The organism is Leptospira montravelensis, assembly GCF_004770045.1.
Lineage (GTDB): Bacteria > Spirochaetota > Leptospiria > Leptospirales > Leptospiraceae > Leptospira_A > Leptospira_A montravelensis.
Genome location: NZ_RQFO01000004.1, coordinates 284,981 through 400,323 on the forward strand (window position 1 = coordinate 284,981; position 115,343 = coordinate 400,323).

Annotated in this window: 100 protein-coding genes, 1 tRNA gene and 1 pseudogene (2 of these 102 running past the window's edge); 45 read left to right on the plus strand and 57 right to left on the minus strand. The window is 37.2% G+C overall.

The genetic code is table 11. From position 1 onward, the window contains the following. The 3 genes from trhO to EHQ31_RS02275 form a co-directional block, all read right to left on the minus strand. Positions 1–673: the 5' portion of an oxygen-dependent tRNA uridine(34) hydroxylase TrhO gene (gene trhO, locus EHQ31_RS02265; protein WP_135569185.1), read on the minus strand. 359 nt of this gene lie to the left of the window's left edge; only the first 673 of its 1,032 coding nucleotides appear in the window; it begins with the start codon at positions 671–673; its stop codon lies beyond the left edge, outside the window. Beyond that, positions 670–2,052, minus strand: coding sequence for a dihydrolipoyl dehydrogenase (locus EHQ31_RS02270; RefSeq protein WP_135569187.1), 1,383 nt, complete (start codon positions 2,050–2,052; stop codon positions 670–672). The genes trhO and EHQ31_RS02270 overlap by 4 nt, the downstream gene beginning before the upstream one ends. A gap of 90 nt (positions 2,053–2,142) precedes the next feature. Next, positions 2,143–2,934, minus strand: coding sequence for an SDR family NAD(P)-dependent oxidoreductase (locus tag EHQ31_RS02275; protein ID WP_135569189.1), 792 nt, complete (start codon positions 2,932–2,934; stop codon positions 2,143–2,145). 180 nt (positions 2,935–3,114) lie between these two features. On the opposite strand from EHQ31_RS02275, the gene EHQ31_RS02280 reads away from it, so the two are divergent. Then, positions 3,115–4,020, plus strand: a complete 906-nt coding sequence (locus tag EHQ31_RS02280) for a LysR family transcriptional regulator (RefSeq protein ID WP_135569191.1) — start codon at positions 3,115–3,117, stop codon at positions 4,018–4,020. Here EHQ31_RS02280 and EHQ31_RS02285 read toward each other — a convergent pair. From EHQ31_RS02285 to serA, 3 genes are read right to left on the minus strand one after another with little or no spacing between them, the layout of a single operon-like run. Continuing rightward, a complete protein-coding gene (locus EHQ31_RS02285; protein WP_135569193.1) occupies positions 4,010–4,774 on the minus strand; it encodes an endonuclease in 765 nt (254 codons plus the stop codon). The genes EHQ31_RS02280 and EHQ31_RS02285 overlap by 11 nt on opposite strands. Before the next feature lie 25 nt (positions 4,775–4,799). Then, entirely contained in the window at positions 4,800–5,576 is a 777-nt protein-coding gene (locus EHQ31_RS02290) for a hydroxyacylglutathione hydrolase (RefSeq protein ID WP_135569195.1), read from the minus strand. 23 nt (positions 5,577–5,599) lie between these two features. Beyond that, positions 5,600–6,823, minus strand: coding sequence for a phosphoglycerate dehydrogenase (gene serA / locus EHQ31_RS02295; protein ID WP_135569196.1), 1,224 nt, complete (start codon positions 6,821–6,823; stop codon positions 5,600–5,602). Between the two features lie 57 nt (positions 6,824–6,880). On the opposite strand from serA, the gene EHQ31_RS02300 reads away from it, so the two are divergent. Beyond that, positions 6,881–7,426 carry a hypothetical protein gene (locus EHQ31_RS02300; RefSeq protein WP_135569198.1) on the plus strand — a complete coding sequence of 182 codons (546 nt, stop codon included), beginning with the start codon at positions 6,881–6,883 and terminating at the stop codon, positions 7,424–7,426. Between the two features lie 132 nt (positions 7,427–7,558). Here the strand turns inward: EHQ31_RS02300 and lysS are convergent, their stop codons facing one another. Both lysS and EHQ31_RS02310 read right to left on the minus strand, forming a co-directional pair. Continuing rightward, positions 7,559–9,043 carry a lysine--tRNA ligase gene (lysS, locus tag EHQ31_RS02305; RefSeq protein ID WP_208652727.1) on the minus strand — a complete coding sequence of 495 codons (1,485 nt, stop codon included), beginning with the start codon at positions 9,041–9,043 and terminating at the stop codon, positions 7,559–7,561. 9 nt (positions 9,044–9,052) lie between these two features. Next, the gene (locus tag EHQ31_RS02310) at positions 9,053–9,691 is read right to left on the minus strand and encodes a hypothetical protein (RefSeq protein ID WP_135569202.1); all 639 of its coding nucleotides are present in this window, start codon (positions 9,689–9,691) and stop codon (positions 9,053–9,055) included. A 107-nt stretch (positions 9,692–9,798) separates the two neighbouring features. On the opposite strand from EHQ31_RS02310, the gene EHQ31_RS02315 reads away from it, so the two are divergent. After that, positions 9,799–9,880 (plus strand) — tRNA-Leu (locus tag EHQ31_RS02315). A gap of 1,589 nt (positions 9,881–11,469) precedes the next feature. Here the strand turns inward: EHQ31_RS02315 and EHQ31_RS02325 are convergent. Next, a complete protein-coding gene (locus EHQ31_RS02325; RefSeq protein ID WP_135569204.1) occupies positions 11,470–12,111 on the minus strand; it encodes a hypothetical protein in 642 nt (213 codons plus the stop codon). Between the two features lie 15 nt (positions 12,112–12,126). Here EHQ31_RS02325 and EHQ31_RS02330 point away from each other — a divergent pair, with 15 nt between their 5' ends. Next, positions 12,127–12,684 carry a hypothetical protein gene (locus EHQ31_RS02330; protein WP_135569206.1) on the plus strand — a complete coding sequence of 186 codons (558 nt, stop codon included), beginning with the start codon at positions 12,127–12,129 and terminating at the stop codon, positions 12,682–12,684. A gap of 136 nt (positions 12,685–12,820) precedes the next feature. Here EHQ31_RS02330 and EHQ31_RS02335 read toward each other — a convergent pair whose 3' ends face one another. The 7 genes from EHQ31_RS02335 to EHQ31_RS02370 form a co-directional block, all read right to left on the minus strand. Continuing rightward, positions 12,821–14,065: an LIC10707 family hydrolase gene (locus EHQ31_RS02335; RefSeq protein WP_420844104.1), complete on the minus strand. Its 1,245-nt coding sequence runs from the start codon at positions 14,063–14,065 to the stop codon at positions 12,821–12,823. Positions 14,066–14,136: 71 nt separating this feature from the next. Further along, on the minus strand, positions 14,137–14,628 hold the full coding sequence (locus tag EHQ31_RS02340; protein ID WP_135569210.1) for a hypothetical protein: 492 nt from the start codon (positions 14,626–14,628) through the stop codon (positions 14,137–14,139). Then, positions 14,625–15,278: a hypothetical protein gene (locus tag EHQ31_RS02345; protein ID WP_135569211.1), complete on the minus strand. Its 654-nt coding sequence runs from the start codon at positions 15,276–15,278 to the stop codon at positions 14,625–14,627. Before EHQ31_RS02345 ends, EHQ31_RS02340 begins: the two co-directional genes overlap by 4 nt. A 347-nt stretch (positions 15,279–15,625) precedes the next feature. Then, positions 15,626–16,000, minus strand: coding sequence for a hypothetical protein (locus tag EHQ31_RS02350; RefSeq protein WP_135569213.1), 375 nt, complete (start codon positions 15,998–16,000; stop codon positions 15,626–15,628). After that, positions 15,991–16,263, minus strand: coding sequence for a hypothetical protein (locus tag EHQ31_RS02355; protein WP_135569215.1), 273 nt, complete (start codon positions 16,261–16,263; stop codon positions 15,991–15,993). Before EHQ31_RS02355 ends, EHQ31_RS02350 begins: the two co-directional genes overlap by 10 nt. 1,092 nt (positions 16,264–17,355) lie before the next feature. After that, positions 17,356–17,919: a dihydrofolate reductase family protein gene (locus tag EHQ31_RS02365; protein ID WP_135569219.1), complete on the minus strand. Its 564-nt coding sequence runs from the start codon at positions 17,917–17,919 to the stop codon at positions 17,356–17,358. A 6-nt stretch (positions 17,920–17,925) separates the two neighbouring features. Beyond that, complete coding sequence (locus tag EHQ31_RS02370) at positions 17,926–18,810, minus strand: alpha/beta hydrolase (protein WP_135569221.1); 885 nt, start codon at positions 18,808–18,810, stop codon at positions 17,926–17,928. 70 nt (positions 18,811–18,880) lie between these two features. On the opposite strand from EHQ31_RS02370, the gene EHQ31_RS02375 reads away from it, so the two are divergent. Further along, positions 18,881–19,312 carry a DUF1499 domain-containing protein gene (locus tag EHQ31_RS02375; protein WP_135569224.1) on the plus strand — a complete coding sequence of 144 codons (432 nt, stop codon included), beginning with the start codon at positions 18,881–18,883 and terminating at the stop codon, positions 19,310–19,312. A gap of 9 nt (positions 19,313–19,321) precedes the next feature. Here the strand turns inward: EHQ31_RS02375 and EHQ31_RS02380 are convergent, their stop codons facing one another. Both EHQ31_RS02380 and EHQ31_RS02385 read right to left on the minus strand, forming a co-directional pair. After that, positions 19,322–20,422 (minus strand): FAD-dependent oxidoreductase, encoded by a 1,101-nt coding sequence (locus EHQ31_RS02380; protein WP_135569226.1) that lies wholly within the window; start codon positions 20,420–20,422, stop codon positions 19,322–19,324. A gap of 29 nt (positions 20,423–20,451) precedes the next feature. Further along, positions 20,452–20,691: a hypothetical protein gene (locus EHQ31_RS02385; RefSeq protein ID WP_135569228.1), complete on the minus strand. Its 240-nt coding sequence runs from the start codon at positions 20,689–20,691 to the stop codon at positions 20,452–20,454. An 11-nt stretch (positions 20,692–20,702) separates the two neighbouring features. Here EHQ31_RS02385 and EHQ31_RS02390 point away from each other — a divergent pair, with 11 nt between their 5' ends. Beyond that, entirely contained in the window at positions 20,703–21,326 is a 624-nt protein-coding gene (locus tag EHQ31_RS02390; protein WP_135569230.1) for a methyltransferase, read from the plus strand. A 46-nt stretch (positions 21,327–21,372) separates the two neighbouring features. Here EHQ31_RS02390 and EHQ31_RS02395 read toward each other — a convergent pair whose 3' ends face one another. Further along, positions 21,373–22,812, minus strand: coding sequence for an APC family permease (locus EHQ31_RS02395; protein WP_135569232.1), 1,440 nt, complete (start codon positions 22,810–22,812; stop codon positions 21,373–21,375). A 135-nt stretch (positions 22,813–22,947) separates the two neighbouring features. On the opposite strand from EHQ31_RS02395, the gene EHQ31_RS02400 reads away from it, so the two are divergent. Further along, positions 22,948–23,211, plus strand: a complete 264-nt coding sequence (locus EHQ31_RS02400; RefSeq protein WP_135569233.1) for a hypothetical protein — start codon at positions 22,948–22,950, stop codon at positions 23,209–23,211. An 83-nt stretch (positions 23,212–23,294) separates the two neighbouring features. Here the strand turns inward: EHQ31_RS02400 and EHQ31_RS02405 are convergent, their stop codons facing one another. Next, positions 23,295–24,392 carry a hypothetical protein gene (locus tag EHQ31_RS02405; RefSeq protein ID WP_244247238.1) on the minus strand — a complete coding sequence of 366 codons (1,098 nt, stop codon included), beginning with the start codon at positions 24,390–24,392 and terminating at the stop codon, positions 23,295–23,297. A 79-nt stretch (positions 24,393–24,471) separates the two neighbouring features. On the opposite strand from EHQ31_RS02405, the gene EHQ31_RS02410 reads away from it, so the two are divergent. After that, complete coding sequence (locus EHQ31_RS02410) at positions 24,472–26,931, plus strand: TonB-dependent receptor domain-containing protein (protein WP_244247239.1); 2,460 nt, start codon at positions 24,472–24,474, stop codon at positions 26,929–26,931. Here the strand turns inward: EHQ31_RS02410 and EHQ31_RS02415 are convergent. Then, the gene (locus EHQ31_RS02415; RefSeq protein ID WP_135569237.1) at positions 26,920–28,590 is read right to left on the minus strand and encodes an EAL domain-containing response regulator; all 1,671 of its coding nucleotides are present in this window, start codon (positions 28,588–28,590) and stop codon (positions 26,920–26,922) included. The two genes, EHQ31_RS02410 and EHQ31_RS02415, sit on opposite strands and share 12 nt — an antisense overlap. Positions 28,591–28,735: 145 nt before the next feature. Between EHQ31_RS02415 and EHQ31_RS02420 the strand changes: the two genes are divergently transcribed. Next, the gene (locus EHQ31_RS02420; RefSeq protein WP_002974517.1) at positions 28,736–29,005 is read left to right on the plus strand and encodes an RNA recognition motif domain-containing protein; all 270 of its coding nucleotides are present in this window, start codon (positions 28,736–28,738) and stop codon (positions 29,003–29,005) included. A 41-nt stretch (positions 29,006–29,046) separates the two neighbouring features. Continuing rightward, on the plus strand, positions 29,047–31,629 hold the full coding sequence (gene pepN, locus EHQ31_RS02425) for an aminopeptidase N (RefSeq protein WP_135569239.1): 2,583 nt from the start codon (positions 29,047–29,049) through the stop codon (positions 31,627–31,629). Here the strand turns inward: pepN and EHQ31_RS02430 are convergent. From EHQ31_RS02430 to EHQ31_RS02440, 3 genes are all read right to left on the minus strand, one after another. After that, positions 31,626–33,500, minus strand: a complete 1,875-nt coding sequence (locus EHQ31_RS02430) for an AMP-dependent synthetase/ligase (RefSeq protein WP_135569241.1) — start codon at positions 33,498–33,500, stop codon at positions 31,626–31,628. The two genes, pepN and EHQ31_RS02430, sit on opposite strands and share 4 nt — an antisense overlap. Positions 33,501–33,531: 31 nt before the next feature. Further along, a complete protein-coding gene (locus tag EHQ31_RS02435) occupies positions 33,532–34,944 on the minus strand; it encodes a tetratricopeptide repeat protein (RefSeq protein WP_338069452.1) in 1,413 nt (470 codons plus the stop codon). Positions 34,945–35,006: 62 nt separating this feature from the next. Further along, entirely contained in the window at positions 35,007–35,387 is a 381-nt protein-coding gene (locus tag EHQ31_RS02440; RefSeq protein ID WP_135569245.1) for a YopX family protein, read from the minus strand. 95 nt (positions 35,388–35,482) lie between these two features. On the opposite strand from EHQ31_RS02440, the gene EHQ31_RS02445 reads away from it, so the two are divergent. After that, positions 35,483–36,256, plus strand: a complete 774-nt coding sequence (locus tag EHQ31_RS02445) for a ParA family protein (RefSeq protein ID WP_135569247.1) — start codon at positions 35,483–35,485, stop codon at positions 36,254–36,256. A 57-nt stretch (positions 36,257–36,313) separates the two neighbouring features. On the opposite strand, the gene EHQ31_RS02450 is transcribed toward EHQ31_RS02445, so the two are convergent. Next, positions 36,314–37,672, minus strand: coding sequence for a cyclic nucleotide-binding domain-containing protein (locus EHQ31_RS02450; RefSeq protein ID WP_135569249.1), 1,359 nt, complete (start codon positions 37,670–37,672; stop codon positions 36,314–36,316). Here EHQ31_RS02450 and EHQ31_RS02455 point away from each other — a divergent pair. After that, the gene (locus EHQ31_RS02455; protein ID WP_244247240.1) at positions 37,647–38,072 is read left to right on the plus strand and encodes a YbaB/EbfC family nucleoid-associated protein; all 426 of its coding nucleotides are present in this window, start codon (positions 37,647–37,649) and stop codon (positions 38,070–38,072) included. The two genes, EHQ31_RS02450 and EHQ31_RS02455, sit on opposite strands and share 26 nt — an antisense overlap. A 100-nt stretch (positions 38,073–38,172) precedes the next feature. Here EHQ31_RS02455 and EHQ31_RS02460 read toward each other — a convergent pair whose 3' ends face one another. Next, complete coding sequence (locus EHQ31_RS02460) at positions 38,173–38,904, minus strand: OmpA family protein (protein WP_135569253.1); 732 nt, start codon at positions 38,902–38,904, stop codon at positions 38,173–38,175. Between the two features lie 100 nt (positions 38,905–39,004). After that, on the minus strand, positions 39,005–39,853 hold the full coding sequence (locus EHQ31_RS02465; RefSeq protein WP_135570915.1) for a flagellin N-terminal helical domain-containing protein: 849 nt from the start codon (positions 39,851–39,853) through the stop codon (positions 39,005–39,007). Between the two features lie 204 nt (positions 39,854–40,057). Between EHQ31_RS02465 and EHQ31_RS02470 the strand changes: the two genes are divergently transcribed. Together EHQ31_RS02470 and EHQ31_RS02475 are read left to right on the plus strand one after the other, a co-directional pair. After that, positions 40,058–40,630 (plus strand): cob(I)yrinic acid a,c-diamide adenosyltransferase, encoded by a 573-nt coding sequence (locus tag EHQ31_RS02470; RefSeq protein ID WP_135569255.1) that lies wholly within the window; start codon positions 40,058–40,060, stop codon positions 40,628–40,630. Further along, positions 40,603–41,934, plus strand: a complete 1,332-nt coding sequence (locus EHQ31_RS02475; RefSeq protein ID WP_135569257.1) for a peptide MFS transporter — start codon at positions 40,603–40,605, stop codon at positions 41,932–41,934. Before EHQ31_RS02470 ends, EHQ31_RS02475 begins: the two co-directional genes overlap by 28 nt. 76 nt (positions 41,935–42,010) lie before the next feature. Here the strand turns inward: EHQ31_RS02475 and ptsP are convergent, their stop codons facing one another. From ptsP to EHQ31_RS02505, 6 genes are all read right to left on the minus strand, one after another. Further along, positions 42,011–43,738, minus strand: a complete 1,728-nt coding sequence (ptsP, locus tag EHQ31_RS02480) for a phosphoenolpyruvate--protein phosphotransferase (RefSeq protein ID WP_135569259.1) — start codon at positions 43,736–43,738, stop codon at positions 42,011–42,013. A 62-nt stretch (positions 43,739–43,800) separates the two neighbouring features. Continuing rightward, positions 43,801–44,709: a UDP-3-O-acyl-N-acetylglucosamine deacetylase gene (lpxC, locus tag EHQ31_RS02485; RefSeq protein ID WP_135569260.1), complete on the minus strand. Its 909-nt coding sequence runs from the start codon at positions 44,707–44,709 to the stop codon at positions 43,801–43,803. Between the two features lie 178 nt (positions 44,710–44,887). After that, positions 44,888–45,661, minus strand: coding sequence for a mammalian cell entry protein Mce (gene mce / locus EHQ31_RS02490; RefSeq protein ID WP_135569262.1), 774 nt, complete (start codon positions 45,659–45,661; stop codon positions 44,888–44,890). A 32-nt stretch (positions 45,662–45,693) separates the two neighbouring features. Then, the gene (locus tag EHQ31_RS02495) at positions 45,694–46,482 is read right to left on the minus strand and encodes an ABC transporter ATP-binding protein (RefSeq protein WP_135569264.1); all 789 of its coding nucleotides are present in this window, start codon (positions 46,480–46,482) and stop codon (positions 45,694–45,696) included. Between the two features lie 8 nt (positions 46,483–46,490). Beyond that, positions 46,491–47,267, minus strand: a complete 777-nt coding sequence (locus tag EHQ31_RS02500; RefSeq protein ID WP_135569265.1) for an MlaE family ABC transporter permease — start codon at positions 47,265–47,267, stop codon at positions 46,491–46,493. Then, the gene (locus EHQ31_RS02505; protein WP_135569267.1) at positions 47,264–48,673 is read right to left on the minus strand and encodes a hypothetical protein; all 1,410 of its coding nucleotides are present in this window, start codon (positions 48,671–48,673) and stop codon (positions 47,264–47,266) included. Before EHQ31_RS02505 ends, EHQ31_RS02500 begins: the two co-directional genes overlap by 4 nt. 47 nt (positions 48,674–48,720) lie before the next feature. Between EHQ31_RS02505 and EHQ31_RS02510 the strand changes: the two genes are divergently transcribed. Continuing rightward, positions 48,721–49,797 (plus strand): D-alanine--D-alanine ligase, encoded by a 1,077-nt coding sequence (locus EHQ31_RS02510; RefSeq protein WP_135569269.1) that lies wholly within the window; start codon positions 48,721–48,723, stop codon positions 49,795–49,797. Here the strand turns inward: EHQ31_RS02510 and EHQ31_RS02515 are convergent. From EHQ31_RS02515 to EHQ31_RS02535, 5 genes are read right to left on the minus strand one after another with little or no spacing between them, the layout of a single operon-like run. Then, a complete protein-coding gene (locus EHQ31_RS02515; protein WP_135569271.1) occupies positions 49,739–51,139 on the minus strand; it encodes a high affinity choline transporter 1 in 1,401 nt (466 codons plus the stop codon). The genes EHQ31_RS02510 and EHQ31_RS02515 overlap by 59 nt on opposite strands. Before the next feature lie 3 nt (positions 51,140–51,142). After that, entirely contained in the window at positions 51,143–51,418 is a 276-nt protein-coding gene (locus tag EHQ31_RS02520) for an exodeoxyribonuclease VII small subunit (RefSeq protein WP_135569273.1), read from the minus strand. Between the two features lie 9 nt (positions 51,419–51,427). Beyond that, complete coding sequence (gene xseA / locus EHQ31_RS02525) at positions 51,428–52,705, minus strand: exodeoxyribonuclease VII large subunit (RefSeq protein WP_135569275.1); 1,278 nt, start codon at positions 52,703–52,705, stop codon at positions 51,428–51,430. Next, positions 52,706–53,815: an AI-2E family transporter gene (locus tag EHQ31_RS02530; protein WP_135569277.1), complete on the minus strand. Its 1,110-nt coding sequence runs from the start codon at positions 53,813–53,815 to the stop codon at positions 52,706–52,708. It lies immediately after the preceding gene. 2 nt (positions 53,816–53,817) lie between these two features. Continuing rightward, positions 53,818–54,249, minus strand: coding sequence for a hypothetical protein (locus tag EHQ31_RS02535; RefSeq protein WP_135569279.1), 432 nt, complete (start codon positions 54,247–54,249; stop codon positions 53,818–53,820). A 90-nt stretch (positions 54,250–54,339) separates the two neighbouring features. Between EHQ31_RS02535 and EHQ31_RS02540 the strand changes: the two genes are divergently transcribed. Genes EHQ31_RS02540 through clpA form a run of 5 tightly spaced genes read left to right on the plus strand, consistent with a single transcriptional unit; the run spans position 54,340 to position 61,944 of the window. Beyond that, on the plus strand, positions 54,340–54,975 hold the full coding sequence (locus EHQ31_RS02540) for a DedA family protein (protein WP_135569281.1): 636 nt from the start codon (positions 54,340–54,342) through the stop codon (positions 54,973–54,975). Positions 54,976–55,007: 32 nt separating this feature from the next. Then, positions 55,008–58,157 (plus strand): PP2C family protein-serine/threonine phosphatase, encoded by a 3,150-nt coding sequence (locus EHQ31_RS02545; RefSeq protein ID WP_135569283.1) that lies wholly within the window; start codon positions 55,008–55,010, stop codon positions 58,155–58,157. Positions 58,158–58,172: 15 nt separating this feature from the next. After that, positions 58,173–59,339, plus strand: coding sequence for a GNAT family N-acetyltransferase (locus EHQ31_RS02550; protein WP_135569285.1), 1,167 nt, complete (start codon positions 58,173–58,175; stop codon positions 59,337–59,339). Continuing rightward, positions 59,339–59,680 (plus strand): ATP-dependent Clp protease adapter ClpS, encoded by a 342-nt coding sequence (clpS, locus tag EHQ31_RS02555; protein WP_135569287.1) that lies wholly within the window; start codon positions 59,339–59,341, stop codon positions 59,678–59,680. Before EHQ31_RS02550 ends, clpS begins: the two co-directional genes overlap by 1 nt. Beyond that, positions 59,677–61,944, plus strand: coding sequence for an ATP-dependent Clp protease ATP-binding subunit ClpA (clpA, locus tag EHQ31_RS02560; protein WP_135569289.1), 2,268 nt, complete (start codon positions 59,677–59,679; stop codon positions 61,942–61,944). The genes clpS and clpA overlap by 4 nt, the downstream gene beginning before the upstream one ends. Before the next feature lie 204 nt (positions 61,945–62,148). Here clpA and EHQ31_RS02565 read toward each other — a convergent pair whose 3' ends face one another. Together EHQ31_RS02565 and EHQ31_RS02570 are read right to left on the minus strand one after the other, a co-directional pair. Continuing rightward, positions 62,149–62,697: a hypothetical protein gene (locus EHQ31_RS02565; protein ID WP_135569291.1), complete on the minus strand. Its 549-nt coding sequence runs from the start codon at positions 62,695–62,697 to the stop codon at positions 62,149–62,151. Further along, positions 62,694–63,152, minus strand: coding sequence for a RidA family protein (locus EHQ31_RS02570; protein WP_135569293.1), 459 nt, complete (start codon positions 63,150–63,152; stop codon positions 62,694–62,696). Before EHQ31_RS02570 ends, EHQ31_RS02565 begins: the two co-directional genes overlap by 4 nt. Before the next feature lie 155 nt (positions 63,153–63,307). Between EHQ31_RS02570 and EHQ31_RS02575 the strand changes: the two genes are divergently transcribed. Beyond that, positions 63,308–63,751, plus strand: coding sequence for an Hsp20/alpha crystallin family protein (locus EHQ31_RS02575; protein WP_135569295.1), 444 nt, complete (start codon positions 63,308–63,310; stop codon positions 63,749–63,751). Between the two features lie 10 nt (positions 63,752–63,761). Then, positions 63,762–64,166: an Hsp20/alpha crystallin family protein gene (locus EHQ31_RS02580; protein WP_135569297.1), complete on the plus strand. Its 405-nt coding sequence runs from the start codon at positions 63,762–63,764 to the stop codon at positions 64,164–64,166. 85 nt (positions 64,167–64,251) lie between these two features. On the opposite strand, the gene hisC is transcribed toward EHQ31_RS02580, so the two are convergent. Genes hisC through EHQ31_RS02595 form a run of 3 tightly spaced genes read right to left on the minus strand, consistent with a single transcriptional unit; the run spans position 64,252 to position 68,239 of the window. Continuing rightward, positions 64,252–65,319 (minus strand): histidinol-phosphate transaminase, encoded by a 1,068-nt coding sequence (gene hisC / locus EHQ31_RS02585; RefSeq protein ID WP_135570917.1) that lies wholly within the window; start codon positions 65,317–65,319, stop codon positions 64,252–64,254. Positions 65,320–65,350: 31 nt separating this feature from the next. Next, entirely contained in the window at positions 65,351–66,853 is a 1,503-nt protein-coding gene (locus EHQ31_RS02590; protein WP_135569299.1) for a 2-isopropylmalate synthase, read from the minus strand. A gap of 24 nt (positions 66,854–66,877) precedes the next feature. Continuing rightward, positions 66,878–68,239 (minus strand): hypothetical protein, encoded by a 1,362-nt coding sequence (locus tag EHQ31_RS02595; RefSeq protein WP_135569301.1) that lies wholly within the window; start codon positions 68,237–68,239, stop codon positions 66,878–66,880. On the opposite strand from EHQ31_RS02595, the gene EHQ31_RS02600 reads away from it, so the two are divergent. Further along, a complete protein-coding gene (locus tag EHQ31_RS02600) occupies positions 68,221–68,577 on the plus strand; it encodes a VOC family protein (RefSeq protein WP_135569303.1) in 357 nt (118 codons plus the stop codon). The genes EHQ31_RS02595 and EHQ31_RS02600 overlap by 19 nt on opposite strands. On the opposite strand, the gene EHQ31_RS02605 is transcribed toward EHQ31_RS02600, so the two are convergent. Then, entirely contained in the window at positions 68,556–69,326 is a 771-nt protein-coding gene (locus tag EHQ31_RS02605) for a glycerophosphodiester phosphodiesterase (RefSeq protein WP_135569305.1), read from the minus strand. The two genes, EHQ31_RS02600 and EHQ31_RS02605, sit on opposite strands and share 22 nt — an antisense overlap. A 6-nt stretch (positions 69,327–69,332) precedes the next feature. Next, positions 69,333–70,043: a queuosine precursor transporter gene (locus EHQ31_RS02610; protein ID WP_100743024.1), complete on the minus strand. Its 711-nt coding sequence runs from the start codon at positions 70,041–70,043 to the stop codon at positions 69,333–69,335. Positions 70,044–70,186: 143 nt separating this feature from the next. Between EHQ31_RS02610 and EHQ31_RS02615 the strand changes: the two genes are divergently transcribed. Together EHQ31_RS02615 and EHQ31_RS02620 are read left to right on the plus strand one after the other, a co-directional pair. Further along, the gene (locus EHQ31_RS02615) at positions 70,187–71,761 is read left to right on the plus strand and encodes a glycosyl hydrolase family 18 protein (RefSeq protein WP_135569307.1); all 1,575 of its coding nucleotides are present in this window, start codon (positions 70,187–70,189) and stop codon (positions 71,759–71,761) included. 1 nt (position 71,762) lies between these two features. After that, positions 71,763–72,803: an L-threonylcarbamoyladenylate synthase gene (locus EHQ31_RS02620; RefSeq protein WP_135569309.1), complete on the plus strand. Its 1,041-nt coding sequence runs from the start codon at positions 71,763–71,765 to the stop codon at positions 72,801–72,803. Positions 72,804–72,811: 8 nt separating this feature from the next. On the opposite strand, the gene EHQ31_RS02625 is transcribed toward EHQ31_RS02620, so the two are convergent. Continuing rightward, on the minus strand, positions 72,812–74,446 hold the full coding sequence (locus tag EHQ31_RS02625) for a S49 family peptidase (protein ID WP_135569311.1): 1,635 nt from the start codon (positions 74,444–74,446) through the stop codon (positions 72,812–72,814). Between the two features lie 40 nt (positions 74,447–74,486). Between EHQ31_RS02625 and uvrA the strand changes: the two genes are divergently transcribed. Both uvrA and EHQ31_RS02635 read left to right on the plus strand, forming a co-directional pair. Next, the gene (uvrA, locus tag EHQ31_RS02630) at positions 74,487–77,378 is read left to right on the plus strand and encodes an excinuclease ABC subunit UvrA (protein ID WP_135569313.1); all 2,892 of its coding nucleotides are present in this window, start codon (positions 74,487–74,489) and stop codon (positions 77,376–77,378) included. A gap of 6 nt (positions 77,379–77,384) precedes the next feature. After that, positions 77,385–78,476, plus strand: coding sequence for an acyl-CoA dehydrogenase middle domain-containing protein (locus EHQ31_RS02635; RefSeq protein WP_208652709.1), 1,092 nt, complete (start codon positions 77,385–77,387; stop codon positions 78,474–78,476). Here the strand turns inward: EHQ31_RS02635 and EHQ31_RS02640 are convergent. Genes EHQ31_RS02640 through EHQ31_RS02650 form a run of 3 tightly spaced genes read right to left on the minus strand, consistent with a single transcriptional unit; the run spans position 78,473 to position 81,153 of the window. After that, a complete protein-coding gene (locus tag EHQ31_RS02640; protein ID WP_135570919.1) occupies positions 78,473–79,429 on the minus strand; it encodes a cation diffusion facilitator family transporter in 957 nt (318 codons plus the stop codon). The genes EHQ31_RS02635 and EHQ31_RS02640 overlap by 4 nt on opposite strands. After that, positions 79,422–80,471 carry an OmpA family protein gene (locus tag EHQ31_RS02645; protein ID WP_135569317.1) on the minus strand — a complete coding sequence of 350 codons (1,050 nt, stop codon included), beginning with the start codon at positions 80,469–80,471 and terminating at the stop codon, positions 79,422–79,424. The genes EHQ31_RS02640 and EHQ31_RS02645 overlap by 8 nt, the downstream gene beginning before the upstream one ends. After that, complete coding sequence (locus tag EHQ31_RS02650) at positions 80,461–81,153, minus strand: hypothetical protein (RefSeq protein WP_135569319.1); 693 nt, start codon at positions 81,151–81,153, stop codon at positions 80,461–80,463. The genes EHQ31_RS02645 and EHQ31_RS02650 overlap by 11 nt, the downstream gene beginning before the upstream one ends. A gap of 65 nt (positions 81,154–81,218) precedes the next feature. On the opposite strand from EHQ31_RS02650, the gene mgtE reads away from it, so the two are divergent. Continuing rightward, positions 81,219–82,622, plus strand: a complete 1,404-nt coding sequence (gene mgtE / locus EHQ31_RS02655; protein WP_135569321.1) for a magnesium transporter — start codon at positions 81,219–81,221, stop codon at positions 82,620–82,622. Between the two features lie 62 nt (positions 82,623–82,684). Then, a complete protein-coding gene (locus EHQ31_RS02660) occupies positions 82,685–83,320 on the plus strand; it encodes an LA_2219 family laminin/E-cadherin/plasminogen-binding protein (protein WP_135569323.1) in 636 nt (211 codons plus the stop codon). Between the two features lie 59 nt (positions 83,321–83,379). Here EHQ31_RS02660 and EHQ31_RS02665 read toward each other — a convergent pair whose 3' ends face one another. After that, positions 83,380–84,351: an LEA/WHy family protein gene (locus tag EHQ31_RS02665; RefSeq protein WP_135569325.1), complete on the minus strand. Its 972-nt coding sequence runs from the start codon at positions 84,349–84,351 to the stop codon at positions 83,380–83,382. 31 nt (positions 84,352–84,382) lie between these two features. After that, complete coding sequence (locus tag EHQ31_RS02670) at positions 84,383–85,153, minus strand: exodeoxyribonuclease III (RefSeq protein ID WP_135569327.1); 771 nt, start codon at positions 85,151–85,153, stop codon at positions 84,383–84,385. Positions 85,154–85,203: 50 nt separating this feature from the next. On the opposite strand from EHQ31_RS02670, the gene EHQ31_RS02675 reads away from it, so the two are divergent. From EHQ31_RS02675 to EHQ31_RS02710, 8 genes and pseudogenes are all read left to right on the plus strand, one after another. Further along, positions 85,204–87,960, plus strand: a complete 2,757-nt coding sequence (locus EHQ31_RS02675; RefSeq protein WP_135569329.1) for an adenylate/guanylate cyclase domain-containing protein — start codon at positions 85,204–85,206, stop codon at positions 87,958–87,960. A gap of 5 nt (positions 87,961–87,965) precedes the next feature. Beyond that, positions 87,966–90,089 carry a FecR domain-containing protein gene (locus EHQ31_RS02680; RefSeq protein ID WP_135569330.1) on the plus strand — a complete coding sequence of 708 codons (2,124 nt, stop codon included), beginning with the start codon at positions 87,966–87,968 and terminating at the stop codon, positions 90,087–90,089. After that, a complete protein-coding gene (locus EHQ31_RS02685) occupies positions 90,079–91,266 on the plus strand; it encodes an LIC11435 family protein (RefSeq protein ID WP_135569332.1) in 1,188 nt (395 codons plus the stop codon). Before EHQ31_RS02680 ends, EHQ31_RS02685 begins: the two co-directional genes overlap by 11 nt. Positions 91,267–91,309: 43 nt before the next feature. After that, positions 91,310–92,602 carry a histidinol dehydrogenase gene (hisD, locus tag EHQ31_RS02690; protein ID WP_135569334.1) on the plus strand — a complete coding sequence of 431 codons (1,293 nt, stop codon included), beginning with the start codon at positions 91,310–91,312 and terminating at the stop codon, positions 92,600–92,602. After that, positions 92,599–93,453, plus strand: a complete 855-nt coding sequence (panC, locus tag EHQ31_RS02695; RefSeq protein ID WP_135569336.1) for a pantoate--beta-alanine ligase — start codon at positions 92,599–92,601, stop codon at positions 93,451–93,453. The genes hisD and panC overlap by 4 nt, the downstream gene beginning before the upstream one ends. 12 nt (positions 93,454–93,465) lie before the next feature. Beyond that, positions 93,466–96,882, plus strand: a pseudogene (gene mfd, locus EHQ31_RS02700) (transcription-repair coupling factor); the annotation flags it as partial. A gap of 100 nt (positions 96,883–96,982) precedes the next feature. Beyond that, positions 96,983–97,654 (plus strand): lipoprotein LipL31, encoded by a 672-nt coding sequence (locus EHQ31_RS02705; RefSeq protein ID WP_135569340.1) that lies wholly within the window; start codon positions 96,983–96,985, stop codon positions 97,652–97,654. A 6-nt stretch (positions 97,655–97,660) separates the two neighbouring features. Further along, a complete protein-coding gene (locus tag EHQ31_RS02710; protein ID WP_135569342.1) occupies positions 97,661–98,500 on the plus strand; it encodes an undecaprenyl-diphosphate phosphatase in 840 nt (279 codons plus the stop codon). On the opposite strand, the gene EHQ31_RS02715 is transcribed toward EHQ31_RS02710, so the two are convergent. Beyond that, positions 98,475–101,006, minus strand: a complete 2,532-nt coding sequence (locus tag EHQ31_RS02715) for a SpoIIE family protein phosphatase (RefSeq protein ID WP_208652710.1) — start codon at positions 101,004–101,006, stop codon at positions 98,475–98,477. The two genes, EHQ31_RS02710 and EHQ31_RS02715, sit on opposite strands and share 26 nt — an antisense overlap. Before the next feature lie 54 nt (positions 101,007–101,060). On the opposite strand from EHQ31_RS02715, the gene EHQ31_RS02720 reads away from it, so the two are divergent. From EHQ31_RS02720 to EHQ31_RS02730, 3 genes are read left to right on the plus strand one after another with little or no spacing between them, the layout of a single operon-like run. Then, positions 101,061–102,242, plus strand: coding sequence for a class I SAM-dependent rRNA methyltransferase (locus EHQ31_RS02720; protein WP_135569346.1), 1,182 nt, complete (start codon positions 101,061–101,063; stop codon positions 102,240–102,242). Positions 102,243–102,267: 25 nt separating this feature from the next. Continuing rightward, positions 102,268–103,692, plus strand: coding sequence for an MBOAT family O-acyltransferase (locus tag EHQ31_RS02725; RefSeq protein WP_135569348.1), 1,425 nt, complete (start codon positions 102,268–102,270; stop codon positions 103,690–103,692). Position 103,693: 1 nt separating this feature from the next. Continuing rightward, positions 103,694–104,830, plus strand: a complete 1,137-nt coding sequence (locus EHQ31_RS02730) for a DUF1574 domain-containing protein (RefSeq protein ID WP_135569350.1) — start codon at positions 103,694–103,696, stop codon at positions 104,828–104,830. On the opposite strand, the gene EHQ31_RS02735 is transcribed toward EHQ31_RS02730, so the two are convergent. Continuing rightward, positions 104,827–105,426, minus strand: coding sequence for a DnaJ domain-containing protein (locus tag EHQ31_RS02735; protein WP_135569352.1), 600 nt, complete (start codon positions 105,424–105,426; stop codon positions 104,827–104,829). The genes EHQ31_RS02730 and EHQ31_RS02735 overlap by 4 nt on opposite strands. 63 nt (positions 105,427–105,489) lie before the next feature. Here EHQ31_RS02735 and miaB point away from each other — a divergent pair, with 63 nt between their 5' ends. From miaB to EHQ31_RS02750, 3 genes are all read left to right on the plus strand, one after another. Continuing rightward, on the plus strand, positions 105,490–106,866 hold the full coding sequence (gene miaB / locus EHQ31_RS02740) for a tRNA (N6-isopentenyl adenosine(37)-C2)-methylthiotransferase MiaB (RefSeq protein ID WP_135569354.1): 1,377 nt from the start codon (positions 105,490–105,492) through the stop codon (positions 106,864–106,866). Beyond that, positions 106,859–108,451: an LptF/LptG family permease gene (locus EHQ31_RS02745; protein WP_135569355.1), complete on the plus strand. Its 1,593-nt coding sequence runs from the start codon at positions 106,859–106,861 to the stop codon at positions 108,449–108,451. Before miaB ends, EHQ31_RS02745 begins: the two co-directional genes overlap by 8 nt. A 71-nt stretch (positions 108,452–108,522) precedes the next feature. Then, a complete protein-coding gene (locus EHQ31_RS02750) occupies positions 108,523–109,353 on the plus strand; it encodes a hypothetical protein (RefSeq protein WP_135569357.1) in 831 nt (276 codons plus the stop codon). Here EHQ31_RS02750 and EHQ31_RS02755 read toward each other — a convergent pair. Continuing rightward, positions 109,350–110,156, minus strand: coding sequence for an FcpA-related putative periplasmic flagellar protein (locus EHQ31_RS02755; protein ID WP_135569359.1), 807 nt, complete (start codon positions 110,154–110,156; stop codon positions 109,350–109,352). The genes EHQ31_RS02750 and EHQ31_RS02755 overlap by 4 nt on opposite strands. Positions 110,157–110,207: 51 nt before the next feature. Between EHQ31_RS02755 and EHQ31_RS02760 the strand changes: the two genes are divergently transcribed. After that, a complete protein-coding gene (locus tag EHQ31_RS02760) occupies positions 110,208–110,663 on the plus strand; it encodes a methylglyoxal synthase (protein ID WP_231292582.1) in 456 nt (151 codons plus the stop codon). Here EHQ31_RS02760 and EHQ31_RS02765 read toward each other — a convergent pair. Beyond that, positions 110,640–111,110 carry an SRPBCC family protein gene (locus EHQ31_RS02765; RefSeq protein ID WP_135569361.1) on the minus strand — a complete coding sequence of 157 codons (471 nt, stop codon included), beginning with the start codon at positions 111,108–111,110 and terminating at the stop codon, positions 110,640–110,642. The two genes, EHQ31_RS02760 and EHQ31_RS02765, sit on opposite strands and share 24 nt — an antisense overlap. A 26-nt stretch (positions 111,111–111,136) precedes the next feature. On the opposite strand from EHQ31_RS02765, the gene EHQ31_RS02770 reads away from it, so the two are divergent. Continuing rightward, positions 111,137–111,697: a hypothetical protein gene (locus EHQ31_RS02770; protein WP_135569363.1), complete on the plus strand. Its 561-nt coding sequence runs from the start codon at positions 111,137–111,139 to the stop codon at positions 111,695–111,697. Here EHQ31_RS02770 and EHQ31_RS02775 read toward each other — a convergent pair. Together EHQ31_RS02775 and EHQ31_RS02780 are read right to left on the minus strand one after the other, a co-directional pair. Then, positions 111,654–113,690: a tetratricopeptide repeat protein gene (locus EHQ31_RS02775; protein WP_135569365.1), complete on the minus strand. Its 2,037-nt coding sequence runs from the start codon at positions 113,688–113,690 to the stop codon at positions 111,654–111,656. The genes EHQ31_RS02770 and EHQ31_RS02775 overlap by 44 nt on opposite strands. Continuing rightward, a protein-coding gene (locus tag EHQ31_RS02780) for a 6-bladed beta-propeller (protein ID WP_135569367.1) crosses the window boundary here: on the minus strand, positions 113,671–115,343 show its 3' portion. It continues 361 nt past the right edge of the window; 1,673 of the gene's 2,034 nt are visible here — the last part of the coding sequence; the start codon falls outside the window, past its right edge — the gene reads right to left on this strand; its stop codon occupies positions 113,671–113,673. Before EHQ31_RS02780 ends, EHQ31_RS02775 begins: the two co-directional genes overlap by 20 nt.

Genomic DNA, 115,343 nt, shown 5'->3' on the forward strand with positions numbered 1-115,343 from the left:
GCAACTGGTGCACTTTAGAAAATCCCTTATACTTTAAATAGGCACTCGCTTTTTCGCAGCGAATTCCTCCCGTACAGTAGAGAAGAATTTTTTTATCTTTGTTATCCTTTAAAATATCTTCCACAAGTGGTAGTTCTTCTCTAAAGGTTCCCACATCCGGCAAAATGGCATTTTCAAAATGTCCCACTTCGGATTCATAATTATTACGAAGGTCTACAACGATAACCCCTGGTTCTGCTAAGGCTTCATGAAACTCGAGTGGTGTTAGGTGAGTCCCCACATCAGAGGGATCAAATTTGGAATCATCCAAACCATCTGCTACGATTTTTTTGCGGACCTTAATCGCGAGTTTGATGAAACTTTCTTTTTTATCTTCGACTGCATCATTAAAATAAATTTGTTTCAGTTCAGGAATAGAATCCACAGCAGTTCGAAGTAATTCATAGTTTTCCGTGGGAATAGAAAATTGTGCGTTGATCCCTTCTTTTGCTAAATAAATTCTTCCAAGGATACCCAAATCTTCGAAGGCATCGTAAAGTTTGTCCCGAAACAAAAGTGGATCTTCTAGTTTTACATATCTGTAAAACGAAATGACCCGGCGTTCCCTAGTGTCCATTTCTACCCGCTTTTTTAGGGTTTCTTTGTCATAACGATTGAATAAAAACTTTTTCATTTAGCACCTTTTAGTTTTTCTTCTTTTACTTTCCTAAATGCATTTCTAGTAATTTCGGAAATAGCAGGATGGATGTAGATCATTCCCAAATAATCATCTAGTTTTGCATTTAAATACATTCCGAGTAGGATTTGGTGGATGAGATTGGAAGCTTCCTCTCCAATGATATGAGCACCAAGCACTTGTTCTGTTTCTTTGGAAACAAGAACTTTCACAAATCCAGAATTGGACATTCTTGCCATTCCGGTTGCACTAGAAGCGTATGGATTTAATCCTTTGTAATAAGGAATTTGTTTTTGGATGAGTTCTTCTTCCGTATAACCTACGCTTGCAATTTGCGGATGTGTGAACACTGCTTCTGGCATCGGTGGGTATTTGATGGGAAGATTCGCTTTTGTTCCATACAAATGATCAAAAAGGTATTCGCCCTCGAAGTTAGCACTATGTCTGAAGAAAAAACGACCGATCACATCACCAAACGCATAGATTCCGGGTTCCGTGGTTTCTAAGTGGTCATTGACTTGGATATACCCACTCACGTTTGTTTGGATTTTTGTATGTTCTAAACCTAAGTCATCGGTATTTGGCCGAATTCCTGTGGCGACAAGAAGCCTTTCCGCTGAATGACTGGTAGATTTGCCTTCGGCTGTTTTTCCTGTTACCGTAAAAAGACCATCTTGGAAATCTACTTTTTCAATTTGGTAATGTGATTCAATAGGGAAAGGCAAATATTGGTTTAATTCTTTTTTGATCTCCCCATCGGCAGTTCGCAGAACATCTGTTCGCGTAAGTCCTGTCACATCACATCCATAAGCTTTGTAGGCGGCACCTAGTTCCAAAGAGATAAATCCAGCTCCAATGATGATCAGTGATTTTGGAAATTTGTTTGGAGACAAAGCCTCCCTGGAAGTCCAATAGGGAGTTTCCTTTAGTCCAGGAATTTCTGGGATATTGGGTCTTGTTCCTGTCACAATAAATATATGTTTGGCGGTGTATGTTTCTTCTCCATCAGAAAGAATGCGTTTGTCTATAAATCGAACTTGTTTGGGGTAATAATCTATATTCAGATTTTTTTCGTAAGCAAGCGGAATGGAATCGGAATCTAATTTTACCGTCGCGTTTACTCGTTTGAAAATTTCTGCTACATCAGCCACTGGTTTTTCTTTAAAAAGAACAGGATACTTTTCCGTCTCCTCTGACATACGAATGAGTTCGGAAGGATAAATGACCATTTTGGATGGGATACAACCCCGATTGAGGCAAGTCCCTCCGGGAGTTTCTTTTTCGAAAACAGCCACACGTTTACCGATTTTGGAAGGCGGGGTCACAAGTTTCGTGCCTGCACCCGCACCAATGACAATGATGTCATATTCTTTCATACAAGTTCCAGCTTGGAAATCGGGCAGTTTTCTGTAAATGAAGCAAAATTCCTTTTCCCAAATTTAGACTCTACTGCCTTTATTTTTTTTTCAAATTGATTTATAAACTCCACCGTCCGCTCTCACAGAGGAACCGTTGATCATGGAGGATAAGTCACTTGCCAAAAAAACAATGACATTGGCGATTTCTTCCGGTTTGGCAAATCTACCCACAAGGGAAGAGGGTCTATTTTCCCGAATGAAATCGGTTGCCATCTCTTCTTTTGATTTTCCTTTTTCTTTGGCAAGGGCTTCAATGAATTCTTCCACTCCTTCGGAGAGCGTAGGTCCCGGTAATACCGAATTGACTGTGACTTTCGTTCCCTTACAAACTTCGGCACTTCCGCGTGCAATGGAAAGTTGAGCCGTTTTACTCATCCCGTAATGAACCATCTCCACTGGAATGTTCAGTGCGGACTCACTGGAAACAAAGATAATCCGACCTGAATTTCTTTTTAACATTCCTTGCAGATAGTTTTGTGTGAGTTCAGCTCCACTTAAAACGTTGGTTTCATACATTTTTTTCCAATCTTCTCTCTTAATTTCAAAAAAAGGTTTGGGTTCAAAATAACCAGCGTTATTGACTAATACATCAAGCTCTGGAATTTGTTTGGTTAGTTTTTGAATTCCTTCTTCAATTGCTAAATCTGCTGATACACCACCTAACTTTGCATTGGGTAAAATGGATTTGATTTCGCTAATGGCAGCGTCTACCGCTTTGTCCGACCGACCATGAATGAAAACTTCAGCCCCTTCTTTTGCAAAACTTAGAGCAGTTTGAAATCCGATTCCTTTTGTAGAACCAGTCACTAATACTTTTTTATTGTTTAAACCTGTATTCATTTTGTATTTCCTCCGATTAACATTCGATTCAGTTGATTCATAAGACTAGCTAATGTAATCCCTTTGGTTTCTATTGCATTCATAGCACCCGGTCTTTCTGGGATGGCAATTTTGTAAATATAAAATATTCAATATTCAAGTTGATTGACTTATTGTATATATTTAGTATACAATAGCCTTATGAGTCCTTCCATTCGAGACCTCGATGACCTAAAAACCTTTGTTTTGGTAGTCCAGGAGCGCAGTTTTACCCAAGTTGCCTTCCGTATGGGGGTGACAAAGGCTGCTGTGGCCAAACGGATCCAAGGGTTAGAAAAACTTTGGAACACACATTTGTTTTATCGAAACACAAGAAAGGTGATCCCTACCAGAGAGGCTGACCTAATTTTTCAAAAAGTAATCACAGTGCTTGAGTCTGTTAAAGAACTAGAAAATTCAATTACCAACAAAGATGAGTTAGAGGGAATCCTTCGGGTCACTTGTGTGAGTTCCATGTCTAGGAATTTTGTATCTGATATCATTGAAAAGTTCCAAGAGCTAAATCCAAAAATTATAATTCAACTCATCGTTACTGATAGTTTGCTCGATCTTATGGAAGAATCGATTGATGTTGGAATACGAGTTGGAACGGAAGTTCCATCGGGACTAGTTGGATCGGAGTTATTTAAAAATAGAATCTCCATTGTCGCAAGTCCTTTGTATTTAAAATCGAAGGAAAAAATAATTTCCCCAAAAGATTTAGAAAAACATAATTTATTGTATTTGGATTTTCATAAGTCGGTACGTTTTTCTGGAACCAATTTATGTTTGAGTGATGTGACTAAGGAAAGAAATTTTTTGTCAAATGATGCAGCTAGTCTTGTAGCAATGGGACTAAAAGGAAAAGGAGTGTTAATTCGGTCTTTTTGGGACATTGAAGAACATATTAAAAAAGGGAAGCTGGTTCCCATCCATTCCGACTGCTTAGCATTAGAAAATTTTGGAAGTGTTTGGGTAATCCATCCAAGTAGCAGAACTCCATCCAGAAGGATGATGGTGTTTCGTGATTTTTTAGAATCCGAATGTAGTTTGCGATTCAATTTATGAATGGGTTTTTTACTTTCTGGATTCTTTCGATGATTTCATTTTTTCTAATTTCAAAGGTATCGGGAGGATCGAGTTTATCCCAAGATTCGTAGAGGTTTCGTCTATTTTCTGGAATTGGAATTCCATACTTCCACTCCATATAAAAGTAGGTACGTGCGATGTCTCCGCGAATGGTTGGTTTGGGTTCTGCCGTTTGATCTTTAAAGTTAATTTCGAAATCGCATAATCCGTAATTTCTTTCTTCTCCTTCAATTTCCCCGTATGGAAAAATTCCACGGTCAGCGTTAATCTCACCTGGAACTGGAACTATATTGTGTAAATCGGCTTCCATCAAATTAAACTTTGGATCTGTGGCCCTGCAACATTTTCGTCCGCGTAAAAGTTTTCCATTGGCCTCACAATCTTTTTTTGTCCAACATTCAAGTGTATTTCCAAAACTATGTGCAGGGACTATGTGTTCCCATTCAATCCATGTTTGGCGGAGGTTGTCTTTTCTGCTTGCGAGTCCACAAGATTCAAAATCAAGTTTAAGCCTTCCTAAAACTTCCTTATCTTCGGAAAATTTACATCCACAGTAAAAATCCGTACCAACTTTTTTATAAAAACGTTTTAGGATCCGCTTTGCTTTTTGAAAATCTGTAACTTTGTGAGTAGACTCATTGGTTTCGTCTTTTTCTTCCGATTGGGAATAGAGTAAAAAACTAACCAAACAAATTAGAAAAAGGGGGAGATACACATAACGAAGATTCTTCATTTTTATTGGTTAATATGATACAAATTTACCATTTGTCTCTAAGTTTTCGTAGTGTTAAAAAAACAGACCGATCATCAAGAAATTTTTCATTTAATTTAATCAGTGAATCTTTGACTGAGGTTGTGTTTCTTCTAAAAAAGGGATTTAGTTTTTTTTCATCTTCCATTTTAGAAATTTGAAAGGGTTTTAGGGTGGATTTGTATTCTTTCCTATATGAATTTTCTGGATCAATATGTTCTGCAAACTTTAGATTGTTATCCCAATAATCATGTCCGGGATAGAGTAAACAAGAATCGGGTAGGGATTCAAAACGAGAAGTGATGGTTTCATACAAAACATTGGGATCACCTCCTCGAAAACAATTTCCAACACCTACATTAAACAATGTATCACCCGAAAAAATTCCAAGAATGCTTTTGGGATTTTTTCGAACAAAACTTAGGTGAGAAAATGTATGACCTGGTGTATCCCATACTGTTAGAGATTCTTCTTCCGAAGTAAAAACAATATCACCCTCATTTAATATTTGGTCCATCCCAGGGATTTTGTGTTTCGCATCTTTATGACCGTAAACTATTGCTTTTGTTTCTTCTTTTAGTTCTAAATTGCCTTGGGTATGATCTCCATGTTCGTGGGTATTGAGGATTCCTTTGATTTTCACTCCTAATTTTTGTGAAAGGTTTAGGATTTCTTTTGCATCAAAAGGATCTATACAATATGCTTCGCCTGTTCTATTGGAATAAACTAGGTAACTATAATTTCTGAGTGGGGAGTTTGTAAAGATGGGAAGGATTTCTATCATAAATAACTATCCTTCCCGAAGTTTTAATACAAAATTCGTGTTCGTATCGAATGTTTATGGGCTTTGATTTTGTCTTTGAGTTCATCACCTAAGTTTTTATCAATTTCCATACTCAAATAACCAATGTTTGCTGAGGTGCTAAGGTTTTGTGTCAAAATATTCCCACCTAAATCAGATATGATGGAGTTGATATCTCTTAAAAAACCTGGTTGGTTTTGATGGATATTGAGAATTCTATGGTAACCTGATTTCAAACTACCTAATTCAATATTAGGAAAGTTTACAGAAAAAGTAGTAGATCCATTATTCACATACTTCAGTAGTTTTTCTGCCACTTCGGTTCCAATATTTTTTTGAGCTTCTTCCGTAGAACCACCAACATGGGGCGTAAGAATCACATTGGAAAGGCCTTGTAATGGACTCACAAAAGGATCATCATTCGATTTTGGTTCTTCTGGAAATACATCCACGCCAGCTCCGGCAAGTTTTCCTGACTTTAAACCTTCCACAAGGGCATCGATCTCTAATACTTTACCGCGAGAAAGATTTAAAAGATAAGATCCAGGTTTTAGAAGATTTAAATGTTCTTTGCGGAATAGGTTTTTTGTATCTTCTGTTTCAGGGACATGGAAAGTAATAAAATCAGATTGTTTGAGTAATTCTTCATAACTATGGACAGAAGAAGCATTTCCTAATGGTAGTTTGGAAATGATATCATAAAAAACTACCTTCATTCCCATAGACTCTGCAAGAACAGAAACTTGTGATCCAATATGTCCGTAACCTATGATGCCTAACGTTTTTCCACGAACTTCAAAACAGCCTTTCGCAATTTTATTCCATTTGCCAAGGTGTACATCGCGCGACTGATCAGTTGCCTTTCTCGCAAGCATGATGATCTCAGCGATGACAAGTTCTGCTACAGACCTGGTATTACTATAAGGAGCGTTGAAAACTGGAACTGCACGTTTTTCGGCTTCTTCCAATTCAACTTGGTTAGTTCCAATACAGAAACATCCAATAGTCATTAATTTTTTAGCATTCGCTAGGGCTTTCATTGTAACATTTGTTTTGCTACGTATGCCCAAAACATGTACATCTGAAATTCTCTCAATGAGTTCCGCCTCTTCCATTGCATCTTTGACGAGGGTGACGTCAAAACCATCACGGTGGAAAAGTTCGTAAGCATCCTTGTGGATGTTTTCCAGAAGTAGGACTTTTATTTTACCTTTGGGATAAGATACCATAGGAACAGGATTTTTTCCTTTGCTAAACCTTGCACCTCGAAAAAGGTTGAGCTTATCATGGAAAGAATCTTCTCCTTCACCCGAATTTCCTCCATTTTCCTCGTTTTTATGGCAATTGTTTCCTGCGGAGGAACCAAAGCCTACGTGGTCACACCGGAACCAACCTTAGAGCAACAATCAGCCATTTCCAAAAAGGTTTGTTTAAACAAATTCCTTTTGGTTTTTGCGAAACGTCCTTGTGTTTATTTTAAAGCGGAACGGGACAACAATTCAGGTATGGTTCAATACTTTTTGTTATATGAAATTGGAACTTTTGATGTGGATCTTCCCATTGGTGTTTCCTTAAAGTTAGGGGAAACATGGTACAATCTAAAACGCACCAATACGGATTATTCTGATACGATTGTTATTACATCGGCGATTGCTTCTGATTTAATTCCGAAAATTGCGGAAAGCCAAAATATTGGGATCAGTTATACAAACAGAAAAGAAACCACAAACTATACTTTAAATTCAGGCCAAACTGCCAGTTTCCAAACAAATTTGTCCAAACTGATTCGCACTATGGAGTCGGAACCGAAATTGAATATTAACAAAAAGTAATTAGTTACCTTTTCTAAAAAAAAGCCTTCCCAGATAAATCCCGGAAGGCTTTTTTTATGCCCTAAGACTTTTTTTACCGGCTATACAGCTTTTCAAAAAAGTGCAGAGATATCTTTTTTTGCGAGATAGGTTTTATTCTGGTCTCATCAGTGGGAACAGGATGGTATCGCGAATGGAGTGTGAGTCAGTGAGTAACATAACAAGCCTGTCAATTCCAATTCCAAGTCCACCTGTTGGCGGGAGGCCATATTCTAATGCGCGAATATAGTCATCATCCATCATAAATGCCTCATCGTCTCCAGCTTCTCTTTGTTTTACTTGTTCTTCAAACCGTTCTCTTTGGTCAAAAGGATCGTTTAACTCAGTAAAGGCGTTTCCGATTTCTCGACCTGCCACGTAAGGTTCAAAACGTTCCACATATTTGGGATCATCTTCTCTTGATTTGGCAAGTGGGGAGAGTTCTTTCGGGAAGTCTGTAATAAAGATAGGTTGGATGAGATGCGGTTCCACAAGGGAACTAAACACATCATCACAAACCTTCCAAATGGAAACAGAATCTGAAGAATCCACACCTTTGGATTTCGCTTGTGAAATTGCATCTTGTAAGTCTGTGATTTTACTAAAATCGATTCCTGAATAATCTTTAATGATATCGATGTATTTGACTCGTTTCCAAGGAGGTGATAAATCGATTTGGTCTTTTCCGTAAGCAAATTTTAAACCTTTGCCTATGGACTCTGCTACCGAAACAATCATACGTTCTGTAAGGGATAACATAGTTTCCATATCACCAAAAGCCATATAGGCTTCCATCATAGTAAATTCAGGATTGTGTTTTGTAGAAATTCCTTCATTACGAAAGTTCCGATTGAGTTCAAAGACTCGGTCCATTCCACCAACAATCAGTCGTTTAAGATATAGTTCTGGAGCTATTCTTAAAAAAAGTTCCATATCAAGAGTATTATGGTGTGTAACAAATGGGCGAGCGGCAGCACCACCGGCAATGGGTTGCATCATGGGAGTTTCTACTTCTAAAAACCCTTCATTCGTTAAAAACTTTCGAATTTCAGAAATTATACGAGAACGCATTTTAAATGTTTCTCTTACATTTTCGTTCACGACCAAATCCACATAACGCATACGATATCTTTGTTCTACGTCTGAGAAAGCGTCATAAATAACTCCGTCTTTTTCTTTGACAACAGGAAGAGGGCGGATACATTTTGCAAGTAGTTGAACGCTTGTAAGGTGAAGAGTGGTTTCTCCTTTTTGTGTTTGGAAAAGCCATCCTTCAATTCCAATCCAATCGCCTAAATCGAGCGATTTAAAAAGAGAGTAGTTTTCTTCCCCCAAATCATCACGAGTAGCATACAATTGGATAAGACCTTCTGCATCTTTTAAGTGCGCAAAACTAGCTTTTCCCATCACACGTTTAGCGTGTAACCTCCCACCTAGTTTAAATGATTTTTTTTCCATTTGGTTCGGATCAAAACCGGCGATAAGCGATTTGGAATTGGAATTGGGAAAAAAACGAAGTGGATAAGGATTGATTCCTTTAGTTTTTAAATCGTTAATTTTTTGAATGCGTTGTTCTATCAGTTCGTTGGAATCTTTAATTTCATCCATTTACAGGATACCTCTAATATAAGAATATAGATAACGTACAAATTCACCGGAGATTTCTTTGACCCCATCTTCTGATAAAAACCAGTTGGAGCTAGAGAAATCAGATGGGAATCCATAGGCTGTCACCTTGATGGGCAAACTTGCTAAGGTTTTTCGATAGATACCTAAAACTCGTTTGGTTTCATACTCCCGAGAAAGGAGTAAAATGGCTCCTATGTTGTCGGAAACAGCGATTTTTAATAGGTTTTTGGATGCCTCGTCCGTGTCACCCATTTTGGAAACTGGGATTATGAGTGAAGTCAACAGAGTTGGACTCATTCCCAGTGATTGTAGATGTTCTTTGATTTTTTGTAATTTTTCTCCAGGACTAAAAAGAAGATTTTGGTTTTTATCTTCTCGTATAACAAGAATTAGCTTTTTGAAGTCTGAACGCGTTGCCAAAGTTACCACTGCTTTTAGCATTTTTTTAGATGGTAATGGACTAGTAACTTCCAATACGGCAAGATCTGATTTTTGGTAGGTTTCTGAGGATTTTAGCCAGTAGGGAGATGACAAAATAAGACCTAGCAAAACAAGTAGTGGTGAAAGGAAACCAATGAAGAGGAGTTTTAGGCGAAAGGTGAGATCAGATACTTGCATACTTGTGACCCCTACAACCTACCGAATGGTGAGTAGAAGTGACAAGAGAAAATTCATCTCCTTGACGAAAGAACCCGTTTTCCTATCCTGTCCATACATACACACCCGCTCGGATGGTGGAATTGGTAGACACGCTACTTTGAGGTGGTAGTGCCGCAAGGTGTGGGGGTTCGAGTCCCCCTTCGAGCAGTAGAAATCCCGTAACCCCACAAATCGACTTTCCCTAAAACCCAGAAAATTTCTCAATTCAGGAACAAATCTTATGTTACCTAATAAGCTAATTTCTGTTAGGTATAATTGCGACCACTTTGGAGAAATATACCCATAACTTCGGAAAGACTGCTTCAATATATTATTTCGAGCTTCAGCTCCATTAGAGCTAACACCTTCCTTAGTTACCCAACGTTCCCTGGACATATTGTATCTTGGATCATTACTCTTGCGTGAATGGTTAACAGATTTGTGATTAGGTCGATCCCAGATAAATTCATAACCTTGGTCAGTCCATAGGGTAACATTCTTAGGAATTTTTTCTTCTAAGTCTTTTTCTAGATAATATTGATTACTCAGAGGTATGGATTTGTAGAAGGTCATACCTCCATTGATGCCAACTGTATGGACGAGTGTTCCTTTCTGTTCTCCTCCGATTGAGTTAGAGAGATAAATCGACGCTGATCCACCCTTGTATCTTCTAGACCTGAATTTATTGGCTCGAAGTGAGCTGGAGTAAAGCACGACTGAGTCAGCTACTGCAATCTTATCTTTTGCATAGTCTGGATTCTCAAGTTCTTTGAATAATTTCTCTCTAAGCGAATCATTGAGATGAGTGAAGATAACTTGGATTCTTTTCTTAAGGTAGAAGGCTGTCTTGTAGGGAATACTTAGCTTTCTAGATATTTCTCTAGAGGTCATAACCTTGGGGTATTGGAGGATTTGATCCTGTATGATGTAGGAGATATAGGCGAGAGGTAACTTAATGTTTTGGAAGGGTGTATTGGCTGTCAGGCTTATCTGTTTATGGCAAAGTCCACACCTTGCAATAGATTCTCTACCTTTTACTCTGAGGTAATTAAGCTTAGGCTCTTTCTGGGATTTTGGACAGTTACATCCTTTGGGATACAAGGATTTTAGTATAGTAAGGGTTCTAAGGGTGTATTCTTTCCTAATTTGTTCATTTACTAGGGGTGTGAGGTTCTTATTGGGTCTAGTATAAGTGCTTTTAGAGAACTTAGGGAGAAAGGGTGAGCAAAGGTATTCAGAAGGGTTGGATTTAGGGGATTTGTGAGGTTTGGTAATAGGTTCCTTGTTATTTTGAGAGTAAAAGTACCCTTTGCTGTGTGATTCACTTAAACTCTGTTTTTTTTCCTTCTTTCTTTCTGTTTGGTTTTGGATCATTGAGGTGTCTCATTATAACATCTGTGGGTTTTTGTCAAGATATTGTAGGTGAATACAATTGTGTTTAGGAGTTTGGGCGAGTCCCCTCCATTTTATTTCGGGGTCGGAGTCCTGCGGGGCTCGCTATTCGCTTCCGTCCCTCACCTGACCTTTAGTCATGCGGTCAGTGACCTAGCCCTGCGAGTTCCTCTTAAAAGAAAACCAAGCACCTTTCAATTATTGAAGATTGAATTGGAATAGAAAAACCAATATAATTATTCATAAAACGTAAGAATAAGATTTTATATGGAAATTTTTTCTAACATGTGGTCAAAAATTGTAATTAGAGCGTATGAAAAATTTCGATAACGGAAAAAATTTAGCTTTAAATCACAAATCTCCTTCTAAAAGCAATCCTGATAATAATCATTGTTAATTCTGTGCGAACTTTCTACGTTAAAATACGAATTTTCATTTATATTAACAAGAGTTTTGCTAAAAGTTTTGTCACATTTGAAAGTAATTTTATTACCTTCGGTATTAGCGAAACCACAGCCAGATTCCACTGTACCGTTTGAATTAACATATACTGTAAGATTATTTAAACTTGATTGGGAAATAGTTCCATTCGAAAAATTTTCTATTCCAACATAAATTTTATGTTCGTTAGTTTTGAAATTAAATCTATAAAATATTTCAGGATATACGTTATTAGCTGGAGGAATATTTAAATTAATTTGATTTGGTATTGAAACTACTTCAATACTTAATGTTAACAGGTTCTCGGTAATTTTCATTTCTCCCCCAAGTATATCTTGAAAAGTCATATTGTTTGAAGGAGTTTTGAAAGCCCCTGTTTTAACGTCACCCCTTTGGTCTTCAAATTTTGCGAATTCTTTGACAAGGTTTTTGTTACATTCAAAGTAAGCAGTGTTTTGGTATGCATTCAAAAGATACGAATAAAGTATGTTTTTAGAGTTATTTTTTTCACCATTACTACATGATAGATTACATATTACAATGAATCCAAATATTATTTTAAACATTTTTCGAAAGTAGAAGTGGATGAGTCTGAGCATGGAATACCAGTTAAGTACTTTTTGTCTTTAATCTGTGATAAAAAATTCATTATTTCATTTGAAATATTCAAATCCTGCATACAGGATACCGTTGTATTGGAAAATAGTGAAAGCTCCATTTCTAAGGAATTAAGCGACAGAAGTTCCTCTTTACTTAGTAGCCTAACATATGTATTACCAATTAATGGTGGTTGTGTAAAATTTGAAATTTCGCATGAGTATGTGTTTGAAAATCTTAAATTAGTTAATTCTGATAAATTGTTTATGTTAAGTATATCTTTTAGCATAGTTGAACTAGGGATACTCAAACTATTGTATTTGGATACTAAGGCTAATCCTGAATTTGAACAATTTGAGAAATTAATGTTTAGGAATGAGAGATCATTCTTTCTTTTGGTAAGTATCTGTTCGCTGGAAATATTCAAAAAAAAGTCTATATTGCAGTCTTTTCTATCTAAATTAAAACATGTCGATATTTTTTCATTTCCTTTGTCGAACGAAAGGATGCAACCTTCTAATTTGAATCCTATTGCTGGATAAGCTTCAATAGGCGATGTTACTTGAGGTAAAAGTAAGCTTTTTAAGTTAGGAGTATTGCTCTTTATACAACTAAATAAGCTTATAATTATTAAAGAATTACAAAGCCAATAGAAGATAAGTCTGGGTTCGATTATTTTTACCAGCATTTCCCTGTGAATAAACATAGTAAAATAATCCAATCTATAGGGTCTGGTTCAACAATTACAACTGGAGGCGGAGGATCAGCTATGGTGTCACCGTAAGCAGGTTTTTTTGCTTTACCGCAATTCCAAACCCTACACATTTCTCCGTCATAGTCAGATTGAGGAGGTAAATTATGCCATCCATTTTCAACTATCCTTCTTGCCAAAATCGTAGACCATAAGTAATAGCCGATATGATTTACGTGGATTGGGTCAGAGTATAAATCTTTATTTGCGACATATGGGTGACCTAAACCTGCGTCAATATGCCTTATGAAATAATAGTAAAGTGGCAAAAATGAAACCCCACCAGGCTGAAATTGAATAGCAACGCCGTTATAAACAGAGGTACCTGCGTAATTATTTTCTTCTGCTGCCATAACTTCTAATGAATGTTGATGGGACATTAACCCCAAACTAACTGCGTGCGTTATTGGATTTTTTACATTTTCACCGTGCCACCTCCAATACCAGTCATCTTGACCTGTAAGATTAGAATAGTTGATCGACGTTTGATCTAAATAAAAATCAATAGAACTTGCTAGGGATAAAGCATATCCTAACAAAAGACTAAATTCGCCAGCTACATACGTTATTATCGATTGAAAAACAGACGCTGCAACTTCTTCATTTTCCTGTCTTTGCTTTGCTTCTTCAAATTCCAACGCTTTATCAAACATATTTCCATTTGGAAAATATTTAAAGGGGGCAAAATAATTAGGATAATCTCCGAGAGTTGGACTTTTTGCTAAAGTTGGGAAATTTCCCATTAGTAGTACTTTTTTATTTCTAGATGGATTTCTTAATACTCTTATTAGAATACGAGTATTCTCCGTAACCCTTCGATCTACATCTCCATATTTCCAAGTCATATATACTAGCATTGCTACGTTCTTGATATAATCATTCCCGCCAATTTCAATTGCCACGTTATCTGCTGTTCTGTAATGGCTTCGATTTGTCGGATTCGTACACAGTATTATGTGATTGTATACTTCGGCTGTTGTAAAACCACCAACTGCAAAATTCTGAGTTTGCCAATCTACATTTGGATATTGGCTGGTTAGATAGAAATTCCAACCAAAATAGCCATATAATGGTAAGTCTACAAAATCACCCAATGAATCACCATAGAATGTTAGAAAGGTTTTGTCTTTATTGAATGAATTTGTTATACATTCAGAAGCCTGGGAATTAATAGATCAAGGAATCAAGATTATTAAAAATAATGTAATAATAGTAAATCTGCGAATTATATTTTTTTTCATAGTTATTCCTGCCTAATTGTTACTGTAGCTTTACCTGAAACTAATTTTAGGTAAAATGCGTTTTGAAGTGTTCTTACATCATTCATTGAAAGTCGAAATTGTAATTCGGTCGGGGTAGAAGTAATTGGCGATTCTTTAACTATTTCCGAATTTCTATTGTAACAGAGTCCGTTTGTAAAAAAATCCAAATTTGTAGTTGAATCTTTTGATACAATTAATACGTACTCCTTATATTGATTTGGAGGGGGTAAATTGTTAGTTGATGAAATGTTAAAGATAACTGGACTCTCTGTAGATAGAGTTATTGGATAATTCGTATCCTTCTCTATAGTAAAATTAACTGGCGGACAACCAGCAGTTATTGGTAAAAATTCTGCAAGAACAAAGCCCAAATATTTTTTGTTATCTTTATCATCTTTATTTAAAATTTTGTATAATCCATTACAGGAAATATTCACTGCGATGATTAAAAAAATAAATCGAAGTTTTATCATAATGACTTTACACCTCGGTTTATAATTTCTTCTGTGACTTTCTTTCTATGTGCTACGGTTTTAACTTGTATCATTTTTAAAAATTCCATTGGTACTCCGTCAGTTTTGTCACCGAAATCCATTTGTAGGCGAATCATTATAAGCGATGTAGTAAGCTTTTTGCGAATTGAAATCAATTCTTCATTAGAAAAATTTGGAAAATCCGCCTCGACTTTATTAAAAAAATTAGTTGCTTGAAGTGATTCTCGTTCCAAAAGTTCTGCATTGGTCCCTGCAACTTTTGGATTAACTTGCAATCCGATAGATTCTTTGTTTATTTTATTATTAATTTCGTCATTGCTCATTGGTGAATACTGAATATTCTTCCATGCTTCAACGGACTGCTGTTTTAGAGAAACATCGGTCATTAATCCTAAATCATCCATATTCTTCATCAGGTTCTCAATAGCTTCTGATTCAGCGTTCGAAATCAATGGTAGCGTTACTTGTTTATACTCTTCTGGTTGTGAAGGAAGACCAATGTCTTCATAAGAATAGGCTGACGCACTTGCAGGAAGAAATGGAATTATAGGAGATTTGTTTTTGTTTATACAAGAAAAAAAGTGAAAGGTTATAAATAGTACCAAATATGTTAATTTTAATATGTGCATTTTTTATCCTTCAGATGGTTTTCGACATTGCGAATTCAAAATAGTTTTGTTGATGGTTTGCATTTAGTTTTCTTTCATTTTCATTTTTAGAAAAATCTTCAATTTCGATATGTTGTCTATTTTGAATTTCAAGATTATTGAATTTTGAATCTCGTCCAAATCTTAAATAAGCAAAAACTGCCGAATATGAAAAAGTCAAAAGCGTTAAAGAAGCCGAAATTTGATAGTTTCTGTATTGTTCGTTGAATCGTCTTTCCGCACCAGAACTAAATCCATAAATGCTATTCTTAATAGCTTCATTTGCCTTTATGCTTTCGTTGTAAAAGTATGCCGTAACAAAAATTAAGCTAATTTTTTGTTATACGGAAAAATAAATTTTCATTGTGGAGTTTAATTCTATCTTCACTCCATTGGTAATTAGCAGAAGAATCGAAATAGACTAGAGACTCGTATGAGCTTTTTATGGCAGATTTTGTTTTAATTAAATCATAATAATCTTTATCAATTACAGCTAATACTCTCTTTTTATCGATTGAGATCCCTTTCGTGTCATTTCGAATAAACCAGTTATTCCCTGCATCCAAATATTCGCCATAGATCGATTTGTCGGTGTCTATTAAGATCACCTTTTTTTCTTTTTCCGATTGAGAAAATAAAAAACTCGGATAGATAGCTGAAATATATATTATTACAGTAAAAAATGATTTTAAAATTATTTCCATACTATTGCTTCCGAATCTACTTCGGTTTTTATCCATTTATTCATATATTCTTCTGTAAAGATGACTTTTTTTTTGCTTCCTACTTCTATCACATAATAGTCATTATAATTTATATATCTTCCATTGTGAAAAGTTGGAGGGTGTGGCTTTACGTAAACAACCAACGTTTGTTTGGTTTTATGGTAACCATTTTGGCTTGAATTTTTCGTATTATTGCCGTTTTCACAATTATTCTTAACAATTGGCGTTTCTCTTTTTTCCACCAAACGTTCATTTTTTTTGAAAAATTAAAATTTGAACTAAGTTTAATACCAATGAAAGTGCTAATATTATAAAATATGAAGCGTTTTTAATAATCGAATTATTCATTGTTTGTTTAATTATACAGCTGTTAACCTTATAATTGAGAACAGGTGTTAAATGGTAAATCATAAAATGAGAATTTCTTAGTTTATTTAAAAAATTCTTGAAATGGTTTGACTTATAGTTATTTTATTTATACATTATTGTAATGGGAAAAATATCTTTATTTCGTTCAATATTGTTAATTGGCAATGTGGCATGCAGAACAATGGCTAAGAATATCGGTTACATGGAGCCAGGCGAAATTTTAATTGTAGAAAATAGAAATGAATTCCAATTTTGTAGTTTTACTTATCCAAATATTCTGGAAAACGCATTTAGTGAATTAAGCATAAAATCCAAAAGAGTCAAATTTGAGAATGTAGGTGTTTCGATTTATCTGAAATACTTAATTTTGCAGTGTGTAAATATTAAATATGAGTAAACAGAAATTAATTTTCGTAATCTATTTTTTTAACATATCTTGCATTAGTTGGGGTGAGTATAGGCAAATAATCTTAGAGCCGCAATAAATAGGCAGTGAAGATGTTTTTGTTCAAGGAAGAAGTTGTGCATACTTCCCTTTACCACTTATACCAAAACTAGAAAATGCTATTACAGATGCTATTTCTAAAGCACCAGGTAAAAAGGGACTAAAGAATCCTTTTATTAGAGATGAATATTACTTTTTTATTAGGTGTTTTTCAGTTGAAGGATATGCAACGAATTCTTTGAAATGAGGCAAAGGCCCTTTTATAATTAATTTGCTGTTTTCTGAAAAGCATCCTATTTTTGTTTATTGGATTTGTCATACTTTTTAAAATAATATTAGGAACTTCTGAGAATAGCTATAATGTCTCCTTATGACTTTATGTTAATAAATGACAAAGTTGTTAATTTGGTATTGTCGCAATGTCAAAAAATGAACGTAGGAACACTAAAAAGGTATGGATATTCTATGTTACTATCATTAAACTGTATAATTTCACTCGTTATACTATGAACTTTTAAGGTCAATCCACTTTTCTTGCCTTTTTAGGTTCGTAATAATGAAGGACGGCACCACAGCTAAATGTTTTAGTTTTAATAAGATTTAGAATTATTTTTTCCTTTATGTCTTTAAATAGAGTCAATCCACTTCCTGCGATCACAGGATGAACACAAAGTTGGAATTCGTCAATTAAGTTCAGTTTAGTTAAAGCAAGGATTAAACTTGGGCTACAAACAAAAACATTTTTACCTGATTGCTGTTTCAGTTGCAATACTTCTGTGTTTAGATCACTCGTAGCTAATGTTGCACTTTTCCAATCTAGGTTTTGTAGTGTGCGGGAAAAAACTATCTTAGGTGTGTCATTAATGGCATTCGCAAAGTCATCCATATCTTCTTCCCCTATAGGTTTTTCTAAAATAGTCCGCCAATACTCCATTAGTTGGTAAGTGATCCTTCCGTATAAAACGACACTAGCACTTCTCAAAAGATCAGCATAATGTTGATGAATTTCCTTGTCAGCAATCCCTGATGTATGGTCACAATAGCCATCAAGTGTCATATTGATGGCGGCAATTATTTTTCTCATATATTGTTATTTCAAATACTTCTGAAAAAAACTAACCGCTCTGAATTCGGCTTCCTTGGGGGCAAAATTCCAAAGACGTTCGTGGCGATTACATTCAGGTGACCAAAGTGATTTGGGTTCACCTGCTTTTGCGTATAAATCTAAGGCATGATGGTAATCCACATAATCGTCTTTTGTACAGTGAAAGATGGTTATGGGTCTCGGACTAATAGATGCAATTTTATCAATGGGCCTAACTGAATCAATATCCATGTTTCCGCGTAGGTTTAATGCTAGTTTTACGACTGGAATGAGTGGGTAGTATGGAATTCCAAAATCTCTTTTGGCAGATTCTACTAATACATCAATGGCGCTACCGTAACCACTGCTAAAGATGCCAGCTTGAATTTCTGGATGGTTTGCCATTGCGATGATACTTGTTGCGGAACCCATTGAAAACCCAAAAATTCCAATTTGATTGTAACCTTTTGTTTTTAGATAGGTAAGAGCTGCTTCTACATCTTTTTGTTCATGAAATCCCATTGAGGCAAACCCACCATGGTTTCTTCGTAAACTTAAAAGAAGTAAATTATAACCTGCTTCGTGTAAACTTTTAGCAAAACGAAGGCCCTCATTTTTTTGTCCTCCATGACCATGTACCAGTATAATCGTAATATTAGATTGTTTGGCGGGTATCCAATAACTAACAAGGTTAAGTTTGTCTTCCGTTATGATTTCGACTTCTTTAAATTCTAATCCTAATTCATTGGGACCGTCACAATAGACATGGTGTTCCGGATTACATTTGACCTTGGGGTACAAAACCAAACTGGAAAAATAGTAGGAAATGATGATAAGTAAAATGATACTAATGATCAATGCCGATAGAAAGTATTTTTGGATTCGTTTCATGAGCCAATAAAAATGACGTTTTTTATAAATTCTGCAAGTAAAAATTCAAGCGTTTTCAAATTTAGGAGGTATGGAAGCCGCAATATCAGTTTTCTTTATTTGTTGTATGAGTGTTCTAAGCCCACTTTCTGGAGTTACGGATGGGGAACTAAGAGGATGCCCTCCATCACCTAACTGCGTTTCTAGTCAAAGTATGCAATACAACTTTGTCCACAAGGTGGATCCCATTTCTTATACTACGTCTCGAAAAATTGCATTTGAAAGAATATCCAAATATTTCCACGATTCTGAGAATATTTGGATCAGTGAAGAAAAAGAAGGGGAATACATACGTGTGATTTTTTTCACAAAAGTTTTTAGGTTTCCAGATCGGGTGGAAATTTATTTTCCAGAAGATAAACAAGAAGCTCAAATCAGGTCTCAATCGATACTTGGGTTATGGGATATCTTTGCCAATCGGAGACGAGTGAATCAGTTTCGAGAATTACTTGCACAAGAATAAACTTATATACTAATGTAGTAGGTTGTTGTGGGTTAAAAATGAAATACCGCCCACAATTCTTTCTATTCTAGCTCCAAAAAGCCAATCACCTAGAATGGTAATGCCTGTTTCTTTGCCGAGTTTTTTCCATACTTCAAATTCTTCAATATCTAAATTCAATGCACCCTCCTTACCCAATAGGGGGATTTGTGCTTGTGCATATTTCCACCGGTGCTGCCAAATAATGTTTGGTTCTGGTGCTCCAAATCTTTTTTTTAATTCTTGAATGAGTAATTCTTTGTATTTTGGTTTTGGATTTTTGTTCTCATCCATCCAATCTTCAAAATGATTTTCCGAAAATAGGGACCCAAATTGTACAAGAAGTGCTGAACCACTAACAAACTTATTATTGTATTTTAAACTTTCCCAACTTAGATATTCCCAATCCTCACCTCGGTTCAGTAACGTTGTTACGGGAATAGAGGCCTCTGGATTTAATAAAAGTTCTTTCCAATTTGGTTTCCAATTGTCCCAATAGAAATAACTAACTAATGTTTTTCGGTAATCGTTGTAATTTCCTAAAAAATCGCTCCAGTGTTTTAATTTTTGATTTTTTTCTGAAAAATGAAGGATTTCTAAAATTTGTGGAATAGGAATCGTCAGTATAATGTTTTTTGCTGTTATAGTTTTTATTTGTTTGTTTACCGAAACTAGAAATTCTAATTTCCAGGTTGTTTCATCAACCATTTCAATTTTTATTAATTTATGGCTTTGGATTGTTTTATTTTCACCTAACATAGAGGAAACTATGTTACCCATACCATTTTCTGGATAAAAATGTGTGTCATCATAAATTGGTCTGGTAGGTATATGAACTGAATTAGATTTCCAGATTTCTGAAATGGAATATTTCATTTCTTGTCCAAGCCAACGAACATCCATAAGGTCAGAAAACATGGTTGCCCCAAAATCAAAGGGGGAGGGATTAATCCCATATTTACTAGATAACCTACCTCCTGGAAATCTTCCCTTATCAAAGACTACTACATTGGGATTTAGCATAACAATGGAAGCAGAGGAAATTCCTGCACCTATGATCACAGGTACTTGGTAACAATCGTTTTGATTCATAACAAACTCGCTAAAGAAGCAATGTTTGATTATAATTGTTTGATCAGAGATTTCAAATCATTAATAAGGGAAAAGGGAACAGGTTTTATTTCTTCTGCTAGTTTTATTGTATCTTGGATGGTACGAGTGAGAACCTGTTTCTCAGCAACATACGCGGCTTGCGGTATTTTGGACTTGTTTTTCTTGAAAATCGTAACTTTACTATCGATGATTTCGATCATTTGGTTCAAATATTGAATCTTTTGGTCCATAAACGAAAGTTCTAACATAATGGGATGAAATGAGAAACCAATTTTTGAGCCAAAGAAAGAAAATGGTCGTAGGGGATCCAATGACAGATGAACTTTGGGATTCTTATCTTCCTAAAAAATTTCAATTACTTTCCCCTTACCAGTGGACACCGATTTCTGTCATTGAAAGGACATGGAATTATTTATCGAAGGATAAAGTAACTTCCGTTGTTGATTTAGGTTCTGGAGTTGGTAAATTCTGTATTTACCTTTCAAAAGTATCGAATCATTCAATTGATATTTTAGGAATAGAAAATAGAGAAGAATTACTTAAAATATCTGAGTCTTTAAAGGAAATTTGGAATACACCGGATGTTAATTTTAAAAATACAGATTTTTTAAATGAATTTCCAACTGGTCACTCTCATTATTTTTGTTTTAATCCTTTGTACGAAACGATGAAAGGAAGTCATTCTATAGATTCTTCCAAAAAAAAATCGGCACACCAGTTTTTAAAAGATTTAGAAATTCTAAAACAAAAACTTTTTTTACTTAGTCCAGGAACTAAACTAATCACATTTCATGGGTTTGGTGGAAGTTACCTACCAGGATTCAGGATTATTTTAAAAGAAGAAATAAATAGTGGTGAGTATCTTATTTGGGAAAGAGAATAATTTCTATCCCAAATAAAAATGAAACACTTTTTTGAAATATGTTCTTTTAAGAAATGTTTCTTTGTAAATGTGGTTTTTTAATTATGAGATAAAGTAAACCACTGGAGATCACAATGAGTGTTGTGAAAATCATTCCGTAATTGATATACCAGGGTTCTTCGGGAGTTCTTGGCCAGACCATATTGGCAACCGCTGTCAACCCATATAACAAAGCCAAAACATTAATCCAAATTCCTAGTTTCCCTAAGGTAAAGGAACCAGATGGTTTCCAACCTTGATACCTTGCATATAAGGCAGCAAGAACAACCATTTGAAATGCAATATAAATTCCGGCAGAAGCAAAACTAATGATGGTAGTGACTGCATCTTGTAACCAATGACCAATACTTGCGATTAAAATCGGAATGAGTCCAGTGATCACGAGAGCATTGACTGGAACTTTGTTTGATTTGGAAAGATGATTTAAGTATTTGCTTCCAAAAATCATTCCGTCCCTGGCAAAAGAAAATAAAAGGCGACTGGCGGCTGCTTGCAAACTGAGTAAACATGACAAAAAAGAAATCATAACTACTCCAATGACCATACGATAACCTGTCATTCCCATCGCCGAAACAAGGGTGGTGGTGACAGGATCACTATCTTCCCCTGAGATGGCTTTATCAATATTAGGAACTGCAAGTAAGAGTGCTAAACAAACAAAGGTCGCAGCGCCACCACCAATGTAAATTGTCATACGCATGGATTTTGGAATCGCAGCACTAGCGTTTGGTGTCTCTTCGGCGACATCACCACAGGCCTCAAATCCATAATAACAAAACATGGCTGCCACAGAAGATGCAAGGAAGGCTGGAAAATAATTTACACCTTCCCCAAAAGAAAAAGTATTCCATAGGATAGATATGGAATTTACTTTTGCAAAAAATAATAAATAACCGCCAACGACGACTGCCCCAATCAGTTCACATAAAAATCCGAAAAACGCAACTTGTGCAAGTAGTCTTGTTCCACTCAAATTAAGAATCGTAGAAATAAGAATCATAAGAATGGCGATCCAGATAAATCCTGAATTCCCAAATTCAATTCCGATCAGTTGGCTAAGAAAGGGAGCTCCGCCTACACTTACCGCAGCCACAGTGGTAAATAATGCCCAGGCATACACCCAAGCTGACATCCAGGCCCATCGTTCGCCCACCAAACGCAGAGACCACGGATAAATTCCACCCGAGATGGGATACTGGGAAACGATTTCACCAAATACCAAACAAACTAAAAATTGTCCAAAACCTACTAGTAGGTAGTTCCAAATCATGGGAGGGCCACCGGCTTGGATGGCTAAGGCAAATACGGAATACACACCCACAACCGGTGAAAGATAAGTGAATCCCAAGGAAAAATTTTCCCAAAAACTCATACTGCGGTCAAATTCAGACCTCAGTCCTAAAGCCTCTAATTGTGCTGTATCCTGATCCATCGATTTTTGATTCATGAATGATCCTTTGGCATTGGTTTGTAATGTCGATCCAGGAATGGTTTTAGAGACTGCCTTGTTTTCTACAAACGATTTTGTTTTTCCATTGACGAATTGATTTTTAGTACTTAAATTCCTCCTGTTATGGAAAAAATGAAACTGAAACACCAAACTATCTTAATTGCTATCATTCTACTGTTTTCGCTTAGTTGTGCGAGTGCAGAGACCAAAGAGGGATCATCGGATGAACCTGGATTAATGAGTAAAATCATTGAAAAAGCCAATTCGGAAGAAGGCCAAAAAGCGATCCAAATGGGAAAAGAAAAACTCCAAGATCCAGAGACTCAAGAAAAACTAAAGGGATTACTTTCAAAGGATAAAAAGAAAAAAGAAGTGCCAGCAGTTCCTGGTCAGTAGTTTCTTTTCCAATCGAAGGATCAGAAAAACAAACTTTACAATTTCAAACAGAATCATTGTAAGGTTTGTCTTTTTTTTATTTTCTAAAACCGACTAAAATCCGCACTATCACCTGACCAAAAAACGATTTCTTTTATTATCCAATGGTGAACAGCTAAATAATCTCCAGGTTGACAAAAGAAAAATAACGAGTGTTTTTCAGTTTTTGTGTCATTTACAATATATAATATATTTTCTTTGAGTAAAATTTCTTCCCAATCTTGAAATCGGTATGCCTTGTCATTCCAAAAGAATGTATCTTTTTTGATGCGAATTTCTTTTCTTTTTTTATAATTCCACCAAACGTATGTAATGGGAAAAAATCCCAATAATAAGGAAACTATTAAAAATCCTAATTGTACAATCGTGGGAGGAAACGTTTGCCAGGAATCTACCGAAAGTTCAAAAACAGATCCAAAAACAAAATGAATGATAAGAGTGAGTGCAAAACTAAGAGTAGTTCCAACAAATACAAAAATTTTGGGTTGGTATTTAGATTTAAGGAGGCTCTCTGAATTAGTTCTTTGTATCGAGACTTGCGAATGAGTATCAAATGTGATTTCTGGTTCCAATATTTCTTTTGGTCGTTTTCGTTTGTGAATCGGTAGATCAAGTTCAGTATACGGGATCAATTCATTAGTTTCATTTTGAATTGAAGTTTTTAATATTTTTGCGATGGACTCACTCATGAGACGAATCTCTGGGTAGTTTGTAGATTCTGCTAGATGTACAGATTCCCCATCCAAATGACCTAAAACGGTATAAACAGTGATTGTTCGAGATCCGTTTTTAGTATTAACAGTATAAGTATATTCTGATAAAGAAATAAATTTGATGGAATCAAATGGTATGGTTCTAAGAATTTTGTTTTTTTCACCAAGTTGGATAACTCGCAAATTGGTATCGAAGTCAGACCATTTTGGTTTTAAAAAAATAAAGAGTAGGAAATGAGGGGATACAAAAAAGATAACCATCATTCCCACTGCAAATACAAAAACCAATGGATCTTCTGCTAAAAATCCAGAACCGTAAAGAACCGGAATAAGGACTGCAATAGCTAATAAGTCAAAAACTAATAAGATTCGGTGAGCTAGTTTCGTGTTTTTGGACCTGTGGTCTAAATAGCGTTTTTTTGGATTCATTGGGGTTCCTTGTCGCAATTTTCAGTTGTTCCCTTTGTCATTAAATGAACTCTAGTCTCAAAATTATAATTATATGAAAATGAAACTACTTCTCAATTGTATTTTGGTCATTGCCCTGATCACGGTCCCTGAAACGATACAGTTACAGGCACAGGAAGCAAACTCTAAACAAAATCCAGAATCCCAAGAACCTTTTCCTAAGGATACATTAGAGATTCCAGAAGAGAATCCAGAGGATCCGAAATGGAAGAAAGCAGAAATTCGTGTGATCGGGGATAAAAAAGATCTAAAAAGAATTCCAGGTTCTGCCACCATCATTACTAAAAAGTTTTTAGAAGAAACAAGGCCCACTGACAATATGGAAGTTTTACGTCGTGTACCAGGAGCTAACATTCGTTACCAAGATCCTGCAGGTCTTACTATGAATTTAGGATTCAGGGGAGTGAGTGGAGAGGTTTCCAGAAAGGTTCTTATTTTAGAAGATGGACTCTTTACATCGCTAAACCCCTATGGGGAACCAGAGATGTATTATACTCCTTCGATTGAACGTATGGAACGAATTGAAGTAGTAAAGGGTTCCGGTTCGATTCTTTTTGGACCATCTACAATTGGAGGAGTTGTAAACTTTATCACAAGACGTCCTCCTAAAGATCCTACCTTAAATATCCAAACCATAGGTGGAGAGAACGCATACTTCAGCCAAATGGTAAACTACGGAGGAACTTTTGGTAATACCGGATTTGATGTGAATGTACTTAGAAAACAAGGTGATGGTTTTCGTGCCAACCAAGGTTACTTTGTCAATGAAGCCAATTTAAAAACCATACACCAGTTAAATGAAAAACATAACATTACTACCAAAGTAGGATTCCACCAACAAGAATCCCAAGCCACCTATGTAGGTCTAACCACCGGAATGTTTCAAAACAATCCTAAAGACAACCCGGCACAAAATGATAAAAGAACCATCGAACGTTATAGTTTTTCTATAGGACATGAATGGAGCCTTTCCGAAAAATCAAAACTCATCACTCGTGTGTATTCAGCCTATACCGAAAGGAACTGGGCAAGACAGAATTATTCACGAAATTCACGGGGGAGCACCAAACCAACGGATACACTCGCTACCTATGATGGAGAACCTTACACAGAAAGGCCAGGGGACACCATTTGGATGAGAGGAACAAACGCTCATAGAGACAGAACCTATAAATTTGCAGGTATCGAAACTAAATTACAAACCGAAATTGAAACTGGTTCAATCAAACACGAAATTGATTTGGGAACTCGTTACCATCTGGATATGGCAAAGGTCCAACTTCTAAATGGTCCAACGACACCTGATTTTGTAGTCTACCCCAATGGAGTGGGATCTACACCTGCTGTTTTATTACAATCCCAAACAAGTTTGGCTAATAGTGGAGAACTTAGGGATGATGAAAGGCGGTCAGCCAAAGCAGTTTCTGTATATTTGCAGGACAGAATCCGCCTAACAGAAAAATTCTCTGTAATCCCTGGGGTGCGATATGAGTCCTTTACACAAACACGCTCCATCAATCGTGCACGAAGAGATTTTGATCCAGCTACCTTTGATTATTTTTCTGGTACCAATCCAACCGTACAGTTAGATAAAACTGCCACAGCTAAAAACCAAATTGTTTTACCTGGTTTTGGAACTACTTTGGATTTTGCAAAGAATATGACTTGGTTTACGGGAGTGCATAGAGGATTTTCACCTCCTCGGTATGAATCTGCCATTTCACCTACAGCAGAAGATTTAGTATTAAAACCAGAACGTTCCTGGAACTATGAAACGGGTATTAGGGGAGATATTACCGAATACTTTAGTGGTCAATTGGTAGGTTATCTATTAAACTTCGAAGACCAAATCATCAATAGTTCTGCGGCTGGCGGAAACTTAGGGTCAAGACCTGTGAATGCAGGAAGGTCCATCCATCGTGGTGTGGAAACCAATATGACTTTTGACTTTGGACAATTTTGGAAGTTAAACTATCTAATCCCTTTAGATATTATTTATACAAGGACAGAAGCAAAATCAAATCAATATACCTATAACCTAGGTGCATGGACCAAAGGTGATTCCAATCCATTTGCACATGTTGACACAAATGGAAATCGTCTTCCTTATGTTTCAAGAGATATCCTTACACTTTCTCTTGGAATTTCGAGTCGGAGCACAGGTTTTTATGCTAGAATTGAATGGCAATATTTTTCAAAACAATTTCACGATTTAGAAAATTCAAAAACTGTGAGTTGGTATGATACGGCAGGTTCCACAGCCGATTATAGAACTATTTTGAATTATGCTGGTATTAAATCTGATGTATCGGGTTTAGACGGAGAAATTCCTGCATACGAATTAGTAAATGCAAACATAGGCTACAAAAAGGATAATTGGTCGGTGTTTCTTTCTGGAAAAAACCTACAAGATCGAAAGTATATTTCTTCACGGTTGCCAGAAGGAATCCAACCTGGACCCTTTCGTCAGGTTAATTTCGGTATCACCTTACAACTGTAAATTGGCCGCTGCTGGAAGAGCTGGGGAAGGTTTCATAAACAGATATCCTTGGGAGTATTCAATTCCCAAGGTTTCAATCATATCCTGAATGGCAGGGCGATCCACAAACTCTGCCACTACTTTGGCACCAATTCCCCGAGCTAGTTCTACAATCCCTTGTACAAGGAGGTAAGCGGTTTTGTTTTCCGGTAGGTTTTTAATAAATTGGCCATCAATTTTTAAATAATCAGGTTCGAATTCTAACAATCTGGCAAGGTTAGAATACTGGACACCGAAGTCATCAATGGCAATTTCACAACCAATGTTCTTTAGGTCACGAATGGTTGATAAACTATATTTGTTTTCAGAAAAACTAATATCTTCTAAAATTTCAAATGTAACTCGGCTTGGGTCAATTTTGTAATGTGATAATTTTGATTCTACCCATTTGCTGAAACTTTTGTATTCCAATTCAGATTCAGTTAGGTTAATCGAAAAATCAAATGGTTTATCAGAGAAATAGTTCATTGATTCATCGATCATTTGTAACCCAATCATACGAATGCTCCCTGTAACTCTTGCTAACTTTAGGAAAGCGTCGGGTGTTAGGATAGCGTCTCTATCTTTGATTCTTGCTAAACATTCAAACTTTCTAATTTGTTTGGTTTGGTTGTCGACAATACCTTGGAAGTAAGGAACAATTTGTTTATTTGTGATCGCAGATTGAATTTTTTGACTGAGTTGAAAGTTTTGTAAGTGATTGTCTATGGATAGTTCATCTGTATATGATACAAAATCCGAAGATCCTTGTGCTTCTGCACGGAAAAGTGCCAGTTTTGCTTTGTAAAAACAATCCTCTTGTCCTGTTGCAGAAGAATAACGACAGTCCAAATGAAATCCCACTCCATCCAAAAATAAATCATCGGATTTTAAAATCATACGAAAACTGCGGATTTTTTCCACTAAGCTTTGTTCGGGGAGATCAGATAATACTGCTATTTCATCTGAATAAATATGGAATACTTTCTCTTCGTTTTGTAAGTGAACAGTCAGGAGTTGTAATAATTTTTTAAATAGTTTTCTATAAACTTCAATTCCAAAGGTTTTGATGATAATGGGAAAACTTACAATTTTAATGAGTAGGATAGATTGGTTTTTATTTGGATCTCTTTGAGACTTTAGTTGTTTTACTAATGATTCAAAATTGGGAAATTTTGAATCTCGATGAAAATAGAGATTGTCTGCTAGTTCCTTATTTTTTTCTTCTAAGGTTTTTTCTTGGAAATAAGCGTCAATGGCTTGTTTGATGGTTAATTCTAAATCGTGTGCATCCCAAGGTTTAGATAGGTATCGATACAAACAACCGTGGTTCAGGGCATTTCCGATGGCTTGAGCTGGTGCTTGACCTGTAAGCATAATTTTTTTCGTACGAGGATGGCTTTCCTGCATTTCTATAAGGAATTCGTCGCCTTTTTGACCAGGCATGACATGATCACAGATTACAACCGCTAAGTCTGCGGAGGTACCCGCAATTTCTTTCATAATTTCTTTTGCTGTTTCAGCACTTTCGGCAGTTTCGATGGTAAAACTGGATCCAAAGACTTTCTTTAATTGTTCCTTTAGATTCCAAAGAATGAAGAATTCATCATCGATGCATAAGATATAGGGTTTTTCGTTCAAGAGGATACCTGGGAAGCGTTTCAAATAAATTGCCATCTTTCAGAATTAGCAAGAAATATTTGATGTTGACATTTTCTTTCGATTGTATCTAATCGACCCGGCTCCCAGAACATGGGGGCGTGCATTGTGTTTTACGAGGACAGGAATGGTTTCTAACAAAATTTATGTGGGAAATTTGAAATTTTCCCTTAAGGAAGAAAATATACGCCAGATTTTCTCCGTTTACGGAGTAATTCAAGATCTGAAAATGATTCATGATCGGGAAACTGGAAATTTTAGAGGTTTTGCTTTCATTACCTATGCGAATCCAGAGGAAGCGGAAGAGGCAGTGACCCAGATGAATGGACAACCTGTCGATGGAAGGAATTTAAAAGTTACCTTTGCCGAGGATAAAAGAAAAGAGAAACAGAACTAAAATTCACTTTTCTGGGATAGGTCATCCTATAAAGAAGGAGGATGACCTTATCCTCATCCTCCTCATTGGTTCACAAACTGGAAGACTACAAGCCAAACCCTTGGCTTACACCCAAAGTCGATTTACGATTTGATTTAGATTTGCACCTGACAGTTGTCAGAGCCGAATATGAAGTAATCCTCCAAGCCGAAACAATAGAACCATTATTTCTTTATGGAGAATCGTTAGAGTTTTTATCCCTCCGTATGGATGGGGCCATTCTCGACCCTAATGAATACCAAGTTACAAACTCGGGAATACTTATTTCTGAACCTCCTAAAAAAAGCTTTCGGCTGACTGTTGAAAACCGCATTTGTCCGGCGAAAAATACTTCACTCGAAGGTTTGTACAAATCGGGATCTATGCTTTGTACCCAAAACGAACCGGAAGGATTCCGTAAAATTGTCTATTCCATCGATAGACCAGACAATATGATGCGGTTTCGTGTCACCATAGCAGGTGAGGAATCACTGTTTCCTGTGATGTTGTCCAATGGAAACTTAGTGGGAGAAAACCAATTAGGAAATGGAAAACGAGAAGTTATCTGGGAAGATCCTTTTCCAAAACCATCATATCTTTTTGCACTTGTTGCCGGCGAACTTATGGAGACCAAAGATTCATTTCAAACGAAATCTGGTCGTTTTATTACCCTAAAAATTTTTGTTGAAAAAGGGAATGAAGAAAAGGTCGGATTTGCTTTTGATTCTTTAAAAAAAGCGATGAAGTGGGATGAGGACACTTTTGGATTAGAATATGATTTAGATTTATTTATGATCGTTGCCGTCGAAGATTTTAATATGGGAGCGATGGAAAATAAAGGCTTAAATTTATTTAACGCAAAACTAGTATTAGCTGATAAAAAATCAGCAACAGACGAAAGTTTTGAATCGATTCTTGCCGTGATTGCCCATGAATATTTTCATAACTGGACAGGAAATCGAGTCACTCTTAGAAATTGGTTCAATCTAACACTCAAAGAAGGTCTTACAGTCTTTCGTGACCAATGGTTCACTGAAGATATGACAGATCCTTCTGTCAAAAGAATCAAAGATGTTTTGTTTTTAAAAGAATTCCAATTTCCTGAAGACCAAGGTCCTATGTCACACCCCATCCTTCCTAAATCCTATAAGGAGATGAATAATTTTTATACTGTGACAGTTTATGAAAAAGGAGCCGAAGTCATTCGATTGATTTCCGAACTCATAGGTAGAGAAAACTTTAAAAAAGGATTAAAACATTATCTTTCTAAGTATGATGGTATGGGCGTTACCTATGATGAATTTATCACTTCAATGGAAGAAGTAATAGGTAAATCCATTCCTTACCTTCGAAATTGGTACCATCGAAAAGGGACTCCTTTGATCTCAGTAAAAGAAGATTATACAAAGGATACCAATGAATGGATTTTCGATATCGTTGATACAGGCGCCGCTGAATATCCATTAGTTTATTCGAATTCCTTCGCTGTTTTTGATTTAAATGGAAACCTAATTTCTGAATATAAAAGAATAATGACAGGAGAGAGGGATCAAATTCGAATTCCTGCCTTAGATTCGAAAGGAACTAAACCTATCATTTCCTTATTTCGATCTCTTTCCAGTCCGGTACTTTTGGATTACAATCAATCCGTAGAAGAAATTAAAACCTTAGCAAGGGTAGAAACAGATGGAGTGGCGAGGTTTTTTGCCTTTCAAAATTTAATCTTCGATTGGTTTCGTAAGTCTTTAATTTCCGGAAAGGAAGAAAACTTTTCTCAAATTTTAGAAACGATTGCAGAATCTTTTACTAAAAATTGGGAAAAAACATATCTTAGTTTTTATTTATCATTTCCAGGATTAACACAAATTAGTGAGAATTTGAATTGTTATGAATTTACCAAAATTCAGACACTAAGAGTTTGGGCTCTCCAAACGATTGCCACTACCTTTACCAAAAACTTTCAAATTCTACTTGAGGAAAACAGAAAAACCATTCCTATCCAGACCAAAGAAGAAATTGGAAAACGAAAACTAAAAAATACGGCTCTTTATTACTTGTTATATGATCCTTCAAAAAAGTTTGAAAAATTGGCTGTGATGGAACAAAGAGAAGCCAAACATATGAGCGAAGAAGTTTCGGCTATGAGATATCTTTTAGAAATTGAATCGAAGGAAAAGGAAAATTCTGTTCATTCATTTTATGAAAAGTGGAAAAAAGACAATTTGGTTTTAGATGTTTGGTTTGCAGCTCAAGTAAGTTCTGGGGAAGATCGTTCTCAAGTTGCTGAAAAATTAGAAAAACATCCCCAGTTTAATATACGTAATCCTAATAAAGTTCGTTCCTTGTATTTTAGTTTGGCGAGAAATCCATTGAGTTTTCATAAAGAAGATGGGAGTGGTTATGTTTTCCTTGCGGAAAGGATTAGAGTTCTGAATGAAATCAATCCACAAATGGCTGCATCATTAACTAAACTATTTTCACCTGTTTCTAAACAAAAGGGAGACCTCCCTAAATTGGCAAAAGGGGAACTTAGGAAACTCCAAGACCTCCCCAATCTTTCTAAGGAATTGGGAGAAGTTCTTGGAACCATTTTAGATTCTCTTTAGTTGTACATAGATTTGATAAGATCTTTATATTTATCGTGAATGACGTTTCTTTTCATTTTGAATAGATTCGTCAGTTCTTCACCCACTTCCATTGCTTTTGGTAAAAAACGAAAATCAGAAAGTTTTTCAAAAGATTTGAATCCATTTTCAGAGGAGATCTGTTTTTTGATCAGGTTTTGGTAGTAGAGTCTGACTTCTTTGTTTTGGTTTAAATCCTCACCTTCTTTTATTTGCAGTCCTACTTCCTTCATTCGATCTTTGTCTGGCCAAATGAGAGCCGTAAGGGATTTTTGGTCTTGTCCAACAACGATCACTTGGTTAATGAGAGAATTTTCCAAAAGTAAGTTTTCAATTGGGACAGGCTCAACGTTTTCACCACCGAGTAAGACAATGGTGTCTTTGACTCTTCCTCGCACAGACAAAGTGTCGTTAAATGAAATGAATCCTAGATCTCCAGTATTCATCCAACCGTCATGAATTGCTTTGGAAGTTGCTTCTTCATTTTTATAATAACCTTTCATTACTTGTGGGCCTTTGATATGAATGATTCCCATTTTTCCTTTCGGAACCGATTCTCCTTGTTCATTCACAATTTTGACGGCCGTTCCATCCGGCCATTTTCCCACAGAACCTTGGACTACTTTTCCGACGGACCTAACAGAAATGATCGGGGCACATTCTGTCATTCCGTAACCTTCATACACAGGAATTCCAATTACGTTAAAGAACTCATCCACATGAGCGGGAAGGGCACCTCCACCAGAAATAGTTCCCGTTAGGTGGCCACCAAGTACATCTCTGATTTTAGAAAATACCAGTCCATCTAATACTTTAGCGAGTAAAAATAGATTGAATACATATCCTAGTGAAAGGGCAGTATTTTTTGCTCTTTCAAATGGGGATTCCTCTTTAGTTAGGAGTTTGTTACCCGCAAGGTAGTCCTGTCCGTCTTTAAATTTTTTGCAAACATCATAAGCAAAGTCAAAAAGTTTACGTTTGTTTTCTGGCGCTTTTTCTAACTTTTGTTTGATGCCAAGATAAAGGTTTTCCCAAAGTCTTGGAGCAGAGGCCATAAAGGTTGGTTTTATTTTTTGGAAGTCGTCTCTTAGATCCCTAATATTCGTATAAGCTATGGATGCACCTTCTGCAATAATTGCATAGTCAATGGCGCGTTCAAAAATATGCCATACCGGCAGGATAGAAAGAGTTCTATCTGATGTTTTTAATCCAACACGGGGCGGAACTTTGACCACATTGTATACCATGTTTTGGTGGGTAAGCATTACACCTTTTGGCATCCCGGTAGTTCCTGAAGTATAAATGATGGTAAACAAATCATCTGGTTTGACTTGTTTTGAACGAAGTTCTAAGGAAGGAAGATTTTTTCTTAAAGCCTCTCCTTCTTTCACCAGTGTATCCATTGGAATAGCGAAGTTGTCACTAGACCTGAAACCTGGATCTAAAATAATTACTTTTTCTACCTTTGTGTTGGAAAGGACAGGTTTTAAAGATTCATATAATTTTTCATGTTCTACAAAGCAGTATTTACTTTCGGAGTGGCTTAGAATATATTCAATTTCTTGTGGTGTGGAATCGGATCCTCTTGGTACATTCACAGCACCGTTTAACAGAGTTGCTATGTCTGCAATGGCCCATTCGGTTCTGTTGTCCGCCATAAGTCCAATTCGATCACCCGGTTGTAAACCCATTTGTAACAGAGATAATGCGAGGTTTTCTGCTTTATGAAAGATATCTGAAAACGTACGACCAAAAAAGTTTTTTCCTGCATCTTTTCCAAAGAACATTTCTTTGGTTCCGTATGCTCGATTCGCATAATAAAAAACATCATTCAGCGTAGTAAAATTTTTCATTGATTGTTTTGGTCTCCGTAGGAGCTGAATTTCATTGTTTTTTTTGTTTGTTCAAGTAATATTTTCTTTTGTGCGATTTCCCGTTGGGAGATTCGAAAAAATTGGAAAATAGGGGATCTGATTCCATTTTTTCAAATAATTCAAAATCATATAATAAGGCTTGGTGGGTCCAAAGGTTTCCTTCTTGTTCCCTATTAGTAGCAAAGGAAGCTCTTCCTAATTTGTAATACACAACTGGCAAAAATTCGCGTTCGCCACCTAAAATTTGTGCTCGTTTTAAGTTTGTATAGGCATCCTCAAAACGACCAAGGCTAAGTTCACAGGAACCCCGGTAATAGAAGAGAAAAAATCGCGGATAGGCTGTGAGTCTTCGACTATTGAGTTTGTCCAAACTAGCTAAACAAGAGTGAGGATCTTTGTCCATAAATTGTGCATAAGCTAAGTTCAAAAGAATCTCAGGACTGATTTCCCCATTGGTTTTTCGATAAATTTCTGATGTTTTCTGATAACTATCTTTCGCTGTTTTGTAGTCACCAAGTACATATAAGTAATAATAAGATTTATAAATTAATACATCCAAGGAATCTGATTCACAAGCACGGTAGGAAAAAAATTCATCCAGTGTTTTTGTAAAAGAAACAAAATCTCTTTCATTGTATTCTATGTTGGCAATTTTTTTTAGTAAGGAGCAAGTTCGAGAGGTTCCATTCGGAACTTCCTTTTTATATTCCTTTAGTGATTTACGATAATAAGTAAGTGCTTCTTGGAATTTTTGATTATTTTCTAGTTGGATGGCTTCTCTTTCTTCTTTTTCACCCACACCTTCGCAATACGATTCTTTTCCATTTTCGTAATGGCAAATACGTTCCCGAAATCCATTTTCGTTCGCATCATATTCGATACGAATTAGTTGGCAGTTTTTATAATACCACCATTCATCGATGGAACCAAAATCATTTTTGTCTTTTGTGATTTCTTTGGGACAACCAGAATGAGAATAATAGGTGAAACTATCTTTTTTCCCATTTTTTGTTTCATCTTCTTCGGTTAAAAATAGCTGCCCTTTTGTATCATAATAATCCCAACGATAAGGATAAAACTCATCATCATTCATAAAAAATGAGAGTTTCAAAAGGGAACTTCCTTCTTTCCAACCAGAAAAACAGGAAAAAGATAACTTTCCGCTTAAAAAATTTTGAGAAGGATCTCCGTATAATTCTGTTAGGTGGGATCTGATTTCATCCTTAAAACGAGGGTATGGATAGTTTGAATGATATTTATCTATATATTTTTGACAAAACCAGAAGATTTCATGGTTTAGAGATTCTTTATGTAAAACTCCTGGAATTTCGCCACCCAAACGAAAACTAAATCTCTTGGGACTATGGTCTTCAATTTCAAATCGGTCCTTTGTATTTTGGACCGCTTTCCAATAATCTTCCAAGAGTGTTGCACTCAGAGGAAGTGATATTAAAATTAGGGAACCGAATATTAGAAATAAAAATCTCAAGATTTACTTTTTAAATACAAATCATATAGTATGGGATTTTCGTATGGGTTTCCGACTTTACGTATGGAAAACAATTGTAATAGCGGTGGCCCGTTTTCTAAATAAAAAGCACCATGTTCATTATTATAGCGGATAACGCCAGTATGTTGGGTAAGGTTCCCACCTTTGGCAACTGTGTGTTCAATGATGTCTTCTTCAAAAAGGTCTTTGTCGTATTTGTCTTTTAACCCAGTAAAACTATTAACAACATAATTGTCTTCGTTTGAGATGGGTTGCCCAAATTTTAGAAGTTTCCCATCAAGGGTTAAGCTAAAACCTTTTTGAGTGAATTCCTTCTCTTGTTTGTCCCAAACACGGAATCGAATTGTAAATGCCATAACTAAACCCAAATTAAGGTTACCTAAGTCCTTTCCAAGGAAAATTCAAAAAAAAATCAGTGGTCAATAGGAGAATTCAGACAATTCTATGCCCCATGAAGGTCATCTCTGTTTCCAATATCAAGGGTGGAAGTGGAAAATCCACTACGGCTGCCCACTTAGCTTGTGCCTTAGCACGACGCGGAAAAACCTTAGTTGTGGATATGGACATGCAAGGTGATTTGACAGACTATTGTTTACCTGATTTGGATTTATCTCAACTCGAAGAAGCAAGTGTGATGAGTGTACTTCTTGGAATGAAAAAAATCACTGACTGCATTAGAGAAACCAAACAATTTGATGTTTTGCCGTCTACTTTAAGTCTTGCCAAACTCACCAAATACAATCCAGATTCGACAAGTCTCTGTCTGCAATTCAAACGTGCTTTAGAAGAAATACGAAACAAATATAAATTTGTAATCATTGATACACCAGGTTCTGCTAAACATGAACTCACCACAGCCATTTATAATTCAGAACTGATTTTGATTCCGGTGACACCTAGTAAGTGGACCATTAGGGCCGTAAATTTGTTATTAGATGAAATTTCTCAAACGGAAACCATTTTTAGCCAAAAGAAAAAAATTGCCTTTGTTCCTTCGTGGTTTGGTCCATCAAAAAAACATAGAGAATTACTGGATAAATTAAAACAAATTGAAGAGATTCCCTGTTTAGCAGAAATTCCAAAATCGGAAACTATCAAAACAAAAACGGAAAAACAGGAGAGTTTAAAAAAAGACAGCAATGCTTGGCACGCATTTGATCTGTTAGCTGACGAATCAATTGCATTGGTGGACCCTGAGAATTCGATTTTAACTTTGAAACCTTAATCGTTAAAAACGAAAACGCCTAAATGAACGTTGCAAATTAATTAATATTTTAATAGGTCATTCAGTATGATGCGTTTTTGAGCTTTGGTTTTTTTTACGTTCTTCTGCAATTCCTTGGATGTGTTTTGCAAATCCAGGATGGTGTTTTAAGATTTCAGTAAAACGGTCTTTGCCTAGTGTATATACATCGCAAAAAGAACCTGCTTTGATGGTTGCCGTTCTTAGGGAATCATCGATTAAACTCATTTCGCCAAAAAAAGATCCTGAATTGAGTGTCGCAAGGACTTCTCCTGTTTTTTCCTTAATCACTTCCACATGACCTTTTGAAAGAAAATACATATTATGAGGAACATCTCCCTCTCTAAATATAACATCTCCTTTCATATAGAAAGCAGGTTTTAATTCCAAAACTACTTCTCTTTTTAATTCTTCCGGTGCATTTTTAAAGAAGGGGACTACTGAAATCAAATGATTATGTAAAAACATAGACACATCAATTTTGATTCCAGAAGGTAGTTGGTCCCAAATTTCGGATTCGTCAATCCCATGTTTGTTTTCCCAAAGATTGACATAGTAGGAACGAATTCGATTGGCAAGGTTAGGTGGTAGTTTTTTGTATTTAATAAAACTATCAATTGTATTTAACTTTTCTTGGAAGGAAACACGAGAAATATCCAAATTGGAAAGTAAGGTGGCAATATTACCAATCACGTAGCCGTAAATACCTACACCTAAAATCATCACTCCCATAGTATAAATCGTTTGGCTATTGGTTACTGGTGTGATGTCCCCATATCCAATTGTGGTTAGTGTGGTCACTGACCAATAGAGCGCACGGATGTATCTAGTCGTGATGTCTTTATCCGCTAAAAACTCAGGACCAAGATGGATCCATCCACAAGCTACCCAATGGGCAAAAAGACTTGTCCAATACACAAAGAAAATCAACCGAAAGGTCATAGGATTGATCACTTCCACAAGTTTGAAGCGGTCATCTGAATCCGCACCCAAGGCCAAAAGCCGAAGGGATTTAAAAAGTTCAAAGACCCGAACGGAGCGAAGTAACCGAAGAATTTTTAAACTGTCTGTTACACCAAAGTATTGGAAAAAAAATCCTCCAAAAAGGTCGAAGGGGAAGGCCGAAAGAAAATCCACTAAAAACCAGGAGCGTAAATAGGTTTTAGAAACTATCTTTCGGTTTTGAATCAGGAGTCTGTCTTTTAAGATGGCGGTGTTAAAATTGAGGAGGACATCAATTCCAAATACAATTTGGATCCCCCTTTCGAAATAATTCACACCCGCCGAAAGTTTATAATGAAAAACTAGGCGGACAGGGACTTCGATGGCAAAATAAGTGATACAAATAAAAACAAAAAGATCCCAGATTCGTTTGTATGGAGAATTTGGATGGATCATATTTAGAGTATCGACACCGATTAGTTTTATATTTGCCTTCTTTTATAGAAAAAAAATCCTATATGGAAAAGAGGTGATTATGTTCGGTGGAGCTGGCGGAAACAAGTTTGATATGCTCAAACAGATGAAAAAGATGCGGTCGCAGGTGAAAACAATGGAAAAGGAACTTGCGGGCCTCAATTTCGTAGGAATTTCAAAAAACAAACTCCTTTCGGTTACTTTGGATGGAAAATTCCAAATGAAATCGATCCAGATAGAAGACGAATTGATCGAGAAAAAAGATAAAAACTTACTAGAAAAGTCCATCCAAGAAGCTTATACGAAGGCTTTGCAGGATGCGCAAGCCGGAGCCGCCAAACAAATGCAGGCTATGGGTGGTTTCCCTGGACTCGGAATTTAATTTTTTTGAATCTAGTTTAAAATAAAAAACCTACAACGATTGTAGGTTTTTATCATAAGAAACAAGGGACAGTGTGTCCCATTTTTTGTATCTAATTGGTTTAGCTTGCTGGAACGATTTCCACTTCCACACGGCGGTTCGATCCATCTTTTGGATCAACATTTTTAAGAGGAGTCGAAGAACCAAGTCCCTCTACAGTTCCAATTCGTTTGCTTTCTACACCATTTTCAGTGATGGCATTTTTTGCAGTGATCGCACGGTCTTGTGATAATTTTTGGTTTAAATCTTCTGCTCCTGTACGGTTGGCATGTCCAGAAATATTGATTTTAGTTTCTGGGTAAGCTGCTAATGCTTCTGCCAATTTATCAATATTTTCTTTTCCTTTTCCTTTCAGGTCAGCCTTTCCATCTTCAAAAGCAATTCCCCCGTCCATAGAAGCAGTGAGAGCCACAGTTTCTCCGCCTTTTTCAGTTTTTGTAAGAGTGATTCCTTGTTTTTTCATTTCTTCAGCCATGTTGTCATACATGGTATTGAGATAAAAACCAGTTCCAAGTCCTGCCAAACAACCGGCACCAAGACCCACAATCTTACCTTTGTTTTGCGGTTTCTTTTTTTCCATTGCTAGAGAGGATTTAATTTGTCTTTGGATATCGTTCTTTTTGTCTTTTGTATCTTTTTTGCGTTGCGCTTCATCATAAACAGCACCAAGAGCAAGACCCACACCACATCCTATGGATGTACTTAAGATTAGCCTTTTTGTGTTGTCGGAAAGTCCACAAGAGATTGTGGAAAGTAATGATAGGGAAAGAATTCCGGAGATGATTTGTTTCAAAGTGATTGTCCTCGCTTACACACTCTACTAAGTATAAGGACAAAGTTTGAAGAAATCCTCCCTGTTTGCAAGGAGGATTTCCGTTTCTTTTTTGACCGGATTAGTATCTGTCCGTGAGGAGTTTTACTACGGATTCTGGTCTTAGGTTTGCTTGTGCGAGCATCGCCACACCCGACTTGGTTAGGATTTGGTTTTTGGAATATTCTACCATTTCCGTTGCCATATCAGCATCTCTTACTTGCGATTCGGCAGAAACTATGTTCACATAGTTGTTACTCAGTGATTTCAAAGTTAAATCCAATCGATTGTAATAAGCACCTAGGTCAGACCGTAGTCGGTTGACTTTGGTGATGGCATCATCCAGAACTTGCAGTGAATCGGAAGCTTTGTTTGGAGTTGATAGGGTCAACTTATTTCCAGCTGTATTTAGTTTCAAAGAAGAACTCGTCATCGTATTGATATAGAGTTCAATTTTTTCTGTTCCGTTTGCACCCACTTGCAAAGTCATTGGATTTTTGGAAGAACGAGAAAACCTTCCATCCAACGGTTTGATTTTGTTAAACTCTGAAGAAGTTCCGATTCTTTCCACTTCTTCAACAAGTTGGGATACTTCTAGCTGGACTAGTTTTCTGTCTTCGTTAGAATATATTCCGTTTGAAGATTGAACGGAAAGTTCACGTAACCTCTGTAAGATAGAGTTTACTTGGTCTAAAGATCCTTCGGTGACTTGAAGTAACGACATACCATCCTGGGTATTTCGTTCTGCTTGTCCAAGGCCTCGAATTTGTGATCTTAATTTTTCGGACACTGCGAATCCCAAGGAATCATCCCCTGGTCTATTGACCCGCATACCCGTCGCTAGGTGCTCCATAGACTTGTCCATGTCACGGCCCGTGTTTGTAAGCGCCCGTTTCGCAACTAGCGCGCTGATGTTGTGATTGATAATCATTGTCACACCCTCCTGTGTGTCCATGACCCGCCTGTTTCCCTACATGCGGAGAAAAGTAAAAATCACTGCCCAGGAGTCCGTTTCCATCGAGAAGAGAAGGGGTTGCCTGCCCTTGGTTCTTCCATGAATTTTGCCTTTCCAGATGATTCTATACCAGAAAACTGAGGTCTGTAAAGAAAATTTAAGCTCTAAAGGAGTGGGAAATTGAAAATCTACACTAAATTCGGAGATGGTGGCCAAACCTACCTTGCTTCCGGCATCAAAGTTTCCAAAACAGATAGGAGAGTTGATCTCTACGGAAGTTGTGACGAATTGAATAGCACCATTGGCCTTGCACTTTCTTTTACTAAAGACTTAAATGTCGATCCAACATTTTTAAATTACTTAAAAAGCATTCAAAGTTTTCTGTTTGAGATTGGATCAGAACTTGCGGGTTACGTACCAAAAGAATCAAAGGAAGGAACAGTTGTTTTGCGATCAGATGTGGAAAGTTTAGAAAAGGAAATTGACCGCTTAATGGAAGTGCTTCCGGAAATTAAGTATTTTATTTTGCCTGGGGGAAGTTCTCTTGCGAGCAGTTTGCATATTGCTCGAACGATTTGTCGAAGATTGGAACGAGACCTACTTGTTTATATTGAATCTGGCGGAGAAATCCACACTGATTTAAGAATATATCTCAATCGTCTTTCTGATTATCTTTTTGTTGCGGCACGGTTTGCGAATTTTTCTACTGGAAATGAGGAAACCATTTGGAAGAGCAGAACAAAATCCACTTAAATAGGCACCCGAAAGGGATTACACCACTATTTCTCACAGAAATGTGGGAACGTTTGAGTTACTATGGGATGCGGGCTCTCCTTGTTTTGTATCTGGTGAATTCGCTTGGATTTTCTGATGCGGATGCGGGAGCTGTATATGCGTTTTATACTAGTTTTGTTTACCTAACGCCCGTTTTTGGAGGATACTTAACCGACAGGTTCTTTAGTTATCAATTTTCCATTTATCTGGGTAGTTTTTTAATGTTATGTGGTCATATTTCCTTGGCCTTTTCTGGAATTTACTTTTTTTATTTAGGCCTCGTATTACTCGCATTAGGAAATGGTTTTTTTAAACCCAATATGTCTACTATCTTCGGAAGATTGTACCATGAAAAACCAAATTTAAGAGATAGTGGATTTACTATTTTTTATATGGGGATCAATTTGGGAGGTCTACTTGGCCCCATCATCTGCGGTAGTTTAGGGGAAAGGGTAGATTGGCATTTAGGATTTTTATCGGCTGGAGTTGGAATGGCGATTGGAATGATCGTTTTCTTTTTTGGCAGTAGGCGATTGCCTGATTCGATTTGGCTAAAACAAAATCGAACGGTTGACTTTGGCCAGCCTAGTTCTGTGGATCCTAAAACAAAATCAAAAATCTTACTGATTGTATTACTTTCTTTTTTTAGTATTTTCTTTTGGATGGCGTTTGAACAAATGGGGACTTCACTTAACTTATTTGCTTTGAGAAACACCGACAGAAATTTGTTTGGATTTGAAATTCCAGCTTCCGTTTTACAGTCAATTAATCCTTTGTTTATTTTGCTTTTAGGTCCGATCGTTTCTTTGGTTTGGACGAATCTGTCTAAAAAGAATCAAAATCCAAATCCAGTTCTAAAGTTTGTTTTGAGTTTGGTTTTATTAGGTGTCGGATTTCTTGTGATGGTAGTGGCTGCAGGATACGCAGAAACTGGGGTGACTGTTTCTATTCTATTTTTGATTTTTGTATATTTTTGGAATACTTTAAGCGAACTTTGTCTTTCGCCAGTAGGATTGTCCTTTGTCAGTCAAATGGCTCCAACACAATATGCCTCTCTCCTTATGGGAATTTGGTTTTTGTCAAATGCCTTTGGTCATTACGCGGCTGGGATTTTGTCAGGGTACCAAAACCAATGGGGAAGTATGAAGAACTTTTACGGATTCTTTGTGATCTGTTCTTTTTCTGGTGCTTTTGTTTTATATGTAATTTATTCTATAAAAAAGAAATCTATCTTAAGTTTACTAAAAGGTAAAGAAGAAGATCATACCATTCTCACATCATAAAGTAAAATGAATCATATGGATCCTTGGTTTGGATCGATTTTAAAAAACAATCTGAGTTGTAATGTATACTATGTATCTAACCTTTTGTTTCTAAAACCAAGGCTTCAATTTCTTCGAACTTTTCTTCGCCTGCAAGACCAATCACTTGTTCGGCGAGGAGTTTTGCTTTCCAAGAGGATATTTCTTGTACTTTTTCTGCAACTTCTCGCATCAGTGGCAGAGCCGAACTTAAATCTCTAAACCCAAGACCGATGAGGACTGCGGTAAACATTGGATCACTTCCAATTTCACCACAAATGCTAATCGGTTTTTTCTGGGAATTGGCAACATCCGCAATATTTTTTAATAATAATAAAAAGACAACTTGCCAGGGATTGTATAGATCTCCCACCAAATGGTTGTTACGTTCCACAGCGAGTAGATATTGTAGAAGGTCATTGGTACCCACACTATAGAAGTCGACATGATTTCCAAGAAAAGGTAAATTGAGGGCACAAGCCGGTGTTTCCACCATAATACCAAGGGGAATTTTTTTTGTGATGATGAGTCCTCCGTTTTTTAACTCTTCTAAACATTCACTTAACAAGGATTTGGTTTGTAATATCTCGGAACGAGTTGTGATCATTGGAAGCATAATTCTCATAGTTCCAAATTCACTCGCACGTAGCAGTGCTCTTAATTGTTCCTTAAAAAAGTGAGGGTGGCGGAGGAGGTAACGAATCCCTCTGTTACCAAGAAATGGATTTTCCTCTTCATAACCATTTTCCATTTTATCAGCGCCAATGTCCCAGACTCGGAAAGTTACAGGACGACCCACCATTTTGAGTAAAATTCGTTTGTAAACTGCAAACTGTTCTTCCTCTGTGGGTTTAAATTCCACATATCGGATGAATAAAATTTCTGTGCGAACCAAGCCAATCCCATCTGCTCCCTGTTCAAAGGCTAAATCCACTTCATCTTCGGAATCAATATTGGCACGAAGGGTAAACTTTTTTCCGTCCTTGGTTTTGATTTCTCTTGGACCATCACTGATTTCGCGTAAGGGTTGGGCTTTATGAATATCACTTTTGATTCCAGAAAGTTTGATTTCGTCAATGCCTGGAGAACGGTTTAAGATCCCTCTTGTGGCATCGAGTAAAATATAATCATCATCTTCAACATGTGAGGTGATGTTTTTTAATCCTACAATCGTTGGGATTCCATAATTTCTTGCGATAATGGCGGTATGTCCTGTTTTTCCTCCGAAGTCGGTAGCGATTCCTCGGAGTTTGGATTTGCCGAGTTGGATCATCTCTGAAGGTGTGATTTCTTTGGCTATGAGGATGACGTCATCGGGAATTTTGGTTTGGTCGTTTGCCTTATCGGGGTAAAGATTGGATTCAATTCTTTTTCCAATATCCAAAATATGGTCAGCTCGTTCCCTAAAAAATTCATCAGGGATGGATTGAAATTCATCATAAAGTGAGCTAACAGCAGTTTCTAAAGCAAGACCCGCTGATTCGTTGTTTTGTGCGATTCTTTCGAAAACTCGAGCCCGAAATAGGGGGTCATTTAAGAATACAATTTGGGATTCTAAAATTTCAGATAATTCACGGTTGGCTTTTGACTTTTGTACGAGATCATTTAGGTCTTCCTCTGTTTTGAGGAGTCCTTTTTTTAGAAGTTCTACTTCTTCTTTGATTTCATCGGGGGAAAGATCCGTCCGGTCTTCTCGTTTTCGTTTGGATTGTTTCCAGCGGAAAACCTTGCCGTAAACAGTGCCTGGATAGGCAGAAATGCCTTTGAATGTGGTTTTTTCTTCCATCCGTACCTATGCCAAAAATACTTTCGGTTAGGCTTCGTTTGGAAAGTAAAAAACTACGGATTCTAGCGGACCGCTTGTTTTTTGGCGAAAAGGGGAACTCTTTTACTTTTGAATTGAGTGAGTTCGTTTCCTGTCACTTGGCTCATAATGCATTTTGCAAGGGAGATGTCTAGGGCATGTCCCGCCTTGGACGCTATGAGATGGCCTCGGAAAGGTCTTCCCATCACAGCCAAATCCCCAATTAAATCCAGAATTTTATGGCGCACACACTCATTGTCATAACGTAAGGTTTCGTTCAGATACCCGTCATCGGTCAAAACTACCGCATTGTCGAGAGATCCACCCATAGCAAGGCCACGGGCTTGGAGGGCTTCCACATCTTTCAAAAACCCGAAGGTTCGGGCAGGAAGGATGTCTGTTCCTAAAATAGATTCGTCAAGGGTTGTGGTGTAGGATTGGCCACGCAAAAGTGGGTGATTGAAATCGATGCTATAAGTGACTTTTAGTTCATTGGAGGGCAACATGACCAGGTATTTATCCCCGTCGACAACCCAAATAGGATTTGCTATGGTAATTGGTTCCACCGTTTCTTCTAGAACCCGGATTCCTGCAGAGCGGATTCCTTCCCAAAACGGTAGGGAGGATCCGTCCATAATCGGAACTTCCACAGAATCAATTTCAAAAATACAATCAGTAATGCCTAAGGTATGAACTGCGGCGAGAAGGTGCTCTATCGTTTGCACTCGGTTGGAACTTCCGTCCCCAATGGTTGTGGCGTTACTGGTATCGACTACATGGTCGAGAGAGACGGGAATGCGTATTTTTTGGATCCCTTTGTAGAGGTAAAAGATTAGTCCTGTATTTGCTTCCGCTGGATGGAGCCGTAAAGTCACCATTTTACCGGAATGGACGCCAATTCCCCTAAGTGTAATGGGGTTTTGGATCGTTTTTCTGTGTATCGCCGTTTCCATATTCAGTTCCTACTTACAAATTTGTAGGAAAGGGGGTTCGGACAATTCCAAAACCGTTACCCTAAGTCAAAAAAATGTCTCCTTTTTACAACAGTGTGGTGGGAATGTGACGGCCCCAATTTGTGCGATAAACCAAAGATTTTTGCTACAAATGAAGCCGTATTTTACGTGTTAGTGCTTAAAAAGCGCTGAGTGCAGAACGAATGAAACTGGTGACAGGCGCCTGTTCCCTAGTGTCTTCCAAACCTTCTCGTAGTTCCTTTAAAACCACTTGGGCATCTCCGAGGGTGGTATTCACTGATTTGTGGACATCACTTTCGTTGATGAGTTTTCCAAGAGTCCCTTGTCCTTCATTGATCTTACCCGTGATTCCAGCGATATTTTGGACGGTTTTACGGATATCGGCTCGGTTTTCGGCTATGAGTTCCGAAAGAGAAACAAGTGGATCTTGGGTGACCTTTCCTTGGATAGGTAACATTTTCCCAGACCGAGGGGAAATCTCCACTTTGGTAAGAGCAGGTTCTGACATCAGGTATTCTTTGGTTTTGGGATCGACAGGAAACTTGGAACCTGGGTCGAGCGAGACGACTCGCCCCGAAAGCAAACTTTCGTTTTTGATGGTGATTTCATAATTGGAGAACAGTTGCACCTTGCCTTTTAAAAGTAAGGTGAGTTCCACCTTAGTTCCGATCCCTGTTTCTCCCTCAGGCAATAGATTTCCGTATTCATCAATTTGCACCAAACGGATTTTGGAAACATAACCAAAGGGAACTCCGTGAATGGTAACCTTGTTTCCAATTTTAATCCCTTCGGCATCGGGAAAGTAAACCGGAAGTTGGTACCCAGATTTTTGAAAGGGCCCACCTTCGGTGACAATGGTAAAATAACCCACGGCTACTAGAGAAAATACAAATAAAAGACCAACGATAAGAGCGCGACCTGCGGTAGGCATTCCCTAAAAATCTCCTAAAGTGATTAGCAAAGTCAATTGGATTTTCCTTTTTTTAATTCGGAATGATCCAGAATCATAGGACCAACTGTGTTTCCATGTATGAACTGTTGAATGACTGGATTTGTAGATTTTTGGATTTCTTCGGAAGTTCCACAAAACTGCACTTTGCCTTCATAAAGAAAACTAATCCGATCGGCAATGCGGTAAGCAGAGTTCATATCATGGGTGACCACTATGGATGTTAGACCTAATTCCTTTTGCAAACGAATGACTAAATCGTTGATGACATTAGACATGACTGGGTCAAGACCTGATGTGGGTTCATCGTATAACACAATTTTAGGTTGAGAGGTAAGAGCGCGGGCAAGGCCCACACGTTTTTTCATACCCCCCGAAATATTACTAGGTAACGTATCTTTGGCGGGGACCAGGTCGAGCCATTTTAGCTTCTCCATTACAATACGATCGAGTTCTTCCCCAGATGCAATTTTATGTTCCCGCAAAGGAAGCGCTACATTCTCATAAACAGTCAGCCAGTTGATAAGAGCACCTGATTGGAATAACACTCCCAGTTTGGATCTGAGTTCTTCTCTTTTTTTCTCACTGGCATTCACTATGGACTCACCAAAAATCTGGCAATCACCTTCATCGGGATCAAGTAAACCAGTAATATGTTTAAGGCTTACTGATTTTCCTGTTCCTGATGGTCCGAGGATGACCATCGTCTCGCCTTGTTTGACGGTTAAGTTCATTCCTTGTAAGATCTTTCGTTTTCCGAAAGCTTTATGGACGTTTTTCATTTCAATGGCAAAGGGTTCCATAATATCCTTCATTTATAAAATAAGGCAGTGAGCACATAACCAGAAAATATGACCATAAGAAAGGAAGTGACCACTGCTTTTCTAGTGGTTTGGCCGACACCGATGGCCCCACCTTCTGTCCTAAGTCCTTGGCTACAAGAAATGGTGGAGATAGAAAGTCCAAAGACATAACCTTTGAGAAGACCCACATATAAGTCTTTTAATCCTGGAACGGAAGAAATACGATAATAGACGTCTTGGAAGTAACTGATCATATCGATTCCCAATTGAAAATGTCCTACGATACCACCACCTAATATTCCTAAGGCGGCAGAGTATACACAAAGAACTGGAACCATAAGAGAAAAACCTACAATTCTTGGTAATACAAGATAACGGATCGGACTAATTGACATTACTTCTAAAGCATCAATTTCTTCCGATACTTTCATAGTTCCAATTTCTGCTGCCATTGCCGATCCAACAGAAGCTGCCAAAATGAGAGAGGTCATAAAAGGAGACATTTCCCTAGTGAGTGTGATGGTAAGTAAAAGTCCAATTTGGCCTTCGGCACCAAAGTCGCGGAGTCCAAGGCCAGTGTTTAGTCCAAGGATCATTCCTGTGAAAATTGAAACGATGGAGACCACAAATAAAGAACCAACACCTGCAATAAACATTTGTTCTAGGATTTCTTTTCGTTTGAAATATAGGTGGTGGGATTGTCCCACAGCACGAAAGAGAAGAAGGACTGTAAAACCTATGGCAAAAAGAATTGGTTCCAAGGTTTTGGAATAAATGCGTTTCATAGTTCCCACCAAAGGAGTTTATATTTGTTAGTAGGTTCTCGTGTATCGATTCCTAAAAACCCATAAAAGAAATCATAACGAAATCCTGATTTTGATTTGGAATATTCTACAAGTAACGGAATGTGGATATGAGTTTCTTCTTCTGTCCACCGATGAGTATAAAGTCTTGTGATTAGGTGCAAACGTTTTTCTCCATTAGATGACCTTTTGTATTCGATAACCGAAAGAATAGGTTCCCATACATCTTCCATTACTTCAAAACGAACAGGAATAATGGCAAGGGTATTCCATCCAAAGTTTCCATCTGGGTCTTTATGATAACGAAAGAGTGGCCAAAGTTTGATGTAAAAATCTTCTCTACCTGTTTGGACGTAATCATTTTTCATTTGAGAATAAAATGGTAATATAAAATGAGAAGTGGATTTTAAGTGGGATGTATTTTGCGACAAACGAATGTAAAATGGAGTGATGAACTCTGCTTCTTTATTCGCAAAATACGAATAACCATAGAAAGGAAAAAATACTAATTTTTCGGTATCTTTCTTTTCGGATGTTGTGTATTGGAAAAAAACAAATAATGCAGTATAATTGGTTTGCCCCGTTTTTTTATCATACCCATAAGAATATAAAGAGTTTAAAAGAGGAAACCAAAGATAGGCTCTACTTTTCATATTTCCATCATTTGAATCTTTGCTATTATAAATGGGAAAAAAAATGGAGTAGGAGGTTGGTTCTTTTTTGTCTAACTTTTCTTCTCCCCATTGAAAAAATGGCCAAAGGAAAGATTGACGTTTGTATTTTCCTTCATGTTCCTTTTTAGAATAAATAGGAAAAATTCTGAAATCGTTTCGAGTTTCTGATTTTCCCCACATCACGAGAGGCCAAAGTAAAGATTTGGCTTCATAGGTTTTGTATTTCCATTCGGTGTAAATTGGAAATAAAACATAACTTAGTTCTTGGTAAGAAAGTTTGTTTCTGATTTTTCCATAAATGGGAAAAACACTGAAATAGTTTTCTCTTTGTGATTCCCCTTTCCCCCATATGAATAGTGGTGTGAAAAGAATATCTTCATCTGCGTCACCTTCTTCATGTTTGAATCCAGTTCCGCTAAAGATAAATAAAGAAGACCAAGTATACCAATAATTGGTTTCCTCTTTGTAATAGATGGGTGATAAATAACTTTTAAAGCGAAAGGCATAGGTTTTGTCTTGGAAACCTATATAAAATGGGCGGAATGCTAAATAACTTTGGCGGCCTCTTTCTTCAGACTCATATAAAAACCAGAATTGATGGTAATTGGATTTGATGTCTTCTGTAAAGGAATTAGGAAGTTTGGCAGAAACTCCGGAACTGAGAAAGAGAAGACAAAAAATAATTCCGAATTGAATTTTAAAGCGGGAATCCACGTAATTTCAATATCTTCAAGTTTCTACAAAAGGAATCAAGTGATTTCATGATCCAAACCAAAATCGCACTACTTTTCGGAGGGATCTCCGGCGAACATATTATTTCCATTCGCTCTTCTTATTTCATTTTCAATACAATTGATCGGGACAAATACCAAGTTTGTCCCATTTATATTGACCAATCTGGTAAATTCTGGATACCGACAGTTAAAGATCCTCTGTATCCAGATCCGACCGGGAAAACCGATTCGGATTTTTTGAAGGAATTTTCTGCGCAAAACCATATAACAAAACCGTCAACGGGAGCAAGTTTACTCGAACATGGATTTTTAGCCGCCTTTTTGGGGTTACACGGTGGTGCCGGAGAGGATGGACGAATCCAAGGATTCCTCGATGTATTAGGGATTCCTCATACCGGATCAGGAGTTTTGGCTTCGGCTCTCGCAATGGATAAATACCGTGCTAATCTTCTCTTCCAAACGATAGGAATTCCCGTGGCACCTTTTGTGGATTTAGAAAAAGGAAAAACTGATGCTCGAAAAACGGTATTAAATCTTCCTTTTGATTTTCCAATTTTCATTAAACCAACGCTAGGTGGGTCTAGTGTAAATACAGGAATGGCAAAAACTCCCGAGGAAGCTATGCTTCTTGTGGATAAAATATTTGTGACAGAGGACCGAGTCCTCATCCAGAAACTCATCACGGGAACTGAAGTTTCCATTGGAGTATTGGAAAAAAAAGAAGGTGGAAAAAGAATTCCTTTTGCTTTAGTGCCGACTGAGATTCGACCCAAATCAGAATTTTTTGATTTTGAAGCTAAGTATACCAAAGGAGGAAGTGAGGAAATTACACCTGCTCCTGTAGGCGAAGAAATCACAAAAAAACTACAAGAATATACTTTGTTATGTCATGAAATTTTGGGATGTAAAGGTTACTCAAGGACAGATTTTATAATAAGTGATGGAGTCCCTTATGTTTTGGAAACAAATACACTTCCTGGGATGACGGGAACAAGTCTGATTCCCCAACAAGCAAAAGCTCTGGGGATTGATATGAAAGAGGTTTTTACCTGGTTATTGAGTCTTGCGCTTTCTTTGGAAAAAAATACATTCCCACTAAGATAGCGATAAGACTGGCAATGGTTCCATAGAAGTGACTTGTCATATCGTCACCGTATATTTCCAAAATTAGCCAGGTGACAATTCCCACAAAAAGAGAAAAGATGGCAGACCTTTCGTCTGCTTTTTGACTCATTAACCCAAATACCATTGGAATAAATAAAGTCACAAGAGAAATTCCCCCAGAATCTTCTACCAATGCATAAATAGAGGGTTTTCCTACTGCTAACAAAAAGGAAATCCCTGCAATGATAAGAACCGAAGTTCTAGAAAGTAAAAGGAGCTTTTTATCATCCATATTATTAAATGCGTATTTTAGAATATTCTCAGATAATATAGAAGAAGGTGCAAGGATAGCACCAGAGGCTGTGGAAAGAATGGCTGATATCAATGCAGAAAAAAATAATACTTGGATCCAAGGACTAGAAAACTTAGAAATCATAGTAGGAATCAGAAGTTGTCCAGTATCCGAATTTAAATCAAAATCTGGAAGTAAACTTTTGGCATGGAGTCCCAAAAATAAAGGAATCAATGCAAATAGTAAATAGAAAATCGAAGATAAGTAAGAGGCTGTGATGGCTACTTTTTCTGATTTAGCTGACATCACTCTTTGGAATATATCTTGTTGGGGTAAAGAACCAAATCCTACCACCATCCAAGCAGATAAATACAAAGTCCAAGCATGAAAATTAGATTCTGGAAAAAATCGAAAAAACCCATCCGGTTTTTCTTGGATGGAGGTCCAAATGGGTTTTACTTCATTTAACTCAAATAATACGATGACAAGTCCAACAACAATGGAAATGGACTGAAAAAAATCTGTTAAGGAAACTGACCACATTCCTCCTAGATAAGTATAAAATACAACAAGCAAGGCACCAATCACAATCGCTGTGAATTGGTTGATTCCAAAAAGAATTTGAACCATAATGCCTAGGGCCACAAATTGTGCAGCCACCCAGCCAAAATAAGAAAATATCAAGCAAATCCCAGCAATAAACTCCATCTTTTTTCCATAACGGTTTCTATAGAAGTCACCAAAGGTAAGAATTTGCATTCGGTAAAGATACTTAGCAAATATAAGTCCTAATAAAAAAAGACAAAGAGCTCCACCAAACGGATCTTGGATGACAGATAAAAATCCTCCTTTGGCAAATTCTACAGAAGAACCAAGGATAGTTTCACTTCCAAACCAAGTTGCAAAAAGAGCAGCAGTGGAAATCGGGAGGGGAAGGCTTCTTCCCGCTAAAATAAAGTCTTTTGAATTCTTAACTTTTTTGGCTGCATAAACACCAATGGCAATCGTTATGAATAGGTAACCAACAATGAATACTGCTTGGAAACTCATTCTTTAAAATAGATCTTCTTCCACGGGTATTGAAGGTGTATCATCCTTCTTTTTTTTGACAGTTGCTTTTACGGTTTCACCACTAGGTGCTTTTGATAAAAATTCAATTTTTGCTTCCGCATCTACAAGTCTTTCGGAACATACTTTTTTTAATTCTATCCCACGTTCGTAAGCGCTAATGGAATCTTCTAACGAAAGAGTACCTCTTTCTAATTTTTCAGCAATGTCTTCTAATTCGCGAAGTGCTTCTTCGAAGCTAACTGTTTTTTTCTCTGCCATTTTGAATTCCTAAATTTTTTCTTTTACTTCAACTAGAAGTTTTCCGTCAGTGAGGGTTACTTCTAAACTTTCATTTTTTGAAACTTTTTGAATGGATGATATAACTTGTTTGTTTTGATTCATTAAAACGGAATAACCACGTTTTAATGTACCAAGTGGCGAAAAATGATCTAACCTTTGTTCGGCGAGTGTGAATTTATTGTGGATTCTTTCTAAATAAGATTTCCAGTTCTGAGAAAAATAATCAAATTTTTGGAATTCACTTTGTTTACGAACTAAATAGTTTTTTCCAAGTAAAGAAATCTTTGTCATAAGTTCATCCAACTGTGTGGATCTGGATTCTATCATAGTTTTTGGATTTTGGAAAACAGGCCTTGTGGAAACACCCATCCATTTTTCCTTTCCCACTCGAATGACATTGGTTAATGCTGATTTTAACCTATCTTCCATTTCATCGAGTCGAATGAGAGTATCCGAAACATTGGGAATGGCAAGTTTTGCCGCAGCAGTAGGGGTTGGGGTAGTTGCATCTGCCGCAAGGTCTGTAAGCACACGATCAATTTCATGACCCACAGCAGAAATAATAGGAATTCGGGAGTTATAGTACGCCATCACCACTGCTTCTTGGTTGAAGGCCATTAAATCTTCAAAGGAACCACCGCCTCGTCCTGCAATGATCACATCTACTTCCCATTTCGGATCGTTGATTTCTCTAATGGCTTCTATGATTGAAGATTCTGCTCCATCTCCTTGTACTAAACAGGGAGATACTAAAATTTGAATGGAAGGATTTAGGTCTGTTGCAATGCGAATGATATCTTCGACTGCCGCTCCCTTGGGAGAGGTAACAATGCCCAGTCGTTTAGGAAATTTAGGTAGCGGACGTTTGTGTGTGGGATCAAAAATTCCTTTGTCGAGTAAGGCTTTTTTTAATTTTTCAATTTTGAGAAGGATGTCTCCCTCTCCAATCTCTTCAATTTTTTGAACCGTTAAACTGTAATAACCACCTGGTTCATAAACAGAAATCGACCCATAAACTAAAATTTCCATTCCATTACGAAGCGGTGTTCCCTTATAATTTTTGGCTTGGAAGGAAAAGAAGGCGCATTTAATGACACTCGTGGTATCTTTGAGTGAAAAGTAAATATGACCAGAACTATTGGTTTGGGAATGATTGGAAATTTCCCCTCGCACCCAAATGTTTTTAAATTCAGTTGAGTCTTGGAGTTTTGCTTTGATGAGGCGGTTCACCTCACTGACACTGAGAGAGGAGTCTACAAGTTCCATTTATAGATTTTGAAACCGTGTCTCTCTAAAGATTTTCCAAAAATCCCACAGGATTATGACAAGTGTTAAAGCCATTGGACCGATGATGATCCCAGCTACACCAAACTCTTGTAAACCGCCAATCAGGGATAAAAAGATTAAAAATGGATGTGTTTTTAATTTTTTATCTAAAATTTTAGGTTTAACTAAGTTTTCTAAAATCAAATAACTTGCCCCACCTGCGATCATAAATAGAATACTGCCAGTCCAATTTTCCTGTACAAGTCCAATATATAATCCAATGGGTAACCATACAACAGAGGTTCCGACCACAGGGATTAAAGAAAAAATTGTGGCAATGCTAGAAAGTAAAAATTTATTCGAAACGGAAGTGAAAAGTAACAAAACATAAATTAGGGCACCCTGGAGTAGAGAAATAAAAAGATTTCCCATCATTACAGTTCGAATGGCTTCTTCAATCCTTCTTCCTAATCGTTCTTCAATTTCTGTTGGAAATGGTAACAAAACAAAAAGTGCATGTTCCATCCGACTTCCTTCTTTATACAAAAAGAAAAGTAAAATAAAGGTAAAAAATGCATTGAAGATGATGGCACCAGGAACTTCAAATGACCCAAGTAAAAATCCGGATGAGTTTTTTAATAAACTATAAATAGAATCCAAGTTCAATATATCCATGTGTTGACCAACATATTCCCGATACATCAAGGGAAGTTTGATCCAGAAAAATTCATTCTCTGTAAAAAAATCTGTTAACATCGGACTGTTTAATAACAATGCCACAATCGATTCTTCTGTGAGTTGGTTTCTAATATAACTAACCAAATTTAAAGATTCTCTAATTAATGTTGATACAATCAGATACGAAGGAATAAAAACTCCGGCAAGCATTAAGATTACCATAATGTAAGGGGAGAGACCATGAAATTTGATACCTAAAACATTCTTTAGTTTTTTGTGTGTTTTCCTAGTCGTAAGATAAAATAATAAAGCAAGGAAACTTGCCCATAGAAATGGTTTGAATACAAAAAATAAAGTAAAACAAGTCCCAATAAATATGGCACTGAGTAAAAGATAAACTATGATTTCGTTTTTATTCTTTATCCAATTCATAATTAATAACTGGAATGTTTTTTAAAATAAAAACGAATATAACTTTTGGAAGTGCCACTATCTGAAACGGTAATGGAAAGAGATTTTTTGATAAATCCTTCCAATAAATAGGATACTTCTCCATTTTTTTCAGTTTGATCAATTAGTTTCCAATCCCCTTGTGCCGCTCTCGTTTCGATTCGTTTGCGAATGTTTTCTAAACTTTCCTCCGATTCCATTAGTAAACTTGCTTCTTTAGTATGAATGTGGCTAGTTTTGAATTCACTGGATTGTAAAAACTTTGGATTTTCTGGAAAGAAGGACTGAGGAAATGCAGGTGGCGCATTTGTAGGATTTCTAGAAACAATGATTTGATCAAAACGGTAGATTTCTGTTTGGGTCGTGGGAGCACAGGCCGAGAGAATCAATAGTAAAAATGGTAAAAATCGAAGCATTAGGGAAAGCAAATGTGAAACTAGTGATTCCTTCCATTCATTTTTTTAAATCTTTGTTGCCAATAGACAGGAAGGCATATCTTTTCCTTTGTGTTGGATTTTCTGCAGTTTGATACCTTTCTCGGTCGAATTTTGGAGTTACCACCCCTTGTACTTTGGGTATTTTTCTGTTTTTCCAATTTTTTGGAAAATGTGTTTCCCCCTTGGCCAGGAGATACAGTCACTATTTTTTCAGGATTTCTTTCTTCGAGTCAGGACTCACCCTTATCCCTTGTTTCCGTGGTTTTGGCTACCTATTTTGGGAACCTTCTTGGGGCCCTTGTGATGTATTTTTTTGGGGAAAGAATCCTCCAATTTCTAAAACGTTCTAAGTTTCCATTTTTATCAGCGCTTTACCAGGAAGAAAACTTACAGAAGACACTCGTTTGGTTTCGAAAGCATGAGATCGTTGTTGTTTTACTCTCCCGATTTTCCGCAGGAATTCGTTTCTTTGTCTCGATTGTAGCGGGAATGAGTAAAATGAACATCATTAAATTTGTATTATTGTATTCGATTGCCATTTCCCTTTGGTGTGGGATTCTTCTTTTGGGCGGTTCTTTGTTAGGATCTAACTGGAACCAAATCGTTGTTATGTTATCTTACTATAATCGAGTGATTGGCCTCGTGATTTTGTGTTTTATTTTATACTTTTTATACAAATTAAGAAGAAAAGAAATACAAAGTTGACATGATTTCTTTATCTGTTAGGGTTTTCACCCATGAACTCTTGGGGAAATATAGCGTTTGATTTTTATACATTCGGCTCGCTTGTCGGTGTTATTTTTACTTTTTACAATGCACAATTTTTTTTAACGGTGAAAGAAAAATCGGAAGCTACCTACCAGTTAGGTATGGGCACTCTCTGGCTTGGCTTATTTCATTTTGCTTACCTGATCAATTTTTCCTTTATGGGGCCATCTTCGGCTTATTTGCGTTGGCTTGTCATTATCGGTGCTATGGCAGGAGCCACTTATCTAACTAGCTTTTTCTTAAGTTATCCAGAAGTCTATTTTCCCCGGCTTAAAAAATATTTATTTCTAATAATGACCTCGATAGTCGTCACAGTTACCGGATATTTCGTTTATATTAGTTTAACTGCTGGTAGGTTATTCTTTTTTAGCGGACACTATTGGGATTTTCCTGTGCCCATATTTTATAAAGTGTATGCAATCATAGTTTTAGTATTTTTTCTTATTTTTTCTTTGGTTGCGATAATTCAGATATTTAAAATGCCTAAAGAATCTAGGTTTGCTTCCGCAAGTATTCTCATAGCATTTATTCTTGTCACCATCATCCCAGGAATTATGAATGCTCAGTCCAGAGACGGTGCTATTGGAAGAGGTATCTACCAAACGATTACGGATCTTCTACTTGTAGTTGGACTTTTTGTTGCCAATGTAGTATATATTAACAACACAAAGGATAAAACTACCATTATATCTCGAATAATTGGGATATCTCTCGCCTCATTTTTGTTAGTATTACAACTTGTTGCATATTCTGTGATCCAACAATCAGAAGCTAATTATGATATGGTGCATACAGCCAGAGCAAAAAACTATATTGCTGGGTTAGAAACAGATCAGGTTCCAAGTTTTCATTACACCTATGATACCAGTCTAAAAGAGTTTGTTCGAAAAAAGGGCTTTGAATCTACTTCTGTAGATCCAAAACATTATGAGTCAGAATATTGGAATTATTGGGCTTTGGAAACGATTCTTTCTTTTAAAGGAAAGAATGATTGGAAAGAAAATACGTTTCTTTTACTTTCTAAACTTCCAGAAACTAGCAAAGGTTATTCTGCGGAAATAGAACGACTTCTTAGTTTGGATACAATGAATAGCCCCGAGGCATTGATTCATGAATTAGAGTCCGAAAAAAGGAAAATTCTTTATACTAGAAACAAACTAAGAGAAATACAAACGAAAAAATTTTCAGAAAATGCTTCTTCATTCGTATCAAAGAAAGAAGGACCTCTTTCCGGTTTTTACGGTGCAGCTCGTGCAGTATTAGAGACGAACCTAACGGAAGAAAAAAAGTTCGAAATTCTAGATCAAATGTTTTCACCTATGCCAAATCATGGAGACCGGAACTACAGGGGTCGTGTCAAATTTGCGGAAAATAATCCCGATCATTCGTTTTATGTAAGTTATCTGGTCGTGGATAAAAAAAATGGCCTGATCCATGAAGTGGGATATCCTTATTTGGATTATAGGGAGTTCCAACACGAAGTTACTCTTCCTTGGATTATTGGTGTGCTTTCTTTAGCAGTTCTTGTGATTTTCGGCTATCGATTGTTCTTTCTTATTGCCTTAATTCGACCTATTGAACAAATCATCGAAGGTTTAACCGAAGTAAATTCTGGAAACTTAGAATACCGACTGACGGTTCATGTAGAAGATGATATTGGATTTATGGCAAGGTCTTTCAATCGGATGGTTCGTTCGATTCAAGCTGCCAGAAAAAAACTACAACAGTATGCAGAACAGTTAGAGGTTAAAGTACAAGAAAGAACAAAGGAGTTAGAAAATACCTTAAAAGAAGTCCAGTCACTGAAACACCAACAAGATGGTGATTACTTCTTAACATCTCTTCTTCTTCAGCCGTTCCATGCCAATCATGCAAATCACGATAATGTGCAAGTTGACTTTCTATTGGAACAAAAGAAAAAATTTACCTTTCGCCAATATGAAAAAGAAATCGGTGGGGATTTAAATATCGCAAACCAAATTTTTTTAAACAACCGGTCATACACTGTGTTTCTAAATGCTGATGCGATGGGTAAGTCGATGCAGGGGGCAGGGGGAGCGCTTGTCCTTGGTTCAGTTTTTGAATCGATCATCACAAGAACACAGCTGTTAAGTGAAGCAAGAAATACATACCCGGAACGTTGGATTAAAAATACGTTTTTGGAACTTCATAAAATTTTTGAAGGTTTTGACGGATCCATGTTAGTTTCTCTTGTTCTTGGCCTGATCGATAATGAAACTGGGTTACTTTATTTTATCAACGCTGAACATCCTTGGATGGTTCTATACCGGGATGGAATTGCAAGTTTTATTGAAAATGAACTTATGTTTCGAAAACTCGGAACCTCTGGTGTCCAAGGAAATTTATATATTAAAACTTTCCAATTGGAACCGGGCGACGTTTTGATTGCCGGCTCTGACGGTCGCGATGATTTACTCATCTCTCACACAGCCGAAGGAAAACGAGTCATCAATGAAGATGAAAGATTATTTCTAACAGTAGTGGAATCGGGAAAAGGGGAACTTGATAAAATTTATGAAGAACTAGCAAGTTACGGATCTCTTACTGACGACTTATCATTGTTACGTGTTTCTTATATCGAAGAAAAGGAAAGATATAAAATTGAAAAAGAACGGTTAAAAGAGATTCAGGCTCTCCTTTTGAAAGCAAAGGAAGCAAGCGAATCATCCGATTTACAAGAAGCAGTTGCCTATTTAGAAAAAGCCAATTCTTTGGAAGAGAACATTCCTGAAATTAAAAAGAAATTTATCCAACTCTATTTGAAACTGAAAGACTATGGAAACGCCAAAAAAATGGCCAAAGACTATAGTTTACTTAGGCCAATGGATACAGAAATTATGTACATCACCGCTTTTTGCGCAAGAAAAGTGGCCGATATCAAAACTGCCATTGATTTTGGGGAAAGGGTGCGTCTGCGTGATCCTAACCATGTCAAAAACCTAATCAATTTAGGACAAACCTATCTGGCCGACAAAAATCTTTCCCGTGCTGAAAATATCCTAAGTTCTGCTTTGGAATTAGATCCTGAAAATCCTAGTTTGCAAAGGTTACTCGACCACATTCGGAAAAAACAAAATAAACAAGATGTTGTGAGTTAGAGTCTAAGGTCTACATTGAATGAAACGTTAACGATAAAAATTTCCCAAAGTTTTGGGGACTTTACCAAGGAAGAATGGAATCTTTTGGTTCCTCCTGATTCTGTCTTCCAAGAATACGAATTTCTATCGGGGTTAGAAACCGCTGGTTGTATTGGAAATTCGGATTGGATGCCTGTGATTTTCTCTGCTTGGCAAGCTGGGATTCTAGTGGGTGTCCTACCTGCCTACCTTCGCCGGGATTCCTATGGGGAATATATTTTTGATTTCCAATGGGCCAATGCCTTTCACAGGGCAGGAATACCTTATTACCCGAAACTGACAGTGGCAGTTCCATTTACACCGGTGACGGGTTCTAGGATTTTAATTTCCGCCAATTTAAAGGAAGAGGAAAAAGAAAATATAAGTTCCCTGCTTTTACAAACTCTTTTGGAGTATGGAAAGGAAAAAGAAACTTCATCAGTTCATATTTTATTTTGTAAAGAGGAAGAACAGAAACGGGGAATTCAAAATTCTTTTGCACCCAGGCTTTCCCATCAATACCACTGGTTTAACAAAGGTTTTGCGAATTTTGAAGAGTTTTTATCCACTCTTGTCAAAGATCGTAGAAAAACGATCCGCCAGGAAAGGAGAAAAATTTCTGAATCAGGTCTTACCATCCAAACACTAACAGGTGATCAAATTACAGAAGAACATGCTCATATTTTTTTCCAGTTTTATCAGGATACTCATTCCAAAAAATGGGGACAGGCCTATTTAAATCGAAAGTTTTTTATAGAAATGCATCGGAATTTTAGGCATCGTTTGGTGTTAGTATTGGCAAGCGACCATTCGGGCAAACCAGTAGGTGGGAGTTGGAATGTATTCAGGGATGGGTTTTTATTTGGAAGGTATTGGGGAGCCCTGGAACATATACCCAATCTGCATTTTGAATGTTGTTATTACCGATTGATTGATTTTGCCATAACACATAAAATGGAACGAGTCGAAGCAGGCGCACAGGGAGAACATAAATTCCTTAGGGGATATGAAGCGGTTCCTATGTATAGTTTGCATCATATTTACAATGAACAAGGCAGGGCAGCCATTGAGTCTTACTTGGAACGTGAGATTATGATGGAGCGGGAAAATATTTCCGCATACAATTCGCAATCTCCTATCAAATCACTTAGGGAGGGCAACTGATGTCAGATCCAAAACGTAAATCTTATACCGATATGAACGTAGAACTTCTCGAAAGAGAAAAACAAAAGAAAAAGCTAAAAAAACCGGATCGGTATAAAGTCATTCTCATCAATGATGATTACACTCCTCAGGAATTTGTAGTTTTTGTACTAGCCAATGTATTTCGGAAATCAATGGAAGAATCTCGTCAAATTATGTGGAAGGCTCATACATCGGGCTCTGCGGTTTGTGGGGTGTATTCATTGGACATTGCTCGGACAAAAGTAGCTGAAGTACATAAACTCGCAGATGATGCGGGACATCCATTACAATGCCAATTGGCAAAAGAGGAGGACGAATGAACCTTTCCCTTGATTTAGAAAAAACCTTAGAACTTGCCGGTAACGAAGCCAGTAAATACCATCATGAATTTATTACCCTGGAACATTTATTATATGGACTTACCTATAATGAAAAAACCAAGGAAGTTCTCGTCAATGTTGGTTGCGATTTGGACCTTCTTAGAAAAGAACTGACAGAATACTTTGAAGAAGATTTATCCACCATTGCCGTTCCTGATTTAAAAATCCAACCTCGTTACACAGTCGGTGTTCAGTTTGTCATACAATTTGCTGCCTTCCATGTGCAAAATTCCGGCAAGGAAGAGGTGGATGGAAATAACGTACTGGTGGCACTGTTTCGAGAGGAAGATAGCCAAGCCTTCTATCTTCTCGCCAAACAAGAAGTCAACCGACTGGATGTAATAAAATACATCTCTCACGGAATTAAAAAAGATAAAGAAGCAGACGAACCTAATTTTGCCGAAGAAACCGATGCGGAAGAATTAGAATCCGGATCTAAAAAATCTGCATTGGAAAAATTCTGTGTTAACCTTACCGAAAGAGCCAGGTTAGGAAAATTAGATCCTTGTATTGGTAGGGAAGTTGAAATTGAAAGAACCATCCATATCTTATCTCGTCGTCGTAAAAATAATCCTATTTTTGTTGGCGAAGCGGGTGTTGGAAAAACATCAATCGTGGAAGGAATCGCCGAAAGAGTGATCAAGGGTCTTGTTCCGAAAAGTTTACTGAATTTAGAAATTTATTCTCTTGATATGGGACTTGTGATGGCAGGAACCAAATTTCGTGGGGAATTTGAAGAACGTTTGAAGGCCATCTTACAAGAAGTAGTTGGAAAACCTGAACGTATCATTTTTGTAGACGAAATTCATACCATTGTTGGAGCCGGTGCAGTCTCTGGTGGGAGTTTGGATGCATCCAATTTGATGAAACCAGCCCTTGCCAACGGAGAACTCAAATGTATAGGAACTACTACTTACAAAGAATATAAATCCATCTTTGAAAAAGACCATGCACTTTCTCGAAGATTTCAAAAGATTGAAGTCGCAGAACCTTCCCGAGAGGATGCGATTGAAATTTTAAAGGGATTAAAACCCAAATACGAATCTTTTCACGGAGTTACCTACAGTCCCAAAGCCATCGAAGCTTGCGTGGATTTATCAAGTCTTCACCTGAGGGATCGTTTTTTGCCGGATAAAGCCATTGATTTAATGGATGAGTCAGGCGCCTTTGTAAAGTTACGTGACGAGAAAAAAGAAAAGGCCAAAAAACAAGTTGGGATCTTAGAAATCGAATCCCTTGTGGCAAAAATTGCAAAAATTCCTGAAAAAACAGTCAAAGCTGATGACAAAAAGAAATTAGAAAATTTGGATTCGGAAATCAAAACTATAGTTTTTGGTCAGGATCATGCCATCGAACAAGTGGTAGATGCCATACATTATTCTCGTTCGGGTCTCAGCGACGAAGGAAAACCTATTGGTAGTTTTTTATTTGTTGGCCCTACTGGTGTGGGCAAAACCGAGGTGGCCAAAACTTTGGCAGAAAAAATGGGAGTGGAGTTTCTTCGTTTTGATATGAGTGAGTATATGGAAAAACATTCTGTATCTCGCCTCATTGGTAGCCCTCCAGGATATGTGGGTTATGACCAAGGCGGCCAATTGACTGATGCCATAGCTAAAAATCCCCACTGTGTGTTGTTATTCGATGAAATTGAAAAAGCCCATGAAGACATTTATAATATTTTGTTACAGGTGATGGACCATGCCACACTCACCGATAGCACAGGGAAAAAAGCAGATTTTCGAAATGTGATCCTTATCTTAACCACAAATACGGGTGCCCAGGAGAGTTCTAAACCGCTCCTAGGATTTGATACCGACAGGTATGATGACCGTTCCCTTAAAGCAATCGAAAGAACTTTCACTCCGGAATTTCGAAACCGACTCACTGCGGTTGTGGAATTTGGTGCTCTTTCTATTCCGGTGGTTGAGCTTGTAGTCAAACGTATGTTTCGAACTTTGCAAACTAAAGCCAATGAAAAAGGCATTCATTTGGAACTTTCAGACAAAGCCGTTAGGTATTTGGCAGAAACGGGATATGACAAATCAATGGGTGCAAGGCCCATCCAACGAATCTTAAATACCGAGATTGGAAAACCTCTTTCTAAAAAGATCCTGTTTCAAAAGGAAAAGGGTAGTAAATATCTTGTAGATGTAATTGAGAAAAACGGAAAAGAAGTTTTGGAAATTCTGGAAGTGAGTGGTTGAGGAATTTTGAGTGAATCACAGTATAACATTGAGAATCAAAAGAAATTTTTCTTAAAAGGATATAAGTATAGTTTTTATTGATTTTGCTATCATAGACTCTGTAAAAACTAACTTATCCTTTGTTATTGATATTTCATAAAAACTGCCATTACGTGTTAGAGGGACTAGATTCATCATCAGTCCCTATTGCAATATTATTTACTACTAGATCCTACCCAATACCTCATCTTCTCTTTTAAAGGTGAGGTATCCAAAAATAAATGCTCCTAATAGAGATCCTAAAAATAAATAAAATGGAAAACCAAGGCCTACTTCTTCAGGTTTTACAAAATCATAAAAATACCTTTTGGGATCTAAATATCCCCAAATGACAAAAACAACAGATACCATCTGACATGCAAAAAACCAAACTCTTGTCCAAGCAGATTTCCAAAATCCTAAAAAGAAAAAATTAAGCAGGCTTAGTAAAATAAACACTGAATTTAATTTTGGCCCAAGAGAAATGGATTCTTTGTTTTCAAAAAAACGAATTTCATAAGAAAACCAAGGAAGAATTGAGAAGATAAGTTGCAAAAACAAAAGAATAAAGAATATTTTATCAAAAAAAAGTTTGCTCTTCCAATAGCGAAATAAGGAAAGAAAAATTCTTTTGGTTAAGTCCCACCAAGCTAGAGTTAACTCTGGGACAAACAAAATTGAATCTTTTAAGAATTGTACCAGATTAAAAAATTTAAAAAAAATAGAATTTGTCATTCTACTTCCGCTACCATTTCCAATTCCACACTAGCATCTAGTGGTAGAGAACTTACACCAATAGCAAAACGCGCATGTTTTCCTTTTTCGCCAAAAATAGCTGCAAGTAGTTCTGAGGCTCCATTGGCAACTAAGTGTTGTTCGGTGAACTCTGAAGTCCCTGAAACAAAAACTCCAAGTTTAACAATGGATTTGATTTTGTCCAAAGATTGAATCTGTAGTAGGATACTTGCAAGCGCATTAAGAACACATTGTTTGGCCTCATCCTTCGCTTCTTCTAGACTTAAATCTTTTCCCACCTTCCCAGTTTTCCGTAGTTTTCCTGCTACAAGGGGGAGTTGTCCGGAGGTAAACACTAGGTTTCCTGATCGTTTGGAAGGAATATAGGCAGCCAGTGCAGCCGGGACTGGGGGAATTTCTAAACCCAATTGTTTTAGCGTATCTTCAATGGACATCGCTTTCCAGGCTAGTCAGGCGTGCTTTATGGGACAAAATTTTTTTTAAAAAATCCTATAAAATATAAAACATTCTTGACTGTTGGCAGTCGAATAATTAGAGTGCTAATGAAAATAGCAGTCGAAGCTATTGATTGCTAAAGAGGAGATTGAGCATGTTGTTTCGAATTTTAGACCCACAAACCAAAGCAAATCAGTTCTGGAGAGACTTTGACAGATTGAACGATGAGTTGACTCGTTCTATTTTGGACAGCCAATTTGGTTCTGCATCCAATTATCCTCCAGTAAACGTTTACACCAAGGAAGATGAAGCCCTTGTGACTTGTTTACTTCCAGGAATTGAGACAGACCACATCGACATTAACGTAAAAGACAATTTACTCTCCATTCACGGTAGAAAAAAAGCGGAGGAACTTGCGGAAGGAACAGAAGTCCACCGTCGAGAGATTTATAATGGAGAATTTCATAGAACCCTTGAATTACCGTTTCGAGTGGATCAGGAACATGTTTTGGCAAAATATTCAAATGGAGTTCTTAACATCCATCTTCCTAGAAGGGAAGAAGATAAACCTAAAAAAGTTTCTATCATAGCAGGGTAAGGAGAAAGGTATGAATACACTCACAAAAGAAATCAAACAAGAAGTTACAGAAGCTGTTGAGGGGAAAGATCAAAAATCGGCATCGAATGTTCGTGTCTATTCACCTAATGTGGATGTTATGGAAACAGAAGAGGCAATTTTATTTCGAGTAGAAATGCCTGGAGTAGATCAATCTTCTGTAGAGATTTCCATCGAAAAGGACCAATTGATTTTAGAAGGAAAGTTTGTCCCACCTGCAGAATCAAGAGGCCAAGTGCGCCTTGCGGAATACAAGGAAGGAAATTACTTCCGAAAATTTACGATTGGTAAGGCAATCCATTCAGACAAAGCTATAGCTAAAATGAAAAACGGAATTTTGGAATTAACCATTCCCAAAATGGAACCTAAAAAAACAAAAATCGAAATTCAGAAATAAAAAATTCTCTTTGGTGTTTGGTAAATCTAAAGTGAATTTAATTTCGGGCCCGGTTCATCTATAAAAGATGTGCCGGGTTTTTTATTTAAATGAGCGTAAGAATAGTTCCTAATAGTTTTCCATTTTCTTCTGGGGTTCCTATGGTGATACGAATATAGTCTTTGGAGATTCCCGTAGAAAAATACCTAATGAGGATGTTCTTTTCTTTTAACTGTAAATACAAACTTTCTGGTGAAACACCTGACTTAGGTTTGCAAAATAAAAAATTAGTAGAAGAATTGGGAATAGTAAAACCAAGTGATTCCAATTCTTTTTTTAGTTTGGTTCTTTCTGAAATGACAAGAGTTCGTTTTTCCAAAAAATATTCTTTGTCTGCATAAGAGGCTTCTGCCACAACTTGTTCCAAAATTCCTACATTATAAGAATCTTTGAGTTTGCGAATCCAAGAGATCACTTCGAGTGAACCTACTAGATACCCCACACGGAGGCCAGCAAGAGCATAGGATTTGGAAAATGTGCGAGAAACCACTAGGTTCGGATAGTTTTTAATTTCAGGCACCAAACTAGAATTTGGTTCTGTAAAATCAATGTACGCTTCATCGGAAAGAACAATCCCGTTAAAATTTTTAACTAAATTTAAAAGTTTATCCTTTGGTTCTTCCACACCAGTCGGGGCATTGGGATGAGCAAAACAAAGTAACTTTCCCTGTTCCTTTCCCAAAGATTCAAAATCAAAATGTAAGTCGGATTGTAATGGAACCGCTTTGTATGTTGCTCCCACCATCATTTGTTCTGTTAAAACAGGATAAAAGGAATAGGTTGGGTCAGGTGCCACAACAACATCACCTGGTCCTACGAGAGCTTGGAATAACAAACGTAAGGCTTCGTCCGATCCATTCGTGACCAAAATTTGGTCCGGGTCTAAGTCATAATCTTTTGCGATAAGTTCCTGTAATTTCCGGGAGTGGTAGTTTGGATACTTTCGCAAAACACCTGTTTGGATCACCTTTTCTACTGCTTCTTTGATTTTTGGAGAAGGTGGGTAGGGGTTTTCGTTGGTATTGAGTTTGATGGTGGAGGCACTAAGGCCTGGTTGTTCTCCAGGCGTATAAGGTTTAAACGCTGGTAGTTCCCTTCGCACCAGGGTATCCATTGAAAATTTTGTATTTGGAATAGTCACTGTTTTATAACCGGTTTAAGGCATTGATATAAGCTTTGGCACAGGCTTCAATGATGTCTGTGGAATCACCTTTCCCAACAACCCGACGTTCCCCTTCTTCTAAAGTGACTGAAGCTTCTGCCATTGCATCGGTGCCTTCGGTTACAGGAGAAATTACGAGCCTAGAAAGGAGTGGCGAAAGTCCTGTCACTTGGCCAATGGCTTTAAAGATACTGTCCACTGGACCGTCGCCATGTGCCTCGCCTTCTTTGACCTCACCCTTGATTTGCAAAGAGATTTTGGAACTCGGAGTTTTGTTTGATCCCGTATTTTGTTCAAATGAAATAAGTCGATACTTTTCATCCACTTGGGATCTGCTGATCTCTGCTTGGAAAAGGGCAGCGATGTCTTCATCAAAGACTTCCTTTTTTTTATCAGCAATCTCTAAGAACCGGTTGTAAGCATTGTCAATTTCTTCTGGTTTTGGATCAAAACCCATTCGAATGACTCGGTCCTTAAAACCGGCCCGACCAGAGTGGCGTCCAAGAACCATACGATTGGATTTGAGTCCTACGGATTCCGGAGTCATAATTTCATAGGTTTGTCTGTTTTTGATCACACCATCTTGGTGGATTCCTGATTCGTGCGCAAAGGAATTGGCTCCCACAATGGCTTTGTTAGGTTGGACAACCATTCCCGTGATGGTTTTTACCAAATGAGATCCGCGAGTGATGAGAGTGGAATCAATTTTTGTTTCTACTCCGAAAGCATCCTTTCTTGTTTTTAGAGCCATCACCACCTCTTCCATAGCAGTGTTTCCTGCTCTTTCGCCAATCCCGTTAATGGTACATTCAATCTGACGACCTCCTGCAAGAACGGTTGCGAGTGAATTTGCGACAGCAAGTCCTAGGTCGTTGTGGCAGTGTGCAGAAAATATGACTTTGTCAGCACCTTTCACTTCCTTTTTTAGGAAACGAAAGAGATCCATATATTCTTGTGGTGTGGTATATCCCACTGTGTCTGGGATATTGATGGTAGTGGCACCTTCTTCAATGACAGCTTCGACTAACTCGCGTAAGAACTCCCATTCGGAGCGAGTGGCATCTTCCGGTGAAAATTCTACATCGGTAACAAAGTCCCTTGCCATTTTTACAGCAAGTCTTGCCATCTCTAAAACTTCTGCGGGAGACTTGCCTAACTTGTGTTTCATGTGGATGGGAGAGGAGGCAATAAAAGTATGAATGCGTTTTTGTTTGGCAGGTTTTAGGGCATCCCGAGCCGCCTCTAAATCGGGACGCAGGGCACGGGCCAACCCGCAAATGACTGGGCCTTCAATTTCACGAGCGATTCGTTCGACTGCTTTGAATTGTACAGGTGAGGAAACTGGGAATCCAGCCTCAATGATATCTACCTTCATCCGGGCTAGGTGTTGGGCAATCTCCACCTTCTCATCTTCGCTCATGGCAGCCCCAGGGCACTGCTCTCCGTCCCTTAAAGTAGTATCAAATATGCGTACGTAATCTTCCATCTACTTCCAGATCATAGGTTCGCTTCACTCTGTCAAGTGCGTATGGAATGCCCCTGTGATCCAATGGTATGGATTCCCATGTTTGTCGACAGGAATCGGAGTCCGGCTGCCTTCACTCCAAAACCGAATGGGTTTTTCTAAGTGGTAAGGAACCTTGGTGTCGGTGATGTTTGAAAAGTATGTCTTGGTTTCTCCTCTTGGTTGAGGGAGAGTTAAAAGGACGCAGGTAAGTCCTAAAACCAATCCAAAAAAAAGATTAGGATTTCCTTTTTGGATCGTAGCACTGACCACCCAAGTAACCCCGAGAAGTCCAAAAAACAAAAGAGGAAACAAATACCGGATGGGATAAGGATGGAGGTAGGTGAACCTACCTACGACGAGTAAAAGTCCAACAAGGACTGGAAAGAAAACGATGAGTAAATGGCGGTTTAGTTTGGGAAACTTAGGAAATAATAGAAGCCCGAGTCCCATTAAAACAAGAATGGACTTTCCTTGGTAAAATATATGTTTAGAAAAATCCCAAAGGTAAGTCACCGAAAGCTGCAAGATTTCCTGAGGATTTCGTTTGGAAAGGTAGGCAAATAAAATCTGGAAACTACTAGGAATGGATACAATGGATTTCAGTTCTAAAAAGACTAGTTCGCTAAAAAGTAAAAAAAGAATGGCCAGGATCCAAAACCGCTTGGTTCGAAAGTAAGAAATTCGTACAGAGTATGGTAACTCGTCGTCCCAAATGCGAACCACAAAAAAAGAAATCACTCCCACAGCAAAGGAAAATCGATCGGAAATATAAAGAAATGAAAAACCAAAGTAAAAGAATAGAACTATGGGAAGTGGCAACACCGAAGAAGGACTAAAATTCCTTTTTTCTCTCTCGTTTAACAAACAGTATAGATATAGGGAAAGCAAAAGGGAAAAAAAGAAACCCGTGCTATGGTGTGCTCCCGAAAGAAAATAAACTAGCGGGAGAGGTCGATCACTAAACGAGAATCCCAAAAGAGAGAAAAATATAAAAAGGATTTCAAAGAGATAGAGAAATTGGAATGACTTTGTTTGGTTTGTATACTTCGATAGAAAAATAAAAATTCCAAATAATACTAAAGCCATTTGTATCGTTCCATAAACACTAGGCAGATACAGAAAAGGAACGACCGGATAAAGGAATAGATACAATAATAGATCAGGAAAAAAATAGGGAGATGGGGGTAGATACCAATGTCTAATCCCAAGACCAGAAACTAAATCCTTTAGAAACAAAGGAAGATACAAACTATCTGCCGAATGTAATGGTTCAAAATAGATAGTTTCGCATAACAAAAAGTTAACGAAAGTAGAAATTGAAAAAAATAAAAAATAGGAAAGTATGGATGGAGAGCGGGACAACATTCGATTTACAATTTTACTCTTTGAACTTAGACGGAGGAGAAAATACTGGCCTTCCTGCTCGTTTTTACCAATCGTTTTTAGGCGGGACTCTCCTAAAAGAAAGTTTTGGGCATTCGGAATTGAAACTGACTTCTGGTGAAACCATAGTATTCTCTAAAAATACAGAACATTGCCCGGTTCGCCCAGGAACCATCACCATTCGCTGTGATCACTCCATAAAGAACCATCCGCAATTTTCCTCTTTGAAGTTAATCGAGCAAGTTCCAGGGAAAAATTATTCCTTATGGGAAGACCCTTGGGGGAACTGGGTTTGGATTTATTTTACAGATTCTAAATAAGAGGCCAATTGGTCTGGATAGTCTGTGATGAGTCCGGCCACACCCGCTGTTAGTAACTCCTGCCATTCTTTTTCTGTATTGGTAGTGTAAGGAATCACAAGGAGAGACTGTTTTTTTAGGCCTTCCACAAAATCTTTGGAACAAGCAGAAAGATGAGGCAGGATTAAATCTGGTTCATAATCCATATAATTCTTGTTTAGCGAATCTCCCTTTTCTACTAGAAGGCCACGTAGTACTTCTGGTTCTTCCTGTCTTATGAGATTTACAAGATCCCAATCAAAACTACTCACCCAAATTCGATTTGTTAAATTCCATTTCCGAATGAGTTTCACAAGAGCAAGTGCGAGTGCCTTTCTCTCTTCTGGATTCCCTTCACTTTTCATTTCAATATCAAAGACTGTGGTTTCGGGGAGAGTCTGGATAACCTGAGAGAGTGTCGGAATTTGTTCCCCTTCAAAGGCTTCTTCAAAAAAACTTCCCGCATCAAGTTCTGCTAAATCGCGGTATTTATATTCAGAAACCTTTCCTTTTCCATCAGTAGTGCGGTCTACTGTAAAGTCATGTATGACAACAAGTTCGCCCGAGGCACAAAGCATCGTATCCAATTCAAAAAACCTTGTCGACTCCGCTCCCACAAGGAAAGAAACAAGGGTGTTCTCGGGAGCAAGGCCACGAGCCCCCCTGTGGCCAATATTGGCTGGCTTATTTCCTAAAATGGATTTGAGTCTTTCGATTCTTGGTTGGAACAATTTGTATTACCCTGGTTGGATGGTGGACTCCAAACCTTCTTCTTCCATTGCCGCATGGAACATTTGTTTTTTCAAACTTTCTCCTAAATAACGATCAATATAGATATGGATGGCATAGAGAAGTGGTGTGATGAGAATGGCCACTCCCAATTTATAAAGAAAGTTTGTGTTGGCAATGGAGACAAGTTTAGAAACAGGATGGTATTTTCCAAGAGCGATAAAAATCACCACATAAGAATCGATGAGTTGGGAGATGACAGTGGAACCTGTAGCCCGTAGCCAAATATGTTTTCCTCCTGTCTTTTTACGAAGGAAGTGAAAGGTATTTAGGTCTATCATTTGACCAATCACATAAGCAATGATGGAACCAAGAATCACAAGACCCGAATTGGCAAACACACGTTCGAAGGAGGCATCATCGATGGGCGACTCAGGGCTTGCAGGAATTTGGATATCAATCACAATGAGGAGATAGGCAAATCCAATCATCACCATACCAAGAAACGTTGTGGCACGAACCACTTTTCGACCATAGTATTCATTCAAAAGATCTGTGATGATAAAGGTAACAGGAAAAGGAATAACCCCCATAGTCATTGTGAATCCAAAGGCAAAAAATAATTTACTACCTGTGAGTTCCGCAAGCAGGAGAAAGGTGAGAAAAAAACTAAGAAGAACCGTATAAAGAATCACTGGTTTTTGTTTGAGAAGGTGCATTGTATCTTTTTCCTTTCTTTTTAATTTCGACTAGGAGAGATTCCTGCCTAAAAAATTATGGGATGAGAAATAGGTAGTGAGTTCTTTTAATAATCTCTACTCTTTTTTTATCATACGATCGATAATCATACTAGAAGTAATTTATGTCCGAATCTGAAAACCCATCCACATCCAAACGTCCGCTGTCAAATGCAGCTAAATACACACTTTTATTTGCCTCTTGGGTGTTTCTTTCCACAATTTCCTTTTATTTAGGAATGAACTTAATCCAAAACGATGGAACTGCTCTTGTTTTAAAAGATACTGCCAAAGTGGGAAATGCCAATCCTAGTGTGGTGGAAGCATCCACTCCTTCTCTCGGAACTCCATCCGAGATGGAAACCAAGGAAAACGGTGAATCCCAAACCACTACGGAAAACCCAGAGGAATCTGTGGAACTTCCTGGTTTTGTTCCTGATGATAACGTGAGTTTTCGTTCTTCCGCTTGGTCAACAGATTGGACTGCCATGAAAAAAACGGTGCATCTCTATAATGAAATCCATCCATTTATTTATACGATGAAAGGTGGGCTTTCCAATAATGGAGAACTCATTTCCAGTTGGTCGAGTACTTCGAGAAAGGAACGAGTCCAAGAACTTCGTGTTTTAAACCCAAAAGTAAAAATCATACCTACCATCTTTCGTTGGGAAAACCCAAAAGAAAAAATCCAGGAAAACATTGGGATGGGGGGACGTAACGACATCCGTGACCACCACATCCAAGTCATCGTAAATGAAATTATGACTTATGGTTATGATGGGATTGATATCGATTACGAAGGAATGTCCTGCGATAAAAAAGAAAAGTTTGAAGAGTTCTTTGTTTTACTAGCACGTGAAGTTCATAAAAAAGGAAAACTCATTTCGGTGGCGGTTCATCCCAAAACTCCAGCAGAAAAAAGTAAAAAGAAAGAACTCCAATGCCGTGGTCTTTCTAAACCAATTGCACTTGATTTTCGTGAAAATTGGAGAGGGCCAACCACCCATGACTATGCCTTCCTTGCCAAACATGCTGACCGCGTGAAGATTATGGCTTATGAACTCCATCCAAGAAAGTACCATAACCCAGGACCTGGACCTCAAGCACCTAATGTATGGCTGAAAGACATCATCACTTACGCGAAAAAAAGAGTGCCAACTCACAAACTTTATATGGCAATCCCAACTTACGGATATGACTGGGCTCTGAATTGTAAGGCATCAGCCAAAGCCATTTACCATTCGGATGCACAAAGGATCAAAGCGGGGACTCATAAAAATCGCCAACCAACTGATATCAATCGCATCTTAAACGAAGAAAACAAAGTAGCGAATTGGAAAAACTTATCTAAGTTTGCTGACATCCATAAAAACCGTGCTTACGAAGATCCTTCCCTTTGGTATACGAGTGGTGGTTGTGACCGAGTGGCTTTTTATATGAACCGCAGGGCCTTCGAAGAAAAAATGACACTTCTACGCAAATACGATTTAGGTGGATTTTCCTTTTGGCAACTTGTGACAGACAATGATCCTGAAATCAATGTCTATTTGAGTAAACTTGTCCAAGGACAACTCCCTCCTGTAGAAAAAGCAAAAGAGGAAGAAGAACCAAAAGAAGATACAGCAGTACCTGCCAATGATACAAAAGAATCATTGAAAGTATCCGAATCGAAATCCAAATCAAAAACAAAAAAGTTTTAAAATGAAAACCTTAATCTCTTCGGATGTACGTTTGCTTGCGAACCTCATCCAAGAGGGAAAGGTGGTGATCTTTCCAACAGAAACCGTTTATGGGATTGGAGCCTCTACAAAAAACGAGGCTGCCTGTCTCCGCGTTTATGAAATCAAAGGCAGACCCAAAGACAATCCCCTCATTGCCCATTTTCATTCGATCGAATCCATTGAAGAGGTTTGTGTACTAAGTGAAATCGGTAGAAAGATACTCGAAAGATTTTCACCGGGTCCAATCACACTCATCCTTCCCAAAAAAGATAAATCTTTATTTCCCAAAGACTTGGGCACTCTCGCTGTGCGGATTCCTAAAAATCCAGATATTCGGGAATGGATTCGGCTTACGGGTGGGCCCGTATCTGCGCCTTCTGCCAATTTATCTGGGAGACCTTCCCTGACTAAACTAGCAGATGTTGTGCGATACTTTGATGGGAAGGTAGATGGAATCTTATTCGCAGAAGAGCCAAGTTACGGAATTGAATCCACGGTGGTGAGCCTTGTGGGTGAACATCCCACTTTACTTAGGCCTGGTTCCATTGAATCCGAAGAGTTAAAAACTCTCCTTCCCGACCTTGTGGTTCCGAATCCTTTGGAAAATTCTCCCGCACTCTCTATGTCTTCTGTCCCATTAAGTCCAGGAACCAAATACAAACATTACGCACCGTCAGCCCAAGTGCTTTTGGTTTCGACGGAGGAATTCATTCATAGTTTAAAAATTGGATTTGATCCCAAAGACACTGCTTGGATTGGTTTTTCTTTCTCGGAAAAAGCTCTCAATGGAAAGCTGACACAAGATACAGAGAAAACTTACACTAAAGAAGAAGAAAGTTTCTCGGAATTCGATCATTTCTCTATTGTTTCGACAAACGAAGAGTATGCGTCCAAACTTTACGCATTTTTTGAAGCCTGTGACCTTTCGAAAATCCAAACCATCATCTGCGAAGCACCAAAACTGGGCCAGGGATGGGAAGGTTTACGAAACCGTTTGGAAAAGGCAGCCCTTAAAAAATAACGATTCGTTTACTTTCGGTTTTTCCAAACAAGGCGAACAGGACTTAAAAGTGATACTTCGTTTAAGGATTCCAATAATTTCAGTTCTGTGAGTAGTCCTCCAAGGAGAGGAATTTTATTTTTTAAATTATAAGTTGGGAGTTCTTCGGTTAAGATGATGGGTTTTCCACCTAACCTTTTTTTGACTTCAAGAACGGCATCCAAAAGTCCACCAAGGGAATCTACAATTTTGTTTTCCACAGTGGGTAAATACACCCGGCCCATTCCAATCTTTGGAACATCTTCTAAAGGAATTTTTCGGCCTTCGGAAACGCGGCGGTAAAACAAACCTTCAATTTTTTTAATTTGGGATTCCAAATACTGAACACTTTGTTTGGAGAGAGGTTGGAATTCGGAGTGGATGTCACGGAAAGGGTAAAATCCAACTGCCTCTTTATTTAATTGAAACTTTTTATATAACTTTTGTAAGTTGGCCCTAATACTCACGGCCCCAATGGAACCTGTGATACAAACAGGAGAAGCAGTGATATGATCTGCTGCCGAACCAAGGTAATAACCACCACTGGCTACTGTATCTTTGAAGTAGGCAGTGACAATTTTTGTTTTTTTGAGCTCCATAATTTCTTGATGGATTTGTTCGGAGTAGAAGGCAGATCCCCCGGGTGAGGAAATTTCTAAAATGACGGCTTTAATTTTTTTATCTTCGGCCAGGGCTTTTAAATTAGGAATGAGAGAGAAGGCTTCGATTTTACCGTTCTCTCTATTTTTATGTAAATAGTCTCCGCCGGTAATTCCACCTTCTAAAGGTAATATGACCACTTCAACTTTCCGTTTGGGCAGAATTTTGAATTCTTTGACGGAATGGTGAAGGCTTGGATAGTTTCCAGAAAACAATTTTCTATCTTCAGAGAAAAATTCATTTTCTGATTTGATCCCTGTAATGACACCAGCTGACAATAGTTCGTCTGCAGAAAGCATTGGTTTGTAAAATAGAGATTCTAGGGATTTGTTTCCATTCGTAAGGGCAGAAAGTAAAACTTTTCTTAAATCCAAAATGAGAGTTTCTAAATTCTTTTTTGCCTCTTTTGAAAATTCTCCTCTAGTGAAACTTTCAGCAAAAGATTTATAAGGTCCAGAAGCAAATGCTTGGACTTCAATTCCCCAGGTTTTTAAAAATTTACCAAAGAACATGGGTTCGGCGCTCGGAAGTAAAACCATAAATTCCGATTCGGGAGCCAAATATTTTTCTGTGGCAGCCGTGAGGAGTAATAAAGATCCAACCCCACCTTCCTTGGCAAAGATCCGCACTTTTTTTCCCGACTCTTTAATGGCGAGGATTTGGTTTCTTACTTCATAGAATTCCGAAAGAGTCCATTCGAGTGGTGGTAAAAGAATATCGAGAGTTTTGATTTTCCCATTTTTTTGGATGAGTTTGAGTAAGATGAGAAGTTCCAGTCTAGTGACTGTTTCTTCTTTCCCTTGCAATTTTTTGACAAAATAGGATTTGTAAGAATCTTCAAAAACTGCCGGTAATTCCAGTTCATATACTTCCCGACCCGACTGAAAAATTAGGCTTAGACGTAGGTAAATCTGGTACAGAAGCCGGAAGGGTAGGAAAATGATTAAAAAAAGAATTCGAAACACGTAAGATCCTCTTCCGTCATTTCTTAAAATTCTTTCCAGAATGAAAGAGGAAAACAAGCTATCCGATGTGGATTCCTTTATTCGTATTCGTGGCGCTCGTGAACATAACCTTAAAAACGTAAATCTTGATATCCCGAGGGACAAACTTGTGGTCATCACTGGTCTTTCTGGTTCGGGAAAATCTTCCCTGGCTTTTGATACCATTTATGCTGAGGGGCAAAGACGATATGTGGAATCCCTTTCCAGTTATGCTCGTCAATTTCTTGGGCAAATGGAAAAACCAGAGGTAGACCAAATTGAGGGTCTAAGCCCTGCCATTTCCATCGAACAAAAAACAACCCATAGAAACCCTCGTTCCACAGTCGGAACAGTTACCGAAATTTATGACTATTTACGACTGTTATATGCAAGAGTCGGAAAACCACATTGCCCCAAATGCGGAACCCCCATTTCCAGTCTTTCTGTGGATCAAATTACAGACCGAATCAATTTATTCCCTGAAGGAACCAAACTCCAAATTATGGCTCCTGTCATCCAAGGGAAAAAAGGGGAACACAAAGAAGTTCTGGAACGTTTTAAAAAGGAAGGGTTCAACCGGGTACGAGTGAACGGGGAAGTGTATTCTTTGGAAGATGAAATTCCCTTAAAGAAAAACTTCAAAGCTGATATCGACATCGTTGTAGACCGGATTGTGATGAAACCAGGAATCCAATCACGGTTGTCTGACTCTGTAGAAACAGCTTTAAAAACTGCTGAAGGGATTGTGGTTGTAGAAGACGGGGAAAAGGATCATTTGTTTTCACAAAAATTGTCATGTCCTAAATGTGATGATGTCAGTATTCCCGAGCTCACTCCTAGACTTTTTTCGTTTAACTCGCCGTTTGGAGCTTGTTCCAATTGTGATGGTCTAGGTGCACTACTTGAATTTGATGAATCCCTTCTTGTGACTGACCGGGAAGCCTCTTTGGCAGAAGGTTGTATCGAGGCTTGGGGTGGTTCCAAATCCAATTCCTACTGGTATATGGCCACCATACAAGCGTTATCCAAAAAACTCAAATTCAACTTAAATACAGCCTGGAAAGATTTACCTGAAAAAGTACGGAATACCATTTTACATGGAGATTCTTCCATACATATTGATTATGATTTTCGTGGTGCCAATTCTCATTATGAGTTTTCCAAAAACTATGAAGGTGTGATTCCTAACCTCAAACGCCGGTACAAAGAAACCAAATCAGATTCCATGCGCCAGTGGTTTGAATCCTTTATGACAAACCATGACTGTGATGAGTGTCACGGAAAACGACTTCGTCCGGAAGCACTCGCCGTCAAAGTCCAAGGTGTAGGGATCGATGCTTATACAGGATTTTCCATTGAAAAGGCATTGGCTTTTACCAAGTCCTCTGAATACAAAGGTGCGGAAGATACCATCTCCAAACCCATCTTAAAGGAGATTTTGCAAAGACTTCATTTTTTAAACGATGTAGGTGTTGGGTATTTGAATTTAAGCCGGGCTGCCGGAACTCTTTCTGGTGGAGAAATGCAAAGGATTCGCCTCGCGACCCAAATTGGCTCTCGCCTAATGGGCGTTTTGTACATTTTAGATGAACCATCCATTGGTCTCCACCAGAGAGACAATACCAAACTCGTTCAAACCTTAAAAGGACTTAGGAACTTAGGAAATACCGTCCTCGTAGTGGAACATGACAAAGAAACTATGGAAGAAGCTGATTTCATTGTGGATATGGGCCCTGGGGCCGGAGTTCATGGTGGAGAAATTGTTTCCTTTGGAACCCCGGAACAAATCAAAAAGGACAAACATTCTGTCACAGGAAAATACCTTTCTGGAGAAAAACGGATTTCTATGCCAGAAACTCGCCGGGTGGGAAATGGTAAGTTTCTAAAGATCACGGGAGCTACGCATAACAACCTAAAGAATGTGGAAGTGTCTATTCCCCTCGGAACACTCACAGTTGTCACTGGTGTTTCAGGTTCTGGTAAATCCACTCTCATCAATGAAATTCTTTATAAGGAACTCGCAAGCTCTGTGATGGGAATGAAACTCGTTCCAGGAAAACACAAAAAAATCCTAGGCAAAGACCAAATTGATAAGGTCATTAACATTGATCAGTCGGCCATTGGAAGGACTCCACGTTCCAATCCAGCCACTTACACTGGTTTGTTTACCTTTGTGAGAGATTTATTTAGCGGACTGGAAGAAGCAAAAGTTCGGGGTTATGGCCCGGGACGATTTAGTTTCAACGTGGCTGGTGGGCGCTGTGAAAAATGCGAAGGGGACGGGATCTTAAAAATTGAAATGCATTTCCTTCCCGATATTTATGTAGAATGTGAAGTTTGTAAAGGAAAAAGATACAACCGCGAAACCTTAGAGGTCAAATACAAAGGAAAACATATCTCTGATATTTTGGATATGACCGTAGAAGAAGCCGTTATCTTTTTTGAAAATATCCCAAACCTCAAACGAAAACTAGATACGCTGATGGATGTGGGCCTTGGGTATATTAAACTGGGCCAAGCTGCCACCACTTTTTCCGGGGGAGAAGCCCAAAGGATCAAACTATCCACAGAACTTTCCAAAAGACCGACGGGCAAAACTCTCTATATTTTAGATGAACCAACCACTGGCCTTCATTTTGAAGATATCGAAAAATTACTCTCTGTTTTACAAGTGCTTGTGGACAAGGGTAATTCTATGGTCATCATCGAACATAACTTAGATGTGATCAAAGCCGCTGACTATATCATCGACATTGGTCCGGAAGGTGGGGACGGAGGTGGAGAAGTGATTGCTACCGGAACACCGGAAGAGGTTGTTACCGTAAAACGTTCGTTTACTGGTCAATACTTAAAAAAAGTTTTGGAAGAAGAAAAGGCGCTAAATTTGAAGTTTTCCAAAAAGAAATCCAAGTAAATACTAGTGAGTGGGACACTTGAAAATTTAATTTTAAAATTTGGGGAACCTGGATCTCCTTATCCCAAGGATAGGAAGGAGTTTGGGGAAAGTTTCTATCGTAGTTGGAAACCAATCTTAATTCAGGAGGGATTCTACCGATTTCTATTTGGACACGAATCCTATTTAGAATTTCAAAAAAAACTCTCCAGTCTCTCAGAAGATCCAATCGGTGTTTCTTTGGCACTTTCCTGTATGGTGGAAGTAAACGTGGCCGGTGGGATTTTATCCCATGCGACACAAGTTTATAGTAAAAACATTGGCCAAAATTTAATCCAGAACGATAGTTTAAATAGGGAACCTAACGGAGCGGATATTTTTAATTCACTTTGGGACGGCTTCCGGACAGAAAACCCAACGAAAATTTTTGCGGTGGGTGTAAGCGAACCGGGTTGGGAGTCAAAACTCCGTAAACTGAGTTCTACTGTCATAGAAGGAAAACTATCCGGAACAAAATCTTTTATCACGAATGGGGCAGAAGCTGACTTAATCTTTTGGGTGACTAAATCGGAAGAGGAAAATCCTGTATATTTGGTTCGGAGATCTCAAGATCTGAGAAAGCCAAACTTAGAAAGTGTAACATCTAACATTTCTAAACAAACTAAAGAAGAATCTTTCCATACTGATTTCACTCCCTTAGTTTCGCATCTCAAACTGACGTTATGCGAATATCCTATTGATCCAGAAGATTTAATTTTAGATAACTACGGAAAACTAGGAATGGAACTTAGGTTAAAAGAACTCCTTTCGCTTGTTTCCTTACTCATTGGAAAAACCAAAAAACTTTCCTTGGAAAATCAATTGGTGAACGAAAAGAGAAAGAATCTCTGCTTATGGCGAGAAAACTTTCTTGGCGACTGCCAAGGAAATCCAAATGCAGATTTTTTACTTTCTGGTTTTCCTTTTCCTACAGAAGGACTTCTTTTGGCTCTTTGTAAACATTGGAATTTAGAATCTCCCAAAGACCTTAAATCAGTGGATCCTGACTACCAACTTTTTGTTTGGGAAGATCAGTTTACACAAATGTTAATCCAAAAGAAAAAACGAAAACTATCTTAGTGGTGGTGGTCATGCGCATGACCGTGGCTATGCCCATGATGTCCAAATTCACGTTCTGTTTCTCTGACAGATAGATCTTCTAATTGGCTTTTTAAGGATGAAGAAAGGACTTCTACAGAAACAAAAGGAACTCCAAATTCCTCTTTTAATACTTTATGAATCTCTAATACAATTTTGTCTCTGTCTGAACCTTTAACAACTAAGATCTGTAATTCGACAGAAAATACACCTGACGTGAGTTTACGAACAGTAATTTGGGGAACCGATTCAATTCCATTTAAAACTTTTATGTGTGTTAGCAAATGGGCTTTGTCAAAATCGCTAGTGTCTGCTTCTATTAGAATTTCTACCGATTCTTTCACAATGCCATAAGATGTTTTTAGAATGAATATCCCCAAAATGATACTTAGGAAACTGTCAACTTCGCGAAATCCAGTAAATCGAATAATCAGTGCTCCGACAACGACTGCCAAAGTTCCTAATAAATCACTTAATACATGCAAATAGGCGGACTTTAAATTAAGGCTTGTTTTACTCACTCCGACAAGTAGTCCTGCAGAAATTAAATTGATTCCAAATCCAATCAATGAATATGCCAACATAGAATCAGCTTCCACATGACCAGGTTTAGAAAACCGTAAATAACTTTCATAAAGAATAAAACCAGCCATTCCTATTAGGAGAAGTCCATTGAGAAAGGCTGCCAAAACTTCAAATCTGTGAAATCCAAATGGATATTTCTGCGTGGGTTTTTTGGAAGCAATGAGTAGGGCAAATAAAGAAATCAGATGGGCAAAAACATCGGTGAAGATATGTCCTGCATCTGCAAATAATGCAAGGCTTCCACTTTCTTTTGAGCCAATCCACTCAATGAAAAAAATACATAAAGATAATAATCCCGATAGGCTTAAAAATAAAACCAAGCGCGAACGTTTGGGTCTAGGTTTACTCATGATTTGTACTGAGAGAGCCAGTGGCCCTTGGAACAACCACAATGTCTACTCTCCGATTGAGAGCTTTATTTTCTTTGGATGTATTTGGCACAATTGGTTGGAACTCGCCATAACCTGCACTAGAAAAGTTTTTTGGATTTAGGTTTTTGTTTTGTAACATATAATCCAACACGGATAATGCCCGTTCGCTGGATAAATGCCAGTTATTGCGAAATTTTGTTTTGATAGGCACATTGTCTGTATGTCCTTCTACCACAATGTAATTTTCTGGATAGGATGCTAAGATTTCTCTAATTTTTTCGATCGCGGGAAGGATTGCTGGTTTCAATTCGGAAGAACCACTATCAAAAGAAATTTTATCATCGATATTAATGATGAGTTTGTTATGAAAACGTTTGAGTCGAATTTGGCCCGAGGTAATTTCTTTTGCCAATTTTTCTTCGAACTCTTTTGTTTGTTCCGCAAGTCTTTCTAATTCTCTTTTTTGTTCTTTTGTGAGTTTGCGAAGGTTAGCCAGTTCTTCTTCTAAATTACGAATTCTTTCTTTCAGTTCGTCAGTTTTTGCTTCATAAGTTTCTCTCAGTTTTTGTTCTTTTTGCAGGCACTCGCGCTCTTTCTCTTCGAGTTTTTTCTTATAAGTTTCTAAATCGGCTCGGTCTTTTTCCTCACGTTTCCTGTTTTCATCTGCGAGTAATCGTTCCTTGTCAGTTCCTTTTTTCTCTAAACCACGAAGGCGCATATCGTAATCGCGCATTTTATCGGAATATTCATCTTGCTCTTTGGCACGATTGCGTTTTTCCAGCTCCAAGTCTTCTGTTAGGTTTCGATTTTCCTTTTGGAGATCTTTTTTTTCTTCTTCCAAACGATTCAATTCGTTTTGATGTTGTTTGCGAATGTCAGCAAGTTCCAATTCCAAAGCATATTTTTCTTTGTAGATTTGGTTGTATTCATATGGAAAATAAACCCAGTCCGCAGATAGAGAAGATAACGAAAGAAATCCAAATAGAAAAAAGACAGTAAGGGAAAGGAACTTATTTCGCATCGTCAAAACTATCCTCTAAATTGACTTTTGGCAAACTAGGTGCTTCTGTTTTCACTCGTTCCCAATCGGAAACACGACGACGAGCCTCTGATTTTTTTTCAGCATATTGGGTTTCGTAAATTTCCTTTTTGATGTATTCGGGATCCGCTGGTGTTTTCCCTTGAGATTCTTGGAATTTCACTGCAATTTCCGAACGAACTAATTCAAGTTCGGCGATGAGTTCCCCAAGGGCCGCTTCTTTCATTTCTAAATAGGCTTTGTCTTCTTTTTCCTTTTGAACCCAGGTTTTATACCTAGTTTCTTCCTTTGCTCTTTCCAATTCATGAGCCTGACTTTCTTCCAGATAACGTTTGGAAGAAGCACCGTCTTCTTTCAATACAAAGTAGGTTTCTTTAGAGCGGGCTAAATCCCTCTGTGCACTATGTTTAGAGACTTTTGAAAGTGAGATTTTAATGGCTTGGTTCGTAAGACTATTGGCCTTCCTTTGGAGGGAAACTTCATTATTCAGTTTGATGATTTTATCGGTGAGGACTTTTGAAGCATTTTTTTGCTCCGCATTCATAACTTCTTCGCGCACATAGGCATCAGGAACCTTGCTGATTTTTGGTTCAAAGAGAACACAATGGGAAAAAACAAGGAGAAGAAAAAGATTCGTTTTCAAAATTCGAACTCGTGCCGACATAGGATATAGCCTATGGTCTACGTGACATAACCGTCAATTGGAAAATTCAGGAAATCCGCTGATTTATGGAAGAAGAAAGAAAGAAAGAGTCCGAATTCCGTATCAAAATCGACAGGGACAGCGATTCCTATGATGAGTTTGTCAATCAAATCAAAGACCTCATTACCAATGCGGATTCCAAACAACTTAAAGAAATGTTGGATGGGGCTCACCCTGCCGACATAGTTACATTATTCCGTGATTTAGAAAGAAAAGAGGAATTGTACCTCTTTCGTCTTTTATCTAGGGAAGACCAAGCCTACGCCCTCATCAAAATGGAAGAGGAGACTTTGGAGTCTTTTTTAGAAGAACTTTCTGTAGATGAAATTTCGAATACCCTCAATCATATTGAAACAGATGAAACAACTTACCTTTTATCTTACCTTCCTGGCGCAAAACGAGAGTTAGTATTAGCAAATTTAAGTAAAGCCGATAGTTTTGAAATCAGGTCGCAACTTGGATTTCGTGAGTCTTCTGCGGGTCGGCTAATGTCCAAAGATTTTGCTACAGTGTCGATTACGGATAATGTGCGAAAAGGGATCATCAATGTTCGGAAAAAAGCCAAAGAAATTGATGATATCTACCAAGTTTATGTGACCGATGAAAACGGAGTACTTGAAGGTTTCATTGCTCTCAAGGATTTATTTCTCACTCCCATCAATACCAAAGTATCCAAAATCACGAATTTTTCAGTTTTTGCGTTTCATTACGATGTAGACCAGGAAGAAGTTGCCAACACCTTTAAAAAATACGACTTATTTAGCGCTGCCGTCACAGATGATTTGGGCCGCATCATTGGTCGGATCACTGTGGATGATGTTTTAGAAATCGTTGAAGAAGAGGCCTCTGAAGATATCCTCCTCATGGCAGGGGTTTCGGAAGATGAAAGATTATCCACACCCATTTTGCAATCGGTAAAACGTCGTATCATTTGGTTGAACGTTAATTTGCTCACTGCCTTTGTAAGTTCCACAGTAGTTGCTTTTTTTGAAGATACCATTTCTCAGATTGTGGTACTTGCTACCCTTATGCCTATCGTAGCTGGACTTGGAGGCAATGCGGGAACTCAATCGGTAACGGTTGTAATTCGCAATATTGCAACAGGAGATCTATCAGTTTCTAATTGGTGGGAAGCAGTTCGAAAAGAATTTACTATTGGAGTCCTCAACGGCCTTGTTCTTGGACTCGTGACGGGCTGTATGATCTTTTTTGTGAAAGGGAATCCAGTGTTAGGGTTTGTGGTAGGGACTGCCATGTTTGTCAATATGATTGTAGCATCACTGACTGGATCCTTAGTTCCGATTGTTCTAAAAGGAATGCGAGTGGATCCGGCAATTGCTTCTTCCATTTTTGTGACTGCGACAACGGATGTTTGCGGATTTTTCTTTTTCCTCGGACTGGCCACAGTCCTGGCAAAATATTTAATTTAGGGATTGCCCTTTTGATTTTAAATTCTTGCCACGATGTGAAACCGCCAAATACTGATGTCGAAATGAAATTCTTGTCTTTGTTAATCTCTGTATTTTCTTTTTTTTTACTAATCCATTGCCAATCTCCTTCCACCATTAGCTCTCATACCAATGGAGATACAAACAAGGAAGTCCTACCAGAAAAGGATTTACTTCCACCACCGGGAGGCGAAGGAGAAATCATTTTAAATGAAAAAGGGGAAGAAGTCCAAAATCATGCGGGCGAAATTCCATTCTTTCAAAAAAAAAGCGAACTACCAACTGAACTTTTCCGCGTATATATTGCCTCTGATTCTTACATGGTGCGCCAAATTCGGCATACGGATAAAATTCGTAGAAAACCTGATTTAGGTGGAGATGAACTTGCAAAAGAAGAAATGAAAAAATTTGATCTTCTTAGTTTTGTGGATGATGGAATGATCACCATTGGACTTAACACGATCACAGGAAAATTGGAATCAATCGCCTTTGATCGTCGTGTCCCTAGGATCAATGATGTGGCAAAGATCATCCAAAATGATGCTTCCCGTTTTAATTATGAGCATTTGTCCAAAGACGGAGCTCCCATTATTACAAAGTTTTTAATTAGTTATCAAATACGATTATATCCAGGTAAAACGAGAGACGAGATCAAACAAATGTTGCAGAAGAAAAAATAAAGGTCTTCTGTAACAGAAGACCTTGTATCTTTTTCTTTTTGGAAACGGATTCTAAAAAATTACCATTTAAAATTCCCATGTTTTTCATAAATGAAAGGAATGGTTTCTGGAACTGACGGTACTTTTAAACCAGAATCACCTTTTAAATCAAATAGAGCCGATTTGGATTGGATGGTTTTGTAAAGTGAGGAACTAATGGATGTTATGGGAAACTTTGTGGCTACTTTTACAGTAGAGGTTTTTCCTGAGTTGATGATTTCCTTAGGAGTTCCGTTTAAAAACTTTTCACCTGCTAAATTTAAATCATAGTTAAGATTAGTTAGGTTTAAATTTGATGCGGCTTCATTTGCAAAAACAAAATCAAACTCAGTATTTAAATCTAAATTAATGCCAGAAAGACCTGCTTTTGCTGCGGAAGTGGCCGGTTGTTTGGTTCCTCCAAGTAGTCCTTTTAAAAAACCAGTAGCTGTGTCTGCCAGTGCATTGGTATTCGAAGCACTGAGGATATCTGCCTCGGTTGGCATCAAAATTTTAAAGTTCTGAATCTCAACATTAGGTAAGATAGCAGGGATTTCCTTTTTTTTCACAAAGGGAAAACTTAGAGAATCTTTTCCCAAGAGTTGCCATTGTTTAGGAATCGGAACTTTCATATTTCCTTCTGCACTGACTTCTAACAATGGTTTGTTTGGGAATTTTTTATAAAGATTGAGTAAATCAGTATATTTTAGTTTTACTTCTAAAGGTAATTGTTTTGTTTTTTTCCCTTCAATGGCCCCTAAATCGGTTTTAATTTGTGAAAGTTTTAATCCTTCAATTTTGATATCCATATCGAGCAATGAACTGGGGATAGACACCGGATAGGGATTTTCCACCGAGGTCACTACGTTCAATGTAATGTCAGTAAAAGTAATACTCTTTATCGATAGAGAATCAAATTCAAACTCAGGCAAAGGGATTTTGTCTTGGATTACCCCAAGCACAGAACATTGGAGACTGAATACAGAAAGGAGTAGTGGAATTGCCAATTTCATTCCAAAAATCTCTCCCTATCCAAAAGGATTGTCAAGTGAATTGAATATTCATTACCAAAGGGGCGTGATCGGAAAGAACAGGTTCTTTGGCAATGGCCACAGATTCAATTTTATACCCGGAAGATTTAGTGATAAAAAAATAGTCAATCCTCCAACCTTTATTGTTTTTCCTTGCTTGGAACCTATATGTCCACCATGAGTATTCATCTTTCATTTGGGGATGTATCATTCGAAAGCAGTCGAAAAAACCTAAATCTAAAAACTTTGAAACCCAGGCTCTTTCTTCCGGTAGAAATCCGGAACTCTTTTGGTTTCCTTTCGCGTTGTGGATATCAATTTCTGTATGGGCGATATTGACATCACCGCAAACAATCAAAGGTTTTTTCTTCTTAGTATAGGGTTTTGCTAGTTCGTAAAAAGAATCTAAAAATTGGTATTTGATTTTTTGCCTTTCTTCTCCGCTAGTTCCTGAGGGAAAATAAAGATTCCAAAGGTAAAATTCGGGAAATTCTAAAAAGACGGACCTTCCTTCTGAGGTGTAAATCCCGTCTCCAAATCCTATCACAACTGATTTCGGTTTTAGTTTGGTCAGAACAGCAGTGCCACTGTATCCTGGTTTATTCGCTATACAGCTGTGTACCATATACCCAAGATTTCTAAATTCTTCTCTATCAATTTCCGAAACAGGGGCCTTTGTTTCTTGGAAACAAATAATGTCAGGATTTTCCTGACAGATAAAATCGAGCAAACCTTTGCTCAAACTGGAACGAATTCCGTTGCAATTTAACGTGATGATTTTCATCTAGAATTGAGATCGATTGTATGGCGTAATAAGTCGATACTAAAAAAGGCATGATAGAAATTTCCGCAGAAATTCCGTTCCTCCGAACGTCCAAACTAGTGTTTCTTTTCTGGGATGAATCTCCTGGAAGTTTAGAAACTTGGGATTGGAACGAGGGGATTACTATATTTTTCCAAACTCGGCGTGCCGGGGAACTGGAGTTTCGATTTGGTCCCCCACTTTGGGGAATTCCTACAGAAACAAATCGTCTTGAATTTCCATTCGTTTCCATTCATAATATATCCACAAACAAGTATTTGGCGAATGAATTATCAAAATTAGGCGAAGATAAAACAATTTACGTTTTGATACCAAAGGGTTTGGAATCAGAGGCACGTTCTGTATTTGCACGATTAGAATACCTCTGGGATGATAAAATATCTCCCGATCGAATCACTCATAAATTTGGCCTGACGGGAAAAACAAGTTCTGTTTCGGATACCCAAGTTTCAAACCATCTTATCTCTAAAAAAGATTCAGTGACTCACCCTCCATTAGAGTTTGTAGGAAGGTCAGGTAGAAAAAAAATAAAAGAAGAGATTTTAGTTTCTGCCAATGAAGCTCCTTTCCGTGAATTGAATGCGGAAATGGATTATGAAATTGAGGAGGAACTTTCGCCTAGTTCTGATTCTCCCAACCATCCCTATGATTTGATTGAATCATCTTTTTCAGAATCGGAATTCGTTGAAGTAAATCATACAAATGAAGTTTCGGATCAAATAAAAACTACGGCAGAAGTAAAAGTAGATAAAAAAGAAGAATCTTACGAAACTACTTTGGATGGATCTTCCAATACTAAGTTTTCGCTCCAATTAAAAATGATGGGTGTGATTAGTCTTTTATTTGCATTGTCAGTATCTGTAATTATATTTTTTGCTTCTTTTTATTTTAAAAGGTCCATTGAACTTCAGTTACGTGACAATAATATTCGTATTGCAGAAATCATTGGTTCAAAAGTAAAATCAGATATTTTGGGTGTTGTGGAAAAAGGACGCCAAATTGCCATTACACTTACGACCCAAGGTCTTCCTGAAGCAGAGAGAAAACTACTTATTAAAACATTTTTTCAAAATGATAAAGAGTTCATTTATTTAGGGATTTTTGAACGAAAAGAAAATTCTTTGGTGATGAAACGAGAAGTGTTCAATGAAGAAGAACTAAAAAAAAGTTCTGTTACCGAAGAAGATTTTCATACGGTTGTCAATCGGAATCGTGATTCTCTGGCTCAGGCTTTTAATGGCCAAACTGTACTTTTAAATTCGAGTCCAGGGTTTCAAGAACCTTCCTTTGCCATTGCTATTCCAACAGCGGAAAATGGGGAACTAGATAATGCTCTTGTGATGATTGTAAAACTTAACAAAATCATCGGAGCTTTTTCGAAAAAGGGTATCGAAACCACTTTTATGGTAAACGGAAATGGAACCGTTCTTGCTCATCCTAAAGAAGACTTAGTTCTTGCGGCAACAGATCTTACTTCTATGCCTATCGTAAAATCTATGTTAACGAGTGCACCGAATACCGGGCAAATGAGTTATTTAGATGAAGAGTTAGGCGGATCTTATTTGGGTTCTTTTCAGAAAATTGGATTTGCTGATGCCGGTGTGATTACCATTGTTTCAGAAGAAAAGGCTTTTGCCGATGTATACAAAAGTCAAAAAACAAATTTGTATATTGCTGGCATTGGTTTGTGTTCGGCACTAATCTTTGTATTTTTCTTTTCCAAAACCATTACTAAACCTGTTTTACAGCTTCTTTCCGCTACTTTGGAAATTGCAAAAGGAAATTTTAAAATCGGAATTAAACCCACCACGCAAGATGAAGTGGGTCTTCTTACCAAATACTTCATTGATATGGGTGCGGGTTTAGAAGAACGAGAAAAGGTGAAAAACATCTTAGGGAGTATGATTGATCCTGTTGTGGTCCAAGAAGCTATGGTTGACTTGGCTGCTTTAAAAAGGGGATCGGAAACTCATATTACCGCATTTTTTTCGGATGTGGCCAGTTTTTCTACGATATCCGAACAGTTAAAATCTGCCGACCTTGCGGCCCTTCTCAATGAATATCTGTCTGCTATGACAATCATTCTAAAAAAACATGAAGGAGTTTTGGATAAATACATTGGAGATGCCATTGTCGGAATTTTTAATGCACCGGTTTCTGTTTTAGAACATGAATTAAAAGCGGCGCGTGCCAGTGTGGATATGGTAATGAAACTTGCTGACTTACGCGAGTATTGGACAAAAAACAATCTTTATTCAAAAGAAGCTCAAGTGATGGATGCAAGGATTGGACTCAATTCAGGACCAGCTAAGGTTGGTTTTATGGGAACAGATGCGCTGGCTTCGTACACAATGATGGGTGACACAGTCAATCTTGCAGCAAGGCTTGAAGCCGCAGGGAAAGACTATGGTGTGAATATTCTTATTACCGATCCTATTCGAGATTCTATCCAAGGCGAAATGGTGACTAGGTATTTGGACCTTGTGAGAGTAAAGGGTAAAAATGAACCGGTGAAAATTCATGAGCTCATTGGTTATCGTTCGATGATCTCCAATAACTTTTTGGAATCCGCAGAAATTTATGAATCTGGATTTAAAGAATACTTAAATCAAAATTGGGATTCAGCAATTAAATTTTTTACTGAAGCAGAAAAAGCCAAAGGGCAAAAAGACAAGTCTAGTCGTATGCTTGTAGAACGTTGCGAAGAATACAAATTAAATCCACCTGGTTCCGATTGGGATGGAGTTTTCACAAGGACCCATAAATAAATTTTATGAGATGGTTAAATAATACAAGATTTGTGGTTTCAGCACTTTTGTTACTAATTTTTGTATTCTCATACTTTCTCTATAGAAACTTAAATGATAGGTTCATTGACAATTCGAGTCCAACCATTGGTGTAATCACTTTTAAAAACAAAACTGTACTAAGAAAGTATAATGATGCTGTTGTTTGGGATTTAATTGAATCTAAAACGGAAGTAAAAAATAGAGATACCATCAGAACAGAGGGTTTGTCTGACGCAATCCTTACTTTAAATGATGGTACAAAGATTAATATATCAGAAAATTCGATGATCCTACTTGATATTTCTGATAAAAACATCAATATCAATTTTGCTTATGGATCTTTTGAGGCAGCAAGAGAAGGTACCGTCTCCGGTGATATGAAGATGAATATCCAAGCTGGTGACAAAACTGTGCAAGTGGCCAGTGGGGATATAAAACTTGATAAAACAAAATCGGAGTTAAACATTAAGGTTGACCAAGGGGAAGCAAAACTGACTTCCAATGGAAAAGAAGAAACCATTGCCAAAGACCAAATCGCCAATGTAACAGATTCAGGTGTAAAAGTAGGAAAACCAGTTTACCGTTTGTCAACTCCCGAAGACAGGAAAAATATTCTGTCTGAATCGGGACAAGAAAAAATTCCATTTTCCATTTCTGGTTGGAAACCAGATTCTTCAAAGACTGCGAACCCAGTTTTAGAAATTTCCCTTTTTCCTGATTTTTCAAAATCATTAGTCAAAGAAAAACTAACATCGGCTAGTATTTCAAAAAAACTGGCAACGGGTTCTTATTATTGGAGAGTCTCTTATGAGGATCCGAGTTCCAAAACAAAACAAACCACAGAGGTTTACCAATTTCGAATTTTAAATGACCCAGGTCTTAGGGTGATGAGTCCAAAACCGGGCGAAGTATTCTCTTATACGCAAGAAACACCTGTGGTTCGTTTTGTTTGGAATCCTCTAGATTTATATTCTTCCTATACCGTGCAAATTGCCAAGGATTCTAACTTTTCCGAAGGTGTGATATCCAAACAAACCCAAAATCAATCCTTAGCGTTTGATTCTTTAAAGGAAGGAGGTTATTTTGCAAAAATCCAAGCGAGATCCAATCTTCCAGGAATTTTAGAAAAAACTTCGAATGTGGTTAGTTTTCAAATTACAAAGAAAACAAATATTTCACCTCCCGAGTTATTAGAACCGATTCGGGGGAAATCATTTTCGTTGGAACAAACCAAATCACAGGTTTTCTTTTCTTGGAAGGATGAAAAAGATTTTAGTAGTTACGAATGGGAGCTAAGTTCCGATTCCAATTTCCAAACAAAACTAAAAACAGAATCTACCAAAAATAATTTTCTAAAACTTTCCAGTGATTTGGGTGTGGGAGTTTATTTTTGGCGAGTGAAGGGGCTTACTTCTAGTGGTTTATCCTTGGAATCAAAACCAAATACATTTTCTGTGATTGCCAAAGAAGAGATGGAATTGATTGCACCGGCGAATGGAGCTGAGGTAGAAGTTGATGAACGTTCTATCGTAGTTCTTAAATGGAAAAAGTTATCGGGTAAGTCAAATTATGAAATAGAAATTGCTCGAGATTCCGATTTTAAACCTCTACTTACAAAAGAAACGGTTTCTAATAACTACTTTGAATTTAAATCAAAAGATTTAGGTCGTTTTTATTGGCGAGTCAAACCAGTAGATGGAGAAAATGATTATAGTGCTGTTCGTAATTTCCAAATGCAAACCAATCGGGAAGCGCCGTATCTCGTAAGTCCAGCGCGTAATGAAACCATTGATTTGTTTTCCAAAAATTCTATTTTATTCACTTGGAAACCTGTAGAGAAAAGTTCGGGTTACCGCATACAGATCATCGATATTTCTGGAATACGGGAAAAACAAATTCTGAATGAACGAACTAATGCCGCAAAACTTCTGTTTAGTGACATTCAAAAACTAAATGTAGGAAGGTATCGTTGGGAAGTGGCTGCCTTATACAAACAAAGTGACGGAACGGAAAAAGAATCTGCATATAATAAACAGGACTTTTTCATTTCGGTCCCTGAACTAAAAGTTCCTAAAATCCTTACTCCAGGAAAGATTTATGTGGAATAAATTTCTTTTATACTTAGTGATTTTTTTTGTTTCTTTGACTTCGCTTTTGGGGCAAACAAATGAGAACACCGAAGAAACAAGCCAATACCAATTACGTTGGATGGAAGTGGAAGGTGCTACTGGTTACGTTTTAGAAATTAAAAATTCCAGTGGATACTTGGTGTTATCAGAAAGGGTCAATGGAACCAGTTATGATTTAATAAATTATACCTCTGGAATTTATGAACACAGGGTGGCAGTTGTCAATAAACTTGGAAAAGTTGGAAGTTATTCCGATTGGGTAAAGTTTGAAGTGGTTGTATCAAAAGTTCCAACTCTAACCAAAGATTCGATTTATTCTGTATCCAAAGAAGAAAAGGAAAAGGTTTTTTTACTGGAAGGAAAAGACTTTATTTATCCTATGAAAGTGTACCTTGTGACTGGGGGAAAAAAGATTTTAGCCAAAAGAGTTGTCGTTGAATCTGATTCGATTGCAAAAGCTACCTTTGCGATTGATGCAGATACCAACACAGGAATTTATGATTTGGTTTTAGAGAATCCCAGAAACAAAGTGTTAACAGCAAAACAAAGAGTCGTTTTATCGGACTCTAAAGAAAAGGCTGCACGTTTTGCTTCTAGACAAGAACGTATCATTCGTAAGGAAATTCCAGAAGATTATTACGAAACTCCATACTTTTCAACACTTTGGCGATCTACCGTACTTCCTGGTTGGGGACAAAAGTACATTGATGGAAAAAATTGGAAAGTTTACGTTTACCCATTAGTGGCAATCTCTGCCGCAGCGGTATATGTTAATTCATACAATAAGTTTTTAAGTGCAAGGTCAGATTACCAATCTGCTGTTTTACTTGGTGCTTTGCTTGTGGACCAAGCTGATTCGCAAGGATTATGGATCATCAATCGAAGCAATGCCGAAGCAAAATTTAATGCCGCAAAAACAGAGTTAGGTGTGATACAGGTTGGAGCTGGAATTTTGGGAGCATTTTTACTCTACAATATTGTAGATTCGTATTTTTCCGCAAAACGAAATGTGGCAAATTTAGAATCTGGTTTTCCTTTGGGAGAAACAAACAAACGAGTGCAAGCAACAGTTGTTTCAGAATCGGGTTGGAACCAATCAAAATATTCCTATGAATACGGATCAAGGTACCAAATCGAATTCTCTTCCCGTTTCTGACAAAAAGCTTGTTTAGGGAGGGACTTCCCCCCAAGCTGATTTTATGCCGATTCCTATTTTAAACTGTGACAGAAATTCACGGGACCAATTGGATCGTTTTCTTTTGGATGCCAAAGAAGACTTAAGTGTTGCTACTGAAAAAATCCTGCCTATAATGGATGCAGTCAGAACAAGAGGGGATAAAGCCCTCATCGAATACACCGAAAAATTTGACGGAATCACCTTAAGCTCTGTCACTTTGGATCCGCACTCTATCCAAACCAATTTAGATCCAAAAATCAAAGAAGCTTTTCTTCGAGCCAAAAAAAATATCGAAACTTTCCATGAAGCGCAAAAACGTGAATCCTGGTCTAAAACCATCGATGGAAATAGGTTAGGTGTAAAATACACTCCGATACCTTCACTTTCAGTCTATGCACCTGGGGGAAAGGCTTTGTATCCTTCCAGTGTTCTTATGGGAGTCATTCCCGCAAAAATAGCGGGTGTTAAAAATATCCAACTGGTGACTCCACCTCAAAAAGAGGGACTCCCTGAAATTCTCATTTGGCTCTCTCAAATCCTTGGTGTGAATCGCATTGTGACCGTAGGTGGTGCCCAAGGGATCGCCGCCTGTGCTTATGGAACAGATTCCATCCCTAAATCCGAGTTTATCGTTGGTCCTGGGAATGCCTATGTAGCTGCCGCCAAATCCTACTTAGCTGGAAAAGGAATTATAGGTATTGATAGCCCTGCTGGTCCTAGTGAAGTATGTATCATCGCTGATTCTTCTGCCAATCCAAAATGGGTCGCCTGTGATATGTTATCGCAAGCAGAACACGGAGAAGATTCCTCTGCAATTTTACTAACAACTGATAAAAACTTTGCAGTAAAAGTCAGCGACGAATTGGAAAAAGCATTTATCGAACGCCCAAAACGTTTAGAAATGAAACAAAATTCCATTTATAAAAATTCCGCCATTATCGTTTTTCCAAATTTAGAGGATTGTATTTGGTTTTCGAATGAACTGGCTCCCGAACATTTAGAAATCCAAACAAATATCAATGAAGAAGTATTTTCCAAAATAGAACATGCTGGTAGTGTATTCCTCGGACCATATTCTCCTGTAGCTATGGGCGATTATATCAGTGGAACCAACCATATTCTGCCTACAGCCAGAGGAAGTAGGATTTACTCCTCGTTAGGTGTGGATACTTTCTTAAAACGAGTTACTTTCCAAGAAGTAACTAAAGAATCTTTAGTATCACTTTATCCATTTGTTAAGTTAATGTCTGAATTAGAAGGTTTGGATGAAGAACACGGAACGAGTGTGAAAATTCGAACTGAGGAATCATTATGATCGTTGTTTCAAATTTAGAGGAATTAAAAAACCAGATTCACGATTGGAAAAAACAAGGGAAAACAATTGGTTTTTGTCCCACGATGGGTAGTTTGCATCAGGGACATATGGACCTGGTTCAAACTTCGAAAACGCAAACTGATAAAACAATTGTATCTATATTTATCAATCCAACGCAGTTCAATGATCCGAAAGATTTTGAAAAATATCCTGTTAATACGGAAAACGATCTTTTGTTATGCGAAAAAAATGGTGCTGATTTGGTATTTTTGCCAGATGTTAAAACCATTTATCCAGAAACAAAAACTCCGATCCAATTAAGCATTCCAAAATTACAGGAACATCTTTGTGGAAGGACAAGACCGGGTCATTTTGAAGGGGTTTTACAAATTGTAACAAAACTTTTTCACTTAACAGAACCTTCTAAGGCTTTTTTTGGTTTAAAAGATTACCAACAATTTCGAGTGGTTTCTGCTTTGGTGGAAAATTTAAATTTCCCGCTGGAAGTGGTAGGGGTTACCACACGTAGAGAAACAGATGGTTTGGCAATGAGTTCACGTAACGTTCGTTTGTCATCCAAGGAAAGAGAAACAGCCAGCTTAATTCCTCGTATGTTTGCGATTGCTAAAAAAACAATACTTTCTGGAGAAAAAGATATTAAACTTTGGAAAGAAATTTTACGTGATTTTTTACTGACTGGCTCCTCGCTTCGGATTGATTATTTAGAAGTAGTAGATCCAATTGATTTGCAACCTAAGGATCAATTAGAAGGTCAAATTTTACTGGCTGTTGCGGTTTTTGTTGGTGATGTCAGGCTCATTGACAACCAATTAATAGAAATTCCTGTTTAACTATTCATGTCAAAAGAAACTGAAAATATAAAACTTAATCCCAAACAAGTATTAGCTGAATCAAAATCATCTTTAGTTAATTTAAGCGGAATTCCTGAACCTGCACATTCTTTTACCACTGCTTCTTTGTATGAAACACTTAGTGCCAATCTTACATTTCTTGTAGTTCTTCCTACCAACCAAGATGCTGAAAGTTTTTCTAGGGAGTTGTTAAGTTTTTTACCACAAGAGGAAATTTTCTATTTTCCGGGACCAGAAAACATACCTTATGAATATACAAAATGGCAAATGGAATGGAAACGGGACAGAATCCTAACCATTAATCGAATTTTATCCGGAAATCGCTGTTTGGTGGTTACTTCAGTTTCTGCTTTATTACGCAAGTTACCAGTTAAAGAAAGCCTAAAAGGAAAATCGATTACACTCAAATTGGGAAAAGATTTTCCATTAGATAAATTATTATCTGAGTTAGTCAATTTAGGTTATCATAGAGAAGAAGTTTGTGAACAGTTTGGTCACTTTAGCTTAAAAGGAGGAATTTTAGATATTTACACACCATATTTAGCAAATCCTGTACGTATTGATTTTTTTGGTGATACTGTGGATGAAATTAGAACCTTTGATCCCAATACTCAGAAATCAATAACCAAAATCCAAGAAATTATCATTACTGCTGCTAATGAAACGATCGTTAGTCGGGATGAAAAAACAAAATACCAAGAAATATTAGCAGATCATAAAGAGAAACGACTTCCGATTGATTCAGAATTAGAAATTATAGAGGAACATTTACCATTTATCAGAGAACATGAAGGTTTTTTGAATTTTTTCCTGAAAGAACCAATCCTTATTTTTCCAAGGTATTTTGATACAAAAGAACGTTCTTATGGAATGGAAAGAGAATATAATACTTTATATGAGAAAAAAAAAGAGGAGTCTCTTTGTTTAGAACCGGATGATCTTCTTTCTTTTGGAAAAGAATGGGAAAGTCTTACTTCAGAAAATACTCCAGGGATTCGGTTTTCGTTATTGCCGGATAACCAAAGAAATTTTTCCTATGAACCAATAACGGAGGTTAGGGGATTTCGGGGCAAAATCAGAGAGGCGAAGGAACATTTTTTAGAATTATTAACAGAAGATCCGAAAAATAAGATTTTTATTACTTCCTCTTTTTCTGCACAAATGATGCGACTGAAAGGACTTTTTTCTGAGGGAGAAATAGAAACAGTTCATTCCGATTCGGAAGATCCGCAACCACTCCCTTTACATTCTGTAAAACCAGGCATTCATTTAGTCATTTCTGACCTAAAACGTGGATTCCATATAGTGGAAGACCAGGTTTATATTTTTACAGACAATGATTTGTTTGGGCGGCAATACAAAAGGAAAACTCGATATAAAAAACAAGCATCACAAATGATAGAATCTTTCATTGATTTGAAAGAAGGGGATTATGTTGTCCATGTGAATCATGGAGTTGGTCGTTTTATTAAAATTGAACGTACAAAGGCGGATGGCAAGGAAAGAGATTTTTTAAAATTAGAATATGCCGGCGGTGATAGTTTATTTGTTCCTTTGGATCAAATTTCCTTAGTACAAAAGTATATAGGTGGTACTGATACTCCCAAGTTAGACACTCTTGGTAAAAATTCTTGGAAAAAGGCGAAAGACCGTGTTCAAGAATCAGTAGACAAACTTGCCGAAGAACTCGTGTTACTTTATTCCAATCGGCTCAAACTGAATGGGTTTGCTTTTCCGCCGGACACCATTTGGCAGGAGGAGTTTGAAGCAGCTTTTGAATTTGAAGAAACTCCCGACCAAATTTCAGCAATTGAAGCAGTAAAACAAGATTTAGAATCGATGAGACCAATGGACAGATTGGTTTGTGGTGACGTTGGTTATGGTAAAACAGAAGTAGCCATCCGTGCCGCTTTTAAAGTGATTATGGCGGGGAAACAAGTGATGTTACTCACACCCACAACCATTCTTTCTTTACAACATTTTAATACATTTAAATCCAGGTATGAAAATTATCCTATTAAGATTGCTTTTGTTTCTCGTTTTCGTACCGCAGCCGAAATCAAGGAAGACCTAAAGAATTTTTCCGAAGGAAAAATTGATATGTTAATTGGGACTCATGCGATTTTGTCATCCAAAGTAAAACCAAAAAATCTCGGTTTACTGATTATCGACGAAGAACAGAAGTTTGGTGTTACACATAAAGAAGCCATCAAAAAATTTAAGAACTTGGTTGATGTTTTAACTCTTACTGCAACTCCTATCCCTAGAACTTTACACATGGCACTTACGGGAATACGTGAACTTTCCATTATTTCAACACCTCCTAAAAATAGACAAAGTGTAGAAACTTATGTATTAGAAGAAGATGATACACTTATTCAAGAAGCAATTCGAAAAGAAATAGAAAGAGATGGACAGGTTTTTTATCTTTATAACCGAGTGGAGTCAATTGAAGAGGAGGCGGCCTATATTCGTTCTCTAGTCCCTGAAATTTCCGTAGGAATTTTACATGGCCAATTGACCGAAGACGAGATTGAAGAAACCCTAGTTGATTTTTACGAAAGAAAGTATGATATTCTAGTAACAACTACAATCATCGAATCTGGGATTGATATGCCGAATGTCAATACACTGATTGTCAAACGAGCCGATATGTTTGGTCTTTCCCAACTTTATCAAATACGAGGACGGGTAGGACGTTCGGACAGAAAAGCTTATGCTTATATGTTTTATCCCTCCAAAAAACTAATGACAGAACTGGCCGAAAAAAGGCTTAACACGATTTTCGAATACCAAGAGTTAGGATCCGGTTTTAAGGTGGCGATGCGAGATTTGGAGATTCGCGGAGCGGGAAATTTACTCGGAAAAGAACAGTCAGGTGACATTATGGAAGTCGGATTTGATCTGTATGTGAAAATGTTAGAAGAAGCGATTTCACGAATCAAAGGTGAGGAAGTTCGAGTGGAAGTTCGTACGGCAGTCAATTTAAAAACTAACTTCTATCTGCCTGATGAATATATCCCTGACACTAAACAAAAAATTGAATTCTATAAACGATTTGAAGGTTCCGCTAACCTGGACGAAATTGAAGAACTTTCACTTGAGATGGAAGACCGGTTTGGCGAATTGCCACAGATTGCTAAAACTTTTGTGGAATTGGAAAAAATCCGTACTTTGGCTTCCAATTTAGGATTCGAATTTGTTACTGAAAAACCTGAGGAAATTCTCTTTAAATGCGGAACCTATTTCCGAGGAAATCCGGACAGAGTGATTCAGGCTATGACTAAATTTAAAGGATTAACCATTGCCCCACAAGAGCCATCTGTATTACGTTATACGATTTCAGAACGCGAAGACCTTCAAAAAATCAAAAAATTGTTATCTCTTTTGGAATTCCTAGCCGCTTAATTTTTAAGCATTTGTTGGAAGCCAGTTTTGCTAAAAAAGGATGGACATTGCGGGAATTCACGAAACCATCATCACAAATCCTTTCAGGCACTAAAATAATATGACTAAAATCCTTCCTTTGTTTGTTTTTTTGGCATCCCTTTTCCTCGTTCAGTGTTCGGACTCTTCTCCGGTCATCGAAACTTTGGATAACCATAAAATTACCGTAAAAGACTTTGAAGCAGCTTACGATACGGCTCTTGATTCCATCAGCCGATTACAAAATATCGAAAAGAAAACGCTTTTGGAATTCATTGAAAAAGATATCAACGAAGTACCACAAAATTTCCAAGATTTGAACTACCAACTCCAAAAGAAAAATTTCTACCAAACTTACCGCCAAATGATTATGACTCGTCTTGTGGCTGAGAAAAACGGTTATATTTCTCGTCCAGATGTTGCAGAAGTGATCAAACAAGTGGAGATGCAAACCATTGCCCAAATGTATGTTTCCGAGCAAGTGGAAAAGAAAATCCAAATTACGGATGAACAAGCTAAAGCAGAATGCGAACGACTTCGTGGATTGGATCGAAATATTGCAAACCTAACTATTGATAAATGCCTTACTTTTGCAAAAGCACAACTTAAACAACTTCAAACAAGAGAACAACTTCCTCTTGTAGTGGAAAGAATTAAAGAAGAAGTGACAATCAAACGTAATGATAAATTTGATTTGGATGCCTACCTTGCTCCAAAGAAAAAAGTGGAAGAACCATCCAACCAACCAAAATAGGTCGGAATGGACAATACTTTAAACGCGTTTCTCCGTGGCATTATTGAAGCTGCCACGGAATTCCTACCAGTATCCTCAACAGGACATCTTTTCCTTTTTAGTTATTTTTTCCCTTTCCAAAATCTGACAGTAGATCATGAAGCTTTTGAAGATTTGTTTGATATCTTTATTCAAACAGGAGCTATTTTATCTGTTGTAGTTTTGTATTTCCATGTTTTATGGAAACATACAAAATCCGCATCACTGTATCTAATCAAAAAGACCTCTGACAATTCTGGTTTTCAATTTTACCGAAATTTAATTGTGGGCATTTTACCAATTTTAGTTTTGGGTTTTGTATTTAAAAATACCTTAGATCAAATTAAGATGAGACCAGATCTTCTCCTTATTCTTGGACTTTCCTGGTTTGTAGGTGGTCTTATTATGGTGTTTGTTGAAATCAAACATTATGATGAGGGAGATGGGAAAACCATAGGAATGAAAGAATCTATCATTGTAGGTTTTTTGCAATGTTTCGCCTTAATTCCTGGAGTTTCAAGATCAGCTGCTACCATCATTACTGCAAGGACTCTTGGTGTTTCTAAAAAAGATTCAGCTGAATTTTCATTTTTTTTGGCAATTCCTGTATTAACTCTAGCAGGTGTTTACAAACTTTATAAACACCGAGCTATCTTAAATTCAGAAACTATTGGTCTTCTTTTATTTGGAAGTATCGTTTCTTTTGTAATTTGTTACTTCATCATTAGATTGTTTATGGCCTTTATCCGAAGAAGAAGTTTTTTATCATTTGGGATTTATCGAATTATGCTTGGGATCCTTGTTATACTGTATTTTGTTCGTGGATGATGAATTCTAAATAAAATTCTTTTTTATCTACATTGTTTGTTCTATCAAGCAGAAACATGAATAAGTTTGTATTCTGCTTGTGGAGTTTGTTTCTTAAAAATAACCTTTCACACCATATCACTGCTTCCAGAATTTTACCGTTTTTCACCAATGATTTGGCAGTCATATATAGATATTCTTCTTTAGTTGGATTCTCTTTTGCAGCTAATTTGAAGTAGGTGACTGCCTCTGACCATTGTTTCAATTGGTAATACAATTTCCCAGTTAAAGCATAAAAAGTTGGATGAGGGTATTCTTTTAGTAGGGGAAGCAGTTTAGCTAGAGCCTCTGAAAAGTTTCCTTGTTTAGACTTGGATTTAATATCAAAAAACTCTGTCCTAACTACTTCAGGAAACGAGATCCTGGACTTATTTGGAAAAAATTCAATTCTCAAAAAAGAAAGGTCATCGGTGATTTCACCGCTACCTTCAATTTCTTCCACTAAACGATTTAAATTAGATTCTGATCGTTCTACTAAACGCAAAATTAATGTTTCGTCCTCGTTAATTGATCTTTGTAATTGGTTTTCTGATGGTAATACGATATCATCTCTTCCATCAGAACCTATCAGCAGAATATCACCGGCTTCTAAAGTAAAGGTTTTGATTTGAAAGTGGTGGTCGTTTTTTGGAAATCCAAGTTTTCTCATTGAAAGTTCTGTTTCAATAAAGGAGGCAACCCCATCTCGGTAAAGGATACTCCAAGGGTGTTCCGCATTCACATAATAAACAAATCCATCTTTGGACACCATTCCCAATACTACACTGGATAACATGGATCCATCAAAACTAACGAAAACAGATTGGAGTTCTACATAAAGATCCTTTAGCCACAGTTCAGGTGGTCTTGATTTAGTGTAACTAGATTTTGCTCGAGATAATACAGCTTGGAAAACAACACCTAAAACAAGTGCACCGCCTGCACCTTGGATCGATTTACCCATTGCATCGCCATTGGCAAAAATAGTATAATCGCCAGATTCTAAGTGAACTGTACCTACGATGCAGATATCACCGCCAATCTCTCCATCTTTCCCACGAAAGTGGAATTTTTTCTTTTGGTTTACATAGGACTCAATTCTAATTTCAGGAATTTTATTTTCAATGCGAGCGAGTGGATGTATAAGTAGTGATGTTAAAAAATAATCTCCATCTTGTTTTTCTTTTAAAATTTGTAATTGGTTTAGTGATTCATTTAAGGCGTCTGTTCTTTCTTCTACTTTTTTCTCTAAGTTTTTATTTAAATCCTCCACTTCCTCATTCAATTTAACAAAGGAATTAGCAAGGATGATCGCAAGAGAAATATTAAATACGAGGAAAGTATAGCCCATAATGCGAGGGAAAACCCAGTAGTTACGGTTGGTAGCAGTATCTATAACTGCTGCGAATAATACGATTGTAATGCCGATGGTAATGTATACAGCTCTTCTTTCTTTTTTCTTTAGGTTACGGAATAGAATCACAAAAATTAGAATTACATAAACAATCCAAGTTGGTTGTACAATTGTAGTAAGTAAATAACTGAAAAATTCAATATTGTTATTGAAGGCGAAAAATAGAAAAAAACCTACCTGCAATCCATCAAAAATTTTACCAATGATACTATATCGTTCTTCAAATAAAGTTCGAAGAAAATGATACATAAATGGAATCAGGAGTAAAATCACCATATATTCCAATTTTTTCATTTCTAAAAAGGGAAACCCAAATTCATATTTAAGTTGGTTTCGTAGAAAATTATAAATAACAAATGAAAAGGAAAATAAGGCAAAAAATAAATTCTCTCTATCCTTTCTTCTTCTAATGAAAAGAAAAAGAAAGTATCCTCCAACGGTGATATAAATTGTTAGAAAAATTAACTTAATAAACTCGTCTTTATAGAATTTTGCAAAAATTTTGTCTGAAGGTCCTAGGATGGTTTCATCTTGTTCAATACCACCTGAATTGGAAAAGTATGGTTGGATTTTGACTACGAGTAAGTTGGGTTTTCCATATCGAATTAAATTGGAAGGTATATTATAGATTCTTAATTTGTCATAAGCTTGTGGCTCAGAGGAATTCCATTTGCCCGTTGATCCTATACTTTGCCCGTTTAGAAAAGTTTTGTCTCTGTCGTTAATAATCCCAAGCCGTAAACTGTATAGCGTATTTGGGTCTTCTGAAAACTGAATCCACTTGGATAGGACTACTGTTTTTTTTGATCGATATTCATTATTATCTAAGTATAAATTACCTGGAACAACAATTCGTTTCCAGGGTATTTTCGAAAATTGAGATTCCGTAAGACTTTGAATATCCGAATCACTCAATTCTAAGTCCGTCATGTACCAATATGTTGTTAAATCCAATTTGTTTGCATCAAGTGAAACTAGATTTTTTGGATCAGTTGCTGTAGCAGAAATTGGTAAGCTTTCAGAATAGAGTAGGGAAAAAGAAAAGACAAGAAATATAAGTATCGATTTTATCATATATAAACGAACCCTTACGTTCATAACTCTGATATATTTCCAAATGGATGCAAAATGGTCATTCGATTAAAAAAGAATAAAGAAAAAGCTGTATTAAATTTTCATCCTTGGATCTTTTCGGGAGCGATTGCTTCTGGTGAGACAGGGATTGCTGCGGGTAGTATTGTCAGAGTGGAATCATCATCGGGCGAATTCCTTGCTTGGGGCCATTATGATCTCAAAAGTCAAATCCGCATTCGCCTGTTCTCTTTTGATCCTTCCCAAGATGGAACCAAAGAAAATGATTGGATTTCCAAGTGGAATTCCATTTATGAATCAAAGAAAAAAATATTACCCAAAGATACTACGGGATTTCGCCTCTTTCATTCCGAGGGAGATGGTGTTCCCGGAATTGTAGTTGACTGCTACCACAAAACGGCTGTTATGCAACTTAAAACGCCAGGTGCATTGACTCTTCGTGATTTGTTAATTTCATTTTTATTAAAATTAGGTTACGAAACTATTTTAGAGAGAAGTGAGAAACTAGAAGATAAAACATCTGCCTTACCTATATTTCATACAGGTAGTGAATCTGAACCTATATTTTTAGAACATGGAATTAAGTTTATAGCAGATATTACTAAGGGGCAAAAAACAGGATTTTTCTTAGACCAAAGGGATAACCGTGCTTTAGTTTCTCGTTATGCTTATGGACGCAAGGTCTTAAATACTTTTGCTTATTCTGGAGCATTTTCTGTTTATGCATTGTTAGCTGAAGCAAAACTGGTCCATAGTTTAGATATTTCCAAACAGGCGATAGAAATTTGTGAAAAAAATCTAACTTTAAATGGTTTCAATCCGGAGATTTTAGGGTCTAGACATAAAAGCTTAGTCTTAGATAGTTTTGACTATTTAAAAACTATGGAAGCTAATTTTTATGACTTAATCATTTTAGACCCACCGGCTTTTACCAAAAGTATAGCTACTGTGAATCAAGCTAGCCGAGGTTACAAGGACATAAATATGAGAGCCATGTCCAAAATCCAAAAGGGCGGATTGATATTTACATTTTCCTGTTCTCAACATATTTCCTTTGATTTATTTAAAAAAATTGTTTTCGGCGCAGCCAAGGATGCCAAAAAAAGAGTTAGAATTTTACATCATTTAACCCAAAGTCCAGATCATGGATATTCCGTCTTCCATCCGGAAGGAGAATACCTAAAAGGTCTTGTGATTCAGGTTGATGGAGATATATGAGTTCGTACATTGGTGAAATCTTAGAATGAAATTTACATCCCTTAGTTTTCTATTATTCTTTCTTGTTATCTATTGTCTACACTGGATGATCCGTGGCAAGTTTCGATTGGGTTTTTTGTTTTTGGCTTCGTTTGCTTTCTATGCAGCTTGGTCGATACCTTTTGCCTTTCACTTTCTAACTATAGTTCTATTAAATCATTTTTTTAATAAACAAATCCTAAAAAACAAATCTAGTTTTTGGTATCCTGTTTCACTGTTTGTCAATTTTGGAAATTTATTTCTTTTTAAATATTTCTATTTTTTATGGGATGTTCTTTTTCAACTAACAGGAAGCATTTGGTTTTCTCCCGAATCAATACACAGTTTTTTGAATTCCCAATTCGGAGCGGATTCCATAACTCTTCCACTTGCCATTAGTTTTTATACCTTCCAAATGGTAGCCTATACCATTGATATCAAACGTGGGAATGCCGAAGAAAATCCGAGTTTTTTGAAGTTTGCATTATTTATCTTTTTCTTTCCGCAGTTGGTGGCAGGTCCCATTGTACGCCACGGAGAATTTTTTTATCAATTAGAAGTTTGGAATGCCAAAAAAGAACAACTTTTCGAAGGCTATTATTTAGTATTTCTTGGTCTGTTTAAGAAAGTCGTACTGGCTGACAATCTCTCTCCAGTCATTGAACCGGTATTTCAGAACCCAGAGTTGTATGATGGGTTTACGAATTTTGTTGCCATGTTTGGATATTCCGCCAGAGTTTATTGTGATTTCAGTGGTTATACAGATTTAGCAAGAGGTTTAGGTAAGTTACTTGGAATCAACCTTCCTGAAAATTTTCATGCTCCATTTTTATCCGGGTCTGTTCGGGAACTTTGGACACGTTGGCATATGACACTTGCCACTTGGATTAAAGACTATATTTATTTTCCGTTAGGTGGTTCCCGCGTATCTGAATATCGGGGTTATATAAATTTACTAGTTACATTTACTTTAGCTGGTTTTTGGCATGGTGCCAATTTTACATTTATCATTTGGGGATTTCTTCATGGGGTTATGTTAAGTGTTGAAAGAAAAATCGAGTTAATTCGAAAACCCGAAAAAACACTGAAAACACCAAAATGGAAAAAGTTTTTAGGTGTTTTGTATGCATTTGGATTTTTTTCATTCACCATTGCTTTTTTTAACGGATCGAGTGTCACTAACTCGATCACTATGTTACTAAAAGCGTTTACGGGTGGTGTTGGGATAAGAACCAATAAATTAGAGTTAATTCTTTATACCTTAATAATAACTTTTATCCTAAATTACATCCAAACCAAACCAAGTTTTCCAAGACCAAATTGGTCTACCAAGTTTTCTCTTGGATTTCTGTTATTGTTTTCACTAGTAATAACCATTCTGTTAGGTTATTTAGCTCCGGGAGGAACGGAATTTATCTATTTCCAATTTTAATATGAATTCAAAATTTAATTTTCCTGTAGTATTGTATCCTATTCTTCTTGCTTTAAGTCTTTTTCTTTTGGATAAAATCTTTTTTTTACCCATTGTAGTTGAGAACACTTATAGTTGGAAAAAAATTGAAAGAAAATTTTATGAATTAAAAGAAGATCTTTTTCTTGTAATGCTTGATGAGTCAAAAAAACATCCAGAAAAACAAATAGGTTTGATTTTGGGTAGTTCTCGTTCCGGTGAGTTTGACTCCGAAATGTTGGAATCATTTTTTCCAAATACAAATTCCTTTAATTTTGCGGCTCCCTTTGGTCCACCTAGTTTTCAGGCTTATTGGTTAGAGAGAACATTAAGTGTCAAACTCCCAATTCGTTATGTGTTAATTGAAGTAGATCCACTTTTATTTTCGCAATCGGCGATTGATTATTCCTTAAATGGATCCTATGATAACGAATATGTGTTAAAGCAAATTGACTTTTACCGACCTAAAACTAAGGATCCTTGGCTTTCTGATGCAAAGGGTTTTTCTATGGACGAAGCAGAAATCTATTTTTTAAAAAAGTTATTTGCTCTATATAAATATCCCTTAGATCCAACGGCTATCAAAGCAAATAATAAAGAAATTGAAGTTGGATTTTTCCCAGGAATGTCTGTTGGGATTACGGGAAAGGATCACAAAAGAAATTATATTGATAAAATCAAATTAGTGAATCGGGTAAAATTTGGTGCTCTACCAAATGAGATCAAGTTTGCGAACATGGATGTATTTTTAGAAAGAGATGCAGAAGCCATGTACAACCAATATTTGCGCGGAACGAAACTTGCTCCTACACAAATATACTTCTTTAAACGAATGTTAGATTTACTTAAAGGAACAGGGATTCCTGTGATCATTTACTTTCCTGCGGTTTCAGATGCATTGCGAAGACGGATGAGTTCTGATGGGTTATTAGATAAATTTAATTTTGAAATTAAAGCGGCAGTGGAGAAGGTTTCTTTAATTCCTGGCTCAAGGTTTTTCGTGGTCGATCCAAATACAGATCCGCGTTGGGTTTGTAAGGATTTTGTAGATTCACTACATTTAAGTGGGGCTTGTTTTCCAAACTTACTCCCTATTTTATTTCCGAAAGAAGTCCGTTAAATTCGTTTTTCCTTCCGTTTTTCTAGTTCTTTTTTTAGAAAGCGGAAGCGAAAGAATAGATATCCAATCGCACTAAGCAAAAGAAAAATTCCCGAACCCCAATTTGATACTCCATCCAGCCAAAAAAATTTTTCTCCTTCTGTTTCCAAAAGGAAAGAATGGAAGAGGACAAATCCAGAGTAAACCAGTAAGTTGAGAACCATATAGATGGTGGTTTTTTTAAGAATCCAAAGAGTGTCTCCCATCTCTTCTCGGAACTTAGTAAAATCAGCTAAAATTTCTTGGTATGATTTTTGGTGACTGAGACGGTATACGTCATAAGCTTCTTCCATTTCTGGATCTTTGGTTTTACCATCCAAAAGTACAAATTCGAAATCTAATTGCCGGTCATAATCTTCCCGCTTTTTCGAATCTGTAAGTGTAAGATAGGCACGGGTCAATTCTAAAATTTTATCCTGGGCCTCGGGAATTTTTGCTGCTTCCAATCGCTGCCAAAACTCCAATTCCCTTAAAAATATGGCTTCAATGGTTTCCTTGGTCGATTCTTTCGTTACCCCTAGAATTCCGTAAAATGTCTCCTTTTTTGTCCGAGCCATATACTCCTTTTAGTTCTCATCTTCTTTGCTTTACAAGGAAATTTTCTGGAAAAACATATCATTATGAACCCTTCCTTGACTGAAATCCCAACTACAGAGAGTCCCGTCCACTTGGGAAAGGTATACGTAGAAACCTACGGATGCCAGATGAACGAATACGATTCGGGGATCGTCAAGGAATTATTTCGAAAAGAAAATTATGACGCTGCAAATTCCGTCGAAGACAGTGACATTATTTTTCTAAATACTTGTGCGGTTCGAGAAAATGCCCATGCAAAGATTTATGGTAGATTACAATCTCTCGGATATCTAAAGAAAAAAAATCCAAACCTAGTCATTGGTGTATTAGGTTGTATGGCGCAAAACTTAGGGGATGATTTGTTCCATCAAGAACTCCCTCTCGATTTGATTGTTGGTCCAGACAATTATAGAACTTTACCAGAACTCATTCAAAAAATTAGAGAAGGTGAACGAGACGTCCAACTAACGCGTCTTTCTCGAACTGAAACCTACGATGAATTAGAACCCAAAGTGGTTAACGGAATTCAAGCATTTGTTACAATCATGCGTGGTTGTAATAATTTTTGCACTTTTTGTGTGGTTCCTTATACTCGAGGACGAGAAAGAAGTCGAGAACCAGGTTCTATTGTAACAGAGATTCTTCAGTTACAAACAATGGGTGTAAAACAAGTGACTCTGCTTGGACAAAACGTAAACAGTTATTCTTTTGAGAATACTGATTTTTGCGCATTAGTGGAAAAGATTTTAGCGGAAACTACAATCGAACGAGTAAGGTTCACAAGCCCACATCCTAAAGATTTCCCAGACCATCTGATTTCGCTTATGGCTAAGGAAGAACGTTTTTCCTCACAAATTCACATGCCATTACAAGCTGGAAGCTCTAAAGTCCTTAGAGATATGAAACGTAGTTATACTAAAGAAGAGTATCTGGATTTAGTTGCGAGTATCCAAGAGAGAATTCCTGATATTGGAATCACTTCTGATATAATTGTTGGATTTCCTGGCGAAACTGAAGAAGAATTTCAGGAAACACTGGAAGTTGTGAAGAAGGTTAAATTTGACATGTCATACATGTTTAAATATTCAGAACGCGAAGGAACTATCGCAAAACGAAAGTTTATCGATGATGTTTCAGAAGAAATCAAAAGTAAGCGACTCATTGAACTTGTGGAACTTCAAACAAAGATTTCTCATGAAAAAAACCAAACAAAAATTGGAAAAGAGTTTTCTGTCTTAATTGAAAATACCTCCAAAAAATCCAAACTTGAGTTATGTGGCCGATCACATTGTGGGCGAATGATTGTTTTTCCGATTCCAGAAGGTTCTTCAAAAGATCCAGCAGATTGGATTGGCAAAACTGTCAACGTGTTGGTAGAATCAGCTACCAGCGCCACATTGAAAGGAAAACTCGTTGGCTAAACAAGTTGACTTACGTACAGTAAGAGTTTTCTCAAAAGATGATTTGCCACCTGGTTTTATGGTGGATACGGATCGTTTGGGAAAGTGGAAACGGTTTAAACCTTCTATTCTAAGAATTTATATTCTAAAAGAAATTCTTAGCCCATTTCTAGTGGCACTTTCTTTTTTTACCATGATCTACATGGCTGTTGCTATTCAGAAAATGATTGGTCTTTTTGTAGGGAAGGGCGTCGATTTTTTTCGATTACTTGATTATATGGGTTATGTGTTTGGAAACACATTGCCTATGACCATTCCAATGGCCTGTCTTATGTCAGGAATTATGGCTGCCGGTCGTTTATCAGGTGATTCTGAGATAACCGCAATGCGAGCTTCTGGAGTTTCCTTTCCCTATATATATTCTAACTTTCTTGTTTTTGGCTTTTTAATGACTCTCATTGTCGGGTATTTAAATTTCTATTTAGGACCAGAAAACACTCGTAAGATGAAGGATTTTGATAATTGGATTGCGACTTACAACCCACTTCTTGCCATTCAACCAGGACAATTTTCAGGTGATAAAACTCAGGATTTCTTTTCGGAAAAGGGAAGAACTATGTATTCGGGTGGAATTGATGCCGACGGAAATTTAAGTAATGTACAAATCCGTGAATGGTCTATTTCTGCAGATGGAAACGACTTTATCATGGTAAATAACTTGGCTGTCCCTATGGGCGGATCACGTATGTTGCAGATTATTAATGCCAAAGAAGGTATGTTAGTTGAGAAAAAAAACTTAGCTGGTGAGTTTGAAAAGTCGGTGAGGCTTAGAAAAGGTTATGTAATCGAATGGGATCCTGAAACTAACGCAATTGGTATTACCAATTTTATGGATGGGGAGATGGATTATAATACTCCAGCCAAAAAAGATACAAAAACTATGAGTATCAATGTTAAACCAGATACGTTTTCCTTACCAATGTTATTTGAAATTCGCAATGCGATTGAATCAGAGGGACTCGAAAATATTCCTGGATTAGAAATCTTAAAAGAATACGGACTTTCCATTAAAGGTGTGGGAGGTTTAAAGCAAATGGTCGAACAATTTAAATATGATCTTCTTATGGGAGCTAGTAGTGGAAACCAAGAAGATATGGCTCAGAAATTTGCGTTATTTACACAATTATCCGAATTACTAAATGAATCGAAAAAAACTCTGACCGGGTTCAATGTAGAAATTCACAAACGATTTGCCACTCCGATTTCCTGTCAGATTTTTTTCTTTTTATCTTTTCCCTTAGGCTTAGTTGTCAAAAGGTCGGGAAAAGGAATGAGTTTTACTTTAGCGGTCATTTTTCTTTTAATTTATTATACATTCTTTATATTTGGATCAGGTATTTCTTATAAGGAAAATGTTCCTGATTGGGTGGGTCCCTGGTCTGCCAATATCGTCATAGCAACACTTTCCATCTATATCATGATTTCTCGTACAGATGCAAAATTACCAGAATCCATCCGAAGCCGGCTTGGTTTTTACTTTCGGTTCCGGGATCAGTTGGATAGCCGTATAGAACTGATAAAAAATCGGTTCAGAAAAGCCAAATGAGGTAAAATTTGCTAGAAAATTCCACTTACTACAGTCCTATAGAATCAGTAGTTTAGTGCAGGAGATCTGGTTTGAAAACTTCTTATATTTGGAATATTTCTAATGGGCGACCTTTTCCGGTAGAGCTTTGGAAACATTCAAAGATCAAAGTTCAAGTCAACCAAATGCAGTTGAAAGAATTGGATCGAATTTCGATCACACCTAACGATATTCATATCTTATTCCTTCAAGTGTCGTTGACAGAGTGGAAACAAATTCAACCCACGATCGTTTCTACTTTTGAAACAAATCCTTTTGTCTCGTTGATTTTAGTTTCGTCGGAAGACGGGGTGAATCAAATCCAGGAAGTAGTTCAGAATCAATCCAAGTATTTAGTTTTAGAAAATCCTCTTCATGTCAGAGAACTACGAATGATTTTGGATCGCACCATCCAATCAGAATCTTATAAAGCTGCGGCTTTAGATATAGGAAATTCCTGCTTAGAAAACGTTGGATTTTTTGAAGGTGTGTTTTCTTTAGCTCATCAGGAATACGAAGAGTCCAAAAAGGAAAACGAAGCTTTACGTTCGATTCTGAAATACGAAGAACTTGTGAAACGTTCACAAGCCGGTATCAGTACTGCATTAGAAAAAGTAAATGATATGAAAAACCAGGAGTTAATTGAACTTCATGAACGTGTTAAGGCGAGCCAGAAGTTGGACGAACTTCGCGAAAAAGAGCTAAAACAAGCTTTGGAATTACAAAAAGCAACTGAACAAGTGTTAAATTATTCTCGCATAGAAGAAATGAATTTAGATAAAATTTTACGTGCCCAAGATAGACTTTTTGAATATACAGAACAAGAAATTAAAGAACTGGTGGAAGAAAACCGGTCTTTAAAAAAGAAACTCGGTCTGATTTAGAAATCCTTCCCTACCTTTTCCTCTATGCTCGCGTATTCTTTGGAATCGCGACCATAGTGAATTTCTGCAAATCGCAAAAGATGTTTTTTCTTTAACTCTTTAAACTCATAATATAGCTCTTGGTTCTTAGATTTAAAGGCAGTTTGTTCCATTTTTTCATAAGACAAAGCAAGTAGTCTATGGGGTTCTGCCTCTGCTTCATTTTTAGATGATAAACTAATATAGCGATGAGTAAAATCAATGACCTGAAGGTAATTTTTAAATTCTTCTTGGTGTTTGATATATTCTCTATAAATTCCAGATTTTAAATCGAGGTAGGGTTCACTTTCCTTTACTTTCGGATTTTCGATTTTGTCCAAAAGATTCATCCCTTTGATTAATCGAGCGACTGTTTGGGTTCTTAAGTCAAAGAGTAACTTCTGAAATTCCTTATCTTTGTTCTCTTTTCTGATCTGTTTTTGCCATTCGTATCTATCTTCGTAATATATTTCTTTTTTAGAATCTTCTTTACGTTTTTCGATATTTTTTCGACCTGAATCAAAATAGTCTATAGCGGTTGCATATTCCTTGTTTGCTTCTTGCCAGCGTTTTTCAGAATTTTTTTCGTCTACCAAGTTTAGCACATTGATTGACTCCAATCGTTCTGAACTTTCCCCCCAGGGAGAACCAGATTCTGGGGTTGTAGGGAGGATGGATTCTACACGATTTTCCTTTGTTGATCCCTGATTGGTATCTTTGGCACTAAGGGTTAAATTTCCTAACAAAAGCAAAGAAATCCATAAAAATAGGATGGGAAATTTCATTTACAGGGAAACTTTCCTTGAATCCTAGATATTGGCAAGAACTATCATTCTATGGTACTAATTCAAAGAAAAATGGAGATCACAAAAAAGATCGTCCTCATTGCACATGACAATCGAAAGGAAGATTTATTGGACTGGGTTAAATACAATAAAGGAACCCTTAGTAAACACCATTTATCAGCCACGGGTACTACTGGAAAATTAATTCACGAACAGATCGGACTGCCTGTGTTTCGTTTCATTTCTGGACCTCTTGGCGGTGACCAACAAATAGGCTCCAAAATCGTGGAAGATGGAATTGATTTTATGGTATTTTTCTGGGATCCTCTTTCTGCCCAACCGCACGATCCAGATGTAAAAGCATTATTACGTATTGCAGTATTATATAATATTCCAATGGCATGTAATCGCTCTAGTGCTGACTTTTTAATTTCTTCTCCGCTTATGGAAAGAGAATATAGCCGTCAGTTGATTGATTATGGATCAAGAATACCGGCAAAAAATTAGTTTTGGTTTTACACCGAAATGTTTTCCCGTGAGAGCATGTCGTTTATGAAACATTAAAAATAAAATCGGAAAAAGTAAAAAACGAGAAATGGGCCAAAGATAATAGTTAATTTTTATTTCCTCAGATAGAATACTATGACCGTTTGATCCATCTAAAAACCGGTGAGTGTGTTCAAACTTTAAAAATGGACCTTCCTCTTGGTTATCTACGAAAAATTCATTTTTTTTATAAGAAATGTGCTTTGCTATCCAGATTTTTTTCCAAAAGGGAAGGATGTTTATCTCCAAAATCACTTCTTCGCCAACTTGGAGTGATTTTGGGGACTTTAAAACTTTGATACCTTTTGTTCCGCCAACTAAAGTTTCAAAACCGATTGGATTTTCGTGAAACTGAAACAAATCTTCCTTTTTGATAGGAAAACTAGACCTAAAAATGAATGTATTCATACTTATTAGAAGGTAATCAATTGAAAATGATGTGGTTTCCATTTAAAAAAAGAAAACAAGATTTAACAATCTCGATCGAAGCAAAAAATAGAATCGAAGAAGAATCGGGAAAAAAAGGCAAAGCCCAGGTTCTACTCCTTGAATTAAAACGTAATGAAAGCGGAGTCGGTTCAGTGCTTGTTGGATTTACTGATAAAATCATTTCCGATTCTGGTTTCATACGTTTTGAGGATGAAAGAGTAATGAAACTTCTCTCTTTGGGAGAACTTAAATTTGAATTTGGGAGATTCTATTTTTATCCAAACGTGGATTTGCATTGGGAAAGGACACCACGTAAAGAAATTCATAAGCTAATTTCAAACTATGAGTTTACCAAAGACTCCATTTACTTAGAAGAAAAAGACTTTTTCCGGTTAAGACCAATTTTATCAAACTGTTTTCAAAGAGAAGGAGTGAGCTCAGCGTATTTCCATAAGAATGTTTGCCAACTGGAAATTCAAAATCTGACAGAAACTAAAGAAGAACGAATTTCTGAAGAAATCCTTACTTACTTTTCTTCTCTGTTTGAGAGTCCGTGGAAAGAATAACATCGTCTCCGGTTGCCAGTTCTTTTTCCCATCCCCTGACAACTGGTTTTACGGAGGAAATTGATTTTCCTAATTCAATAATCTCACCGGAGAATAATGGTTTTCCTTTTCTATGAAATTCTAATTTGGAATTCTTTTGTAATCCATCGTCTTTTCCGAGTGAAATGATTACTTCATCCTTTTTCACTTTTAAGATTTTACCTTCCTTGGGAAGCAGGTCTCTAATTCTTTCTGCTAATCGATGAATGATAGTAGGCAGACTATCTCGTCCCCTCTGGTTTGTAGACCAGGTGGCAATGTCTCTCAGACTGTTTCTATCATACACAGAAACATCCAAACGAATATCACCATCTTTGATTTGATATCTTCCATGAACTACATAACGAATTTTTGTTGCGTTTTTTCTTTTTGTATCAAGCAGATGAAGGTTATCAATGGTAAAGGGTATAGTTTGTGAAAAAGGGTGGTAACTCGTTTCTTTTAGTAAATTACGAATCAATTTAAACTCATCTCCCTCAACAACACGAACGGCTTGCATCTGTTTCAAATTATATCTAAATGCGTCTGCTAAAAGTCTTCCTGCTTGTAAATGATAAGGAAATGGTAAACTTGATTCAAGATCAAAAACATAAACTTCGGGACTAAATCTCTGCACATTTTCCTGAATCATATTGGGATCAATTTGAATGTATCCTTCGCGAAACTCTATTGATTCTTTTAAATTTTTAATCGAAAACTCTAGTTTGTTTTGGAGTTTAAAGGAATTTGGATCTTCTTCTCTTAGACGAAGCAACAAATTAGTATATTTTGCAGTTTCCCCTGTTTGGTTGTAAAATTCCAAAATTTCTTTTCGAATGGTTGGCGTTTGCGGGCTAAGGTCTCTAGCACGTTTTAAGTGGAATAAGGAACTTTTATGATACAAAGAATGTTTTTCAGAATAAAATCGATCTCTTCTATAATCACCCAATTCCCTACGTAATTTTGATTCTTCCTTTTCCTTCGCAATCGAATATTCTTCCGCTTCAAAACGAAGAATCTCATCTAAATCGTCCAACTGTAAAGCTCTACGATAATGGTAAGTAGCAAATTTTGTTTCGTCTAATTCCCAGGCAAGGTTTGCCTCCAAACTATGATAAAGTTGATTCTCGGGAAATTCTCTAGCTAATTCATAAATGGTACGAAACGCACGCTTTTTTATCTCTTTATCACTAGCTATGTTTGCAAGAATGATATCATGATAAACCGAAAAGAATCTCGCCTGCTCTCCTTTTGCATCTAGGTTTATCGAATTTTGAATAGCTTCTTCTGCCAATGGTAATACCGATTTCAGTTGAATGGGATAAAAATAGTTTTGGTATAACAAAACTTTTGCTTTGAATGCAAATCCTTCTGGATCATTCGGTTCTTTTTTAGTATAAGAATCAATTGCGTTATATGAATCAGTGTAGTTTTGTTTAGTAAAATATAATTCAGCCAACATTAACAATAAGTCAGAAGGATCATCTAATCGTTTTGCTAATGATTTTATTTTGAAAATGGCAGAATCAATTTTTCCTTGTTTTTGTAGTGATTTAGCCTCGGTGATTCGTAAACCAGTATGGTTGGGAAATTCTGCTAGCAGAGGATCTATCAGCTTTGTTATCGAATTAAAATCAGAATCTGATAAATAAATTTCAGATAAACCTACGATAGCAGGAATAAACTTGGGTTCACGATCGAGAATTTCCATAAAAAATTTTTTACTTTCTCGAAGAGCACCCAAACGAAAACTACAGTCCGCAACTCCCAATTTTGCTTCGACGGAGTTTCTGTTTTTTTGAAGAGCAGACTGGAAGAATTGAATTGCCTTTCTACAGTTGTTTTCTGACTGGTATCGTTTGCCTTCTGCAATATCTTCTAAGGCACTTGTCTCAGCGCTCAAAACATTTACAGTTAATAATAGTAAAACTATAGTTAGGAGCAAAAAAATGGATTTAACGAGGTTCTGGAACAAAATAACCTCCTTCATCCCTGCCTTTCACTCCTCTGTGTTCCACACCAATTGCTAATTTGATGTATCGATTGATAAGCTCAGGATTTGTGTCTGTTTTATAGGACAGGATATATCGATAGTCAATATGAGACTTTAATTTTTTATAAAGTTCCCTTTCTTCACCTTCTCCGTCAAGAACAATATAACGACCGTTTGTTGGATCAGTCATATCGGACCAGGATTCTTCTAAATTTAGATTGGGATTCACAGATAAAACGTAAATTGGAATAGAATGTGCCTTTGAAAATGCCACTATTCTTGATTTTTGATATTGTAAGAAACTATCTTCTCTACTTTCACCTGAAACTAAATATACTAGGGCTTTAGGTCCTGTTTCAAGGGAAAGTTTTTGTAAGGCGGCGATACTTGCTTTCCCGAAGTTATATTTTTCTTCAGGAACACTGTCTCTTATTTTTGCTAAAATATCACGTAGGGAAACGGTTTCTGGTAAAATTAAATTACTATCCTTTCCTGCACGATACAGAGAAATTTTGTCAGTATCATGTAAGGAACGAAAAAATGGAAAAAGTCCATCTTCAAGAGCAAGTTTCCCTTTTTTTAATCCTTCACTATTTTCATAAACTAAAGCAACACTAAGTTTGTCGTTTATTTTGCTTTTTTTTGCTAAAGAGAAGAGGGGAGTCATATTGTCATTTTCGAATATTCTGAAACTCAAACGATCAATTCCGATGATTTCTTTACCCGCACGGTTACGAACACGAGTGTAAATATGAATATCGGGGAATCCTGATGTATCAATGGATTCTATTTTTAAATCTAAGTTTGAAAGTAAGTGGTTTTTCTGTGAAAAAATATCAATACGGTGTTTTCCAAAATCTACAAAATAGAGACTACCCGTGGAATCCATATTCGTAGCAAATGGTCTAAATAAAACTCGGTATACTCCCTTTTTATCTCTGAATTTATTTAGTTGCCTCCATTCTCCATTTAGCAGAGAGTAGGTCCATATTCCTGTTAATTCATCTGTTAGAAAAATTTGATTATCTAAAATGCGTATACTTCTTGGCTTTTTCCACTCAGGTTTTTCAATGATATTTAAAGTATTTCCATCACCATCGAAAGTAATCACACGCAGATTTTCCTTATCCACTACATAAATTTTTCCATCAAAAATGGTGATTCCAGATGGGTTAGCTAATTTAGAATTTCCTGAACCTTGAAATTCTAGAATGAATTTTCCAAGAGAATTGAATTTTTGAATTCTTGCATTTCCTGAATCTGCTACAAATATATTTCCACTGGCATCGATAAAAAGGGATGAAGGCCCTCGAAATTGGCCTTGTCCTTTTCCAGTCCCCCCAAAGGAAGATAAAAAACTTCCAGAAAGATCAAATAGTAGAACTTCATCGCGTGCAAAATCGGCTACATATATTTTTTGGTTATGGTATGCTATTGAGACTGGACGATCTAATTTTCTTGTTAATCCACCACGCCAGTTAGAAATAGGGTTACCTGCAGCATTGAATTTTATTATATTAGAAGTATCAAATCCTGCTACATAGAAATTTCCATCTTCATCAAAAGTAATATCTACTGGATTACGAAATCGATATCCACGTATGGAATCTCCCTCAATCGTTTTAAAATATATTT

Excerpts from the sequence above, each read along its gene's own strand:
- uvrA (WP_135569313.1), top strand. The coding sequence starts at position 74,487 with ATGAAAGAGGAAAACAAGCTATCCGATGTGGATTCCTTTATTCGTATT.
- EHQ31_RS02530 (WP_135569277.1), bottom strand. The coding sequence starts at position 53,815 with ATGAATTGGATAAAGAATAAAAACGAAATCATAGTTTATCTTTTACTC.
- hisD (WP_135569334.1), top strand. The coding sequence starts at position 91,310 with ATGCCGATTCCTATTTTAAACTGTGACAGAAATTCACGGGACCAATTG.
- EHQ31_RS02615 (WP_135569307.1), top strand. The coding sequence starts at position 70,187 with ATGTCCGAATCTGAAAACCCATCCACATCCAAACGTCCGCTGTCAAAT.
- EHQ31_RS02465 (WP_135570915.1), bottom strand. The coding sequence starts at position 39,853 with ATGATTATCAATCACAACATCAGCGCGCTAGTTGCGAAACGGGCGCTT.
- EHQ31_RS02275 (WP_135569189.1), bottom strand. The coding sequence starts at position 2,934 with ATGAATACAGGTTTAAACAATAAAAAAGTATTAGTGACTGGTTCTACA.
- xseA (WP_135569275.1), bottom strand. The coding sequence starts at position 52,705 with ATGGAACTTGTAGACTCCTCTCTCAGTGTCAGTGAGGTGAACCGCCTC.
- EHQ31_RS02765 (WP_135569361.1), bottom strand. The coding sequence starts at position 111,110 with ATGAATACATTCATTTTTAGGTCTAGTTTTCCTATCAAAAAGGAAGAT.
- EHQ31_RS02680 (WP_135569330.1), top strand. The coding sequence starts at position 87,966 with ATGAGATGGTTAAATAATACAAGATTTGTGGTTTCAGCACTTTTGTTA.
- EHQ31_RS02400 (WP_135569233.1), top strand. The coding sequence starts at position 22,948 with ATGAAACTGAAACACCAAACTATCTTAATTGCTATCATTCTACTGTTT.
- EHQ31_RS02590 (WP_135569299.1), bottom strand. The coding sequence starts at position 66,853 with ATGGAAGATTACGTACGCATATTTGATACTACTTTAAGGGACGGAGAG.
- ptsP (WP_135569259.1), bottom strand. The coding sequence starts at position 43,738 with ATGGAAGAAAAAACCACATTCAAAGGCATTTCTGCCTATCCAGGCACT.
- EHQ31_RS02520 (WP_135569273.1), bottom strand. The coding sequence starts at position 51,418 with ATGGCAGAGAAAAAAACAGTTAGCTTCGAAGAAGCACTTCGCGAATTA.
- mgtE (WP_135569321.1), top strand. The coding sequence starts at position 81,219 with ATGGAAGAAGAAAGAAAGAAAGAGTCCGAATTCCGTATCAAAATCGAC.
- EHQ31_RS02600 (WP_135569303.1), top strand. The coding sequence starts at position 68,221 with ATGGAGAGCGGGACAACATTCGATTTACAATTTTACTCTTTGAACTTA.
- EHQ31_RS02720 (WP_135569346.1), top strand. The coding sequence starts at position 101,061 with ATGGTCATTCGATTAAAAAAGAATAAAGAAAAAGCTGTATTAAATTTT.
- EHQ31_RS02370 (WP_135569221.1), bottom strand. The coding sequence starts at position 18,810 with ATGAAACGAATCCAAAAATACTTTCTATCGGCATTGATCATTAGTATC.
- serA (WP_135569196.1), bottom strand. The coding sequence starts at position 6,823 with ATGGTATCTTATCCCAAAGGTAAAATAAAAGTCCTACTTCTGGAAAAC.
- pepN (WP_135569239.1), top strand. The coding sequence starts at position 29,047 with ATGACCTTATCCTCATCCTCCTCATTGGTTCACAAACTGGAAGACTAC.
- EHQ31_RS02770 (WP_135569363.1), top strand. The coding sequence starts at position 111,137 with ATGATGTGGTTTCCATTTAAAAAAAGAAAACAAGATTTAACAATCTCG.
- EHQ31_RS02280 (WP_135569191.1), top strand. The coding sequence starts at position 3,115 with ATGAGTCCTTCCATTCGAGACCTCGATGACCTAAAAACCTTTGTTTTG.
- EHQ31_RS02620 (WP_135569309.1), top strand. The coding sequence starts at position 71,763 with ATGAAAACCTTAATCTCTTCGGATGTACGTTTGCTTGCGAACCTCATC.
- mce (WP_135569262.1), bottom strand. The coding sequence starts at position 45,661 with ATGCCTACCGCAGGTCGCGCTCTTATCGTTGGTCTTTTATTTGTATTT.
- EHQ31_RS02450 (WP_135569249.1), bottom strand. The coding sequence starts at position 37,672 with ATGATCCATCCAAATTCTCCATACAAACGAATCTGGGATCTTTTTGTT.
- EHQ31_RS02710 (WP_135569342.1), top strand. The coding sequence starts at position 97,661 with ATGGACAATACTTTAAACGCGTTTCTCCGTGGCATTATTGAAGCTGCC.
- EHQ31_RS02565 (WP_135569291.1), bottom strand. The coding sequence starts at position 62,697 with ATGACAAATTCTATTTTTTTTAAATTTTTTAATCTGGTACAATTCTTA.
- EHQ31_RS02290 (WP_135569195.1), bottom strand. The coding sequence starts at position 5,576 with ATGATAGAAATCCTTCCCATCTTTACAAACTCCCCACTCAGAAATTAT.
- EHQ31_RS02380 (WP_135569226.1), bottom strand. The coding sequence starts at position 20,422 with ATGAATCAAAACGATTGTTACCAAGTACCTGTGATCATAGGTGCAGGA.
- EHQ31_RS02390 (WP_135569230.1), top strand. The coding sequence starts at position 20,703 with ATGAGAAACCAATTTTTGAGCCAAAGAAAGAAAATGGTCGTAGGGGAT.
- EHQ31_RS02440 (WP_135569245.1), bottom strand. The coding sequence starts at position 35,387 with ATGGCATTTACAATTCGATTCCGTGTTTGGGACAAACAAGAGAAGGAA.
- EHQ31_RS02570 (WP_135569293.1), bottom strand. The coding sequence starts at position 63,152 with ATGTCCATTGAAGATACGCTAAAACAATTGGGTTTAGAAATTCCCCCA.
- clpS (WP_135569287.1), top strand. The coding sequence starts at position 59,339 with ATGTCAGATCCAAAACGTAAATCTTATACCGATATGAACGTAGAACTT.
- EHQ31_RS02345 (WP_135569211.1), bottom strand. The coding sequence starts at position 15,278 with ATGCACATATTAAAATTAACATATTTGGTACTATTTATAACCTTTCAC.
- EHQ31_RS02365 (WP_135569219.1), bottom strand. The coding sequence starts at position 17,919 with ATGAGAAAAATAATTGCCGCCATCAATATGACACTTGATGGCTATTGT.
- EHQ31_RS02385 (WP_135569228.1), bottom strand. The coding sequence starts at position 20,691 with ATGTTAGAACTTTCGTTTATGGACCAAAAGATTCAATATTTGAACCAA.
- EHQ31_RS02650 (WP_135569319.1), bottom strand. The coding sequence starts at position 81,153 with ATGTCGGCACGAGTTCGAATTTTGAAAACGAATCTTTTTCTTCTCCTT.
- EHQ31_RS02725 (WP_135569348.1), top strand. The coding sequence starts at position 102,268 with ATGAAATTTACATCCCTTAGTTTTCTATTATTCTTTCTTGTTATCTAT.
- lpxC (WP_135569260.1), bottom strand. The coding sequence starts at position 44,709 with ATGGAAACGGCGATACACAGAAAAACGATCCAAAACCCCATTACACTT.
- EHQ31_RS02755 (WP_135569359.1), bottom strand. The coding sequence starts at position 110,156 with ATGAAATTTCCCATCCTATTTTTATGGATTTCTTTGCTTTTGTTAGGA.
- EHQ31_RS02445 (WP_135569247.1), top strand. The coding sequence starts at position 35,483 with ATGAAGGTCATCTCTGTTTCCAATATCAAGGGTGGAAGTGGAAAATCC.
- EHQ31_RS02685 (WP_135569332.1), top strand. The coding sequence starts at position 90,079 with ATGTGGAATAAATTTCTTTTATACTTAGTGATTTTTTTTGTTTCTTTG.
- EHQ31_RS02715 (WP_208652710.1), bottom strand. The coding sequence starts at position 101,006 with ATGATAAAATCGATACTTATATTTCTTGTCTTTTCTTTTTCCCTACTC.
- EHQ31_RS02675 (WP_135569329.1), top strand. The coding sequence starts at position 85,204 with ATGATAGAAATTTCCGCAGAAATTCCGTTCCTCCGAACGTCCAAACTA.
- EHQ31_RS02660 (WP_135569323.1), top strand. The coding sequence starts at position 82,685 with ATGAAATTCTTGTCTTTGTTAATCTCTGTATTTTCTTTTTTTTTACTA.
- EHQ31_RS02535 (WP_135569279.1), bottom strand. The coding sequence starts at position 54,249 with ATGCTTCGATTTTTACCATTTTTACTATTGATTCTCTCGGCCTGTGCT.
- EHQ31_RS02645 (WP_135569317.1), bottom strand. The coding sequence starts at position 80,471 with ATGCGAAATAAGTTCCTTTCCCTTACTGTCTTTTTTCTATTTGGATTT.
- EHQ31_RS02735 (WP_135569352.1), bottom strand. The coding sequence starts at position 105,426 with ATGGCTCGGACAAAAAAGGAGACATTTTACGGAATTCTAGGGGTAACG.
- EHQ31_RS02340 (WP_135569210.1), bottom strand. The coding sequence starts at position 14,628 with ATGATAAAACTTCGATTTATTTTTTTAATCATCGCAGTGAATATTTCC.
- EHQ31_RS02730 (WP_135569350.1), top strand. The coding sequence starts at position 103,694 with ATGAATTCAAAATTTAATTTTCCTGTAGTATTGTATCCTATTCTTCTT.
- EHQ31_RS02510 (WP_135569269.1), top strand. The coding sequence starts at position 48,721 with ATGATCCAAACCAAAATCGCACTACTTTTCGGAGGGATCTCCGGCGAA.
- EHQ31_RS02705 (WP_135569340.1), top strand. The coding sequence starts at position 96,983 with ATGACTAAAATCCTTCCTTTGTTTGTTTTTTTGGCATCCCTTTTCCTC.
- EHQ31_RS02495 (WP_135569264.1), bottom strand. The coding sequence starts at position 46,482 with ATGGAACCCTTTGCCATTGAAATGAAAAACGTCCATAAAGCTTTCGGA.
- miaB (WP_135569354.1), top strand. The coding sequence starts at position 105,490 with ATGAACCCTTCCTTGACTGAAATCCCAACTACAGAGAGTCCCGTCCAC.
- EHQ31_RS02300 (WP_135569198.1), top strand. The coding sequence starts at position 6,881 with ATGGAAAGAATCTTCTCCTTCACCCGAATTTCCTCCATTTTCCTCGTT.
- EHQ31_RS02310 (WP_135569202.1), bottom strand. The coding sequence starts at position 9,691 with ATGCAAGTATCTGATCTCACCTTTCGCCTAAAACTCCTCTTCATTGGT.
- EHQ31_RS02575 (WP_135569295.1), top strand. The coding sequence starts at position 63,308 with ATGTTGTTTCGAATTTTAGACCCACAAACCAAAGCAAATCAGTTCTGG.
- EHQ31_RS02640 (WP_135570919.1), bottom strand. The coding sequence starts at position 79,429 with ATGAGTAAACCTAGACCCAAACGTTCGCGCTTGGTTTTATTTTTAAGC.
- EHQ31_RS02420 (WP_002974517.1), top strand. The coding sequence starts at position 28,736 with ATGGTTTCTAACAAAATTTATGTGGGAAATTTGAAATTTTCCCTTAAG.
- panC (WP_135569336.1), top strand. The coding sequence starts at position 92,599 with ATGATCGTTGTTTCAAATTTAGAGGAATTAAAAAACCAGATTCACGAT.
- EHQ31_RS02500 (WP_135569265.1), bottom strand. The coding sequence starts at position 47,267 with ATGAAACGCATTTATTCCAAAACCTTGGAACCAATTCTTTTTGCCATA.
- EHQ31_RS02285 (WP_135569193.1), bottom strand. The coding sequence starts at position 4,774 with ATGAAGAATCTTCGTTATGTGTATCTCCCCCTTTTTCTAATTTGTTTG.
- EHQ31_RS02405 (WP_244247238.1), bottom strand. The coding sequence starts at position 24,392 with ATGAATCCAAAAAAACGCTATTTAGACCACAGGTCCAAAAACACGAAA.
- EHQ31_RS02610 (WP_100743024.1), bottom strand. The coding sequence starts at position 70,043 with ATGCACCTTCTCAAACAAAAACCAGTGATTCTTTATACGGTTCTTCTT.
- EHQ31_RS02325 (WP_135569204.1), bottom strand. The coding sequence starts at position 12,111 with ATGTTTAAAATAATATTTGGATTCATTGTAATATGTAATCTATCATGT.
- clpA (WP_135569289.1), top strand. The coding sequence starts at position 59,677 with ATGAACCTTTCCCTTGATTTAGAAAAAACCTTAGAACTTGCCGGTAAC.
- EHQ31_RS02545 (WP_135569283.1), top strand. The coding sequence starts at position 55,008 with ATGAACTCTTGGGGAAATATAGCGTTTGATTTTTATACATTCGGCTCG.
- EHQ31_RS02760 (WP_231292582.1), top strand. The coding sequence starts at position 110,208 with ATGGTACTAATTCAAAGAAAAATGGAGATCACAAAAAAGATCGTCCTC.
- EHQ31_RS02410 (WP_244247239.1), top strand. The coding sequence starts at position 24,472 with ATGAAACTACTTCTCAATTGTATTTTGGTCATTGCCCTGATCACGGTC.
- EHQ31_RS02580 (WP_135569297.1), top strand. The coding sequence starts at position 63,762 with ATGAATACACTCACAAAAGAAATCAAACAAGAAGTTACAGAAGCTGTT.
- EHQ31_RS02395 (WP_135569232.1), bottom strand. The coding sequence starts at position 22,812 with ATGAATCAAAAATCGATGGATCAGGATACAGCACAATTAGAGGCTTTA.
- EHQ31_RS02350 (WP_135569213.1), bottom strand. The coding sequence starts at position 16,000 with ATGGAAATAATTTTAAAATCATTTTTTACTGTAATAATATATATTTCA.
- hisC (WP_135570917.1), bottom strand. The coding sequence starts at position 65,319 with ATGGATACCCTGGTGCGAAGGGAACTACCAGCGTTTAAACCTTATACG.
- EHQ31_RS02375 (WP_135569224.1), top strand. The coding sequence starts at position 18,881 with ATGGAAGCCGCAATATCAGTTTTCTTTATTTGTTGTATGAGTGTTCTA.
- EHQ31_RS02665 (WP_135569325.1), bottom strand. The coding sequence starts at position 84,351 with ATGAAATTGGCAATTCCACTACTCCTTTCTGTATTCAGTCTCCAATGT.
- EHQ31_RS02270 (WP_135569187.1), bottom strand. The coding sequence starts at position 2,052 with ATGAAAGAATATGACATCATTGTCATTGGTGCGGGTGCAGGCACGAAA.
- EHQ31_RS02515 (WP_135569271.1), bottom strand. The coding sequence starts at position 51,139 with ATGAGTTTCCAAGCAGTATTCATTGTTGGTTACCTATTCATAACGATT.
- EHQ31_RS02430 (WP_135569241.1), bottom strand. The coding sequence starts at position 33,500 with ATGAAAAATTTTACTACGCTGAATGATGTTTTTTATTATGCGAATCGA.
- EHQ31_RS02595 (WP_135569301.1), bottom strand. The coding sequence starts at position 68,239 with ATGTTGTCCCGCTCTCCATCCATACTTTCCTATTTTTTATTTTTTTCA.
- EHQ31_RS02670 (WP_135569327.1), bottom strand. The coding sequence starts at position 85,153 with ATGAAAATCATCACGTTAAATTGCAACGGAATTCGTTCCAGTTTGAGC.